Here is a 112,450-nt window from a genome sequence, read left to right as displayed (position 1 = left end):
ACGAACCCACGTTGGAGGCGTGCCTGCCGATCCTGCGCGCGACTCCCCGGATCCGCATGCGCGGCATCCACACCCACCTGGCGTGGGGCCTGCCCGCCCCCGAGATGGCCGAGGTGGCCGCCCACGTCGTCACCTGGGCCTCGTCCTGGCTGAACCGGCACCTGCCGGACGTCGAGCATCCCGAGATCGATCTCGGCGGAGGGATGCTGGTCGACTACACGGATCCGGACAGTCGTTTCGACTGGACGGCCTACGGTGCCGCCCTGGTGGCCCTGCGCTCCCCCGGGCCGCTGCGCGTCGAGCCTGGACGCTCGCTGTGCGCCTACCAAGGCTGGTACGTCACCGACGTCCTGGATATCAAGACCAGCCACGGACAATGTTTCGCGGTGCTGCGCGGCGGTACCCAGCATCTGCGCACCCCGGTCGCCAGGGGACACGACCAGCCGTTCACCGTCATCCGCCCCACCGGCCGGACACCCGCGTACAGCGGCACGATCACCCTGGTCGGCCAGCTCTGCACCCCCAAGGACGTCTTCGCCCGAAATGTGTCCGTCACCGGGCTGAGCCCCGGCGATCTGATCGTCTTCGGTCTGGCCGGCGCCTACGCCTGGAACCTGTCCCACCACCAGTTCCTCATGCATCCCGAACCCACCTTTCACTACCTCGACCGGGAGGGCGCATCGTGATCATCGACGAGTCCGGAGACCCGCAGCAGACCTGGCAGTACGCGGAGCGATACCTGGGCGGCGGCACCCGTGACTACAGCGCCTACTCGGCGCACCTGGACATCGGCGACCGTTACCACCCGCAACGGGGACTGCCACGCTTCCAGGTGCCCACCTTCCGGGTGCCGCCCGAGGTGGGCACGTTCCTGGCCGGAGACCTGCCGAGCAAGGTGAGCGGCCTGTACGGCGGCGCGGACGAATTCCTGCTGCCCGTCCATCCGGAGACGCTCGCCTACCCGGACCTTACGGAACGTCAGACGCTGCGCCGCCTGCGACGCGGTCCCGAGCTGACCGTCGTACCCTCCGCCAACGCCCGCACCGTGTTCGTCGAACGCGTCGGCGGCGCGTCCACCGAGCCGCACTTCGTCAAACTGCACTACCCAAAACGGCTGTCACGCTTCACCCGCCGCCTGCGGCAACCGATCATCACCCTTGAGCTGTGGACGGCCGCGGAACTGACCCGCAACGAGCTCCCCGTGCTCTGCGAGGTGGCGGGCGGAGTTCTGGGACACCGGCCGCACGACGCCTGGGGCTTCCTCGTCCGCGAGGCGGGCCCGCGCACGGGCACCGCCGTCGGACCGCCCGGCGGGAACTCCGCCACCACTGACATCCTCGCCTCGCCCCTGCGGTACACGGTGCCGCTGTTCGCCCTGTACGGCCGTGACATCCTCCAGCCTCGGCACCCCGCCGTGCTGACGCAGCTCATCTCCCGTAGCGGCGAAGACCCGACGCAGTGGCTGGTCCGCCGCGTGGTGGCACCCATGGTCGCCCTGTGGACCCGCGCCGCCACGCGCACCGGATGTGCCCTGGAGATGCACGGCCAGAACACCCTGTTCGGCTACGACCTCGACGGGCGTCGCACGGCCGTCTTCTACCGGGACTGCGCCATCAACGTCGACCCGGCCATCCGCCTGCGGCAGGGCCTGACGCGTCCACTGCCACCGGTCAACATCATCTCCCGCGACGTACGGCACCCCGCCGCGCACGTCTTCAGCCTCGCCTACGACAGCTTCATGGCCCACCACGCGCTGGAGCGCCTGGTCCAGGTCGCCGCCGACACCCTCGCCGTGGACCCCCACCGGCTGCGGCAGGCGGCCTGCGAGGCCTTCGTCGCGCACGAAGGCCCGACTCTCGGCCTGCCCTCCACCGTCTTCTACTACGACGACGAACTGCACCCCGACGGGCGGTGGTCCCTGCTCGACACCGGCGCGAGCCCCCGCTGGCGGCCGGGATCGCCCGCGTGAGGGGCCGCTCCGTCCGGTGTCGAGCAGTTCGGTGACCTCCTCCAGCGTGAAGCCGAGCCGCTGCGCGGCCTTGATCACGGTCAGCAGGGTGACCGTCTCGGGAGGGTAGGCGCGGTGGCCGCCGGGGCCGCGCACCGGCTCGGCGATCAGGCCGCGCCGCTCGTAGTAGCGCAGGGTCTGCGGGTTGACCCCGGCGCGTTCGGCCACCTGCCCGCTGCGCAGGTACGGCCCCTGCGGCACGATGTCCTGTCTCATGTCCGCCGCTCCGCTCCGGTGACCGGCCCGGTTTCCAGGAGTGCGGGCACGCGGTCCGTCACCGTCGTCTCCCCGGCTCAGAGCGCGGCTGCGGTGCTCGCGCGGGACTGCAACGCGTCCAGTACGTCGACGTGCTCGGGCGGCACCGTCACCTCCAGCGTGAGGCCGCCGCCGGTGACGGTCAGGGTGAAGGCGAAGAAGGAGCAGCAGCCGTTCTCCCCGGCCGTCAGTTCGGCGGCCCGGGCGGCGTTGTCCGGGCTGAAGGCGAGGTCCAGGCGCAGCCGGGTGTGCTCCGGCCGCGCCACGCCCCGCACCGCGTCGGCGAACAGGGCGTCGAACTCGGCCACGCGCAGAGGGCGCCCGGCGATGGTAAGGGCGCAGGAGGAAGGGACCCATCCCAGGTCAACGGCGATGTCCTGTGTCATGTCTCGACGGTAAACCTGTACCTAGGCACCGGATGCAAGCCTCCTTCGGCATGACACCGGAATCCGATCCCCGACCGCGGCGGCGGACCGCCGTGGCCCGGATCCCCCACTGTTCAGTCCTAACTGAATCAACTCTTGGCTTGATTCAGGATCCGCTGTATCGCCCAAGGCATGGAGAGCTCCGACCGCCCTGCCCTCGCCGTGGCCGTCAACGCCGAAGCACTGGCCCGCGTCGGCACCGCGCTGGCCGACGAGAACCGGCGCAGGCTGCTACTGGAGTTGCTGAACGAACCCGCCTACCCCGCCGACCTGGCCGAACGCCTCGGCATGACACGCGGCAACGTCTCCAACCACCTGGCCTGCCTGCGCGGCTGCGGGCTGGTGCGCACCGTCCCGGTCGGCCGCCGGGTGCGCTACGAGCTGGCCGACGCCAAGCTCGCGCACGCCCTGGCCGAATTGGCCTCCCTGGTGCTGCTGGTCGACCAGGGCGGGAACTCCTCCGCCGGAGAGGCCTGCGCTCCCGGCGACTACGCCTGCACGGCCGACGTCGCCCAGGAGGAGACGGATCATGTCTGACGCGTGCTGTGCCCCCGACACGCACCGGGACGACACGCCCGCGGCGGCGCCCTCGGCGATATGGCGGGTGCGAGAGCTGCAGGCGGCCACGGTCTCCGGAGCGCTGCTGCTGGCCTCCCTCCCCGCATCCGGCATCTGGCGGGCGGTGCTGCAGCTCGCGGCGCTGGCGACCGGCGCGGCCACGTTCGTACCCGGTACGCTGCGCGCCCTGTCACACGGCCGGCTCGGTGTCGGCCTGCTGATGACCGTCGCCGCCGCCGGCGCGGTGGCTTTGGGCGAGTACGGCGAGGCCGCCACGCTGGCCTTCCTGTTCGCCGTCGCCGAAGGGCTGGAAGGCCATGCGGTGGCCCGCACCCGGCACGGCCTGACACCTGTCCGACAGCGGGCTGTCCCATCTGTTCGCCAGCGAGCTGGGGCTGCCGTTCCGGCCCTACGTGCTGTGGACGCGGCCACGGGTGGCGATGTCGTCGCTGGCGGACGGCGCCCTGCTCACCGAGGCCGCGCACACGGCCGGGTTCGCCGACTCCGCCCACCTGACCAGGGTGGTCCGCCGGATGATGGGTCAGGCCCCCTCCACCCTGACGGCCGGGGTGCGCTGGCTTTCTTGACGCGCTCTCCGGGCTGAAGGCCGGGGCGTCACGGACGAACCCGATAGCAGGATCGTTCAAGCCCCGCCGCCACTCTCTCGGCCAGGCTTGATTGCGTGATTCTCGTGATCGGCGCCGGACAGGCGGGGCTCGCGGCAGGCCGTGAACTGCGCCTGGCCGGACATGACGTACTGCTGCTGGAGGCCCACCCGCGGCTGGGCGAGTCCTGGCGGCGCCGCTGGGACTCTTTGCGCCTGTTCACCCCCGCCTCCTTGAGCGCGCTACCCGGCCTGCCCATGCCCGGCGCCGACCGCTATCCGGGCAAGGACGAGGTGGCCGACTATCTGCGGGCTTACGCGGCCCACTTCGAGCTGCCGGTCCGGCTCGGCACCACCGTTTCCCTGCTGCGCCCCGCCCCCGGGGCGGGCTTCGAGGCGGTCACCCTCTCCCTCGGCGCACGGCAACCGGTCCTGCCCCAGCGGGTCCTCGGCACCGACGTCTTCACCTGGCTACAGGCACTCGGCGTGGTCCGCGCGCCCGTCACCAGCCGGCTCGGCCGCCGTGTCCGCGACCGCGATCCCCTCATCGGGCTCGGTCCCCGGGGCCTGCGCCGGATGGGAGTGCGCGTCGTCGACCGCGTCACCGCCGCCGACGGCCCGCTGCTGCGCACCGCCGACGGCCGGACCGTCGCCCCGCGGAGCGTGATCTGGGCGACCGGCTACCGTCCCGACTACCGCTGGCTGCGGGTTCCGGCGCCCTGGCCGACGGGCTGCCCCGCCACAGTGGGGGAATCAGCCCGGTACCCGGCCTGGCCTACCTGGGCCTGCCCTTCCAGCGCTGCCGCGGCTCGGCCCTGCTGGGCTGGGTGGGCGAAGACGCCGCACTGGTCGCCAGGGGCATGAAGGACCGGAGACGCCGCTGAGGTGGTGCGCATCGTTGCCCCGTCACCCCGCCAGGGCCGCGCGGAGGAACTCGAGGATCTCCGCTTGGGCGACCTCGGCCTGCGGTTCCACCCCTGGCAGGGTGAGGAACGCGTGCCGCGCCCCCGGATACTCGGTGAGCCGTACGGACGTCCCGGCCGCCCGCAGTCGCTCGGCGTAGCGGCGGCCGTGATCGGCGACCGCGTCCTTGGTCGGCACCACGAGCAGCGCGGGGGCGAGCCCGCTCAGATCATCGGCGTACAGCGGCGAGAACGCGCGGGCGTCGGTTCCCGGCGGGACGGCGAGCCGTCGCAGGAACCGCAGGAGCGACAGGGCAGGGGTCGGGCTGTAGGCGTACTCGGCCATGGAGGGGTAGTCGCACATCGTCTCGGTCACCTCGACCACGGGGTTGACCAGCACCTGCGCCCGGAGCCGCAGGCCTGTGTCCCGGGCCCGGACGGCCGTCAGGGCACTGACCAGCGCGCCGAAGCTCTCGCCGGCGACGGCCGTACGCGTTGGATCGACGCCCCACCGTGCGGCGTTTTCCACCATGTGCCGGAGCACGTCCCAGCCGTCGTCGGCGGCGTTCGCGAGCGGGCTGTCCGGGGAGACGAGGCGGTGCTCGACGGAGACGACGAGCGCGGGCAACCGGGCGGCGAGGCGGCTGTTGGTCCAGTCGCACTGTGCCGCTGTGCCCACAAAACCGCCTCCGTGCACATGGACCACGAGTGGCAGACCGGTCCTGGCGGTGGTTTCGCCACCGGCAGGAGACACCGGCCGGTACACCCGGACCGGAAGGTCGCGGCCCGGCAGCGCGACGTTCCGCCATTCGACGGCGGCCTCGGGGTCCGGCTCCCCGAGGATCGCCCGCGCCGCGCCGGACGCCCGCCAGCGGTTCTCCGCGGCGCGGTAGGCGATCAGTTGCTTGACCGTCATCGTGGAGAAGTCCGGCTCCAGCGGCCGTTCGACGGTAGTGGTCTCGCTCATCTCTCCTTCTCTCTTTTCAGTCAGCAGACGCCTCCATTATGCACGCGGTGCGTGCATCAGCAAGTGCATAAGATAGGCTGGGCCGGGCGTGGACGAGAGGGGCGAGATGGCAGGCCGAAGGCGTTGGTCGACGGAGGAAATCCTGGACACGGCGGCGGATCTACTGCGCACGGGCGACGCCGAGTCGTTCAGCGTCCGCAGGCTCGCCGCGACGCTCGGGACCGACTCCTCCAGCCTCTACCGGCACTTCCGCAACAAGACCGAGCTTCTGCGCGCGGTCGCCGACCGGATCCTGGTGGCCGCGATGGACGGCTACCGCCCCGAGGGTGACTGGAAGCAGCGCATCATCGCAACAGCCCTGCGCCTGAGAGAGGCCTTCGGCCAGCACCCCCAGCTCGCCGCGATCTGGGGACGCTACGGATCCGGCGGTACCGGTTCCCGGCTGGTCATGGAGGAGGCGCTACAGGCCTTGCGAGCCTCCGGCCTGCCCGATGAGGAGATTCCGTCCCGCTACCACCGGCTCGTGATCCTTCTCTCCGCGCTGATCGTCTCCGAGGCCGGCGTCGGCACCCTCACCCCGGACGAGTACGAACAGGGCATGGAGCAGTTCCGCGTCGCGGTCCTCGGGGCCGACCCCGACCGCTTCCCCGCCCTGGCCCACTTCGCCCGCGAGATCCGCCCCCTCGGGGCCGACCGCCGTGCCGCGTTCGATGAGATCCTCACCGCCCACCTCGCCCGGATCGAGACCGCGATCCCCTGACGCGCCTCCCGGGCCCCCGCTCGGGTCCGTGTCGGCTCTGTTCTGGAGCCATCTGAACCTGTACGGCAAGTTCGAGCTCGGCATGAGCAAACAGCTCGACCTCGGGCCGGGGCCAGCGGGTCAACAGTCAGGTGATCCTCTCTGAGTGACGAACGACCTTGGCGCCAATGGCAGGTCTCAGTCAAGGGGAGTCTGGTCCGCGATGTCGATGCCGGCCGAACGCAGACGCGCTTCGATCAACGCGGTCAGCCGGGTCCAGCCCGGCTTCCGCTCTTGTCCGTGGTAGGTGAGCAGGCTGTACCGGATCGCCCTGTCGGTGCGGTCCTGGAGGCCGGCCGGGATGGGCAGCAGTGCGGGATGAGCGATGAAGTGGTCGGCGATGGCCGTGGCAAGCTCGTCGATGCGAGGGTCGTCCGGCTCCCACTCGGCGGCATGCCACATGCGCTTGATCAAGGACATGTACTGAGGGTCGTCGAGGGCGCGCTCGATCCGGGAGATGTAGTCGTTGAAGCCCTCCGGCACCAGGGCTTTGATCAACACCAGGCCCTCCCGGGCCATCGTCACATCGTCCACGGTGAAGCCGAGATCGGGTGCCCGGTCCAGGAGAGCGAGAGCGCGTTCGGGCAGCAGGGCCCGGTCGCCGGTGGCGAGCCGGCGCAGCGTCTCACGCCGCGCGATCAGATCGTCGATCCGGTCGGTGAGGTGCCGTTCGGCGTCGACGAGTGCGGTGGCGAACCGGTCGGGATCGGCGTCGAGGATCGCCCCGATTTCGGCCAGCGGCACGCCGGCGCCGGCCAGTGTCCGGATCTGGACCAGCCGCAGCAGGTCGGCCGATCCGTAGCGTCGATATCCGGAGCTGTCGCGCCGGGGTTCGTCGATCAACCTGTGCTGGTGGTAGTGCCGGATGGCCTTCACCGTGACGCCGGCGAAGGCCGCCGCCTGGCCGATCGTGACGCCGTCCGTCATCTGCTCCGCCGGCCCCGTGATCGTGGGGCGTCGGCGAGCTCACGAACCGCGTCCGCGACCGCGCGGAAGTCCTTCCTCAGGATCTTGCTGTGGTTGCTGACGACCTTCGCGCTCACCTTGATGTTGGGGTTGCGGGCAAGCACCGGGGCGAGGGTGGCGCGCGCGCTCTCCATTTCATCATGGCCGCCTCCGAGGTTGGCGCCCGTGGCTACCACGTACCGGACCGGGAAGGTCGCACCGTCCAGGATCGGGCCGAGGGCGGCGGAGATCTCGATGAGCTCGATGTTGCTCTGGGCATGCTGCTCGGCGGACATCTTCGCGGCCATGCCCAGAGTGGAGAGCATCGGCAGCAGCCATCGCGACCGGCGCCACAGCCGCCGGATCCGTTCCGGGGGTGCGTCGGGGTAGTCGTGCGGGTAGGCGCCATCCACGGACACCACCCCGAGGGCGCGGTCCGGATGCCGGCTGACCCAGTGCACCGCGACCGGCGCGCCGTAGGACCAGCCGACCAGCAGCGGCTGGTCCACGCCTCTGGCCGCAAGGACGGCGTCGATGTCACGGACGTGCGTCTCGAACGAAGCGGCCGCGGCCGAACGCTTCGATCGGCCGCGGGCCCGCATGTCGTAGGTGATGTGCCGGTAGTCGCTGCCGAGTTCGGCGATGACCTGCCGCCAGTACGCCTGACTGGCGAACTGGCCGTTGAGGTAGATCACGGGGCGGCCGGGCCCACCGGTGTCGGTCACGGCCAGCGCGGTGTCGTCGATCGGCACCATGCCTGTCCACGCGGAGTTGAAATTGCTCACCCGTTCAGCGTGCACCCTGACCTAGGGTCAAGGTCAAACCCAGGGCGCAGGCATCGCGCGCGTTCGCCAAAGGGGCATGCGACCAAGCGCCTGACTTCGCCTGAACGCAAGGCGGGCAGTCACTCGGGACCCCTGAAACTCCGTACGGCGGCCGCGATCGCCTCGGCGGCTGAACACGTTCACAGATGGCTCGTGCCTAGGAGCCCTGGTCGCCGACCAGGGCCGCGAATCCGTCCAGATGGCGGGCCAGGCCGTACTCGAACAAGACGTCCAGATCGGGCGCCGCATCGCCCGAGATCGTCGCCAGGAGGGGGAACCTTCCGTCAGCGAGGAGTTCCTGCCGGCGCGAGCGCTCGGCTTCCGACCAGTGCTGCAAGGTCATGCCCGTGTTCCGCTCGGCCTCGGCCTCGGCTGCCTTGGACAGCCCGACGGTGACGACGAGCGCGTGCAGGGTGAGCGTCTCCTGGAACCGGACGTCCATGGGGAGATGGAGCTCCTCGAGCGCCCGCAGGGTCCACTCGGTGTGGGCCATCATGTTGGGGGCCAGAACGGGCCGGGTGAACGAGACGACATGGGGCAGCCACACGTGCCGCTGACAGAGCCGCCATTGCTGACGGGCGACTAGTTCGAGCTTGGCGCGCCACCCCTGCGGTCCGCGCTCGGGCAGATCGAGGTCGCCGAACACGATGTCGGCCATCTGGACCAGCAGTTCCTCCTTCCCGGTGACATGCCGGTACAGGGACATCGGCCCGAGTTCCAGCTTGGCCGCGAGCCGGCGCATCGACAGCGCGTGCAGCCCCTCGGTGTCGGCGAGGTCGACGGCGGCGCGGAGGATGCGCGTCCGGAGCATCTCCTGGTCGGCCGATTCGGCCTGTCGCGCGGCCGTGGTGTCGCGGTGCTGCGGGCGAGCGGGCCGACGGCCGGCCCGGGGGCTGACCACTGTGCCCGAACCGCCCTTCGTCTCGACGAGGCCCTCCTCGCGCAGAGCGGCCGTCACCTTGGTCGCGGTCGCGATCGCGACGCCCCACCGCTGTGCGATGGCCCGGATGGACGGCACTCGGTCGCCGGGGCGGAGATCGCCGCCGTCGATCCAGGAGCGGATCTCCGCGACGATCGCCCGGTAGGGCGGCTCCGGGCGCTGCGTCGATGGCACGTGGTCCTCCGGTCCGACGGGGACATGACAGGTATAGCGTACTAGTTCACTTTGTCACTTGCACTAGTTCACTTTTGCTCACGAACGTGATTACACGCCCTCACAGCGCCCATACGGTGTACGCACAAGGCGAAGATACGCCGTAGTCACGAACGTGGGGGAAGGGCGAATGAAGAACAGGGACATCCTCGTGTCAGGGGGCGGCATCGCCGGGGCGGCTCTGGCGTACTGGCTACGCCGGTACGGATTCCGGCCGACGGTGGTGGAGCGTGCGCCGGCGCCTCGCACGGGCGGTCACGCCGTCGACATCCGGGGCACCGCGCGGCAGGTGATCGAACGCATGGGCCTCGTTCCGCAGATCCGCCACGCTCGCATCGGAGCCCGCGGCATGGCCTTCATCGACGAAAGCGGCAAGCGGGTGGCGAGCCTGGGCACCGACGTGTTCGGGCCGTCCGGCGGGCCGGTCGCCGAGTGGGCGCTCCTGCGCACCGACCTGGCCCGGATCCTCCACGACGCGATCCGCGACGACGTCGAGTACGTCTTCGACGACGCGATCACCGACGTGCTGCAGGACGAGGACGGCATCACAGTGGCATTCGAGAAGGGGGTCTCCAGGCGGTTCGATCTGCTCGTCGGTGCGGACGGCGTCCATTCCAGCGTGCGCTGGCTGACGTTCGGCCCCGAGGACCGTTACGTCCGCGACCTCGGCTCCTTCATCGCGCTCTTCTCCGTCACGTCCGAGGTGGATCTGGACGGCTGGCAACTCATGTACACCATGCCCGGTGGTGACGGCCGTGCCGGCAGAACAGCGGGCCTGCGTCCGCTGACCGAACCGGGCAGGGCCCTCGCGGGGTTCTTCTTCCGTGCCCCCGGGCTCGAGTTCGACCGGCGAGACGTCGCCGCGCAGAAGCAAGTCGTCGCGCGCACCTTCGAGCACGCGGGATGGGAGGTCCCCGCTTTCCTGCCGCAGATCTGGGACGCGTCCGACTTCTACTTCGACCGGGTCGAGCAGGTGCAGGTCGGCACCTGGTCGACCCGCCGGACCGTGCTGGTGGGAGACTCCGCCTTCTGCGCCTCTCCCATGTCCGGGATCGGCACCAGCCTCGCCCTGGTCGGCGCCTACGTGCTCGCCGGTGAACTGTTCAAGGCCGGGGGCAACCAGCGGGTGGCCTATGCCGCGTACGAGAGGGGCATGCGCGAGTTCGTCGACCGGGCCCAGCACTTCGCCCGGACCGCCGGCGACGGTGGCCTGATGCCGGACACGCGGGCACAGATGTGGCTGCGGAACCAGTCCGTACGACTCGTGCGCTACCTGCCCAAACGCCTGGTCAGCCGAGGTCTGGAGTCGGTGGCCGACACCGTCGCGCTCGACGACTACGCCGATCCGGCACCTCACCGGTCCATCAAGCACTGAAGGAGGCCGTTCAGTCGATCAAGGACAAGGTGAAGGCGAAGACCCACAGGTCAACCCTCTATCAGGACCTGGACGAGCTGGTTCTCAGCCTCAACCGGATGCTGCGGGGGCGGGCGAACTACTTCCGGCACGGAGCGTCCAAGGACGTGTTCAACGCGATCGACGGCTTCACATGGCGCTGTGTCGCGAACTGGATCTTCCGAAAACACTCTCGGCTCAGCAGACAGGAGATGCGACGCAGATTCTGCCTGCCGGGCACATGGAAGATCGCCTGTGACGGTCGCGAGCTCACCGGCGCTGCCAGCGTCAAAGTGGTCCGCTACCGCTACCGCGGTCACACGATTCCGAACGCGTGGACCGTCCCGGAACCGGCAGCCGTCACAACCGACGGCTGACCAAAGAGACAAGACACGTAGAGAGCCCGGTGCCTTGAGAGAGGCACGCCGGGTTCGGCGGGCGGATCGGGGAAACGGACTGACCGCAAGGCCAGCATCGCGCCCCGATCCGACCCAGCAAGTAGCTCCGCGTGAGATCTGACCGGACAGAACGTTAACTCTGTCCGGTCTTTCGAATCACATTCGCCCGGATCAATGCCCTAGAACATCCGAACGCCGTGATTCGGCCACTGCCCCGACCCGGTTGTCCACAGCCGTAACCGCTCCGACGGCCACCCGCCGTCCGGGCCTTCTGACCAGCGCGGACGCTCTACTTTGCGGCTGGTGACACCGACCCGAGCGCCGGGCCTCCCGGTGGTGCCGCGTCGCCACGCACCATTCGAAACACGGCGGGCACAGAGCCGGTACACCGGCCGGACCGGATGCGGCCGTCAGCCGGGGCTCGGTGTCGTCGCGGCGGGCGCCGGCCCCGTGGGGTCCCCCTCGACGCGGAGGATGCGCCAGCTCAGATAGGCGCAGAAGACCGTCGCGGGCGCGGTCAGCAGTGTGCTGGCGATCCCGAGCGCGACCACCTGCCCGTCCAGGTACAGAGGCACCATCAACGCCGTGCCGAGGGCGAACTTCGCCAGGAAGATCGCCGTGCACCTCTGGTAGCGCCGCCGCCTCGCGCGATCTCGCCGCCAGCCGAACCGATCGCCGCGCGCCGCCCCCAGCACCAACCCGACCACCGGCCACCGCACCAGCACGGACACCAGGAACACGGCCCCGCCAGCCGCGCTGGTCAGCACACCCACAAGGTAGAAGTCGACCCCGCGCCCGGTACTCCCCGCCAGCGACGCGGAGACCCCCACCACGAGCAGCCCACCGGCCGCCTGCCAGTACTTCCTGTCGGTCCACACCCGGGCCACCGCGAAGACGAACACGCCGACGACCGCGACCAGCGCGGAGGCCGGTACACGACCGCTCGTCAGATAGGCGACCAGGAACAGCGCACGAGACGCGACGGCCTCCGCGAGCGTGCGCCAGCCACCCACCGCGGCGAACAGGGACAGCGACTTCCGCGTCAGCATGGTGAGGTTCATGCGCCCGGCTCCTCGGCACCGGTCCGCCGCCGGGCTCCCGGGCTGGTGGCGGAGAGGTTGTCGCGGCGCGTCGCGTCCTCGTAAGCGCCGATCGCGGCGTGCAGGTCCCGCTTTCCCCGGGCGGCTCGGACCAGTTCGTCACGGAGGCGGCGGGCGTCCCGCATCGCCAGGTTGCCGCCGAAACCCGGTGCCGCGTGGACGGCGTCGCCGATGAGCGTCACCGGAGTGGCCGGCCATGCCGGCGTCGGCGGGATCAGCCCGATCCGCAGCGCGACGGTGAGGTCCGGCCATGCCCGGTCGACGACCAGCCGCAACGTCTGGTGCATGCCTGCGGCCAGTCCCCTGGCCCGGTGCCACGCGTCGGCCGGTGATCCGGCGGAACCGAGTCGTTCCCGCGTGACGGACAGCGTCCACATCACGTAGTCCTCGGCTTCGGCGACGGCGCGGTGGTCCAGGGTGGGCAGCCACTCCTCCCGCGCGGCGGCCGGTGGCCGGGTGAACCGCAGCGCGCCCATCGCCATCATCGTGCCGTGCGACCGCGCGCTGGTGGCGCTGTGGCCGATCAGCTCGGGCAGCCCGGTGCCGGCCACTGCCCGCAGCGGTGTCGCCCCCATCACCATGCGCTTTCCCGTGTCGGCCACCCGCACGTGCGGTAGGTACTGGCGCCGGACCGCGGAACCGATGCCGTCCGCGCCGACCAGCACGTCCGCCGTGTCGGTGCCGCCATCGGCGAACCACGCCCTGACGGTGCCGTCGGCCCGCTGCTCGAACCGTGTGAACCGCGCCCCGAACCGCACCGTTTCCTCCAGTCCGGTCAGCAACACCGCCCGTAGCAGCGGCCGGTGCGCCTGCCGGCCGGGCCGCACCGGTCCCTCGGTACCGGCGAGCGGTTGGGCGCGCGCGACCTTGAGCTCCCCGTCCGCTTCGGACAGGAACAGCCTCCGTTCGCGCGGGCCGCCCATGGTCGCCTCCGCCATCGCGACGTGCCGCGGCGGCAGGCACGCGCGCAGCGCGGCGGTTCCCCTGTCGTCGAAATGCAGGCTGACGCCCTGCGGGCGCCCCTGTGGCCCGTCCCGCTCGTACACCGCGACGTCGACGCCCGCTTGGCGTAACCCGTGGGCCAGCGTCAACCCGCCAAGCCCGGCACCGACAACGATCACCCGCATCCCGCCCACCTTTCTTCATCGGTTGATGAAGTTCAGCGTACCCCGCGCCGGGGAAGAAACATCATCGACTGATGAAGAAAGGTCCGATAGGCTCTTCCCGCCATGACAGAACACAGTCGCCCCACTCGTCCCGGACGCTGGCGATCCGGCGAGCAGAGCAGGCAGCAGATCCTGGAGGCCGGCCGTACGCTGTTCCGCGAGAACGGCTACGGCGGCACGACGGTGCGCGCGGTCGCGGCCGAGGCGGGGGTGGACCCGGCCATGGTGTTCTACTTCTTCGGCACCAAGCAGGGCCTGTTCGCCGCGGCCACCGAGATGCCCGCCCACCTGACGTCGGCCATCGAGTCGATGTTCGCCGGTGGCCTCGACGGCATCGGTGAGCGCATCGTCCGGACGCTCCTGGAGAACCTGGATAAATCTGACCGCACACCGCTCGTGATGCTCACCCGGTCGGCCCCCACCCACGAGGCGTCGGAAGCGCTGCTCCGCGAATTCATCGACCGGGAGATCACCGGCCGGCTCGTGGCGACGCTCGGCACACCGGACGCCGCGCTGCGGGCGGGGATGGTGAACGTCCAGGTCCTGGGCCTCGCGGTGGCGCGTTACATCATGCGAATCGAGCCGATCGCCTCCGCGTCCACCGATGAGCTGGTGGCCCGGTTCGGTCCGGTCGTACAACACTGCCTTACCGGACGACAGGAGACGGCGTGGTGAGCACCGCTCACCACGCCGTCTCCTATGAGCCGCCAGGTCGGCGCCGCCGCCGAACATCGTTGCGACCTGGCGGCTCGACCCGAAGGCGACCGCTCAGACGAAATCAGTGAGCGGGCTCGCCGAACCAGCGGGAGAGGTGGTCGTCCAGGGCCTGCTGGTCGTCGCCGACCCAGGCGACGTGGCCGTCGGGGCGTAGCAGGACGCATGGAGCATCCAGCGCCGCGGTGGGATCCGCGAGGTGGTCGACCCGGTCCGACCAGCCGCCGACGGCCAGGCGTTCGGTGCGGTCCAGCAGCAGGCCCCGGCCATGACGCAGCAGATCGTAGAGGCGGCCCTGCTTCACCTCGATGTCGCGCAGACGGCGGCCAAGCAGGTCGGGGCCTGCGCCGAAGTCGTAGCGGACGCCGATCGCGGTGATCTTCTCGATCAGGTGGCGGTTCACCTCGTCGAAGTCCATCAGTTCGGTGAGCAGCCTGCGCACGGCTTGCGCGCCCGGTTCGGTGGACAGCAGTTCCGTCTGCGCGCGGGTGTTGTCCAGCACGTCCTCGGCGACCGGGTGACGTTCGGCCTGGTAGGTGTCCAGCAGCGTTTCCGGGGCCCAGCCGCGGATCTGCGCGGCCAGCTTCCAGCCGAGGTTGAACGCGTCCTGAACGCCCAGGTTCAGGCCCTGTCCGCCGATGGGCGGATGGATGTGCGCCGCATCACCGGCCAGCAGCACCCGTCCGACCCGATAACGCTCGGCCAGCCGGGTGGCATCCCCGAAGCGGGACAACCAGCGCGGGGAGTGCACGCCGAAATCGGTTCCGACGACGGCGTGCAACCGCTGTTTGAAATCTTCGAGGGTGGGCGGCTCCGCCCGATCGCCGACTCCCGCGGCGGGGACCAGAACGCTGTAGACCCCTCCCCCGAAGGGCCGGAGCCAGAATCGCTGATGGCTCTCGCGGACCTCGGCCGTCCTGGCGGCGATCTCCTCCTGCGGCACACCCACTTCCATCTCGCCCATCAGCGTCTCGGTCCGCGAGGGCTCGCCGGGGAAGCCGACACCGAGCAGTTTGCGCACCGTACTGCGCCCGCCGTCGCAGCCGACGAGATAGCGCGAACGCAGCCGTCGCCCGTCGGCCAGCTCGACGGTCACGCCCTCGTCGTCCTGCTCGAAACCGGCCACCGTCCAGCCGCGCCGGACCTGCGCGCCCAGCTCGATCGCGTGCTCTTCGAGGAGACGTTCGATGACCGGCTGCGGGATGCCCAGCAGATAGGCGTGCGCGGAGTCCAGGTTCTCGGGCGCGGGTTTGGGGATGGCGGCGAAGAAACCACCGGCCGGACGCCGCCTTCCGTGTTCGAGGACGCGATCCAGCAGTCCTCGCATCGCCATCAGCTCAAGACTGCGGGCGTGCAGACCGACGATGCGGACGAACGACTTGGGCTCGGTCTCCTTCTCAAGAACGAGCACCCGCACGTCGTGCAGCCGCAGTTCCGCGGCCAGCGTCGCGCCGGTCGGCCCGCATCCGGCGATGATCACGTCGAACACGAGAGGCGCGTGATCGGCGTCGGCGGTTGCCGGGGTGAAGTCGCGCTCGACCGTGTCGTTCGACGACAGCCCAGCGGTGACCTGCGAAAAGTCCATGGTGTTGCCTTTCGGGAGTGCCTTGTTGGCGAGGCGCTCCCGGCGACACCTACGTCGATCGCCCGGCCGTGACGGGGAGGGGGAGCACCCACATCGATACAGCGTTCATGGGTCTCACCTCCTCGGCGGTGTCACGGTCAGCTGCAAGCTACCAGCTCGACGCGATCCCGCCCACTCCTTTTTCCGCCGCGTGATCACGACTCCGGACGAGTCCGTGCGGCGGTCCCGCCGGTGCCGCACCGGCCACCGCGCGGCCATCACCTGGCTCTCCTCCGAACTCGATCTTCGCTACCCGAAGGATCACGCGAGGGCCGTCACCGCTTCCCGGAGCCATGCCTGTCACCGGCGAAAACCCGTACGTCCTCCGTGGACGCGACCCGCGGAACCCTCCCGGGCCGGGCCGCCCCGTCGAGGAGGTCACCCGGTCGAGGCATCTGCTTCCAACCACGCGACGACGTGCCGCGCGTAGCTGTCGGCGTTCGCCGGCGGCCTGCCGTCCAGCGCCGCGACAAGATGGGTCACCCCGAACGTCCGGTCCCAGACCCGGGCACGCCGGTAGGTGGCACCGTCGACGGCCTCGCGGAGATTGTCCCAGCCGTGCAGCCATCCCATGGTGGCGGCGTCGACCGCCGGGTCGAACAGATGAGCCCTGTCCCAGTCCAGAACGCCGATCAGCGTACCGTCGCCGCTCCAGTGGACGTTGTCCGCGCCGAGATCGCCGTGGACAAGACAGTCCGGGACCTCCTCCAGGGCCAGCGCGTCCTCCAGGCGCCGCCGGCCTTCCTCACGCCACCTGCCGGGCAGGCGCGGTATCACCTCTTCGGCCAGGACGTCGGCCCAGTGATGGCCGCCGGTGAAGGTGCGCGGCGCACCCAGTACGGCTCGCAGCCCCGGGGTGACGGCGGACTCCCGTAGAGCCCGGAGAAGCTCGCCGATCCTCACCGGATCACCCACTCCCTCGGGCAGTCCGGAACCGTCGATCCAGGAGACGGCGACCGCGGCGCGCGCTCCGAACATCGTCACCGGCGTCAGCGGCTCGGGCACCGCGAACGGCAGTCCGGCCGCCGCGATCGCCCGCAGCGCCTCGGTCCGCCGTGGCAGGGCCTGCGCCCCGGACGGCAGCCTGCTGACCCGCACCGCCGCGACCCCCGGGAGCAGGACGACGTCGTGGATCCCGCCGCGGAAGAGCCGCGCCGCTTTCAGCGAGGTTCCGGGGAGAAGGGCCTCGGCTATCTCCAGCAGCTCGCCGGACACCTGGTCACTCACCACGCCCATCTTTCCTTCGGGACAGCCCGTTCTCACCCGTGCTTGGTGACGGGCGAACGTGCTCGCGTCGCCGGTCGTTCTTCGCGGCCTTCCCAGCCAAGGAGATCTCGCTCACAGTCTTGCCGCCTCCTTAGGGCGCCTAACGGGCGCGGTCGACTTCTCCCGGAGGAGGGGCTCCTAGGGTGGGGGTGTGCTTTTTGGGAGATCGATGGAGATCGCTGCGCTTGACGGGGTGATCGCGGGGGCGCGTGAGGGACGCGGCGGCGCCGTGGTGTTGCGGGGGGAGGCGGGGGCGGGGAAGACCGCGCTGCTCGACGTGGCGGCGGCGCGGGGCGGGCCGATGCGGGTGTTGCGCACTGCGGGCGTCGAGTCGGAGTCCGATCTGGCGTTCGCGGCGTTGCACCAGGTGTTGTGGCCGGTGACCGGGTCGCTCGACGCGTTGCCCGAGCCGCAGCGCGACGCCGTACGCGCCGCGCTGGGCATGGCGGCGGGGGGCGCGGGTGACCGGTTCCTGGTGGGGGCCGGGGCGTTGTCGCTGCTGGCCGAGGCCGCCGCGCCTGACGGGCTCATCTGCGTGGTGGACGACTTCCAGTGGGTCGACCGTGCCTCGGCCGACGCGCTGCTGTTCGCCGCCCGGCGGCTCGGGACCGAACGCGTCGCCATGCTGTTCGCCGTACGCGGTGACGCGCCGGTCAAGGGCGTGACGGCGGCGTTGGACGTACGGGGGTTGCCGGAGGCGGCGGCGGACGAGTTGCTGGAGGCGCGCCACGGGGAGATGCCCGCGCCGGTGAGGCGCGAGCTCGTCACGCTGACCGGCGCGAACCCGCTCGCACTGGGTGAGATCGCCGCCCGGCTGACGCCCGCGCAGCTCGTCGGCCGTGAGCCGCTGCCCGACCCGCTGCCGGGCGGCGCCCGGCTGTTCGGCGACCTCGTGGCCGGCTTGTCCTCCGATGCCCGGCTGGTCGCGCTGGTCGCCGCCGTCGAGACCGACCTGTCCCTCGTCCTGCGCGCCGCCGCCGACCTGCTCCCCCGGCCCGGCGCCGAACCCGGGCAGGTCGTGGTGGGCGAGCTGGAGGCGGCGGGTCTGGTCGAGATGGCGGGCGACGGGGTGCGGTTCAGGCATCCGCTCATACGCTCGGCGGTCCACGAGGGAGCCCAGCCGGCTGATGTACGGCGGGTGCATGCCGTCCTCGCGGAGTCGGCCACGGGCGACCGGCGGGCCTGGCATCTGGCGGGGGCCGCGCTGGGCCAGGACGAGAGGGTCGCCGCCGCATTGGAGCAGGCCGCCGAACGGGCACGCGACCGGGGTGGATACGCCGCCGCCGCCACCGCCCTGGCCAGGGCGGCCGAGCTGACGCCCGGACGGCGTGCCCGAGCCGTACGGCTGAAGGACGCCGCTGTCGCGGCCTGGCTCGGCGGTCGTCCGGGACAGGCGGAGTCCCTGCTGGCCGAGGCCCGCGAACGCGCGGGCGCAGACGCCGCCCTGGCCATGGAGATCGCCCGGCTCAGGGGCAGGTTCGAACTCAACTCGGGCAACGCCGCCGAAGCCGTACGGATCCTCGCGGCGGGCGACGGCCTGGACATGCTGGCCGACGCCTCGGAGGCGGCCTCGTACGTCGGCGACATGGGCGCGGTCGTCGAGCTCGGCAGGCGGGCGGCGGCGCACCCGGAGGGGTTCCTGCGGGACGTCGTGGCCGGGATCGGCCTGACCGTGGACGGCGACGCCTCCGGACCGGTCCTGCTGCGGCGGGCGCTGACCAGGATGGGCGAGCCGGAGGACGCGGCGGGATGGCTGTGGGCGTCGGCCGCGGCCAGCTACCTGGGCGAACCGGATCTGGCCAACGAGCTGGCGGGCCGCGCGGGGCGGGTGGCCAGGGTGTCGGGGATGGCCGGGCAGTTGCCGGTGGTGCTGGAGTTCGTGGCGACCGCCGAGCGCATCGCCGGGCAGCTCGCGCGCAGCCAGGCCGTCTCGGAGGAGGGCTTGGAGCTGGCCCGCGAGGCCGGGTACGCCAACACGGTGGCCGCCCATCTCGCCAATCTGGCGGTGCTGGCCGCGCTGCGCGGCGAGGAGGAGGCCTGCGAGCGGCAGGCGCGGGAGGCGCTGGCGATCGCCGTCCCGCATCGGGTGGGGCTGCGGGTGGGGGTGGCCGCGTACGCGCGGGCGCTGCTCGACCTGTGCCTCGGCCGGTACGCCTCCGCGCACGACCGTTTCACGGCCATCGCGTCCGCGGGGCCGGGCGGCGGACATCCGACCGTGGTGTGGCGCACGACCCCCGACCGGGTGGAGGCGGCCGTGGGCGTGGGTGACGAGGCGGGCGCGCGGGCGGCGTTGGAGGCGTACGAGCGGTGGTCGGCGAACGCGGCGACGCCCGAGTCGCACGCGCTGCTGGCCCGCTGCCGCGGTCTCGCCTACTCCTCCGAGGACGCCTTCCGCGAAGCGCTGAAGCTGCACACCAACCCCTTCGAGGCGGCGAGGACGTCCCTGCTGCTCGGCGAACGGCTGCGCCGCGCGCAACGGCCGGGCGAGGCGCGGGCGCACCTGCGTACGGCGTGGGAGACGTTCGAGCGGGCGGGGGCCAGGCCGTGGGCGCGGCGCGCGCAGGAGGAGCTGCGCGCGGCGGGTGAGTCGCACGCGGCCCCGGCGCCTCTGCTGGACGCGCTGACCCCGCAGGAGCTGCGCATCGCGGGCCTGGTGGCCGACGGTCTGTCGAGCAAGCAGATCGCCGCCCAACTGTTCCTGAGCCCGCGTACGGTCGAGTACCACCTGTACAAGATCTATCCCAAACTGGGCATCGGCTCCCGTACGGATCTGGCGCGGCTAGTAGTTCTACAGAAGGCGCCCGTAGCCGGCGACGGCATGCTTTGAGACATGCAAAACGTCACCATCTGGAGTGAGGAGTTCGGCGCCGAGACGGACGCGCCGATCCTGTTGATCATGGGTTCGATGTCGCAGGCCATCCTGTGGCCGGACGAGTTCGTCGGCCGGCTGACCGCCGGAGGCCGCCGGGTGATCCGGTACGACCACCGGGACACCGGCATGTCGGGCACCGTCGACTTCGCGGCCCACCCGTACACGTGGAACGACATCAAGGACGATGTCTACCGCGTGATGGACGCCCACGGGCTGGACAGCGCCCACCTGGTGTGCCACTCGGCGGGCGGCCTGCTCGGCCAGTACGTCGCCGTGGAACGCCCGGAGCGGGTGCGTTCGCTGACCGTCATCGGCTCCTCGCCGCTCGGTGGCAGGGAGGGCGAGGTGATCATGCGGGCCCTGATGGGACAGCCGCAGCCCGAGGACAGTCTGCCGGAGCCTGAGCCGGCGTTCGTGGACTTCTACCGCGCGCTGATCGCCGGCCCGCCGCCGGAGGGCAGGCGCGCGACGATCGACGGCATGATCGCCGAACAGCGTCTCCTGCACGGCGACGAGCTGCCGTTCGACGAGGACGCGGCGCGCCGGCTGCAGGAGCGGATCTACGACCGTGCCCGCGACCTGTCGGCCGTGGCCAACCACCGGCTGGCCGCCATGGCCAAGCCGGACTTCGAGCCGGAGGGCGTGCTGCACCGGGTGAAGGCGCCCACCCTGGTCATCGAGGGCAGCTGCGAGCCGGCCAAGCCGGGCCACAGCGCGATCATCGCCGAACGCGTCCCCGGGGCGCGGCTGATGATCATCGAGGGCATGGGGCACACGCTGCCGCCGGAGGTGCACGAGGAACTGGCCGCCGCCGTCCTCGCGCACACGGCCGGGCGGTGACCGTGGCTCAGGCCGGGAACGCAGAACCCGGCGCGCGCCCGGCCCGCCGTTCTGAGCTCATGTGAACCCCTACGGCCGGTGCGGATCGGCCATGGAAACCCGGCTCGGCCTCACCGCGACGGCCACTGCGGTGATCAGGCGAACCCACATCCGCCGAAGTCGCCGGTTGACCTTCACGATTTCCAGTGATGCGTCCATGCCTTCGATGATCTTAGTCGCCCTGGTGGTTGACGATAGGGCTGCTCACCGATCAGGGGTAGAGGTCCTGCTGCCTCGGTGACGGGGCATGATGAGCGTCCGAGCGCGAAGTCCCGCCGATCACCTGAGGTCGTAACCGTCCGGTGAGCCTCGGGAGGGCGCGGCGGGAGACAACGTTCCGCTGCGCGACGCCCTCGCCCCTGAGAAGGTCCCCGGTCCGCTTCCGGACCTGACGAAGCCGCCGACGAGGCCGGCCTTCGCGGGGAGCCGGTGTGCTCAGTTGAGCGGGGCGTAGCCGAGGATGTGGTCGCGAAGCAGAGCTCCCGCGTCGGGGTCCCCGCGCTCGAACGCCGCCATGAGCGGCTCGTGGTCGGCGGTGTTCTCGCAGAGCCGCATCCGGAACAGCCGTATCGACAGGTGCGTCCACACCTCGATGCCGAGTGACTCCCACACCGCCAGGAGCACGTCGTTGCCCGAGGCCTTGACGATCTCGCGGTGGAACGCGACGCCGTGGTGTACCTGGTCGGCCACGGAGGAGGCGGCCGCGGCCTGTCGCAGGCCGGCGTGGTGGACCCGCAGCGCCTCGACGGACGGGTGCCGCAGCCGCACGGCCGTCTCCTCCAGGCCCGCCCGCACCTCGTAGATCTCGCGCAGGTCGGTCGCGGTGATCCGGCGGACCCGTGCGCCCTTGTGCGGCGACGACTCGATGAGCCGGAGCGCCTCCAGCTCGCGCAGTGCCTCGCGCACCGGAGCCTGGCTGACACCCAGTTCCGCCGCCATGTGCCGTTCCACGACGCGGTCACCGGGCCCCCATCGGCCGCTGATCAGGCCGTCGAGTACGGCCTGCCGGATCTGATCACGAAGCGGGAGTCGCATGACAGGTTTCACAGTCCCATAATGACGGATGGAAACATCCTATGATCGATCATAGGGTGTTTAATGGTGGCATGGAGAAGGACATTGACCCGCAGGAGACCGCGGAGTGGCTGGAGTCGCTGGAGGCGGTGCGCCGGGCGGCAGGCCCTGAACGGGCCGAATACCTGCTGAAGCGGCTGGCCACGAGCAGCCGGTACATCAACACCGTGCCGACGTCGGAGGAACCCGGCTATCCCGGGGACCTCGAACTGGAGGAGCGGGTCGCGGCCTACGACCGGTGGAACGCGGCGGCGATGATCACCAGGGGCAGCCGGCTCGGTCTCGGGGGTCACCTGGCCACCTATGCCTCGGCCGCCTGGCTGTACGAGGTCGGGTTCAACCATTTCTTCCACGGCGGTCATGACCAGGTCTACTTCCAGGGCCACGCGTCCCCGGGCGTCTACGCCCGCGCGTTCCTGGAGGGGCGGCTGACCGAGGGCCAGCTCGACCTGTTCCGGCGCGAGCCCGAGGGCGGGCTGCCGTCGTACCCGCACCCGCGGAGCATGCGCGGGTTCTGGCAGTTCCCCACGGTGTCCATGGGCCTGGGGCCGCTCAACGCGATCTACCAGGCCAGGTTCAATCGCTACCTGCACAACCGCGGCATCAAGGACACCTCGCTCAGTCACGTATGGGCCTTCCTCGGCGACGGCGAGATGGACGAACCGGAGTCCACGGCGGCCATCACCCTGGCCGCCCGCGAAGGGCTGGACAACCTGACCTTCGTGATCAACTGCAACCTGCAGCGGCTCGACGGGCCGGTGCGCGGCAACACCCGCATCGTGCAGGAACTCGAAGGCGTCTTCAGGGGCGCGGGCTGGCACGTCGTCAAGGCGCTGTGGGGCGCCGAATGGGACGGGCTGCTCGGTTCCGACGAACTGGTGTCCCGCCTGGGCGAGATGCCGGACGGGCAGTTCCAGACCTTCGCCACCTCGACCGGGGCCTACATCAGGCAGCACCTGTTCCACGGGCTGGACATGCCGTACTCCGACGAGGACCTGCGGCGCATCGTCGGCGGCTCACGGGCCGGCCACGAGCCACGTAAGGTGCACGCCGCCTACCGCCGGGCCCTCGACCACCGCGGCGCGCCGACGGTGATCCTCGTGCAGACCGTCAAGGGGTGGACGCTCGGGACCGGCGTGGAGGCGCGCAACGCCAACCACCAGATGAAGAAACTCACCCAGGACGAGTTCCGTGCGCTGCGCGACCGGCTCGGACTGCCGGTGCCGGACGAGGCGCTCGACGCGGACCTGCCGCCGTACCTGCACCCCGGGCCCGACTCGCCCGAGGTCCGCTACGTGGCCGAGCGCCGCCGCGCCCTGGGCGGGCCCATCCCCAACCGAACCGTCTCCCACCAGCCGCTGCCGGCACCGGCCGAGCGGCCGTTCCAGTCCCTGGAGAAGGGGTCCAAGCAGCCGGTGGCCACCACGATGGCCTTCGTCCGCCTGGTCAAGGACCTCATGAAGGAGCCGGAGACCGGACGCCGCTGGGTGCCCATCGTGCCCGACGAGGCCAGGACCTTCGGCATGGAGTCGCTGTTCCCCACCGCCAAGATCTACTCGCCGCTGGGCCAGCGCTACGAGTCGGTCGACCGGGACCTGCTGCTGTCCTACCAGGAGGCGGTCGACGGCCAGCTCCTGATCGAGGGCATCACCGAGGCGGGATCGATGGCGTCGTTCACGGCCGCCGCCTCCAGCTACGCCACCCACGGCGAGGCCATGATCCCGTTCTACATCTTCTACTCGATGTTCGGCTGGCAGCGGACCGGCGACCAGATGTGGGCGCTGGCCGACCAACTCGGCCGCGGATTCCTGATCGGCGCCACCGCGGGACGGACCACGATGACCGGCGAAGGGCTGCAGCACGCCGACGGGCACTCCCAGTTGCTCGCCTCCGCCAACCCCGCGTGTCTGGCCTACGACCCGGCCTTCGGTTACGAGGTCGCGGAGATCGTGCGCGAAGGACTCCGGCGCATGTACGGGCCCGACGGCGAGGACGTCTTCTACTACCTCACCCTCTACAACGAGCCGCTCCCCCAGCCCGCGATGCCCGAAGGCGTGCGCGAGGGCATTCTCAAGGGCATCTACCGCTACTCCTCCGGCGGCGGCCAGGCCCATCTGCTCGCCAGCGGCACCGCGATCCACTGGGCGCTGGCCGCGCAACGGCTGCTCCAGGAGGAGTACGGCGTGGGCGTCGACGTCTGGTCGGTCACCTCGTGGAGCGAACTGCGCCGCGACGCGATGACCTCCACCGGAGTGCCCTACCTCCGGCAGGCCCTGGCCGGGACCGAGGGCCCGGTGATCGCGGTCAGCGACTGGATGCGCGCCGTGCCGGATCAGATCAGCCCGTGGATCGACCGGCCGTGGACCTCCCTCGGCACCGACGGGTTCGGCCTCTCCGGCACCCGGGAGTCCGTACGCGAGCACTTCGGCGTCGACCCACGTTCGATCGCCGACGCCGTACTGAAGTCCGTCGAGGAGACCGGCCGGAGATGACCGGCCGGCTTCACCACCCTGAGACCGAGCCGTCCGGGGGGCGGCGCCCCGTTCCGCCGTACGCGGAGCGGGGCGCCGCCGGGTGGAAAGCGTATGCGGGGGCAGGCCGAGTAAGCCGGAAAGGCCGGCCCGGTGGGCTGTCGATCACCTCACCGGTGGTGCCGCAGGCCGGGTGAGGCGGCGTCGGTTCAGCCGACCAGGACGTTCAGTTTCGGGATGCGGCGTACCACCAGCCAGTCCAGGATCAGCACCGCGACCATGGTGATCCCGGCCAGCGGGAACAGTACGCCCAGCACGGCCATGACCGTCAGCACCCCGTAGGCGGTGCGCCGGTCGGTGCTCCTGGCCGGCGCGGCGAGACGGCCGCGCGGGCGACGTTTCCACCACATCCACGCCCCGGAGACGACCAAAGTGATCATCGCCAGGCAGGCGCCCAGCATGACCAGCATGTTCACCGTGCCAAAACGGCGCCCCTCGTGCAGCGCGATGCCCTGTTCCACGGTCTTGGCCAGTACCCCGTACTCCTCCCAGCCATAGTCGACCAGGACTTTTCCGTTGTACTGGTCGACCAGCACGGTGCGGCCCAGTGCCGGGTCCTCGGCGTCGGTGGCGACCATGGTGTAGACGCCCGTGGGCCCCATGGGAGGCAGCACGCTCAGCTCGCACCCGGGCGGGGCGCAGCCTCCTGCTTGCGGGGCGGCGGCGGCCAGTGCCCGCTCGGCGGTGATCGACCCCGGGTACGGCCAGCCGTCTCCGGCCGCACCACCGCCGTGGCCCTCATGCCCGGCGCCGCCCTCCGCCTCGGTGGCGGGCACCGGCAGTTGCTCGGCGGCCCATGGAACCGCGGCATCGGGGTTGGTGGTCAGGTTCTTCGCGGGGACCGACTCGCGGGCGAACTTCGCGGAGTCGGGCACGGTGGATCCGACCGAGGCCTGGAGCTTGGAGAGGTTGTCGCCCCAGAAGCCGGACCAGGGAAGGCCGGACAGCACCAGGAACACCAGCACCACACCGGCCCCGGCCCCGGTCACCGCGTGGATGCGGCGCAGCCGCCCTCGTTTGAGCGGGCGCCACGCAGAGCGGGGCAGCCGGCGCCGGGCGGGGCCGCGCCACCACAGGTACGCACCGGTGACCACCAGGATCAGCGCCCAGCAGGCGGCGGTCTCCACGATCCTGTCGCCGGCGACACCGGCCATCAGTTCACCGTGGATGGTACGCACGACCCGCATGAACGTGGCCGAGTCGTCGATCTGGCCGAGGACCTTGCCCGTACCGGGATGGACGTACACCGACATCCCCGGCGCCCAGGGGTTGGACGGGTCGCCGCCGACCATGATGACCCGGGTGGTGCGGTCGGGCGTCTGTGGAGGGATGACGCTGTCCAGTTTCGAGCCGGGGCGGACGGCCAGGGCCGCCTGGATCTGACTGCTCAGCGGCAGTGCGGAGGCGACGGGGGCGGGCAGGGCGCGCACGTCGGCGTAGCGCCAGTTCTCGAAGGGCGTCTTGAACAGGTAGATCGCGCCGGTGATCGCCATCACCAGCAGAACGGGCGCGGTGAGGAGACCGGCGTAGAAGTGCCAGCGCCACACGACGCGGTAGCGCCAGGAGGAGCCGGACGCGGAACTCTTCGGGGAGGAGTCGGTGGAGTCGGTGGCTGGGTCGGCGGCAGAGTCCGGTAAAGGTGCTGAAGGGGGAATCGTGGAGGTCATGGAATGAGTCCGTTTCACGCGGTATGGGGGGTACGCGGCACGGCGAAAGGTCACCGCGCGGCGGTGCGCGAGCATGGTTGCGGCACGGGCGGCGCCGAGCCGCCCGTCGGCGAACAGGAACCGTCCCGGCCGGAGGCTTTCGGACGGAGGCCCTCGGACAGAGGGCCCCCGCTCGCGTGAGGCGATGGCCGGGCGCACACGCCCCGGCGGTGTGAGCGCCGACGACGGGTCCGCGGGGCGTGAGCGGTTCCTACAGGGCGGGTGCGCCCGGGTCCGCATCGCCGGAGACCGGGTGACGGGTGAGCAGGAGCGGGGTCATGTCAGCAGGCCCTGTCCGATCCAGCCACCGGGGTCACAGCCCGGGGGGATGGCGAACACGGCCGAACCGATCGGTATGGTCCACTTGTTCAGCAGGTCGGCCTCGGCCAGCCGTTTCTGCACCGGCAGGAACTGGCGGGTGATGTCGGCCTGGTAGGAGGCGAAGACCAGCCCGCTGTCGGCGCGTCCGTCGGAGGTCACGGCCTCGTCGTAGTTGTAGACCCGGCGGAAGATCCGCAGGGCGGGGTCGGCGGTGTGCGCCCGGCGGATGTGGGAGTACTCCGAGATGACCGGAAACCCCAACGCGCTCAGCTTGGTGAAATCCGGTTCGTCGTGCTCTCGGGTGCCGGTCAGCGGGGCGCCGGTGTCCAGGCGGCGGCCGACGGTGAACTCCTTGGCGGCCCGGTCGGCGGCGTCCCAGGTCTCCATCTCGGCCTGGATGCGCCGCAGGACCAGGGTGGTTCCGCCGTGCAGCCAGGCCGGCCCTTCGCCCACCCACACCGCGCGGTCGAAGTCGGGGGTGCCGGGGACGGGGTTGACGGTGCCGTCCAGCTGACCCATGACGTTGCGCTGTGTCTGCCCTGGGACCTGCACTCCGGCCGCGCGCCGGAACCCGTGCTGTGTCCAGCGCACCCGGGCGAAGGCGCGGGCGTCCTTGACGATCATGCGCAGCGCGTGCGCGGCGGTCAGCGGATCGTCGGCGCAGATCTGCACCAGCAGATCACCGCCGTTCCACCGCTCCTGCAGCCTGTCGATGGAGAAGCCGGGCAACTGCCCGATCTGCCCTGGACGCCGGTCCTCCACACCTGCCGCGGTGAACAGGCCGGGGCCGAAACCGAAGGTGACGGTCAGCCGGGCGGGCAGTGCCGCCAGTTCCGGCTCGGTGTCGGCCAGCGCCGCACGGCCTTCGGTCAGCCTGCGGGCGTCGTCGGTCAGCAGGCGCATCATCCTGCCGATCGCCTCCCGGTCGACGCCCTTGCGCAGATCCAGTCCGACGAAGACGGCATGCGCCTGAGGGGCGGTGGCGATCCCCGCCTGATGCGGCCCGTGAAACGGCTCGGTCGCGGTCCCGGACGGCGTGGCGGGGGTGGCGGCGTGTGCCGGCGCGGAAACCGCCAGGGCGTGTACGGCCAGGGCGCCGGTCGCGACGGCGCCGGCGGACAGCAGGCCGCGCCGGGTGAACCCGCCAGGCCCGGTGACCGGTTCGGGCATCAGTTCTTGTCCTTGTCATCCGAGCCGCCCATGTCCATACCGCCCTCATCGTCACCCTGGTAGTTCTCCTTGCCGCCGGCGAACTCCTTCCCGATCGCGGTGAACTCCAGGGTGCCGCCGTCGGCGAGGGTGAGGGTGAACGGGACCTCCGCGCCCGGCTCGACCTTCTTGGTGACGCCCATCAGCATGATGTGGTCACCGCCGGGGGCGAGTTCGTGGGTACCACGTGCCGGAATCACGATGCCCCCCTTCTTGGGGCGCATGACCATCTTTCCGTCGGATTCGACGACCTCGTGCAGCTCGACCTTCGGCGACAGCGGGGAGACGCCGGACACCACGGTCACCTCGGTGTCGGTGTTGTTGACCAGGGTGCCGAAGGCAGCGGTCATGCCCTTGCCGGTGGTCTTGATCCAGGGGTCGGTGATCGTCAGCGCGGCGGCAGGAGACGCGGCCGCGCTTGACGGGGGCGTCGAGGGCGCGGCGGAGGTGGTGCCCTCAGCGGCGCAGCCGCTCACGAGCACGGCCGTCAGGGCCAGGGCGGGAAGGGCGCGGGAACGCGAAAAGGAGAAGAACACGGTAAGGAAAGGCCTCTCATGGCATGCCTCGGCAGCCGGAAACCCCGGTCGTGCCGACGGCGGATTCACGCAGGATCACTTCGGGGCCACGCGAACGTCGCGGCCACCGGCACCCGGGCCGACGAACCCGGGCGTGACGATCTCCTCCGGCACCGCCGCGGGGCGGTCAGCCGGAAAGGAGAGGAACCTGCGCGTACGGCGGGCCGCGCCGAGGCACCGCGGAGGCCAGCAGCACCGAACGCAACCGTCCCGGCTCGGGCGCCGCCACGACGACGACCGGCTCGCACACCGGCCGCAGGTAGGCCACCAGTACGAGACGCAACCGCGTCGTCAGCCGGCGCAGCAGCCCCCACAGCACGGCCTCGCCGCGGGCCAGCCACAGCGCGGTCAGCCCGGCCGCCCAGGCGTGCGCGACCAGCATGCCCACACTCGGTGCCAGTCCTGACATGTGCACGTGGCCCATGGCGTCACGGGCCGCGGGAGCGTGGTCGAGGGAGAACAGCACGTGCAGTACGGCCTGCACTCCTCCCAGCAGCGGGAGGATCACGGCCAGCGAACGCTCGCGTCCCGAGGCCGCCACTGCGGCGCCGAACGCCAGCGACAGACCGCCCGCCGCCACCGGAGCCGAGACCGATCCGCCGCCCAGCCGGTGCGCCAGCACGCTCAGCCCCAGGCACACCACGGCGAACACCGCGGCGCGGACGAGACGGAACGGCAGGGAGGCGGTCATGATGCGGCCATCATCCCATCCCGTCCCGTCAGTCCGGAATGGGGTACCGGTCCGGCCCTGCTGCGGGTACGGCCGAAATATGGAGGAACCAGCCGAACCTCCGAGCCGGAGCGGGCGATGCTCAAGCGGCGCCCGCACAACCGGCTGGGCTGGGCGGTCCAGTGGGGAACGGTACGGATGCCGGGCACGTTTCCGCGGCTGTCCCGCCTTCGTAAGGCCGTAGCGACGATGGCCAGTGCGCTCAGCGTGCTCATGGACACCCCACCGGCCGGCATCACCGCCCCGGACGCCCCGGACGGCGATGCCACAGAAGCGGGGCGGAGCCGGGCAGGGGCGTTGAGCGTGGCTCAGGCGTGGGAGTTGATCGAGCGGGTCGTCCCCCGCCAGCAGCTGGTCAAGGCCTTGGCGGAGCTGAACGAGATGCTGCCCGAGGGCGGCGATCCCGACGCCGATGCCGGGTGGCGGGCCCAGTTGCTGGAGCGCTACGCCACGGTGCGAGGGTTTGTGGCGTTGCTGGCCGAGGTGGTGCCATGGGGAGTGACCAGAGCCGGAGCGCCGATCGCGGAGGCGCTGCGCCAGCTGCCCAGGGTGCAGGCCCAGCGCAAACCGGCCGCCGAGCACATTGATGTGGTGTTGCTGGCCGATGGAGGCCGGCGGCGTCCGGTGCTGGGCAACCCGCATCTGGCGCCCGGCGGGCTGATCGACGAGCACGCCTGGACGTTTTGCGTGCTGGAGGCGCTGCACGTCGCGCTCAAACGCCGTGATGTGTTCGCCCGCGGAGCCGATGCGTGGGGCGACCCGCGTGCCCGGCTGCTGTCGGGCGCGGCCTGGCAGGTCAACCGGCCGCGGGTGCTGGCCGCCTTGGAGCTGCCGGGCAACGCCGCCGAGCACCTGGCCGAGATGGAGTTGCTGCTGGAGGAGACCTACCGGCACATGGCCGACGGCTTGGCGGGCAACGCGTCGGTGGAGATCGTCGGCGGCAAGATCCGGCAGGAGAAACTCGGGCCCGAGCCTGAGCCCGAGGGCCTGGCCGTCTCGTCCGAGATCCGCTCCCGCCTGTCTCCTCTGGTATGTGATCACATCAACTTCCACGGCCGCTATCCCATCGTGCGCTCGCACCAGGGCCGCCTTGCGCCCGCTGCGGGACCCGAGCGCCGAAAACGATCAGATCTGGCCGTGAGCGCTCCCCCGAGCACGGCGCCCAGCCGGATCATGCCCCTGCGGCTGAGGGGCGTATCGGTTGAGCTTCTCCCCCGGGGCGCCGGCGGCGCCAGGGCTACGGTGATCGCATGGTGATGCGCCTGCTGTGGGAGCCTCTGCCCCAGTCGTGGCCGAAGGTAGCGCCCGAGCGGTCCGGCGGGCTGCGCGGTCTGCCGGCCCGGATACGGGAGATGGCCGCGGTGGTACGGCACTACGACGACTTCGAGCGGCGGATGCGGCGGGAGGCGATGCCTGTGGTCGTCGCTAGCCGTTCATGAGCAGGGCCAGGCGGTCCCAAGCGGGGGATGAGGCTCCAGGCTGGGTTTGTGCGGCCAGTCGGGCGATGGCGGGGTCGTGGACGGGGCGGGTCTCGGAGCGGCTGTGGTGATGGGTGAACCAGATCCGGATACGGTCCGCGAGGGCGGGAAGGCGGGGATCGTCCGGTGACCAGTCGTAGGCGGCGTCATGTTCGAGGTAGAGGGCGCGGAACTCGGGGTCGTCCATGAGTTCGTGCTTTTCGGTGATCCACAGGGAGGCGTCCTCGGGTGAGGCGGTTTGCACGAGGATCCAGCCGTCGCGTTCCAGGTGTATCTGGCGCTCGCTGACGCCGGACTTGCGCAGGTCGTCGAGGTAGTCGGCGACTTGCGGGGAAACGAAAAGCCGGTCGCCGCCGCGCAGCTGGGCGAGTTGATCGCGGGTTCGCTGCAGCTGCGCGATGCGGTCTTGGAGATTGTGGTCGATCTCGGCGATGGCTGCCGTGAGCGCGTCCGGGTCGGTGTCGAGGAGGTCTTTGATGCGGGCAAGTGGCACGCCCGCGTGTGCCAAGGTCCTGATCTTGATGAGCTTGATGGCATGCGCGGCGGTGTAGCGCCGGTAGCCGGAGGAGTCGCGCCCGGGCTCGGCGAGCAGACCGCGCTCGTGATAGTGGCGGATGGCTTTGACGGTCACTCCGGCGTAGTCCGCGAGCTGGCCGATCCTGAACATGCTGGGCATCCTTCCATCCGGCGGGTCAGTCGGAGTGGTCAGGCCCGTCGGGTCAAGCGGCCACCACCGTTGCGGAAGCACGCCTGGCCGTCGCGGATGTCGCGGTAGGAGACGAGCAGCAGTCGCAGGTAGCCGTCGAACGCCTCCAGTGGGTATCCGGCGGGGGCGAAAAGGCCCGGCCGGATGGGCACGTAGCGCTGCGGCGGGGCGGAGATCATGCCGCCGGTGAACTCGGTGAAGATCTGCTTCTGCGATTCGTCCGCCGGTTCGTAGGTCGTCCGCTCCTCAAGCTGACCATCGACGATGCTGACCTCGATGCGGAGCTGGTTGGAGCGGTAGGTGCCCACGTAGGGAGTCAGGTCGACGTCCTGCTCCAGTTCGGTGATCAGAGCGGGGATCTGGACGCCGAGGTGCTCGCTCAGCAGCCACTGCAGGATCTGGTCCTGCAGCATGACCGCCCCCGGCGTGTTACCGAAGGCGGCGAAGACCAGATCGTGCTCGGGCAGGATGCACAGGAGGGAGACACCGCCGGGCGACGCGCCGGACATGGCCAGGACGGTCGTGTCGCCGAACGGGTACAGCACCCAGCCCAGGCCCATCGGCGGGGTGTTCGGGGTCGCCATGTCGTACGAGACCTGCTGCATCAGCGCGGTCGACTCGGCCGACAGGACGCGCGTGCCGGAAGGCGACACCCCGCCCGCGAGGTGGGTGCGTCCGAAGGCGATCAGGTCGGCAACGGTGCCGATCGGCGTCCCGCCGGCCGGCCCCCAGGTGTCGGGCAGCGTGAACATGTTCGTGCACTTGGCCGTCATGGTCTCGGGGTCCAGGAAGTGGCCGACCGCCGTGCTGCGCAGGATGGCTTGCTCGGCGGAGGTGCTGGAGTTCTTCATGCCGACCGGGCCGTAGATCTCGCGGACGAGCAGGTCGTGGAAGGGCAGGCCGGTCACCACTTCCAGCAGCCGGCCCGCGACGATCATGCCGCCGTTGGAGTAGCTGAGCTGCTCGCCGGCCTCGAACAAGGTGCCGCAGTTGCTCACGAGGCCGCGGACGTAGGCCTTCAGGGCGTCACGGCCCTTAGCGTCGGGGAAGAACAGGTCCGCGTCGATGCCGTTGGTGTGGGAGATCAGGTGCCGGACCAGGATCTTGTCCGCCGCGCCCGGCGCGGTCAGGGCGAAATCGGGAAGGTACTTCACCGCCGGAGTGTCGAGGTCCAGCAGACCACGGTCGACCTGCCGCAGGACCAGCGTGGTGGTCAGGACCTTGGTGACGGAGCCGAACAGGAAGCCGGTGTCTTCGCGCATCGGTGCGCCGGTGGCGAGGTTCGCGGTGCCGTGGGCGAGGACGATCTGCTCGCCGGCGTGGTAGACGCCCGCGACGAACCCGGGGATGTTGTCGGACTCGCAGTAGGCGGCGGCCTGCTCGCGGATCCGGGCTTCGACGGTGTGCAGTGCGTTGGTGTCCATGTGGAGCATCGTCGGACCTTGACCTAGGGGAAAGGTCAAGCCCGGAACAGAAAAACGGTTCGTCATGCGTTACGTCGAACCCGGTGCCGAAGCTATCAGGCCGTCGCCGTCCACCTCGCCCCGCCGCGCAGGCGCCAGTAACCACGATGCTGGGGAAGGCGCCCCTGCCGGGTGGGTGGTGCTGATCACGTTCGATCGGCGCGGGAGGCCAGGTGACGCAACCGGTCAAGGTCCGCAGGCCCACGGGCCAGGAAGGGCAGAAGCTGCAGCGCGCGGCACGACCAGCACAGTCCGGTACCGGCGGGCGATGATCCTGCTGGCCTCGGCCGGCGACAACACCGTGCCGGTACCAGGCACTACCCGAGCACTGGGCAGGTTTCTCCCGTATCTCGGCGGTCCCCCCGCCGCGTCCATGACCGCGTAGCCGTCCACGGGGACGGCCTTTTGGTTCCAGCATTCGTCGACGGATGCGGTGGCGTCGGCCGCGGGGGCGTGCGCGGTCAGCAGCAGGGATGCGGCGATTTGCGCTGGGGTTAGGGCATGACGGGGCGCGGCACTGCTCTTTGACCGCGTCTCCCCTTCACCGCCAGATGCCGTCCCAGCGGGCGGTGAAGGCCCTCAGCACACGCGGTATCGACCGGTGGGGTGCTGCGCAGGCACGCCTGCCGGTGTGACGGGCAGGTGCTCGAGCTCCTCCAGGGCGATGCCCACGTCCCGTACGGCGGTGCTGAACCGCTCCTGCAGCCTGCGCACGATCGGGTCGTCGGGCAGTCGCTGCAGGTGCGGGTCCACGGTGCTCTTCAGCAGCCGGTCCAGCACGGTGTAGGCGTGACGGCCCTGGCTGAGTTCGCAGGTGATCCAAGCCTCGATGCCGTCAGAGAACCCGCCGCCGTCCTTGCGGCTCCGCAGCCGGTCGAGCTGCGCTCCCGCGTGGTGAGCGTCTACTGGTCGCCTTGGCCGGGCCGGTCGGTCAGACCGCTCATGTTGAGGGTGAAGGTCTGCCCGTCGTCGGGGAAGACGATGTTGGGCCGGTCGGAGCCGGTGACGTCGTCGCCCAGGTGGGTGGGGATGAAGGTGCGGTCGGGCCAGCGTCTGGACAGGGCCTCGACGTCGTCCAGGCCCATGTGTCCTACCCTGGAGGTGCGGAAGGAGGTGTCGAGCACCACGACCGCGCTGGTGGCGGTGAGGCTCTCCGCCGCCGGGCAGTACACGGTGTCGCCGGTGTAGCCGAGGGTGGTGGACTGGGCGTCGGTGATGGCGTACCCGAGCGCGATCGGTGTGGTGTGCTGCACCGCGAAGGCCTGCACCAGGTAGTCGTGTCCCCGTCCTGGGCCCTGCCACTGACCGCCGCCGTGGCCGAACTCGACGAAGTGCGGCCGCACGTTGGGTTTTACGGTCTTCCAGGTACCCGGATAGCTGAGCTGGAACAGGTGCTGGATGCGTTCCTGCAGGCCGGTGGGGCCGACCAGGACGAGTTCACGGTCACGCCGACGCAGCAAGCCCTGCTCCATGAGCAGGAAGATGATGTCGAAGAAGTGGTCGGCGTGAAAGTGCGTGATGAGGCAGATGTCGATGGCCGTCAGGTCGGTCCCGCCGCGGCGCATGGCCTTGACCGACCCGTTGGGTGTGTCGATGAGGAGCGTGTCGTCGATGAGCGCGCAAGCGCTCATCCGGTCGGTGAAGATGGATCCGGTGCCGATGAGGTGCAACTTCACGTCGAGGCCTTTCCGGATGTCGACGCGGCGCTCATGAAGGTGCCGTCGTCCGCTGTCGAGTGCAGGGGCGGGTGCCCTTGTCGGGCGGCCGTCAAGGGCCAAGGCGTCGTAGCGGTCAGCGCGCGAGTTCTCTGCCCCGCGTGCCGGACGCTACGTAACACGTGCACCACGCCTTCCCCGCCCATCCCAGCGAGATCCGCATCGGGGGATGACACCGAGCTCCCGCTACCGGAAGACCAGCGCTGAGATCAGTCTCAACCGCTGGAACGGCTGTCAGCCCTTTCCGGCTTACTTGGCCTGGCCCCTTATGTGGGCTGACCATCAGGTGTCTGACCTGGTCGAGAGATGCTTGGAGTACCTGAGGGCACGACGACGCTCGCCCAACGCCGCGAAGTCCTACACGCGAGACATCGGCGTCACCGGCGAGGGCGGCCGATCGCCAGGTCCGTGAGACGTGGGTCGACTTCGGGAAACGAGCCGTCGCCGAACAGGATCCGTGCCGCCAGCGCACGGCCGGCACGACCGCGTAGCGCGGTCACCGCCGCCTCCGCCGCGGCAGGGGATCGGATGCCGGCGAACACGCGGCGCAACAGCAGCCGGCCGCGGAACCGGGTCCGCAACGCGTCCCCGTCGTACCGGCTCAGCACACGCTGGTCGCCGGTACGCAGGTACCCGGCGGTGACCGCCGCGGCCAGTTCGGACATGCGGAGGCAGGGGTCCAGCCCACCGGCGGTCAGCGGCGACACCGCGCCCGCCGCGTCTCCGACGAGCAGCCCGGCGGGGCACGCCAACCGTCGCAGTACACCGCCGACCGGGATCGGACCACCTCGGCGCTCAACCGGCCCGGCCGGCGGTGTACTGCCGGGCGCATCTGCGGCGAAGGCGTCCAGCAAGTGGCGGACGCCGGTGCGCATCGCGTTCGGATATCCCGCGACGCCGACATGTGCGTACCGGCCGTCGTCGATGACCCATCCCAGGTACCCCGGGGCGATCCGAGGGTCCAGCACGCAGTGGAACGCCGGGGTGGTCGTGCCCGGCGTGATCGGGTGGACGATCTCGGCACCGACGAGGAAGCGGCGGTTGACATCAAGACCGAGATCACGGGCCACCCGGGAGCGGGCGCCGTCCGCGCCGACGACGAACCGGGCCGTCACCGGTTCCGCACCCGTGAACCGCACAAAGCCCCTCGACGCGTCGACATACCGTACGCCCAGAAGGACTCGTGCCCCGGCCGACTCCGCCGCGCGGCGCGCGTGTTCGTAGACGGCCGCCATGTCGGCCACACGGTACTCGTCCCGGTCGCTGGTGAGCCGGATCGGTGCCCGCCGCGACGGTGGATACAGCAGCACGTCCCGGACACCCGGCCCGAGCAGGTGATCCGGCACGTCGAAGTCATCGAGGGTACGGCGCACGAAGATCCCTGTCGTGCGGATGCCCGTCGACAGCGACCTGCGACGGTCGACCACCATCACGTTCAGTCCCCGTCGCGCGAGCAGGCGGGCCGTACTCAGGCCGGCCAGCCCCGCACCCACGACCAGTACATCCACTGTCTGCACACCTTGCGACGGTAGGGGGAACGCCTCATCCATACGCTGGTTTGCACGCTACCTGCCCTGTACCTCCACACCGCCGCCATAATCGAGACCGTGGAGCGTTCCCAGGGCCTCGGCGAGGAGTTCCCGCCCGATCAGGCGATCAGACGGGATCTCGTCAACCGTTCCTGATCTGGCTCAGGAACGGCCCGCAAGACCGCGCACCGCGTTCGGGCCACGTATTCCACCGTCAGGGTCGTGGTGTCGTCGCGGTCCCCGGATGCGTCGCCGCACCGACGGGTGGCCGCCGTCCGGTTCCAACCGAGCCAGGTTGACCGGCCCGAGCGGCCCAATAAGATCATCCGCATCGTAGCCTCACTCCGGGTCGCAGTCGCCCGCCACCGCTTCGGGCGTCCGGCCGCCGTCGCCGTCGCGCTCTACCTGACCGCTGTCGCCGTCGCCGCCGGATATGACGGCGGGCGATGGTTCGCCGTCGTCGCGACGGCGAGTTTCTGGCCGTGGGACGACGGAGCGCGGCTCCTGCCCGCGGCGATCGGCGTGTTCAACGCGTGGGCGCTGTGGCAGATCCTGCGCGGCCCGGCCTTGCCACGTTCCGGGGCGCTGCCGCGTGATGTGGTGTGGCTGCGGCGCCTGCTCTACGCGGACGTGGCCGGCGACCTGCTGCTCTGGGAACTCCTCGATGACGTGTCCGGCGTCGCGGAGCACGTTGCGCGCTGGGCCGTGTGGACCGCCACCGTGTTCCTGCTGGTGTGGGCCCTGGCCGGGGTGTCGGCCCGGTTCCGGATCACCGCCCTCGGGCTCGGTCTGACCGGGGCGCTGGCCGCGGCGCTGCGGCCGTTCGCCGAGGGCCCACTGCTGACGGCGTTGTTCCTGGTGGCGATGGCGACCCTCGGCTGCAAGGTGATGATCATCGTCGGGCAGAGACGCGACGGACGGTTCAGCGCCGTCACGGTCGGCATCGGCTGGACCGCCCTGCTGGTCCCGCAGGTCTACTTGCTGCTCCAGATCGGACGGGTGACGTTCGACGGCCTGGCGCTCGCGGTGCACGCGCTCGACGGGCTGCTCGTCGTGTGGGCGGCGCGCACCGCGCACGAGCTCGCCTCGCCCGGGACGGGCGTCCCGGCGCCCGGAACCGGCCGGACGCCGCGGTTGCTCGCCGCCGCCGTCGTGCTCGTGCTGCCGGCGGCGGTCGTCGGCGCCGAGGAGGACGCCCGGCTCACCTACACGGCCGCGGACGAGGGCTGCCGCGACCGGCTCCGGCCCGCGACCGGCCTCGGGCTCGAGGAACGGCGGCGGTCGTTCCTCTGTCTGGCCAGGAGCGAGACCTTCGCGGCGGACGCGATGTTCCCCGAACGGCTGGCCGACCAGCGCGTCCTCGCCTATGGCGCTCGGCTGTGCGCGCTGCCCGGTGACCGGGAACGGAACGCGCTGCACGAGCGGGTCGGCGGCACGGCGGACGCCATCGAACTGGCCGCGGCTCTGGAGTACCTGTGCCCCGGCATCGTCGCCCGGCAGGTCGCCGATGCGCACCGCCGTCAGGCCGAGCGCGACCTGCAGGAGGCCAGGTGGAAGGCCGAGGCCAACGCCCGGTGCGCCGACCCGTGGCCCGGGGTACGGGCCAGACGGCAGGGCACGGCCGCGTACATGCTGCCTGAAGGCGGCGGCTACGCCGTCTTCGACGACCGTGACGACGGCGCAGGCGATCCCGGGGACATCTACGGCGACGGCGACGAGGTCGCCGACATCTTCGACGCCGTCGAGGACGGCTTCATCGACGTCGTGGGCAGCAGCGCCGCCATCGTGACCAGCGGGGACGCGACGATGTGCTTGACGGTCAAGGTGTTCGACCGCGCCCCGCCGCTCAGGCTCACCGGCTGGGACCAGGTGGTAGAGGTGGGCATCGCCAGCCGCAGCGGCCGCCTGGTCGTGCCGACGTACCCAGAGGGTGGCGACGCCGGGGCGGCCAGGCCACTGCCGGACCTGGCCGTCGCCGGTCCAGGCCACTACCGCCTGCGGATCTATGCCCGCACGCTGCCGTGGGACGAGAACGACCCCGAAGCACCGCTGGAGGAGCACCTGCTCGTCGTCCATCCCGGCCGCTCGACGGACAAGGTCGTCCACCGCCCGCGCGGCTGACCTCGCCGAGTGCGCGCGTTCAGCACGGTCGAAACGTTTCCGGACACCTGTTCGAGGAACCGGCGAGGCCATGACGAGCGCCTGCGGTGGTCGTCTGCCGACCGGTACGGCCAAACCGAGATCGACTCACCCGCGGCGCCCCGACCTGTGGGAGGCTTGCCGTTTCATTCGGGCCGGACGACCCCAAGACCCCGGCTCGTGGCAGTGGGCGGGTCGAGCCGCTGGTCGAGGTGGCGGAGCGGCGGCTCGACCGGCGGCTCCGGCGGAGCCGGTGGATCGCCAAGACACGGACTGCCCCGGCCGTCATGGTCGCCGACGGTCGGACGCAGGAGCGTCATCCGGGGCAGGAGTTCGCCGCGGCTGCTCCCGTCACAAGGGCCGGGCGGACCCGCACGAGATGGGATGCGAGGGTCGTGGCACCTTCGGCTCAGCCCGTCGTCAGCCGCAGCACCGCCTTTCTCCCGGACAGCGAGAGCGCGTGGACGGTGATGCCGTTGACCGTGACCGAGCCGCTTCCGCTGAAGTACGCCGAGCCGCTCACACCCGGCCCACTGGACTTCACATAGACGCCGCCGGCGTTGAAGGACAGGGTCAGCCTGGTGAAGCCGAAGCCGGGGTCGATCCGGAACGAGACCTTCTTGGTGATGGAGATCTTGCAGTTACCGTCGTAGCAGGCACGAAGGTTGGGCTTGGCGGCGGCGAAGGCCGTGGTCGCGCCAGCGGGGACGATGGTGAGGGACACGGCGACCGCCAGGGCGGCGGTCCGGATTCTGCCGGACATGATCCTCCTCGGTTTCCGTCTGCGAACGGAACGGAAAAGTCCTGAGCAAGTTCAGTGTGCGCCTGTTGCTCCGGGACCGCTCCCGGAACGGGCGGGTGTGAGCCGGTTCCCCGTCGTGGTCGGAGCCGAAGGCCGGCCGCCCGCAAGGCGCGGGCGCCCACGACGCTCAGTCGTAGGAGGCCGCCTTCCTGGCGATGGCGTGCAGCATGACGCGGCGGATGACCCCGCTGAAGGGCCGGATCAGCCGCCAGTAGGCCAGCATCCTGCGCCGGGTGGCCGCCGACTCTGCGGTGACCCGCGTCTCGGTGCGGAGCAGAGTGCCATGCTCAGTCGGGATCAGCTCGAAGACGGACGCCGACTTGGCGAAGCCGGGCACGTCGTAGTCGCAAAACTGCCCGGCCGGGCAACTGCGGCGGAACTCCGCCGACCGCAGCCGCCAGAACTGACTGATCGAGCCGAGCACGACATACCGCTGCGGCTCGCCGGCCAGCTCGAACCAGCCCCGGCTGAGCATCGTGCCGATCACCGTCGGCGCCTCGTTCGCCCCTCTCGTCGAGAGCGAGCGGACGCTCATGAGCAACCGCACCAGCGGAAGCTCCCCGGGTGACAGCGTGTTCAGCGCGGTCCAGACGGTTTCCGGCCGCTGCCGGATGTGCAACTCGTGGCGTTCGGAGCCCAGCGGCTGCGGGATGAAGTCTTCCAGGACCTTCGGCATGCGCGTGTCCCCTCGTTCGTCAGTTGTGCCGCGACAGGTGGGCAAGCTTTTCCGGGTTCGCCATGCCGTAGACGGCGCGTACCCGGCCCCCGGAGGAGTCCGCCTCGACGGTGACGACCGCGACCGGCCGGTCACCGGCGACGATCAGGGCGGTCGGCGTGCCGCCGGGGAACGCCCAGCGGATCTCGCACCCCGCATAGCGGGGCCCGACGGCGGCCAGCAGGCGGGCCACCTTGCCGGCGCCGTGCACCGGCCGCAGCGCGGCGCGGACCCGGCCACCCCCGTCGTTCCACAGCGTGACCTCGGGCGCCAGCACGTCGAGAAGATCGGTCACGCTGCCTCCGACGGCCGCGTTCACGAACCGCTCCGCCGCCACCTGGGCGGCGCGCCGGTCGGCGGTGAAGCGGGGTCGCCGCGCGTGGACGTGCCCCCGCGCCCGGTGCACGAGCTGGCGCACCGCGGCGGGGGTCCTGTCGAGAATCCCGGCGATCTCGTCGTACTCGTAGGCGAAGGCCTCCCTGAGAACGAACGCGGCCCGTTCGAGCGGCGACAGCGTCTCCAGAACGACCAGCAGACCAAGCGCGACACCACCACGGCGTTCCTCCCGGCCGTCGGCGCCCTCCTCGGTCCACAGCGGTTCCGGCAGCCACGGGCCGATGTAGTCCTCGCGCAGCCTGCGCGCCTTGCGGAGCTGGTCGACCGCCCGATGCACGACGATGCGCATCAGGTACGCGCGTGGATGCTCGATCGCCGCGTGGTCGACCCTCTCCCAGCTCAGCCACGTGTCCTGGACGACGTCCTCGGCGTCGGTGACGCTGCCGAGAATGTCGTACGCCGCCGCGAACAACAGGTTGCGGTTCGCGGCGAAGACCGTCGCCCGCTCGTCCACGATGTCGTCCGCCACTTCCGTCCCCCGACTCCCCCGGTTGCTTGCCTTTCCCCCATAGGACGAACCCGTCGCCGGCCGTGTGACATCTCCGTCGACACGGCCGTTCCCGGCGTCTTCGAGGTCGCGTTCCACCGGAGTGACCGGTTCTGACCCGGCTACACGTGAGTCCGTGACCGGCGGGCGAGTTGCCTGCGGTGCACCACGAGACCGGCCAGCGTCAGCAGCGAGACGAGGCCGAGCTGCCACCAGTTGTCCGGACTGCCGCCAAGGTCCAGGTCGGCCGCGTGGTTCACCGCGTGCAGCGTGTTGGTGACGAAGAACCCGACCAGCACGATCGACAGTACGTCATGCCACACCAGCGCGCTCAGCATCATCAGCCCGATGCCGATCTGGAAGACTCCGGCGTCGTGCAGGAAGTGCACGTGATTGGGGAACCGGGCGAAGACCGCGAAGCCCGCCGGGTCGACGCGCATCCACACGCCGAAGACCAGCATCGTCAGCGCACCGACCACCACGGCCACCTGGACGAAGGTCCTGGCCGGCCTGCTGTAGCCGTTCATCATGTCGTGTCCCTTTCCTGTGCTCGCTCTGGTGATAGGACGAGCACCCAGGGCGGCGTGTGACACGGCTCCTCCCACGTCGCCGGTCAGCCGACGGCGTCCACGCCTTCCCGGTAGCCGACCTGCCGCAGGATGGTCACGAAGTAGGCCTTGACGGCGTCGGCGCTCTCGGTGGCCGGGTAGGAGCCCAGGTGGTGCAGCACCGCGCCGTTGAGCAGCTGCTGGACGGCGTCCAGGTCACAGTCGCCGGGAAGCTGCCCGCGCTCGCGCGAGCGGCTCAGCGCGGCGTGCTCGGCCGCCGCCCGCCGCCCGCCGTGGGAGTCGCGGTACGCGCGCAACAGCTCGGGGTGGTCGTCCACGGCGCCGTACAGCCGCCGCAGCATGCGCCGGTTGCGCGGGCTGCTCAGGTAGGTCGCCCAGTTGTCGAGCATGTGCTCGATGTCGGGCCAGTCGAGGGCGCCGGGGTCGTGATCGTGGTGCACCGACTCGATGGCTTGAATCAGCAGGGCCGTCTTGTCGGGGAACCTCCGGTAGATGGTGGCCCGCGTGACGCCGGCGCGCTGGGAGACCTGCTCGATGCTGGTTCCGCCCGCGCCGCGTTCGATGAAGAGGTCGAGAGCCGCCGCGAGAACCGCCGCGTCCACCTCCTGGCTGCGCGGCCGCCCCGGTGGGAGTCGTCGAGGTCGTTTCACGGCGCGCTATCCGGCCTTGGTGACCAGCGCGTCGAACGCCCGGTCGGGCAGGATCCGGTTCAGGGCCAGGAGTGTCCTGGCCAGATAGCCGACCGGGTAGCGCGGTTTCGGCCTGGGCGATTCGACGGCGCTCCTGATGGTCCTGGCGACCACGGCGGGGGCGGAGCCCCTGGTGTTGCCCTCGGCCCGGCTCGCCATCGACTCGGCCAGCGCGCCGTAGGCCCCGTGACCGGAGGTCTCGCGCAACTCGCGCGGCGTGTCCTGTTCGAACTCCGTCCTGATGATGCCCGGCTGCACGACCACCACGTGGACGCCGAAGGACCGGCACTCCTGGCGCAGCGAGTCGGAGTAGGTCTCCAGGGCGTGCTTGGAGGCGTGGTACCAGGCGACGAGCGGCAGCGAGATCTCACCGGCGATCGAGGAGACGTTGACGATCGTGCCTGAGCGCCGTTCACGCATGTGCGGCAGGACGAGCTGGGTGAGCCGGGCCGGGCCGAAGAGGTTGACCTCGAACAGGCGGCGGGCCCGCTCGACGGGCACGTCCTCGACGGCGCCGTGCAGACCGGCTCCGGCGTTGTTGACCAGCACGTCGATCCGGTGCCGCTCGTTCAGGACGGCGTCCACGACGCGGCCCAGATCGTCTTCCCTGGTGACGTCCATCGCCAGAGCGTAACCGCCTGCCTGACGCAGTTCCGTCATCCGGTCCACCCGGCGGGCGGCGCCGTACACGATGTGGCCGGCCCGGCGCAGCTCCAGCGCGGTGGCGCGGCCGATGCCGGACGAGGCACCGGTGACCAGGCAGATCTTGGGAGTCAAGGTGGAGTCCTTCCCCTGTCGGCGACCCCTGATTTCAATACAGTACTGTACTGTATTGAAACATCGGGTGAGAGACAGGATCCGCCATGAGTGCCTACGTGCTCGGGCTCCACGACATCGATGAGACACGGCTGCCCCTGGTCGGCGGGAAGGGGGCCAACCTCGGCGAGCTGTCCGCGATCCGGGGCGTCCGCGTGCCGCGCGGCTTCTGCGTCACCACCGACGCGTACGAGCAGGTCGTGGAACGCGACGCGTCGGTCAGCGCGCTGATCGGCGGGCTGACCGGGCTGCGGGCCGACGACCGGGCGGGCATCGCCGCCGCCTGCGCCCGGCTGCGCGCCGCCGTCGAGGGTCTGACCGTGCCCGACGAGATCCGGCACGACATCGAACGCAACCTCGGCGACATGGGCGGCGCGGACGTGGCCTGCGCGGTCAGGTCCAGCGCCACCGCCGAGGACCTGCCGTCCAGTTCCTTCGCAGGCCAGCAGGACACATACCTGAACGTGCGGGGTGCCGAGGCGGTGATCGACAGCGTGCGGCGGTGCTGGGCGTCGCTGTTCACCGACCGGGCGGTGGCCTACCGCATCCAGAACGGCTTCGACCATCGCGCCGTACGGCTTTCCGTGGTCGTCCAGCAGATGGTCTTCCCCGAGGCGTCGGGCATCCTGTTCACCGCCGACCCGGTCTCGGCCAACCGCACGGTGGTCTCGATCGACGCCGGGTTCGGCCTCGGTGAGGCCTTCGTCTCCGGGCTGGTCAACGCCGACAACTACCGGGTCAGGGCGGGGCGGATCATCGACAGGAAGATCGCCGCTCAGACGAAGGAGCTGCGCGCGCTGCCGTCCGGCGGCACCGAGGAGCTTCCCGTCGAGCCCGCGCGGCGGACCGCGCAGAAACTCGGCGACGAGCAGATCCTGCTGCTGGAGAGACTGGGGCGGGAGATCGAGGCGCACTTCGGCCGCCCCCAGGACATCGAGTGGGCGCTGCACGACGGCGCGTTCCACATCCTGCAGAGCCGCCCCATCACCACGCTCTATCCCGTGCCGCCCGCGCACGACGGCAAGAACCACGTGTACGTCTCCTACGGGCACCGGCAGATGATGACCGACGCCTTCGCCCCGCTGGGCCTGTCGTTCTTCTCGCTGCTGCACGACAAGCTGGGCCGTACGGCGGGCGCCGTGGCCGGCAACCGCTTCTACAAGGACGTCTCGGCCGAGCTCACCTCGGCCTGGGCCAGGCCCGCCACGCTCAAGAGCCTCGACCAGGTCGACGTGCTGATGGCCAACGCGCTGCGGGCCGTGCTGAAGCGCAAGGAATTCACCGCCGGGCTGGCGCGCGGCAAGACCTCGATGCTGGACTTCGGCGAGGGCGGCGTGCTGCCGATCGTGCGCCACTATCTCAAGCTCGCCCGCGAGGACGACCCCGGCGTCGTGCCGGACCTGATCGCGTGCACCGAGGCGACGGTGGAGCGACTGCGGAGCGAGATCGCCGACAAGTCGGGCGACGAACTGTTCGCCCACATCATCGACGACCACGACGTACTCGCCGAACTCACCTTCGACCCGCGCAGCGTGGCGGCGGCCTTCCTCGGCATCCAGTCGGTCAACTGGGTCAACAAGCACATGGAGGCCTGGCTGGGCGAGAAGAACGCCGCCGACACGATCGCCCAGTCCGCCGACCACAACGTCGTGGCCGCCATGGGACTCGACCTGCTCGACGTCGCCGACGCCGTCCGCGAACACCCCGACGTGCTGCGTTACCTGGAGACCGCCCGGTGCGACACCTTCTACGAGGGGCTGGCCGCGTGCGCGGGCGGGGCGGCCGTGGGTGACGCCGTCCGCGGCTACCTGGACACGTACGGGATGCACTGCGCCGGTGACATCGACCTCACCAGGACCCGGTGGAGCGAGGACCCGACGCTGCTCGTGCCGCTCATCCTCAGCGACATCAGGAACTTCCCGCCCGGGGAACGCCGCCGCAAGGCCGAGCAGGGCCGTGCCGAGGCCGAAAACGCCGTGAACGACCTGCTCACCCGCCTCCGCGCGCTGCCCGGCGGCGCGGGCAAGGCCAGGAAGGCGGCCAGGAAGATGAGCCTGATCCGCCACTTCATCGGCTACCGCGAGTACTCCAAGCACGCGCTCCTTCTGCGGTACGAGATCTACAAGCGGGCGCTGATGAAGGAGGCCGCCGGGCTGGTCGCACGCGGGATCGTCAAGGAACCCGAGGACGTGTACTTCCTGTCCATCGAGGAGTTCAGGAAGGTGGTCGACACCGGCGAGCTGGACTACTCGGTCATCACGCGGCGGCGGGAGGAGCACGAGACCTACCAGAGGCTGACTCCGCCGCGGGTGATCACCTCCGAGGGCGAGGTGATCTCCGGCGCGTACGAGCCGGGCGCCCTGCCGGAGGGGGCGCTGGCGGGCATCGCCGTTTCGTCCGGTGTCGTGGAGGGCCGGGCGCGGGTCATCCGCAGCATGGCCGAGGCCGACCTCGAGGACGGTGACATCCTCGTCACCGTCTTCACCGATCCGAGCTGGTCGCCGCTGTTCGTCTCGGTCAAGGGGGTCGTCATGGAGGTCGGCGGGGTGATGACGCACGGCGCCGTGGTGGCCCGCGAGTACGGGCTGCCCGCGGTCGTCGGCGTTGAGGACGCCACCCGGCGGATCAAGGACGGGCAGCGCATCCGGGTGAACGGCGCCGAAGGGTACGTCGAGATCCTCTGAGAACATGCCGGGGCGGCGCCGCCCCGGCATGTTCTCAGCGAACCCTCAACCCGTCGGACACGCTCCGGTGCACCGGGGTCCAGCCCAGGTCGCGGGTGGCCTTGGCGTGCGAGACCCGCATCGTGGTGTCCATCAGCAGGCAGCCCAGGTACGGCACGGCCAGCCTGATCAGCCATCTCGGCGTCACGACGGGAGGAGGCGTACCGTGCGCGCGGGCGACCGTGGTCAGGAAGTCGCGCCAGCTCATCGGCCGGTCGTCCACGACGTTGTACGCCTCCCCCGCCCTGCCGTGTTCCATGGCCGCGACCGTGGCCGCCGCCGCGTCCTCCACGTGGACGAAGGAGGTGGTCCCCGTCCTCCCTCGCGGAAGTACGGGAGCCCGTCTGCGCATCAGGTCCGCGAACATGTCGCTGAACGCGTTCCTGCCGTAGAACATCCCGTACCGCAGGGCGATGCCCTCGACGCCGTCCGCGTCGAACACCTGCCGTTCGGTCGCCACGCTGGAGTCCGTCACCAGGTCGCCCACGTTGCCGACGCGCAGCCCGAAGACGTCGTTCTCGGTCAGGACCCTGGTGCCGTGATCGCGGTAGCCGTACCCGGTGATCAGTGACTGGGTGACGAAGCGGCGCGCGCCCACCGCCCGCGAGGCCTCAAGGAGGTGCGCGGTACCCCTGTCGCGGAGGGCGATGGTGGGGTCGTCGGGGCGCAGCCTGAGCCCGGGTTTCCGCAGCGCCGTGGCCTGGTGCACGACCACGTCGGCGCGGTGTCCCTCGACCGCGCGCAGCAACCCGTCACGATCCATCACATCCGCGATCACAGGGAGCGCGCCGCGATCCACGACGAGCCGCCGCTTGGCCGGATGACGGATGAGCGCGATCACCTCGTGCCCCGACGCGGCCAGCGCCGACAACAGTGGCAACCCGATCGCACCGGTCGCGCCGGCGAGCAGCACCCTCATCGCACCTGCTCCGACGCCTGCGGCCAACTCCACGCCCAGACGCCGAAGACCGGCGTGTGGAGCGCGTTTCTCATGACGGTCTGTGCCATGACGACCTCCTGTCCTGGTTGAACACACCACAAGGACGAGACGGTCGGCGCCGTTGTGACAGACAGGTTCACGGCGCGGATCACTGCCACTACCTCTTCGCCTCTACCCTAGCTAGAGTTAGAGCATGGGTAAGCCTCCCAGAATGACCATCCCAACCCAGCTCGTGCTACGCGCCTTCCTCGACGACCCCACGCGGGAGATGTACGGACTGGAGGTCTGCGCCGCCTCCGGCCTGGCCAGCGGCACCATCCATCCCATCCTCGCCCGCTTCGAGGGCATCGGCTGGCTGGAGTCACGCTTCGAGGAGGTCAACCCCCACGAGGCGGCCCGGCCTCGCCGCCGCTACTACCGGCTCACTCCCGACGGCGCCGAGAGCGCCCGCCTCGCTCTCGCCCAGGCGCACACCAGGATCGGCACGCTGCGTGGTCTGAGCCCCCGGCTGGGCGGCGGAAGTTGAGCGACCTCCCCCAGGGTTCCATCGCCAACCCCAGCAGGTTCGTCATCGACCGCCGCCTCGCCCTCGCCCTCGACCGGGCCCTTGTCCACGCCCTCGACCAGGCTCAGCTCCTCGCCTCCGGCCCCGTTTACCTTTACTCCTTCGAGGATCGAAGCTTCAACCGCACCAACGTCATCGACCTGGACCGCGCCCTGGCCCTCGCTCGCAAGCTGGACCACACCCTCACCTTCGTCCGCACCTACAGGCTGGACTTCCAGCGCGGCTCCCACCAGGCCCGCGACCTCGCCCACGCCCTTCACCACGCGCTCGAACGCACCCACGCCCTCGGCTTCGACCTCGACCGCATCCCCACCTACGAGCTCGACCTCGACTACGCCCGCACCCGCGCTCGCGCCCGGATCCTCGCCGACCACCTGGACGCCATGGGGCAGAGAGCCGTGGAGATCTCCGAACACCTCGAAAGGCTCAGCGCGCAGGCGCAGCCGGCGGAGCCGGTCGTGGTGGAGGAGAAGGCCGTCCCCATATCCCGGTCGGCGGAACACATGGTGAGCCTCATGATGAAGCTGCTCCCGGCCGTGCGCCGGGACCGCTACGCCGAGGAGTTCAACGCCGAGCTGTACGACCTGGCACAGCTGAGGTCCACCAGGACCGTGCAGGTCGTCTACGCGCTTCGGCAGTTCGGCCGCGTGTGGCAACTTCGCGAGGCCCTCCTGAGGCCGGACCGGCCACGGTTCCATCGGCTACGCCGGATCGCGTGCTGGGTGCTCGCCTCGGACTGGCTCACCTGGAGCCTGCTCGGCCCGCCCCTGGCCTTCGGCGTGATCAACGTGCATCTCTCCCAGGGGTGGGGATCCGCCCTGTTCACCCTGCCGGGTGTCGCCGGCTTCTACGCCGGGGTGGAGTGGCTCCGCAAGCGCTGGGGCATAGAGGTGAAACGGCGGGACGAATCAGCCGGAAAGCCGCCGAACGATGACCTGAACAAGCCAAGGTGGCCCTGACCTCCCGGAGAGGGCCGCCGCTCCGCTTGATGAGGCATCGCCCAGGTCTGCGCCCGGGTACGGCCTGGCACCCCGACCGGGCCGGCCCGCAGGCGAAGCGAACCCGGCGGTGGTTCCGCGCTGACGGAGGGGTGCCGTAACCCTCGGGCCCACTGCTTCCGAGAACCGCGTGGCGTTCAGCTTTCCAGGTAGTGCAGGACCGCGGCGACCCTGCGGTCGACCTGGTCGGTGGGGGCGAGGTCGAACTTGGCGAAGATGCTGCGGATGTGCTTTTGCACGCCGCCGTCGGTCACCACCAGACGCCGGGCGATGGCGGTGTTGCCCAGCCCTTCGGCCATGAGGGCCAGCACCTCGCGTTCGCGGGCGGTCAGCCGTTCCATCGGGTCGTGGCGGCGAGTGAACAGCTGGGCGATCACCTCGGGGTCCATCGCCGTCCCTCCGGCGGCCACCCGGTGCAGGGCGTCCAGGAACTCCTCCACCTTGCCCACGCGCTCCTTGAGGAGGTATCCCACCCCGCGGGTCCCCTCGGCCAGCAGGTTGGTGGCGAAGGCCTGCTCGACGTAGGCCGACAGGACCAGCACCGCCAGGTCGGGGTTCAGCCGCCGGGCCTCGACGGCGGCCCTGATCCCCTCGTCGGTGTGGGTGGGCGGCATGCGCACGTCCACCACCGCCACGTCGGGCCGGTGCTCGGCCACCGCGGTCAGGAACCCCTCAGGTTCGGAGGCCGCGGCCACCACCTCGAATCCCTCGCCGGTCAGCAGCAGCACCAGGCCCCGGCGCAGCAACGCGTCATCCTCGGCGATCACGATCCGCACGGCAACTCCACTTCGATGGTTGTCGGCCCGCCCCGCGGGCTGGTCAGCATGATGGTTCCGTCGTGTGCCTCGACCCGGCGGCGGATGCCGCCCAACCCGGTGCCGTCGGCTTCCGAGGCCCCGCCCTTGCCGTCGTCGCTCACCACCACACGCAGCAGGCCGCCGTCACGGCGCACCTCGACCAGGGCTCTCCGCGCGCCGCTGTGTTTCGCCACGTTGGTCAGCGCTTCGGCGACGGCGAAGTAGGCGGTGGTCTCCACTGACAGCGGCAGCTGCCCCAGGTCGTCGGCGGTCAAGGCGCACGGGACCGCGCTGCCCGCTGCCAGAGCGCTCAGCGCCCCGGACAGCCCCCTGTCCTCCAGGACAGGCGGCAGGATGCCGCGGACGACCCCGCGCAGTTCGGCCACCGCCTGCTCGGCGGCGCTCTGCGCCTCATCGAGCGCCTCCCGCGGCCCGTCGAGTGCCAGGCCTGTCCGAGACGCCTCCCTGGCCAGCGCCCGCTTGGCCACGGCGACCGTCACCACGACGGCGACCAGCCGGTTCTGTGCGCCGTCATGCAGCGCCCGCTCGATCCTGCGCAGTTCGGTCGCATGGGCCCGCAGGGCGCCCGCGCGTGTCGCGGTGAGCCGGGCGACCTGCCGCGACAGGTCGATCGACGGATGCGGGCGCAGGAGCCGTACGCCGGTCAGCGCCTGCAACCTGGCCATCCGCGGGGCGAGCACGACGGCGATCGCCTGGACGACCACGGCCGCCAGCGCGGCCACCAGCACGGCCGGGAACGTGGTGATCGGCAGCTCGTAACTGGTGATCCGATTCCCCGGCGGCAGCAGACCCCACCAGAACGGGAGCGTCGCGTCCCGCAAGGTCATCATCGGCATCAGAACGGCGACAAGGCCAAGCGTCAGCCCCAGCGTGGCATGCGCGGCCACCCAGCCCAGATCGCGGAAGGTCGCCGGGTCACGGAGGGCGGCGCGGATCCTGGCCGCCCAGCCCGTCGCCGTGTCCTGCTGCGGGTAGGGGGTGACGACCTCCAGCCCCCAGCGGTTGAGCCGGCCGCGCTCCCGTTCGGCCACCGTCCTGGTCAGCGCCAGCATCGGCGGGATCATCAGCAGCCCCACCCCTACGAGGCAGGCCGCGGCGACCATGATCCAGGATATGAGGACCAAGAAGGCGAGGATCGCGGTGCCGAGACCTCCCGCCAGGCGCTCCAAAGCCTCGAAGGCGTCCCTGCTCATCTCCCCCACCCTAAGCTGAGGCGGAGGACCGTTTCATTCCACCCTGCACTACCATCGACCTGGCAGATTACGGCATTTCCCCAGGCAGGGACAATTTCTAGGGTGATCGGTATGAATGACCCCTGCCGCGTCACACCTGCCGACCGGCCGCGGCCGTCCGCCCCCTCCCACCGGCCTGAGCCACCGCGCGACGGCACCGTGCTCCGCGTGCTCCTGTGGATCAGCTTCACCGTGTGCGCCGTCGTCAACGGCGTCGGCAACAGCATCGGCGGCGTCGGCGAGAGTGTCGGCCTGGTCGCCGGGATCATCTCCGGCGGCTCCATCGCGGCCCTGATCGTCCACCACTACGCCCGGCGCCGTTCATGAACGGTGTCACCTTTTGGCGGCACCTCCGGGAAGTACGGTGACCCGGCCGGTTCCGGCGTGACGGTAGGGCTGGCCATACCTTCATGAATCCATTCAGCAGGGTCGATCACGGGTTATCTCGGCACCATGCTCGATAGCACCGCAAACCGGTCATCAAGCAGGGAGGCAGATCCCATGTCGCACTCCACCGTTCCGTCCCCGCCGGTCACATCCGGTTCCGCCAGAAGGCACGGCCTGCCGGTCCTGGCCACCGCGGCCGCCGTCGCACTGGGCGCCCTCGGTCTGGCCGCCGCCCCGGCGGTCGCGGAGACCTCCGCGGGAACCGACAGGCCGATCCGCTTCCACCATCAAAGACTCGACTGGCACGGTTGCAAGACAGGACCGGACGACAAGGCAGGCGCGAACCTGGACGCGGCGGGCGCCCAGTGCGCCGAGGTCGCCGTCCCACTGGACTACCGCAAGCCCGGCGGACGGACCATCTCGGTGGCGATCTCCCGGATCAAGGCCACCGACCCTGCCGGACGCCGCGGCGTTCTGCTGACCAACCCCGGCGGCCCAGGGGGACCCGGGCTGGACCTGGTGGCCTCCCTCGCTCAGTGGGCACCCGCCCTCACCTCCCGCTACGACCTGATCGGGATGGACCCGCGCTTCACGGGCCGCAGCACGCCGATCCGCTGCGGGTGGAAGACCGACGTCTTCCTGCGCTCGGCCGGTCCGAACCGCCGTACCTTCAACGAGAGCGCGGCCCTGATGAAGGAGCTGGCGGCCAAGTGCGCCCGGGGCAACCGCGACGTGCTGCCGTACGCCTCGACCCGGAACACCGCCCGCGACATGGACCTGATCCGCGCCGCCCTCGGTGAGCCGAAACTGTCCTATCTCGGATACTCCTACGGCACCTACCTGGGGGCGGTCTACACGCAGATGTTCGGCGCGAGAGCCGACCGGATCGTGCTGGACAGCGCGGTCAACCCCGACACCTACGGCCCCGGCCTGCTGTCGGGGAACGAGCCGGCCGTCACCGCCGCGCTGAAACACTGGGCTGCCTGGGCCGCCGAGCACGACAAGGATCACGGCCTGGGCGACACCACCACCGAGGTCCTGGCCACCGTCAACCACATCAACCGGGCCGCCGCCCGGCGCCCGCTGCGGATCGGCGGGTACCGGATCGACTCTCACCACATCCCCTACCTGCTCTTCGGGCCTCTCTACGAGGACGGCGAACAGGCCTACGCCGACTTCGCCACCCAGGTACGGGCGCTGGCCGACGCCACCCGCGGCACCGTGGTCACCGCCCCGCCGTCGCTGAAGGCCTCCCTCGACAGCCTGTTCACCGGGACGGGCGCGATCGACGCCCAGGCCCCGATCATCTGCGCCGACCGGTCCGCCTCCCGCGATCCGGAGACCTACTTCCGCGACATCCAGGCCCACCGCGCCGACGAGCCGCTGTACGGGCCGCTGATCCGCAACATCACCCCGTGCGCGTTCTGGCCCACCGCGCCGGTGGAGGCGCCCACCAAGGTCCGCAACGGTGTCCCGGCGCTGGTCGTCGGCAACGACGGCGACCCCGGTTCCCCCTACCTCGGCCAGCAGGCCATGCACCGGGCGCTGACCGGCTCCCGCATGGTCACCCTGCGCGGCGCCTATCGCCACGCCACCTACCTCGGCGCCGGCAACTCCTGTGTCAACACCACCGTCGAGCGGTACCTGATCGACGGCGTCCTGCCCGGCGGCGACGTCACCTGCGTCAAGGACGCCGCCCCGGCAGGGTGACGACGCGCCGCTCAGGCCGTCGGCGGCTCAGGGATGAGGGCAAGGATCTCGTCGACAAGTCGCTCTCTGACCCCGCTGGGCAAGGAGGCGCCGAGGGCGTTCTCGTATCCCCAGAACCCGTCGGCGGCCATACGCGCCATGAGGCATCGCATCGCCTCGTCGTCGTGCTCGTCGATCGGCGCCGCGTCACCCGGGAACCAGCGGTCGTAGACCCGCTGCCAGGGAGCCATCCAGTCGGGCTCGTTGCCCGCCTCGGCGATGAGACGCGTCTCCAGACGCGTGGAGGCTCCGGTGGATGCCAGCACGTATCCCCTCGTGCGTTCGGCGAGCGTCGCCTCCTCCGGTTCTTTGCCGGTCGCCTCGCGCAGCCCCCGCTCGACGCGGTCGGCGAGGAACTCGTGAATCCCGGCGAGCAGCGCGTGTTTCGTCGGGAAGTGGTAGATCAGCCCGCGCTTGGTCACCCCGGCTTCGATCGCGACCGCGTCCAGGGTGAGCGCGGTGATGCCGCGCTCCTCGACGACGCGCAGGGCCGCCTCGATCATCGCCGGTCGCGCATTCGGTCGTGCCATGTCTCCCCCACCTCCGCAGGGTTAATATACCATTTGGTGTAGTATACCGTTTGGTGAAGTAATCGACTCGGGAGGGAAAGATGACCGAGAACACACAGCGAGCGACAGCTCGTACCTGGATCGGGCTGGCAGTGCTCGTACTGCCGATGCTGCTGATCGCCATCGACGGCATGGTGCTGGTCTTCGCGCTGCCCGCGATCACCACGGATCTCCAGCCTTCGGGCACCGAGCAACTGTGGGTTCTCGACATCTACTCGCTGATGCTCGCGGGTCTCCTGATCACGATGTCGTCCCTCGGCGACCGGATCGGCCGCCGTCGGCTCCTGCTGATCGGAGCGGTGGGATTCGCGGCGGCGTCCGTGCTGGGAGCGCTGGCGAGCGCGCCGTGGATGCTGATCCTCGCCCGAGCGCTACTCGGGGTCGCCGGCGCGACCATCATGCCCTCGACGTTGTCGATCATCCGCAACATGTTCCTCGATCGGAACCAGCGCCGCACGGCAATGGCGGTGTGGGCCGCGATGGGTTCCGCAGGCGCCGCGGCGGGCCCGATCGTCGGAGGCTGGATCATCGAAGCCTTCAGCTGGCATGCCGCTTTCCTGATGAACATCCCGGTCATGATCGTCCTGCTGGCACTCGCCCCGATCTTCGTGCCCGAGAGTGCCAACCCGATGCCGGGACGCATCGACGTCCCCAGCATCGCGCTCTCCCTCGCCGGAATGGTGACGCTCGTCTACGGCGTCAAGGCCCTCGCCGAGGGAGAGGAGCCACTGGCGGCGCTCATCACGTTCGTCGCCGGCGCCGTGATTCTGGTGCTGTTCGTGGTGCGCCAGCTGCGCATCCCGAACCCGATGATCAACGTCCGGCTGTTTCGGGTCCGCTCCTTCACCGGCGCGGTCGTGGTCGACCTGCTATCGGTGTTCGCCCTGGTCGGCGCGCTCTTCGCGCTGACGCAGCACCTGCAGCTCGTCGTGGGACTCTCCACCGTTCAGGCCGCCGTCTGGATGCTGCCGCAAGCCGCGGTCTCCGCGATCGCGGGGTTCCTCGCCGCCGCGCTCATCAAGAAGATCCCCGCGTCGATCCTCGTGTCGGCGGGCGGCGTCATCACCGCGGCGGGATTCGGGATGCTGCTGTTCCTCACACCCCAGACCCCGCCGTCCGTGATCGCGATCTCGCTGTGCCTCGTCGGGCTCGGCGCCGGGGTCGGCCTGACGCTGACCAACGACATCATCATGAGCTCGGTGCGCCCGGAGCACGCCGGGCAGGCCGCAGCCGTGAGCGAGACCGCTTACGAAGTGGGTACGGCACTCGGCACAGCCGTTCTCGGCTCCATCCTGCTCGGGTTCTACCGGACCGGCCTGGCCTCCCAGGCGCCCATCGGCCTGCCGGGCGATGTGCTTTCGGCGGCTGAGGAGACGCTCGCCGCAGCCCTCTCCTTCGCCGCCGAACTGCCCGGTGCGCTCGGACAGGCGCTCGCCGACGCCGCGGTGGCGTCATTCACCCAGGCACTCGCGTGGACGGGCGGCCTCGCGGCCCTGATCCTGACCGGGGTGGCGATCTTCGCGGCCATCATGCTGCGCGGAGTCTCCGCACAAGCCGACCTGGTGAAGGCGAACCACTGATCTCCGGCCACCACCCGACGCGGTTGAACGCGAAGTTGGGGCGTCGCCGGGCAGGAGGGCCCCAACGCCACGTCCGTGGGCGTAACCACAACCAGCGGGTCACCGCTGCACCGTCCCCACCGTCTGCGGGCGTGTCTTGCTCGACGGTGGGGAACAACGTCAACTGCTCGCCGAGCGGCTCAGCGCCGGTGGGTTTCAGACACCGGCGGCACGTCACCGGTCAGTGGTCGGGCCCGCCTCGATACTGCCCCGCACCCGGGTGGGCGGGCACCCGGTGACGGAAGCCGGGGCAGATCGCGGATCCGGGCGCGGTAGGCGAGGGCCGGTCAGTCGCGTCGGCGCAGTTCGGCGTTGATGCGCAGGGCTTCGGCGAGCTGGTCTTCCAAGATGATGATGCGGCAGGCGGCCTCCAGGGCGGTGCCCTGGTCGACCAGTTCCCGGGCGCGGGCGGCCAGGCGCAGCTGGTAGCGCGAGTAACGGCGGTGACCGCCCTCGGAGCGCTGCGGCTCGATCAGCCTGGCGGCGCCCAGGCTGCGCAGGAACGCCGGGGTGACGCCGAGGATCTCCGCGGCCCGGCCCATGCTGTAGGCGGGGTAGTCCTCATCGTCGAGTTTCCGGCCGGGCTTGTCACCGGCCGCGTCGGGAAGCGTCTGGGCCGCCTCCGTCTCCGCCTTCTCGGCGGTGTCCCGAGGGTGAGGGCCCGGGGATGTGACTGCTTGATCCATATAACCTTCCCTAACGCGGACGAGGGCCCCGGCGCCATGATGCGCCGGGGCCCAGAGGTTCAACACCATCTACCGGCCTTGCGGCCGATTCACTGCTTCCGCACTGGCCGCCCGTGAAGGCGGGGGTGCGGGGATCGCGTAAGCGTGACCGTAAACCACCGTCCAATCCGTGGAGGTGCGGTACCCGCGCGGCGAACTTCAGCCGACGACGGGCGATCCTGATGGCGTTCAACACTCCTTTCGGTATCTCTACTTCGACTTCATCTGTCACTGCTCCGGCAGCGCGTCCACGGCAGGGACCCTTCGATCCTGCTGGCCCCGGCACGTCCGACCTTCTGCCCTCTACTTGCACCACTGCTCGGGCAGCGCGTCCACGGTCAGGACCCTTCAACCACGTTGGCCCTGGCACGTCCGACCTTCTGCCCGTCCACCTACGTCATCTCCCGCTATCCACGTCCGTCCGGGCAGTTCGTCGTGCTGCCTACCTACTGCTCTGCCCTCGTGGATCCGTTCCTTGCGATGTCAGAAATCCTAGCCTCCCCTACGGCAGATGTCTATTCCGGCCACTACAGATTTTTGGTAGCGGGGAAGCAAGGATGAGTTCTCATACCGAGAGGGACAGGTCGGCGACGGCTCGGTCGGTACTGCCGCGCAGCTCAAAGTGCGCCGGCGGCCCGCTACGGGTGATCGGCAACGGCCGGATGGCCGCCCGCGTCACGAAACTGGTCGCCGCCGGCGATCCGGAACTCGACGTGGCCGACGCCGCAACGGCCCCGTCCTTGAGGTGCTCACCGCCGCCGAAACCGGCTGAACCACCCACGGCCTGCGGCTTCACGAGGTCGCCGAGACGTTCGCCCCCTGGAAGAGCAGCATCATCGTGTGGGCCGATGTGCGGGTAGAGCCGGTGGCGGTAAGTCTGTTCAACCGGATCGCCCTGCACGTGGGCATGTCCTGGCTGCACGGCGCGATCGACGGGCCGTTCCTGTTCGTCGGCCCGACTCTCCACCCGGGCGGCGGCGACGGATCCCATCGCGGCAGCACCTGTCGTTCTTCTCCGAAGCACAACTCGGCCGCGACGGCTTCCTTTTCGAACGTCTCGACCCCGACCCCCGCACCTGCGCCGACACACTGGTGGCGGCCTTCGCCAGGACCGGAAAACAGCTCAGCTACCTCGACCTCACCACCCCCGACATCCGCCGCCTCGGGCTCACGGTCCGCCGCGTCTGGTCCCCGGACACCCTCGGTCCGTGCCTGCCCAGTGCGCCGCCCCTCCTGCACCGGCGATTCGCCGATTACGGCGGCGCGGCCAACCCCGAACCCCACCCCTACCTTTGATCAACCCGTGGTGGGCCGTCACCGGAACACAGCGGGAACGGTCGGCCGTCGGTGTTGGCGTAGCGGGCCCTCCGCTCAGATGAGTGCGACCAGACGCAAAGTAGCCATGAGCGACCCGGATTCCCGGACGGCACAAAAATCGTGGCGGGCGATACGACCTGTGGAAACATCCCCGCCGTCGTTGTCGAGACAACGAGTGCCAGATTCATCCCCGAACGCCCGGGCCGAAGCTCACAGTCGAGCACCGCGGTGGTCGCCCGCTGTGGCCTGCGGCGACACCCCGCTCTGGAAGTTGCCCATTTACCCCATGGGGCGCCCCAGATGGCCCGTCTGACCTGACGCTTTAGGACCCGACCAGCCGGAGAACGCGCGGCGCCGACGCCTCCCGCCTGCCGCGCGGTGGTGCAGAAATCATCAATAAAAGGTACAGAAGCCGTCAATGACATCCTGTGTATGGGTTGTCAAAGTGGCTTATAGCTCACCCGGCAAAGGAAGGAAACGTGTAGGAGAAATGGATTCACGGAGAGCCACCGGCCTGTCGGCCTGCGGCTCGTCCGGCAGTCGGCGCGAACAGGAAGTCAACAGTGAAAAGGCAGGGAACAGCCGATGCCATGCATGCTGTCCCGGCCTGACGGACCGTACGACGCGGGCGGAATATGAGAAATCCGCCAGCGTGTGCACCGAAACCGACGAAGGAGTGAGGCGAGTGGGAAAGCGAAGGAGTCTGACGGCCGCGATGATGGCGGCGTGCGCGATGGCCACCTTGGTCACCGCGGTACCGGCTCAGGCGAAGGCGATGGACTGGGATGCGTGTCCCGTGGGCTATGTATGCCTCTATGGCGACACTTACGGCAGAGGACGTTACAGCAACGCGCCGGGAACCGAGCGCGCCAACGTCGGCTCCCATATCAACGACCTGACGAGTTCCATCTGGAACCGCACCGATACGTATGTGTGTTTCTACGAGCATTCGGACTATTCGGGTAAGCGCCTGATAGGCGTCAACCCGAATTCCTGGGTGGACAACGTCGGATCGGCCGCCAACGACAAGATCTCCTCATACAGCCAGGACTGCCACCTCTGACGATGGGCAGGCAGGCGTCGCGATTGAGCCTGGCCGGCTCCCGGTAGGGACGGAGGGCTTCCTCGCTGACCGGCATCGCCTCCCGGCGTTGCCCAGTCTCGGCCAGCCGGAGGGCGTGGTTGGTCAGCGAGGTGGCCAGGTTGGGCAGGTGGGCGTCACGGTTTGACAGAACCAACCGGTCAGGGCGTCAGCCCCAGCTCACGGGGTTGCGCGGGACACAGTGGACGTCGACGATCAGGTGGTGCTTGCTGCCGGACCGTCCGCGGTCGACCGGGGACGCCCGGTCTGCGCCTCCCTTTCCAGGGCTCTGACGTGGGAGAAGTCCACGCTGATGCCTGGGCGGCAGCTCGTCGCTGACCTCCCACGGCTTCGTCAACAGGCTCGCCCTCCCGCTGTTGCCGCAGCGGGAGATCGAACCACAGCAGAAAGTAAATGAGTCGCGCTCCTGGTGCCTGTGCCCGAGCCCATCCGGCCAGGTCGACGGCGCCGATTCGCGGCACAGGCACCAGGAAACGTGTACGCGGTCCTGTCCCTTTCGGTGAGGTCACGATGCTCCATGCCCTATCAGGACTGGACGGCACCGTGCAGGAGATTCCGCAGCCTCACGATCCGAACGCAGAACAGGCCCAGCCGCCTTCTCAGTAGTACATGAACGTTGCCAGGAGGCCGTTGTCCATGATCTGGGTGAGCAGCTCCCCTGGACCGGCCCCCCACGAATTGGCGGCGTTGGCCAGGGCGTAGACGTCTCCGTAGTTGCCCATCCAGTGCCATTGCGGGACCGCACCCGCATTCGCCGTGGAGCACGCATTGAAGAGCTCAATGCCCTGTTGAGTGGTCAGGACCTGATCACGGGCCGGCACGTAACAGGCAGGGCTCACGCTTTTCGACGCCTTCGGAGTGGGTGTGTCCGCCGACGCCGAAGCCGACACACCGATCAGTAACGCGGTGGGAACTGAAATCAGGGCGAGTACGCGTAACCGGTTCAAGGTTTGACCCTCCCATGAGGTCTCGATCGTTCGAGACCGGACACCGAATGATCCAACGAAGGGCTGCCCGACGTCGATACCGCGACTCGAAAAAGAAGCCGGAGAGATAAAACATTTTGGTGATGCGGTTGGGGTTGCCGTAGCGTTCGGGAGAAACGACTCCGCGCGCCTCGGTCGCGCAGAAGCGCGATCACAACGGATAGGCCGTTACGAGCCTCGGGGAAATCCGGATATCGGTAACGGACGTCCGTTGCGGAACGGCATCGATATTCCAATTTACGACACAGGCACTTATAGGTGTTTGATCAATTTTTATGGTACGCAGAGAGGCTTATCCGATCGGCGGACCGCCGCGCTCGCGACGTATCGCCGGATACGCGTACTTCCACGGCCGCCCCTCCGGCTCCGGAGCGGGAGGGACGGCGGGCGGGCAACGGCGCAATCAATCGGTCGCATCACCCCACCTCCCGTCTTGTCCTCCGTTGGCAAGAGTCTTTTCAGACTCACCGCTCCTGTGATCACCCCGCAGGCCGAAGGCATCTGCCGGATCCGGTCCGACGATCCCCGCCGAGGAGAGAAACGCCGGTTCCCGATGGCGGCCTCGCCGACCGCCGCTCGGCTCGGCGGTCGGCGAGGCCGGGGTCACAGCGCGAGCAGGTGGTCGGCGTCCTGGGGAACGGCCTGGCGCAGGGCCGTCAGGAAGTCGCCGAGCACCGGATTCGCGTTGCCCTCCCGGTGGATCGCCAGCACGGTGCGGTGGGCGGCGGTGTACGTCCGCAGCGGCACGGCGGATATGCGCTCGTCGGGCACGTGGCCGAGGGCGGGCACGACCGCGACACCGCCCATGTGGGCGACCAGTTCGCGTACGACGTCGTAGTCGTTGCTGCGGAAGGCGATCGCCGGGGTGAATCCGGCGAACGCGCACAGCCGGGCCAGCGAGAGGTCTCCGGCCGTGCCCTCCCGGCTGGTGATCCACAGGCGGTCGGCCAGCCGCGACAGGTTGGAGGGACCCGTCTCACCGGACGGGCGGAGCAGCAGCAGGTCCTCCCTGACCAGGGCGAGCGTCCTGACTCCGGGAGGCCACTGCCGGGGGCTCAGCCCGTACTCGTAGACCAGTGCGACGTCGAGGTCGCCGTCGACGAGTGAGTCGAGCAGCGTGTCCGGTTCACCGTCGTCCAGGGTGATCTCGACGCCGGGGCGGCGGCGCCGGAGGTCGGACAGCGCGGCCGGCACCAGGCGGACGCTCGCCGTGGTGAAACTGCCCACTCTGAGCCGCCCGCTCAGCCCTGTGGCGAGCCGCCGTACCTGGTAGTCGAACTCGTCGACGTCGGCGAGCATCCCCCGGCTCAGCTCGGCGAGGCGGTGCGCGACCGTGGTCGCCCTGATGCCGTGTGCCTCACGCTCGAAGAGCGTCAGGCCGGTCTCCTTCTCCAGGGCGGCGATCTGCTGTGACACCGCCGACGTGGTGTATCCGAGCTCCCGCGCGGCCGTCGCGAACGAGCCCGTCCTGTGGACGGTCTGGAAGGTCAGCAGGTGGTGCAGCTTGTACACGTCCCTCCCCCGGGCCCGAGAACAAGAAAAACTATACCTAAGGTTAAAAAACTAGCATTCTACTTACTCTTGGCACGACAGCACCGGACCCCGCATGGTTGGCTCTGCACCCCCAGCCAGGCGAAGGAGTCGGGACGTGACAATCTCGCAGGAGCCGGCCGAGCTCGCCCGTTCGCTGCGCCGGGCGGACTGCGGCGAGGTCGCCGTCGACGCCGGTCGGCTGGCGCAGTATTCGGCGGACGCGTCCAACTACCGGCAGGTGCCGCGCGCCGTCGTCTTCCCCCGAACCCGGCAGCAGGTGATCGACGCTGTGGCCGCCTGCCGCGAGCTCGGGCTTCCCGTCACCTGCCGCGGCGCGGGCACCAGCACCTCCGGACAGGCGGTGGGCTCCGGCGTCGTGCTGGACCTCTCCCGCTTCTACAACCGGCTTCTGGAACTGGACCCGTCGGCCGGTGTGGCCGTCGTCGAGCCGGGCATCGTCCTGGACGACCTGCAGGCCGCGGCCGCCCCGCACGGGCTCCTCTTCGGCCCCGACCCCTCGACGCACAGCCGTTGCACGATCGGCGGGATGATCGGCAACAACGCCTGCGGCTCCCACTCGCTCGCCTGGGGCCGTACGGCGGAGAACGTCGTGGAACTCGAGATCCTCACCTACCGCGGCACCGTGCTGACCGTCGGCGAGATGACCCAGGAGGAGATCGACCGGGCCGTCGCCGAGGGGGGCGAACGCGGCGCGCTCATCGGGCGGCTGCACGAGCTCGCCCAGGCCAACCTGGAGACGTTGCGCACCCGGCTCGGCCGCTTCCCGCGACAGGTCTCGGGGTACGCGCTTGAGCAACTGCTGCCGGAGAACCGCTTCAACCTGGCCCGCGCCCTGGTCGGCTCCGAGGGCACCTGCGTGGTCGTGCTGTCGGCGAAACTCCGGCTGGTCCGCGCGCCTCGGGACCGTTCGCTGGTGGTCCTCGGCTTCACCGACGCCTGCGACGCGGCCGACGCCGTCCCTGAGCTGCTCCGGCAGCGGGGCCTGGTCGCGCTGGAGTGCGTGGACCAGGCGCTCACCGACATCGTGACCCGGCGGGAGACCCGGGCGACGATCGAGACCCTGCCGGACGGGCGGGCCTGGCTGTTCGCCGAACTCGCCGGGGCCACGGACGAGCTGCCCGCAGCCGGAGCCGCGCTGGTCGCCGCCGCCCGCTCCACCACGGGTTTCACCGGCGCCGAGGTCGTCGCGGAGCCGGGACGGGTCAGGAGCCTGTGGCGGATCCGGGAGGACGGCGTCGGGCTCGCCACCCGGCTGCCCGACGGATCCGAGGCGTGGCCGGGGTGGGAGGACGCCGCCGTCCCGCCCGACCGGCTCGGCTCCTACCTGCGCGGGCTGCGGGCACTGTTCGAGCGGTACGGCCTCTCCGGCGCCGTCTACGGGCACTTCGGCGAGGGTTGCCTGCACACCCGGATCAACTTCGACTTCACCACCGGCACCGGGGTGAGCGCCTTCCGCGCGTTCCTCACCGACGCCGCCGAGCTCGTCACCGCCCACGGCGGCTCGCTCTCAGGTGAGCACGGCGACGGCCAGGCCCGCTCCGAACTGCTGCCGGTGATGTACGGACCCGAGGTCATGCGACTGTTCGAGCACTTCAAGCACGTGTGGGACCCGGACAACGGGCTCAACCCGGGCATGATCGTGCATCCGCTGCCCCTGGACGGGAACCTGCGGGTCAGCCCGGACCGTCCGGCGCTTCCCCTGGTCACGAGGCTTCCCTTCCACGCCGACGGCGGGGACTTCGCCAAGGCGACCCGCCGCTGCGTCGGCGTCGGCAGGTGCCGGTCGACCACCCCGCAGGGCGGGGTGATGTGCCCCAGCTACCGGGTCACCCGGGACGAGAAGGACTCCACCCGGGGCCGGGCCCGGGTGCTCTACGAGATGACCCAGGGAGAGGTCATCACCGACGGATGGCGCTCCGCCGAGGTACGCGACGTCCTCGACCTCTGCCTGTCCTGCAAGGGGTGCGGCGTCGACTGCCCGGTCGGCGTCGACGTCGCGAGCTACAAGTCGGAGTTCCTGTACCACCACTACCGGCACAGGGTGCGGCCCGCCTCGCACTACTCGATGGGCTGGCTGCCGCTGCTCTCCCGGGCCGCCGCCCTGATGCCGGGAGCGGTCAACGCCGTCACCTCCTCCCGGCTGGCCCCGCTGATCAAACGGGCCGGTGGCATCGCGGCGGAACGGGAGCTTCCCCGGTTCGCCGACCGGACGTTCCTGTCCTGGTTCCGCTCCCGCTCCCCCGCCGGGACCGGCGAACGCGGCCCGGTGACGCTCTGGGTCGACTCGTTCAACAACCACTTCAGCCCTCGGGTGCTGCGGGCCGGGGTCCGGGTCCTTGAGGAGGCCGGATACCGCGTGCGGGTGCCCTCGGGAACCCAGTGCTGCGGCCTGACCTGGATCAGCACCGGCCAGCTGGGCGTCGCCCGCCGGATGGCCCGCCGTACGGCCCGCGCGCTGCGGGCGAACGTGGCCGAGGGCGTGCCGATCGTCGGGCTTGAGCCCAGCTGTACGGCGGCCCTGAGACAGGACCTGCCCGAACTGCTGGACGGAGCCCCCCTCGCCCGAGACCTGTCGGCGCTGACCGTGACGTTCGCCGAGCTGCTCATGGAGAGGACACCGGGCTGGGCCCCGCCGAGGGTCGAGGTTCCCGCCATCTCCCAGACCCACTGCCACCAGCACGCCACCTCCGGGTTCGGCGCGGACGCCGCGCTGCTGTCCGCGCTGGGGGTGGACAACCGGGTCCTCGACTCGGGATGTTGCGGGCTGGCCGGGAACTTCGGCTTCGAGAGGGGCCACTACCGGGTGTCGCGGGAGGTCGGCGAGCAGGTGCTGCTGCCCGCCGTCCGCCGGGCGTCCCCGGAGACCGTCATCCTCGCCGACGGCTTCAGCTGTCGCACCCAGATCGGCCAGGCGACCGACAGGACCGGCGTCCACCTGGCCGAACTCGTCGCCCGGGCGCTGCCCGGCCATCCACCAGCGGAGGAGAACACACCATGACCGACGCCCTTGAGATCGTCGACGACTGGGGCCCCGAGAAGATCGTTGTCGTCTCCCACCGCCGCACGGGCATGAAGGGTGTGCTGGTCGTCGACAACACCGCCCGTGGGATGGGCAAGGGAGGCACCCGGATGGCACCCACCGTCACCGTGACGGAGGTCGCCAGGCTCGCCAGGAACATGACGTGGAAGTGGGCCGGTGCCGACCTCTTCTACGGTGGTGCCAAGGCCGGGATCGCGGCCGATCCCGCCTCGCCGGACAAGGAGGCGATCCTGCGGGCGTTCGTCCGCGCGCTGCACAACGAGGTTCCCCGCGAGTACGTGCTCGGCCTCGACATGGGTCTCACCGAGGACGACGCAGCCGTCGTCCAGGACGAGCTCGGCGACCGGGGGGCGGCGGTCGGCACCCCCGCCCACCTCGGCGGGATCGCCTACGACCAGCTCGGCGTCACCGGTTTCGGTGTCGCCGAGGCCGCCGACGCCGCCGCCGCGCACCTCGGGCGGCCCCTCGGCGGTGCCCGCGTCGCCATCCAGGGGTACGGCGCCGTCGGCCGGGCCGCCGCCCGGAGGTTCAGCGCCCTCGGTGCCGCCGTCGTCGCCGTCTCCACCGCGTACGGTGCCGTGTACGACCCGGTCGGCCTCGACGTCGCCGCGCTGGAGAGCGCCCGTGACGAGTACGGCGACGACTTCGTGACGCGGTTCGACGGCTGCGACCTTCTCCCCGCCGGGCGGGAACTCCTCGTCGACTGCGACGTCCTCGTCCCGGCGGCGGTGCAGGACGTGATCGACGAGGACACCGCCCAGCGGGTCAAGGCGAGCCTCGTCGTCGAAGGAGCCAACCTGCCCACCTCGGCGGCGGCCCAGGAGATCCTCTCCGGACGCGGCGTCACCGTCGTCCCCGACTTCATCGCCAACGCCGGAGGGGTGATCGCGGCCGCGTTCGCGATGGACGCACGTTACTCGGGGTTCCTGCCCGACTCCGGCGCCGTCTTCACCGCGATCTCCGACAGGCTCCGCGCCAACACCGTCGGTGTGCTGGAGGAGGCCCATCGGCTGGCCCTCACCCCGCACGCCGCCGGGCGCAAGATCTCCCAGGATCGTGTCGCCGCGGCGATGCGGAGCAAGGGCCGGATGCCGGCGAGGGGCCGGTGAGGCTCTGTCGCGGTCGTTCCGCGCACCGGCCCGACGGCCCGGCGATCCCGGGTGGAGGCCGTCTGCGGCGAACGGGGCGCCGAATGCGCCGCACTAGAATCCGGGTGAGGCACACGAATCGAGGTCCTGGTGGAAGTCCACGAACTGGATGGCTCATCATCGCCCGGCGACGCGGCACGGTCCGTCGCAGAGGTGATCCATCGGACCATGAGCGAGGTGTCCGCCGCTGAGCGGCGGGTGGCGCGGACCATCCTGAGCGACTACCCGATGGCGGGGATGGAGCCCGCGGTGAAGCTCGCCGAACGCGCCGGGGTCAGCGCCCCGACCGTGACCCGCTACGTGTCGCGCCTCGGTTTCGGCGGATACAAGGAGTTCCAGCAGATCCTCCGCGACGAGATCAACGCCCGCGGGGCCAACCCGATGACGTTGCCCTCCGTCTACACGGCCGACACCCCGGCGTCGCGGGTGCTCAGCAAGGTCTCGCAGGCCGGTCAGCGGCTTCTCGACGAGGGGTTCGCGGCGCTTCCTTCGAGCGAGTTCGGCCTGGCGATCGACCTGACCGCCGACCCGAGACTGCGGATCAACGCGATCGGAGGGCGCTGGTCCCGGCTGGTCGCCGAATATCTCATCCTGCATCTGCGGACGATGCGGCCGGACACCCAGTTGCTGAGCGCCCAGCGGGACGAGGCCGGGGTGGCCCTTGTCGAGCTCGGGCGCCGTGACGTGGTCTTCGTGCTCGATTTCCGGCGCTACCAGGACGACGTCATCGACCTGGCGCGGAAGGCTCACCGGCGGGGCGCGAAGATCGTCCTGATCACCGACGTGTGGCTGTCGCCCGTCGCCGAGTTCGCCGACGTCGTCCTTCCGCTGAGCACGGACATCGGGTCTCCGTACGACAGCCTGGTGCCCGCGATCGCGCTGGTCGAGGCGCTGGCGGCGGCGGCCCTCGCCCGTATCGGCGAGGACGCCCAGGCCCGTATGCGGCTGATCGAGCAGGAGTCGACGGAGCCCGCGACGTAGGCCGGTGCGCCGGACACGTATGCCCTGGTCACGGCGGTAGCAGAGCCACGGTAAGAATTATTTCGTTCTTCCTTGACCCTAGAGCCCTCTAGTGAAATTATTCGTTCACACCTAGACGGTCGCGCACAGTCTGCGAACACGACCGGTCAGAACACATGCGGGGCGTGAATCGACCGCCGAACAATCACCGCGTAGACACCCCGTCGGCCACCAAAGCCCATCGGATCGCGCTGGATCGGACACAGGCGCGACCAGTTTTCAAAGGATGTGCACGTGACGCTGTTGGATGAAGCACGAGTGGTCGATGTCCACTGTCATGGCTTCCGCATGGAGGACGTACGTCAACGTGACCAGAACGGTCTCCTAGATCGTATCACGATGCTGGGCATGTGCCTGACGAGCTCGGGCCTGAACCACAGCTCATTCCCCGACCTCCTGCGGCGGACGACCGACACCTCGCCGATCGCCGTCGCCATGGCGCTGCGGCTGAGCGGGGTCCTGAACTGCGACCCCTCACGCGCCGCGCTGGCCGAGGCCCGTTCCGCGGCCCTGAACGACCCCTCCTACCTGCGCGGGCTGTGGGAGGAGGCGGGCGTGGAGCGCCTGCTCGTCGAGGACGGTTACCCGCAGCCGATGGTCGACCAGGCCGTCATGTCCGAGGAGACGGGCCTGCGGATCAGCCGGGTCGCGCGCCTGGAACCGTGGATCGTCGAACTGCGCGACCAGGTGAACGGCTTCGCCGAACTCGAGGACGCGTTCGCCGCCCGGGCCGAACAGGCGATCGCGGAGGGGGCCGTGGCCTTCAAGTCGATCATCGCGTACCGGAGCGGACTGGACGTCTCGACGTGGAGCGGCTCCGACGTGGAGAGCGCGTTCCAGGCCTGGCGCGCCGCGGACTGGGCCGAGTCGCGGGAGCACTCAAAACCGGTGCGGGACATGCTGCTGCGCCGCGCGCTGGCGATCGCCGCGGCGGCCGGAGGCGTCCCCGTCCACGTGCACTGCGGTGGGGGCGACCCGGCGATCGTCCTGTCGCACGCGCGCCCCTCCGACATCTTCCCGCTGCTCAGCCAGCATCTGGGGCAGCCGATCGTCCTGATCCACTCGGGGTGGCCGTGGATCGAGGAGGCGGCCTACATCGCCTCGATCCTCCCGCATGTCTACCTGGACACGTCCCTGTCCACGCCGTGGTCCTCGATCGCCGTGGACAACCGCCTGGAGCTGATGCTGGGCATCGCGCCACCGGCCAAGGTGATGTACGGCTCGGACGAGGCCAGCGAACCGGAGGTGATCTGGTTGTCGTCGATCCTGGCGCGGGAGTCCCTCGAACGCGTGCTGCGGCGGGCGATCGACCACGGGTACCTGGACGAGGCGCACGCCACGCGCATCGGCCTGGACGTCCTCGGCGGAAACGCCATGCGGCTGCACGGGATCGCGTCGTGAACCCGGCGGACGCGACACGCGTGTTCGACCCGCGGGACGTGGCCGACGCGTACGCGCGGTTGAAGGACGCGGGAACCCGCCTCATCGTGATGACCATGGTGGACAACGCCGGTATCACCCGGGTGAAGGTCATCCCCCTGCGACGCCTCGAAAGCGCCGCGACGGGTGGCGTCGGCATGTCCACGCTGTGGGCCGTCGCCGGTGGTGACGACCGGTTCGCGGCCGTCCCGCCGTACGACTCGCCCAGTGGGGACCTGCGGTTGTTCCCCGACCTCGCCGCCGCGCGTCCGCTGCCGTCGTCCCCCGGGTACGCCTGGGTGCCCGCCGTCCAGTACGAGCAGAGCCTGGAGATCAGCGCCGGGTGCCAGCGCAGCGTCCTGCGGTCGGTCGTGGAGAACGCCAGGAGCGCGGGCCTGGAGTTCCGCACCGTGTTCGAGTCGGAGATGACACTGCTGAACCCGGACGGGACCCCGGCTCACTCGGGTCCCGCGCACAGCGCGCGGGCGCTGCTCCCGCTGGAGGACTTCACGCTCGCGCTCGTCGAGGCGCTCGACGGCGCGGGGATCGACGTCGAGCAGGTGCACCCCGAGTACTCGCCGGGCCAGTTCGAGGTCGCCGTCTCGCCTCGTGACCCGCTGACGGCCGCCGACGACGTGGTGCTGCTCCGGTACGTCGCCAGGCAGGTGGCCCGCCGTCACGGGCTCGACGTCAGCTTCGCGCCGGTGGTGACCCCGGGCGCCGCGGGGAACGGCGCGCACACGCATGTGAGCGTCTGGCGGGACGGCGAGAACCTCATGCAGGACGGGAGCGCCACCGAACCCGGCATGCGCGCGGACGGCGCCGCGTTCACCGCGGGCATCCTCGACGAACTGCCCCGCCTGCTCGCCGTACTCGCGCCGACCGTCCCCAGCTACGAGCGCCTGAAGCCGAACCACTGGTCGGGGGCCTTCGCCTGCTGGGGCGTGGAGAACCGTGAGGCCGCCCTGCGGTTCATCCCGGGGACCGTCAGCGTCCGGAAATCCTCGGCGAACCTGGAGGTCAAGACCGTCGACGGAGCGGCCAACCCCTATCTCGCCACCGCGCTGCTCCTCGCCGCGGGGATGCGGGGCGTCGAACGGCGGCTTGAGCTTCCCGCGCCCGTCCAGGTCGACCCCGCGGGCCTGAGCGAGGTCGAGCGCGACAAGCACCGGGTCGTCAGGCTCCCCGAGGATCTGGCGCGTGCGACCGAGCTGTTCGCCGGCAGCGAGCTGGCGAGGTCCGTGCTGGGCGAGACCCTGCACGACGCGCTGGTCGCCGTCCGGGAGCAGGCCGCCGGGGCGGCGGACACCCGGGACGTTCACGAGCTGGCCGTCGAGGACCGCTTCCGGTACTGACGACACGGGCCACGACGGACTACGACGGAAGGGTACGGACGACATGGCGGTTGGCTGGGACACGGCCGTGGCCGGATGGGAAGGGTTCGCTCCCCTGGCGGGCGACGTCGTCGCCGACGCCTGCGTGGTGGGCCTGGGCGCCTCCGGGCTGGCCGCGATCGAGGCGTTCCTCGACCGTGGTCTCTCGGTCGTCGGGGTAGACGCGGGCCGGGTGGCGGCCGGAGCGGCCGGACGTAACGGAGGCTTCCTGCTGGGCGGACCGGCGCTGGCGCTCCACCGGGCTGTCGAACGCTGGGGGCCGGCCGCCGCCGACCTCTACCGCGACACGCTGGAGGAACTCGACCGGCTGTCCGCGCTGCTCGGCCCGTCGGTGATCCGCCGGGTGGGTTCCATCCGGCTGGCCGGACTGCCGGGCGGCCCCGAGAACGAGACCGAGGCGGCGGACCGGGACGCCGAGGTGGCCGACTGCGCGGCCCAGGCCACGGTGATGCGTGAGCACGGAATCGCGGTCGAGGAGTACGACGGACCCCTCGGCGTCGGCCTCTACCTCCCCGACGACGCGGCCATGAACCCGGCGGTGCGGGCCACCCGGCTGGCCGGGGGCCTCGGCCGTCGCACACCGCTGCACGAGCACACCCCGGTGACGTCCGTCGGCGGCGGCGCGGTGGTGACCGAGCGGGGTGTGATCAGGGCGCGGTTCGTCGTGGTGGCCGTCGACGGGCGGCTGGAGCGGATCGTGCCCGCGCTCCGTCCCCACGTGCGGACGGCCCGGCTCCAGATGCTGAGCTCCGCCCCGGTCTCCTCGCACCGGCTGCCCTGTCCGGTCTACGCACGCTGGGGTTACGACTACGCGCAGCAACTGCCCGACGGGCGACTCTACGTCGGGGGCGGCCGGGACCGGTTCCGCGACGAGGAGTGGACCCACGACGCCGAACCCACCGAGGGCGTGCAGCGCCACATCGAGGACGTCGCGCGGCGGATGGCGGGCGGTGCCGTACGGGTCGAGCACCGGTGGGCGGCGTCGGTCGGGTGGACCCCGGACGACCGGCCGCTGTGCGCCCGGGTTGAGGAGGGCGTGGTCGCGATCGGCGGCTACAACGGCACGGGAAACCTGGTCGGCCCGGTGACGGCGCGCGCGGCCGTCGAATACCTGCTCGACGGGAAGACCCCTCCGGCGTGGGCCAACGCGCTGGACACGGCGACGAACTGACCCGGCACCGGTGATCGACGGCCGGTCGTTCGCACACCCATGCCCTTTGACTGAATTGAAATTTTCAAATCAAGGCACATCTGGCCGGACTGTAAATATTTCTACGGATCATTCCGTTCGACGACCGAAGGTGAGAGACAGACATGAGAGCGCTCGGCCGACAGCTGGAAGCCGCTCTGCGTGATGAGTTCGCCGCCGCGCGCGAGATCCGCCGGTACATCCACGCGCGCCCGGACCTGTCCGGACACGAACACGCGACGACGAGAACCGTCATCGAGCGGATGCCGCCCGGCTCTCAGGTCGAGGAGGTCGCGGGCTCAGGGGCGATCATCCGCGTCGGCGGCGAGGGCCCCTGCGTCGCGGTCCGCACCGAACTGGACGCGCTGCCCGTCGCCGAGCGGACCCTCGTCGACTGGGCGTCCGCCAACGGGGCGATGCACGCCTGCGGCCACGACGTGCACCTGGGCGCCGGGGTCGCGCTGGCCAGGGCGGTCCACCGGATGGGGGCGCCGGTCCCGCTGCTGGTGGTCCTGCAGCCGAGGGAGGAGACCGCCCCCTCCGGCGCGCTGGACGTCCTGAGCTCGGGCGCCCTGGAACGCCACGGGGTCCGCGCGGTGGTCGGAGCGCACGTGCAGCCGCTCCTCGCCTCGGGTGAGGTGGCCAGCACGCCCGGCACCGTGAACGCCTCGGCCGACGAGTTCACCGTACGGATGCTGGGCGTCGGAGGGCACGCCGCCTATCCGCACCTCGGGCCCGACCCGATCCTGGCGCTGTCGCTGTTCGTCACCGCGGCCCAGCAGCTGGTGTCCCGCGACATCGACCCGATGACACCGGCGGTGGTGAGCATCGGGGCGATCCAGGCGGGCTCCTCCCCCAACGTCCGGCCGGACCACGCGGTCGCGCGCGGCACCCTGCGGGCGTTCGACCCGGTACGGCGGGAGCTGCTGCACCGCCGCCTGGAGACCGTGGCGTCCGGGGTGGCCGAATCGGTCGGCTGCAAGAGCGAGGTCCACCTCGACCTCGGCGAACCGGCCCTCCAGAACGATCCGAGGCTGGCGAAGGAGACGGCCGTGAACCTCAAGGGGTTCGGGCTGTCCCACTCGGAGGATCTCCGCTCGTGCGGGGCGGACGACTTCGCCCACTACGCGCAGCGATTCCCCTCCCTGATGATGTTCGTCGGCACCGGCGCGAGCTCGGGAAGGCTGCACGGCGCCGACTTCCTCGCCCCGGACGAAGCCGTCGATCACACGGCCCTGGCGCTGGCCGCCGGCTATCTGGCCGCCTGTACGGCGCTCATCACCTGATCTCCGATCCCGAGAGCACCCACCCCCCACCTCGGACCCGATAGGACAGCAATGGTTGACGTCGATCGTTCACAGAAACCCACCGCCCCTGGCGGAACCCTGCGGCCGGGCATCATGGGCGTCTCCGCCCTGGTCTTCCTGGTCATGGCGTTCCAGGCGCCGCTGACCGCCGTCGCGGGCAACATGCCCTTCATCGTCGGGCTGGGGAACGGGGCGGGGGCGCCGCTCGCCTTCATCGTGTCCGGGGTCGTCCTGACGCTGTTCGCGGTGCCGTTCGTCGCGATGAGCCACCGGATCACGAACACGGGCGCCTTCTACTCCTACATCTCGGCGGGTCTCGGCAGACCGGCGGGCGTCGCCGCGGGCTGGCTCGCGGTGTGCGCCTACAACGTCATCATGCTCGTCCCGATCGCCTATGCCGGATATTTCGGCAATCAGGTCTTCCGTGATGAGCTCTCGATCGACGTGCCGTGGACGGTGATCAGCGCGGCCATCCTGATCTTCGCGTGGCTGGTGGGCATCCGCGGCATCGAGCTGAACACCGTGATCATGGGCTGTCTCCTCTGCCTCGAGGTCGGCATCCTGATCCTCGTGGTGGCCGGGGCGCTCCTTGACCCGTCGACCGACAAGACCCTCGCCGTCTCGGACGCCTTCTCGGGGAACATCGGGGTGGCGTTCACCTTCGCCCTGCTCAGCTTCGTGGGCTTCGAGGCCACCGCCGTGTTCGGCGAGGAGGCCCGCGACCCCGGACGCACCGTCGGGAAGGCGACGTACGCCGCGGTCTGGACCATCGCGATCCTCTACGCGCTGGTCGCCTGGGCGGTCATCGCGGTCTACCCGCGCGGGGACGTCGCGGGCACGGCCATGGACTCACCGGGCACCTTCCTGAGCGGCGCGGCGGTGCGGCTGCTGGGGCCGTGGTCCGAGCACGTGATCAACTGGCTTCTGCTGGCCAGCCTGGTGGCCGTGTCGATGGCGGTGCACAACATGGCCTCCCGCTACCTGTTCGCGTTCGGCCGCGACGGGCTGCTCCCCCGGGCCCTGGGCCGTACGCACCGCAGGTACCAGACCCCGCACCTGGCCTCGACCGTGCAGATGCTGCTCATGGCGGGCGTGATCGTGGTCTGTCTCGTCACCGGCACCGACCCCTACCTCAAGCTGGGCGCGGTCGCGGGCGCGTTCGCCACCATGGCGATCGTGGCGCTGATGGCGACGACCTGCGCCGCCGCCGTGCTGTTCCTCCGCAGGACAGGCGTTTCGGTCTGGGTACGGCTGGTCGCACCGGTGATCGCCCTGGTCGCGCTGCTGACCGCCCTGTGGCTCATCTGGTCCAACTTCGGCCTGCTGGCCGGTGAGACCGTCCTGGCCGACGTCCTGAAGTGGAGCGTCATCCCGCTGGCGGCGGGGGGATTCCTCCACGGCCTGCTGACCACCCGTACGGCCGGGGCCACCGCACCGGCCGGGCACCCCTGAGTTCCTGGAGACGTGATGTCGATCAAGTTCCCCCCGGCCCGGATCGGAGCCGCCGCGCTCGCGATCGCCACAGGGCTCACGCTCACCGCGTGCTCGGCCCCCCTGCCCGGCGGCACGGAGTCCGCGACGGAGTCCACGAAGGCGGACGGACCGGTCAAACTCGGCCTGCTCGCCCCCCTCACCGGGGCGTCCGCCGCCGACGGCAAGCTCATGCGGCAGGGCACCGAACTGGCCCTCAAGGAGCTCAACGCCGCCGGAGGGGTCGCCGGGCGCGAGATCACCCTTGAGGCGGCCGACGTCAAGGACCTCAAGTCCGACGCCGTCGCGTCCGCCGTCTCCCGGCTCACCGCCGACAGCGAGGTCGGCGCCGTCATCACCGGTTACGCCAGCACCACGAACTTCGAGATCGACCTGCTCGCCGAGGCAGGCATGCCGTACCTCATCGGCGGCGGGAGCACGCAGACCGCGGAGATCATCACCAAGGACCCCGGCAGGTATCCGGGGGTCTGGTCCACCGCCCCCCACTTCGAGGCGTACAAGACCGACCTGCCGGAACGGCTTGAGGCGTGGAGCCGGGATGGCACGTTCCAACCCCGCACCAGGACCGTCTACGTCATCTCCAGCGACAACCCCTACTCCAACGACATCTCCGACGGCCTGGTGAAGAACTTCACGGCCAAGGGGTGGAAGGTCGTCGGGCCCGACGTCGTCCCGTACGGAGAGGTCAACGACTGGACCCCGCAGATCGGCAAGATCCACGGCGCCGACCCGTCGGTCATCGTCAACCTCGACTACCTGACCGCCAACGCCGTCAAGTTCCTGACCCAGTTCCGCGACAACCCGACCGACTCGCTGCTGTTCTCCCAGTACGCGCCGAGCGTGCCCGAGTTCAAGAAGCTCGCGGGCAAGGGCGCCGACGGCGTGCTGTACAACCTCCCCGTCGGCGCCGTCGTCTCCGACAGGTACGCGCCGGGCCGTGACTTCGTGAAGAAGTTCAACGACGCCTACGGCACCGACCCCGGCCTGTACGGCGTCATGGGTTACGAGCAGGTCAGGCTCTGGGCCAAGGCCGTCGAATCCGTCGGCGACCCGCTCGACAGGGAGGCGGTCGGCAAGGCCGTCGGCGGCGTCGAGATGCGCGACACGGCGATGGGCACGATCCGGTTCGACCAGGCCACCCACCTCGCGGTCGCCGACGACACCGACGGCCTCCCGCTGCAGTTCTTCCAGATCCAGGACGGCCGCGACGTCCTGCTCGGCCCTGCCAAGTACGCCGACGGCACGTTCGAACTGCCCGACTGGTTCAAGTGAGCGTCCCCCATGACCGCGACGACCGACCAACGAGTGCTGCTGAGCGTCCGGCGGGCCTGCCGGACGTTCGGAAACTACCGGGCCGTGCACGACGTCACCTTCGACCTCACCGAGGGCGAGACACTCGGCATCGCCGGGCCGAACGGCGCGGGTAAGAGCACGCTGTTCAACCTGATCACCGGGGTGCCGTTCAACGCCTCAAGCGGCCGGATCGAGTACGAAGGACGGCGCATCGAACGACTCCCCGCGCACCGGATCGCCCGCCTCGGCCTGCGCCGTACCTTCCAGGCCGACCAGGTCTTCCCGGAACTGACGGTCTTCGAGAACGTCCGCCTCGCGGCGCACTACCTCAACGGACGCCGCGACGCCCGCTCGGCGGCGTTCCACGCGCTCGAACGGGTCGGGCTCCTGCCCAGCGCCCACCTGCGGGGCGGTGACCTGTCCGTCCTGGCCAAGAAGAAACTGATGATCGCCGGCGCCCTGGCCGGGGAGCCGAAGGTCCTCATGCTGGACGAGCCAGCCGGAGGCCTCGACACCGACGACCAGGACGACCTCGCCACCCTGGTCGAGACCCTGAACGCCGACGGGACGACGTTCGTCATCATCGAACACGTCCTGAGCCTGCTGCGGCGGGTGGCGGACCGGATGATCGTCATGGTCGCCGGCGAGATCCTCGTCGTGGGCGGCCCGGACGAGGTGCTGTCCGACCCCCGCGTCATCGACGCCTACCTCGGGGAGTCGAACCGATGAGCACGGACATCGCACGGCTCTCGGTGCGCGAGGTGACCGCCGGGTACGGCAGGGCCCAGGTCGTCAACGGCATCTCCCTGTCGGTCGGCCGTGGAGAGGCCCTGGCGCTTCTGGGGCCGAACGGGCACGGCAAGACGACGCTCCTGCGCGCGATCACCGGGCTGGCCCCGCTGACGGCGGGCACCGTGGAGCTCGACGGCGAACGGATCGACCGGCTCACCACCCCGGCGATCGTCGAACGAGGCCTCATGCACGTCCCCCAGGGGAGCACGCTGTTCCCGCGGCTCACCGTCGACGAGAGCCTGAACCTCGCAGGCCGGCTCCGGCGGGCCAGGCCGGTCAGGGACGCCAACCTCGACCTGGTCCTCGGCCTGTTCCCCAAGCTCGCCGAACGCCGTGGCCAGCCCGTCGGGGCGATGTCCGGCGGAGAGCGGCAGATGCTCGCGATCGCGATGGGCATCATGGCCAACCCGAGCGTCCTCATCCTCGACGAGCCGACGCTCGGCCTCGCCCCCAAGGTGCGGCACGAGATCCTGCGGACCCTCCTCGACGTCCGCGTGACCGGGCTCTCCCTTCTCGTCGCGGACGGCGACGTCGACTTCCTCTTCGGCCTCGCGGACACCTGGCAGGTCGTCGAGCTCGGCCGGACCGTCGGACACGGCACAACGGACCAGAAGCCGACCCAGGAGCAGATGATGGCCATGTTCGTCGGCGGCGAGCCCGGACGAGGGGGCGGCCATGCTTGACGGACTGATCCCGGTCCTCGTCTCGACGATCCTGCTCGGGTCGATGTACTCGCTGCTCACCGCGGGGATGTCGCTGATCTGGTCGACGCTGCAGGTGTTCAACTACGCCCACGGCGCCATGCTGATCATCGGCGGATACCTCATCTGGACGCTGTCGTCGGAGGCCGGACTCCCCCTGCCGCTCGCCGTTCTCGCCGCGACCGTCGTCATGGCGGGCCTCGGCGCGCTCGTCGAGCTGGTCGTGGTCCGGCCGCTCGCGTCACGCCCCGACGGAACACTGATGGTGATGGTCGCCACGCTGGCCCTCGCCGGTCTCGCCGAGGGCGCCGCCCAGCTCATCTGGGGGCCGGAGAACAAGCAGGTGCGGCCGGTGACCGCCGCGACGTTCGACATCGCCGGTGTCGCGGTCCGCTGGACCACCGTCCTGGCGTTCCTCCTCGCCGTCGGCCTCGTCGGCGGCCTCATGCTCGCGGTGAACCGTACCGGGTGGGGCGCGAGCATCCGCGCCGTCGCGCAGAACCGCGACATGGCGATGCTGCTCGGTATCAAACCCGGCCGGGTCTACCTGTCGGTCTTCGCGGCCTCGGCGGCGCTCGCCACGGCGGGGGCCCTGGTGTTCGCGACCACCACCACGCTGACCCCGGCCAAGGGCAGCGGTCCCCTGCTCATCGCCTTCGTCGTCCTGGTCTTCGGAGGTACGGCCACGCTCATGGGCACCCTGATCGGCGCCTACGCGATCGGGTTCATCGAGGCGTCGACGAGCTACTGGATCGGCCTGCAGTGGAGCCCGGTGGCCGTCTTCGCGCTGCTGGTCGTCGTGATGCTCGTCCGCCCCGAGGGACTTGTCAGGAGAGGCGCATGACGAAGTACGTTCCCTCCCGTCTCGTCCGCTGGGCCGGATATCTCGCCGTCGCCTTCGTGATCCCGTACGTCTTCGTCGCGCCGTCGAGCCGGTTACTCGTCTCCACCGCGCTCATCTACGCGCTGCTGGCGGCCGGCTGGAACCTGACCCTGGGGTTCGGCGGAATCTTCAACTTCGCCCACGCCGGGATGTTCGGGATCGGCGGCTACGCCATGGCGATCGCGACGCTCAGATGGCAGTGGGACTCGCTCCCCTCCCTGGCCTTCGCCGTACTGGTCGGGGCGATCGTCGGCGGACTGACCTATCTGCCCGTCATCCGGATGCGGGGCATCTACGTCGCCCTCATCACCTTCGTGTTCGTCCAGATCAGCTATCACCTGGTCCTGGCGCTCCCCGATCTCACCGGCGGCTCCAACGGGCTGCCCGGCGTTCCGGCCATCACGATCGCCGGGCAGAACCTCGCACGGTTCGGCGGGCTCGGCTACCTCTGGCTGCTCGGGGCCGCCGTCGCCGCCATGCTGATCGTCCTCGAACTCATCATGGCGAGCCCGTTCGGCCACAGCCTCGTGGCGCTGCGCGACAACGAACAGCTCGCGCGGAGCCGGGGGATCAACCGGATCCGCCAGCAGTTCATCGCCTTCGTGATCTCCGGTGCGATGGCCGGTCTCACCGGCGCGCTGTACGTCGCGTACTTCAGGGTCGCCGACGTCAGCCTCTTCGGCTTCGGGCTCGTGACACTGGGGCTGAGCATGATCTTCCTCGGCGGCACCAGGCAGATCTGGGGACCGGTCCTCGGGGCCGTCGTCGTCACCCTGGCCGACCACCGGCTCACCGGTCTCGACGCCTGGAGACCCGTCGTCTTCGCCGCCGGGACCATCGCCGTACTCATCTTCGCGCCGGGCGGCATCAGCGCCGCGCTAACCCGGGGCGCCTCCATCTTGCGCGAACGTCTCACGAACCCGGGCCGCCAGGAGACCGGCGGCCCGGGCCAGAACCCCGACAGGAGTGTGGAACATGTCTGAGATCCGCCGTGACGTGAAGAAGGCCGTGCTGGACGCCGTGGACGAACTCGCGCCGCGCCTGGTGCGATCGGTCTCCGACGCCGTCGCGATCCCGTCGGTCAACCCGAAGTACCCCGGACAGGACTACGACAAGATCGTCGGTGCCGAGTCGGACGTCAGCGCCCTCATCGCCGACCTCTACCGCGAGGCGGGCGCCGAGACCGAACTGGTCGCCGAGGAGGCCAGGCGCGACAACGCCTGTGGCCGGGTTCGCGGGGCGGGCGGCGGGAGGTCGCTCATCCTCAACGGACACGTCGACGTCGTCCCCGCGCTCCAGCCGGACCTGTGGGACGCGCCGGCGTTCTCCGGGCGGATCACCGACACCGCCGTCCTCGGGCGCGGCGCGACCGACATGAAGGGCGGAACCGTCGCGGCCGCGTACGCGGCGCTCGCGCTCGCCAGGGCCGGTGTCACACTCAAGGGCGACCTCGTCCTCCACGCCGTGGTCGGCGAGGAGGTGGGCGACCACCAGGCGGGGACCACCGCCGCCCTCAACGCCGGGTACACCGGGGACGCCGTCCTGCTCTGCGAGCCGACCAACCCGACCGACGGGCTGCCCAGTCTCGTCTCCAGCACTCCCGGGCTGCTGTGGTTCTCCATCACCATCGTCGGCAAAACCGCCCATCCGGGATGGCGCGGCTCGACCGTCCACCCGACCCTCGACGGTGAGCGTCTGGGGGTCAACACCGTCGACAAGTACTGGGTGATCTACCACGCGCTGCGCGAACTGGAGAACACCTGGGCGCTGCGCGACCGGCACCCGCTCTTCACCCCGGGGCACTTCAGCCTCCTGCCCGGCGTCCTGAAGGCCAACCCCGTGGGAATCGACGTCCCCTTCCTGCTCGCCGACACCCTCACCGTGGACTACTGCGTGCTCCACCACCCCGATCGCGGCAACGACGAGGTCAGGGCGGAGATCGAGGAGACCGTACGGCTCGCCTGCGCCAACGACCCCTGGCTGCGCGAGCACCGGCCCGAGTTCGCGTGGAAGCTCGACTGGCCGCCGTACACCACCCCGGGCGGCCACGGGCTTGAGACGGCGGTGAGCGACGCCCACGTCGAGGCACTCGGCGGTGTCGAGTACGCGGCCCCGCCGAAACGCGAAGGGTTCTTCGGCGTGTGCGACATCACCTGGACCGCGGCCCAGGGGATCGACGGCGTCATCTACGGCCCCGGCGCCGCGAAGACGGCACACGCGGAGAACGAGTACGTGCCCATCCACCAGCTGATCACCGCGGCGAAGACCTACGCGCTGACCGCGCTGGACTTCTGCGGGGTCGCCGACGGCCGACGCGCCTGACAGACCAAGCTCGAAATCACACCCTCCCCGAGGGAAAGGACACTTTCGGTGACAGACATCAGCACGCGGGCTCGCGAGATCCTCGAACGCCTCGGCGTGGCGGACCCCTTCGACGAGGACGGCGAACTGGTCGCCCGTTCGCCCGTCGACGGCGGCGTGATCGGCCGGTTGCGCGCCCACACACCGCAGGAGGCCGAGGCCGCGATCGGGCGGGCGCGGGAGGCGTTCGAGCTGTGGCGTACGGTTCCGGCCCCGGTGCGCGGACGCCTGGTACGTGAGCTCGGCGAACTGCTGCGCGAGCACAAACACGACCTCGGAGAACTCGTCACGATCGAGGCGGGGAAGATCGTGTCCGAGGGACTGGGCGAGGTCCAGGAGATGATCGACATCTGCGACCTCGCGGTCGGCCTGTCCCGCCAGCTGCACGGGCTGACGATCGCGACCGAGCGCCCCGGGCACCGGATGATGGAGCAGTGGCACCCGCTCGGGGTGGTCGGCGTCATCTCGGCGTTCAACTTCCCGGTCGCCGTGTGGTCGTGGAACAGCGCGCTGGCCTTCGTGTGCGGGGACGCGGTGGTGTGGAAGCCGTCGGAGAAGACGCTGCTCACCGCACTGGCGTGTCAGGCGCTGATCGAGGAGGCCGCCCGGCGGGCCGGCGCGCCTGACGGCCTCTCGCAGGTACTGCTCGGCGACCGCGAGATCGGTGAGACCCTCGTCAGGGACCCCAGGGTCCCGCTCGTCTCGGCCACCGGTTCGACCCGGATGGGCAAGGAGGTCGCCCCACTCGTGGCCGCCCGGCTGGGCCGTACCCTGCTGGAGCTCGGCGGCAACAACGCGGCGATCGTCGCCCCCTCGGCCGACCTCGACCTCACCGTGCGCGGCATCGTGTTCTCGGCCGTCGGCACCGCCGGGCAGCGCTGTACGTCACTGCGGCGGATCATCGTGCACGAGTCGATCCGCGCCGAGCTCCTGGCACGGCTCAAGGCGGCGTACGAGACGTTGCCGATCGGCTCCCCGCTGGAGCCGTCCACGCTCGTCGGACCGCTGATCGACGAGGCCACCACGGAGGCCTTCCTGCTGGCGGTCAAGAAGGCGCAGGCCGACGGCGGGACCCTGGTCACCGGGGGCACCCGCGCCGAGGGCATCGGCGGAGGCGGGCAGTACGTACGCCCGGCGATCGTCGACATGCCCGAACAGACCGAGATCGTGCGGGAGGAGACGTTCGCCCCGATCCTGTACGTGCTCGGCTACCGCGACCTCGACGAGGCCGTCGCCCTGCACAACGCGGTGCCCCAGGGGCTGTCGTCGTCGATCTTCACCCTCGACGTGCGGGAGGCCGAGACGTTCATGTCGGCGGCCGGCTCGGACTGCGGCATCGCGAACGTCAACATCGGCCCGTCCGGTGCCGAGATCGGCGGAGCGTTCGGCGGCGAGAAGGACACCGGCGGCGGACGCGAATCGGGTTCCGACGCGTGGCGCTCCTACATGCGACGCGCCACCAACACGATCAACTACTCCACCGAACTGCCGCTCGCCCAGGGCGTCGAATTCGGCTGAAGCCAGGAGGAACGATGAACACGGTGACCCCAACCGAGCTGCGGACCCGCTTCGCGTCGAGCCTGTCGGCGCTCTACGGCCGGGAGGTCCCGGCGTACACCACGCTGGTCGAGGTGTCGCAGGAGGTGAACGCCGACGTGATCGCCTCCTCGGGCGCGGAGGCCGAGCGCCTCGGCTCGATCGAACGGGTGACCGCAGAACGGCACGGCGCGATCCGGGTCGGCAGTCCGTCGGAGATCGGGCAGGTGGCCCGGATCTTCGGTGCCTGCGGCATGTACCCGGTCGGCTTCTACGACCTCCGCGAGGCGAATCCGCCGATCCCCGTGGTGTCGACGGCGTTCCGGCCGATCGACCGGGCGGAGCTGGCGCGAAACCCGTTCCGGATGTTCACCTCCGTGCTCGTGGCCGACGATCGCCGGTTCTTCGACCGCCGGACGGAGACCGAGCTGCGGGAGTTCCTGGACGCGAGGACCCTGTTCCCCGACGAGCTGCTCTCGCTGGCGGACCGCATGGAGAGCCGGGGAAGTCTGTCCGCCGCGGACGCCGACCGGTTCCTGTCGCTGGCGACCGCGGCGTTCGAGCTGTCGCCGGAGCCGGTCGACCGGGCCTGGTACCGGCGGCTTGAGGAGATCTCCGGCGTCGCCGCCGACATCGGGGGCGTCCCCTCGACCCACATCAACCACCTGACCCCCCGCGTTCTGGACATCGACGCGCTCTACGAGCGGATGAGCGAACGCGGCATCGAGATGATCGACCGGATCCAGGGCCCCCCGCGTACGGCCCCGGGACGGCCGGACGTCCTGCTGCGGCAGACGTCCTTCCGCGCCCTGTCCGAGCCGCGCCGGTTCCGCGAGGCGGACGGCGGCGTCACCGAGGGCTCCCTGCGTGTGCGGTTCGGCGAGGTCGAGCAGCGCGGCGTCGCGCTCACCCCGGCGGGCCGTGAACTCTACCACGCGCACGGGATCGGAGCCCTTCCCGACACCGAAACGGCCCTGCACGAGGCCGGCCTCGCCTACTACGTACGCGATGAGGAGGGCGGGCTCTCCCCGATCGTCTACGAGGACTTCCTGCCCCGATCGGCCGCGGGGATCTTCGCCTCCAACCTCACCGGCGAGGGCCGGTCCGACGCGTCCCAGCGCGCGTCCGTGCGGGACGCCTCCTGGCTACGCGACGCCCTCGGCCGCGAGCTGCACGACCCCTACGCCCTGTACGAGGCGGAGCGGGCGGCGGGGGCGTGAACCGGTGACCGGAGACGTTCGCCTGGCCGAACGACCGTCCGAAGCCCATCGAGATCCATGGCAGGAACGATGACCTGGCCGGTGCGGACAAGGAGCCCCAGGAGGTCGGCACGCCCGTGCTGCGCCTGTACCCGCTCCTGTTCCGCGCCGGCGCACGTCAACACGCTGCCCCGAAGCCGAGAGACCCATCGGGAGGCGGGCAGCCATGGCAGCCGTGCCGTGCTGCCGGACAGCCGAGGTCAGGGCGCGGACCAGCTCGGGGTCGTGGCGCCTGCGCCCAACTGCCGCTCGATCTCCGCAGCCGGGAACGGCGTCCGCTTGCTCTCGGTGAACAGACGACGGAAGAAGGAGTCCAGGACGACGGTAGGACGTGCGTGCCGGTCGATGATGGCCGTGATCTCGGGCGGGATGCCGCCAGGTCGCCGGCCTGCGATCCAGTCGTGCAGGAAGACTTCACGCTCCGTGTCACCGCGCACGCCGTCGAGCAGGTGGTACTGGAGCAGGTGGCTCGCGGTGTAGCAGTGGTCGTACACGAGGTGGTCCGAGAGGAAGCCGGACTCGTCCGCCGAAAGGTCGAAGCGAGAGCTCAGAGCGAGTCCGAAGTCGGTGAAGTAGAGCCGGCGGCCATCGGTCAGGATGTTGGCGAAGTGAGCATCGAAGTGGACGAGTCCGCGAGAACTCATGAAGGCGGCTCCGCTCGTCAGAGCCTCCTCAACCCAGCGGAAGGGCGAGCCGTCCCCGCCTTCCGGCACGGCGGTTTCGCGGTGGCCGGCCAGCCATCCGGCGAGTGTGTGCGGCACGTGCTCCAGGAAGAGCACCAGGCTGCACGAGGACCGGCCGATGGCCTCCAGCCGGTCACGAACGGCGGGCGATCCCTCCCAGTGCGCGACGGCCCCCTCCAGACCCCCGAACTCGTCGGTGAATCCTTCGGGCGGGGAGTCAGGCAGAACCCGCCAGTGGTACATCAGGGGGAATCCCGCATACTCGTCGCCGAGAACCCAGTTCGTGGTCATGGTGTGCACGGCAAGCTCCCGCCATGCGCCGAACCCGGCCGAGCCAACCCCGTACTGGTAGAACATCGGCAGTTCGAAGACGTTCGCCGTCGACCGCACGTTCTCCGGGCGCAATTCGGTGTCCGTCAAAGGGATCCGCTTGACGAAGACGCGCGTTCCGTCGATGTCCAGCTCTGCCGACCTGCCGCCGATGCCCGACTCCATCGGGGTGGCGGCCGCCACGGCCTCCCCGAGCCGGCGGTCGCTCAGCAAGGACAGTTGAGTGCTCACGGTCCCGTAACCGGCCAGACGCGCGGCACGCGGCGAATCCCGGTCCAGCATCGACGGCTCCTCGGTGCCCGAACCAGGGCTTCGGCGATCCCACGTACGGCGTCGACCTTACGCCGAAAAGACCGGTCGCTCTCATGGACGACCCTTTCGCGGACCAGGACCAGGACCAGGACCAGGAGCAGTGGGCGGAAGCGGCGCGGGCCCCGGAGCGGGCTCGCGTACCCGGATCCGAGCCGATGGGCTGTGAGGCGGTGGCCCGGGCATGTTGCTCGGGCCGCCGGTGACTCAGCCGTCGAAGTCGGTCCAGGGGATTCCGAGCCGTCCCAGCGGCCGCAGAACACTGCGATGTACCGCACCGGCCCACACCGAGACGTTCCCGTGCCCCTGGTCCGTCATTTCGGCGATCACGCCGGGTGCGACGTAGAAGCGCGTGGAGTCGTTCGGCCAGCGCCAGGGCTCCCACGGCACCGGAGTCAGCGCGGCTGCCAGCGTGTCAACGTACTCGGCGGCCAGATCGACGCACAGGGCCTGGTAGGGGGCGTTCATCATGGCCTCGTACAGGGCGAACTGGAGCAGGAAGCCACTCATCGGCTGGTGCTCGCGGCGCGGCTCGTACCCGTCCTGGTCTATCCATACCTCAGGGTCAGGGCGCGACGGATCGAACAGCCAGGTGAACACGCCCTGGTTCTCGTCTCCGAAGGAGATCAGGCCGTCGTCCTCCTCCCACCACGCGTGCGGGGGCCGCAGCCGGTTCTGAACACCGAGCAGTGCGGGCCGATGCCGGGCCAGCCGGTAGAACACGGCAAGCGGTTCGGGAACGTCCCATGGAGCCGCGGCGAGGTCGCCGAGGTCCTGGTCGGTCTCGGGGATCCAGTCCTCGACGAACCGTGTCAGCGCTTCGAGTGGTCTCGCGGTCATACGTGTGAGCCAGTCCAGGTTCGGCACCGTCTCGGGTTCGGCAGGCGGCCTGACCCGGTCCAGGAGTTCCGAGGTCAGTTCCGGCTCTATCGTCAGGGTGGCATGGCTCAGACGCCCGTTCGTGTATCCGGCCTGCCCGGGCCTGCCGGTTCCCAGGTACACACAGCCTTCCGGCAGCCGGGTCAGCAGATGGACCGGCCGTGCTTCCGGGCGCGGGGCCCAGCTCCATCCGGGAGAGTTCGGGAGGTGCCCGAACAGGCGGACGCCGACGTCGTCGACGAACGGTCCGTGAAGGTGGAACCGGCGGCTGTTCCACACGCCGCTCACGTCGAGCCCGTCCCGCGGATCCGCGATGATCACGGTTGCGGCGTCGCCGAGCAGGACCGAGACGCCGTCGGTCCCGCAGTCGACGACGTTGTCGCCGGCCAGGCGTATCGCGGCCCCCTCGGTGAGGAGCTCATTCGGGTTCAGGGGCATGCGACGGACCCTACCGCTGTCGCGGATCCTCTCTCTGACGAGATCAGCGTCGACGTGTGGTGCCGGGGTACGCGAAGACGACACCCTGCGCGTGCGCTCGACGGACCGGTCGCGAATCAGGTCGGCGAGGCTGCGACGGTGGAGCGGCGGCCGTCCGGACCGAGGAGCGGCGTCGTCACAGCAGGAAGCCCAGGCGCTCGTCCGCCATGCCTGGCGCGATCTCGACGATCTCCGCGCTGACGACGTTCTCGGCCACGAACGGGTCGTCGTTCACCCGCTTCTCCAGTTCCTCAAGCGAGGTGCCGTGCGCCAGGACCGCACCGCCGAGACCGGGCTTGATACTGCCGACCAGCAGGAACACGCCATCATCCAAGCCGCGCCTGATCCACTCCTGGTGGCCGCTCATGTGCGTGCCGGCGGCACCCTTGTTCTCGGTGAAGCGAAGCAGGACCACGAACATCAGATCGTTCTCATTTCCTGTAGGTGCTCAGCCAGTCGCGCATCCGGTCGACTTCGCGCCGGACGAATTCCTCGTCGCGGAAGGTGTGGGACAGCACGGCGACGCCTTGGCTGAAGGTGAGCACGTGCATGGCCAGGTCGTCGGCCCGTTCGGCGTGCCCCAGTAGCGCGAACTGCTCGCACAGCCAGTCGCGGAACAGCGTGAACAGTCCGCGGGCCTGACCGTGGAGGGTGTGTTCGAGCTTGGCGAGCTCGGTGTTCAAGGTGCCCACCGGGCAGCCGTACCGCTGAATGTCGGTGCCGTTGGTCAGCACGATCTCGACGAACCGCAGGATGCGGCCGTCGGGGGTGGGCTGCTCGCTCTCCCACTGTTCCAGCATGTGCCGGGTGTCGGCGAGCCGGGCCTCGATCACGGCGCCCAGGATCGCGTCCTTGGACTTGAAGTGGTAGTAGAAGTTGCCGCGCGACAGACCGACCGCTGCGGCGATGTCGGCGAACGAGGTGTGCTCGTAGCCGCGGTGGTAGAACAGCCGGTCCGCGGCATCGACGATCTGCTCACGGGTCGCCGCGCCACTCATCGGTTCCTCCTTCGGCCACCACGCTCATCGGTCACGCCCCCACTAGGACGCTTGACCTAGCGGACTCTAGGTCACTTGTCCTAGTACCGTCAAGCAGCCCTTCGGCGCCGCCGTCGGCCCCCTTGGGCCGCCAGTGCGTCGAGGAGCGTGACCGTCTCATAGGACAACTGTCCTAGATCGTGAGTGTAACGGAGACCCCATGCCCGCCGACCTGTTCGGATCCTTTTCGCTGGGCGACCTCACCCTGACCAACCGGATGGTGATGGAGCCGATGACCCGCGACCGAGCCGACGAGGCCGGGCGGGTTCCGCCGATGACGGCCACCTACTACCGGCAACGTGCCACGGCCGGGCGGTAACCGCCGCACCGACCGCTACGGTGGCGGCACCGAGGGCCGCATGCGCCTGCCGAACGAGGTCCTGGACGCGGTGTGCGCCGTGGGGCCGTCGCGGCGGTTCGGGTGGGCCGGAGAGGCCGAGGACCTGCCGGCCGTTCACCACCGGCTCAGCGGCCCGCGCCCGGCTGGTCTCTCCGTCGTCCGCGGGCCCGGTTCGGAGCATGCCTGATCGCCCTGACAGTCCGCCGACCTCCCTGTCTGTGAGGGCCTGGCCTACCGGCAGGCCCTCACACGAGCCTCCGCCGGATCTGCGTCAGCGCTTGCCCGCCACGCGGGGCGCCGGCACGGCTGAAGCGAAGGGCAGGCCAGGCAGTCCGGCGATACGGAACATATCCGTGGGGCTCATGACCCGGATGGAGCGATAACCGGTCTCCACCAGCCCCCGAGTACGCCAGTCCCGCAAGATCCGTTCCACGGTCTCGCGCGAGGTGCCGATCCACGACGCGAGGTCGGCCTGACTGAGACGCAACTGCAGCGGGCCGGTTCCGACACGAAGAACCTCGCCGGGGTCGAGCAGGGAGACCAGCGCTCGGGCCAGGCGACGGTTGGCCGCATCCGCCGCCATGCCTTCGACGCGGGTTTCCGACTCTCGCAGCCGGTCGCCCAGTTCCCTGGCCAGTGCCTCCCACGCTCGCGAGTGTTCCTCCAGGAAGCTTCTGAAGGCCGCGCTTGTCACGACGAGCACTCGGCACTTCGTCAGGGCCTGGGCGCTGACGCGGCGGACAGTCGTCCCACCGCGCTGCAGGGCTTCTTGCTCACCGAGCAACTGTCCTGGTGCGCGGATCGCCTGGAGGTTGAGGGTCTCACCGGCCATGCTCATGACCTTGACGAAGCCCTCCAAGACGATGAGCACCTCGCTGCCGGTGGAACCTCGGTGGAAGAGGGTCTCGCCTGCGGCGACCCGCCGGGTCCTGCCGGCGAGCATGACGAGTCTGGCACGGTCTTCTTTGTCCAGCTCTCTCCAGAAGCTGCCATGATGGGCCCTTGGAATCAGGCTCTCGAAGACGGGCGCGTTCAGGGCACGACCGGTCACGGTTGTCCCCTCAGCGCGCGGATGATCGGGGGAACAGCCGCGAGCAGTACCGCCATTCCGGTGAAAATGCCCGCGATGACCAGGGGGTCAACAGGGGCGAGCAGTGCCACGACGTAACCTGCGATGCCCATGACGGCCAAGGCCACCATGACCCCGCCCCAGATCACGTAGATTTCATGACGCCTCACGCTGATGTCTCCTTCGCCGAGCCCGACCATGCCCCCGGAAGCGCGGTTCGCGGCCACTTGGTAGGAGAGGCCGGCCCTTTGGTAGGAAGGGCAAACGCGCGCCATGGGGAACGTGGTGTATGTGTCCACCCGATTTTAGGCTGTCTCCTCCACGTTGACCCTGGATCGCGTCCCCGCATGAGGCATGTACAGAATGGGGCAAAAGGTGCAAAAAGAAAGGTAGGAGCCACCCCGGGCTACCACCCCCAGAGCGCTCCTACCTGCGGCGATGCAGTCGGGCTTGGCGAAGACGCACGACTCAACGCTTCCCTTACCATAAGGGATGCAGGCAGGCCTGGATTCCGACATGTGCGGGAAAGTGGCTGCGCGTGCTTGTATTCGCGAAGCGGTACGGATATGTTCCCCTGCCTTCCCCTCGGAGTTAATCATTAATCAACGTCCCACAGTTTTTGAAATCCGATTTCGAAATGGGATTTCGAAATAAGATTTTTCGACGCATATCCAAAACGCGGGCCTGGAGGCGCCGTGCTCGTCCACGTATCACCTGGTCACCGGGCCGACGTCGACGTCTTCGTCGAGTGCCGTTCCGTAACGAGGAACCGCTGAACGGGCGCCCGTTGCGGATCGCCGCCCCTTCCTCTTCTCCATTCTCCCGAGCGAACGAGCGAAGATCTTTCCTTGGAGGGCGGATCGGTCGCCTCTGACACATGCGGGACCCTCAGACCGCACCGCTCACAGCGAGGTCTTGGACATCGTCGTCGCGGACGCGATCGAGTCGGTCGACCACCCCGGGCAGGCCACGTGTCGAGGCCTGGGTCGCCTACGAAACAGCCGTGTCTGTCCTCCCGCGGTACCGGGGCGGTGCGTCTGGTGTGACCGCCCGTCAGGAGTCGCCCACACGGCCATCAGATGAGTGCCTGGACCGCGTAGAGGCCGGCCAGGGCGACGGCCAGGGCTCCCAGCAGCAGCCGTAGACCGGTTTCCGGCAGACGGGGCTGCAGATGGGCGCCGAGGTAGCCGCCGACCAGCCCGCCCAGGCCGCACAAAAGACCCAGCGTCCAGTCCGGTGCGATGTCGCCGGGGGCGGTCAGCGCCAGGACGGTGTAGGTGAGCGCGCCGGCGATCGAGGTGAGGAACGTCGAGGCCAGCGCGGCGGGGGCGACCGTGGCGACCGGCAGGCCACGCCCGACCAGGATCGGCCCAAGGAGCGATCCACCGCCGATGCCGTACATCCCGCCGACGACCCCCACGGCCAGTGCGAGCGCGGTGACGGCGCCCGGCGAGGGGTCATCCGGCGCGCTGTGGCGGCGGGGTGGGCGTACGGCGCGCACGCACAGCCACAGGCCCAGCGGGAAGAGCAGGCAGGCGACCAGGAGACGGAACACCTGAGCGCCGGGCAGCAGGAAGACCCGCACGAGCGCGCCGACGACGACGCCGGGCAGGGTGCCGAACACCAGCAGGCGGGTCAGCGGGCCGCCCAGACGACCGCGCCTGCGGTAACGCAGCAACGCCCCGGGGGCGGCCACGATGTTGAACAGCAGATTGGTGGGCGTCACCGCCGGGTTCGGCACCTGCAGCACGCTGAGCTGGACCGGAAGCAGGAACACCGCCCCCGACACCCCGACGGGGGTGGTCACCACCGAGATCAGCAAGCCCGCGGCGAACCCGAGCAGGCCCTGCCACCAGCTCATGGGCTCACCGTTTCTGCTCTGTCTCAAGGTTCCGTTCACAGGATGACATGGCGGACAGGCGGTGGCTCGCCGACCTTCGCTGCCCGCCATGACTTCACTTCTGAGCGCCGGAGGAGGTGTTGTGAACAAGGTCGGCGACCCGACCGGTGGTCCCCACGGCGCTCGCCGGAGGTCAGGACAGGGACGGCCAGCCGGGGAGGACGGGCGTCCGGACGTGGGCCGGAGGCGGTTGTGGCAGCCTGGCGGTGAGGCCGGAGGCGGGTGAGACGGCCTCGCAGCGCTTTCCGCGCGGCGGCAGCGTTCGAGAGATCAGGTAGGCGTCGAAGGTGCCGGTGGTGCAGTCGCTCCAGCCGTAGGAACCGTGGCCCCAGCCCTCGTAGGTGAGCACCCTGGCGTACGGGCCGAGCTGACGGGCGAGGCCGACGGTCCACTCATAGGGCGTGGCGGGGTCGTGCAGCGTGGTGCCCAGCAGGAGCGGGAAACTGTCACGGACCCGCGTGGGACGCTGGGGATTGGGGATCGGTGTGGGCTGGGCCAGGCAGATGGGCGCCAGCGTGGCGGCGAGCGGGCCGTACCTCATGTCGGGCGCGAGCCTGGCCGAGCGGCGCAGATGGCCGACGTACTCGCGGTAGCCCCGGGCCCGCAGGTCGAAGTCCTGGCACAGAGCCGGGAAGGGGAAGGGAGCCACCTCGCCGTTCTGGTAGGGGGCGAGAACGCCGGGAGGCAGGGCGGCGCCGTTGTCGAGGTCGACCAGGAGCTGCGCGAGGAACTCCCACTGCGGGCCGTAGAACCTCAGGTGCGCCTCGCTGATCAGCGAGAGAGCCGTCACGGGGATGTTGGGGAACTCCGGGTTTCGCAGCTCGCCACGGTCGGCCTTGGCCAGCAGCCGGGTCCAGACCGTACGTACGCCCCGCTCGTGCAACGCGCAGCTCTGCGACCGTGCGCACCAGTTCGCGAACTCGTCGAAGGAGTCCTGGACGGCGACGGCCTCGGTGTCGAAGAACTCCTTCATGTCCAGGCTGTGATCGACGTTGCTGTCCAGCGCGAGGGCACGCACCCGGCGCGGGTACATCTCCGCGTACTGCTGACCGAGCAGCGTGCCGTAGGACACGCCGTAGAAGGTCAGCTTCTCCTCGCCCAGGGCCGACCTGATGGCGTCCAGGTCACGTACCACGTTGAGGGTGTTCACCTGGTCGTAGAGCGGGCCGGTACGGGCCCGGCAGTCGGCGCGCAGATCGGTGATGGCCACACGCAGCGCCTCGAACTGGGCCGCGTTCGCCGGGACCAGGTACGGCGTGCGGTTCAGCGCCTCGCCGGAGCAGACGATGGGGTGGCTGCGGGCCACACCACGCGGATCGAAGCCGACGATGTCGAAGCGGCGGTGGAGTTCGTCGCTCAGCCAGTTGGGCCTCGCCTGACGAAGTCGACCCCGGACCCACCCGGCCCGCCGGGATTGATCAGCAGAGAGCCGACCCTGGCGGCGGGGTCGGTGGCCCTGTGCCGAGCCAGCGCCAGGTCGACCCTCGGCCCGTTCCGCCTGTTCCAGTCGATCGGTACGGACACCGTCCCGCAGTCGAAGCCGGGATCGTCCTGGCAGGGTGACCAGGCGATGGCCGAGGCGGCGACCCCGGTGGGGATGGGAAGCAGCAGGGCGATGACGGCGAACGCGAGGCCCAGCAGGGAAATTCTTCGTCGCACGTGTTCCTCCGAGAGGTGGGGTTCCCGGGGGGTGTGCCAGCACCCGGCGGAACCCCCAAGGGCCGGACGATGGAGGTGATGCGGCCCGACCTGATATGGACGAGTTACGTGGATCTTCCACCAAAGGTGCCAGGTGATAAATCCCGCTTTAGAGGGAAATATCGTGCTCTCATATTGAGACACGGTGACTGACCCGGCAGTCCGACTGGGCGATTTCCGGCTTGCCGACCTTGAACCGGCTGTACAGGTCGACGTGCCGTTCGGCCTGGAACGACATTGCCGGCCGCCTTCTCCGCGTCCTCAACGCCGCGTTCACGGAAATCGGTGAAGCTTCGGATGCCGGTCCGGCGTACTTCATGACAGCTTCATCAATGCCAGGCTTAAGCGGCTGTTTTCGGCATTGCGGGAGGAACGAACCCGGCGAACCCGCACTACGAACATGTTCGTTACGATCGGGTTATGGCCGCGAGAAGAGAACCGATCAGCCGCCGGGAACGTCCGGCGAAGCCCGCCCTGTCTCGGCGCGGGATCGTGGACACCGCCGTGCGGATCATGCGAGCGGAGGGGCTGGGGAAGGTCACGATGCGCCGCCTGGCGCAGGAGTTGGACACCGGTCCGGCGTCGCTGTACGTCTACGTCGCCAACACCGCCGAACTGCACGCGGCCGTTCTGGATTCCCTGCTCGGCGAGGTCGACCTGACCGGACGGGACGGCGGTGAGGACTGGCGCGAGCAGCTCCGCGCTGTCATGACGTCGTACACCCTGGTGCTGTTCGAGCACCCGCAGCTCGCGCGGGCCGCGCTCGTCGCCCGCCCGAGCGGGGAGAACTACCTGCGCCTGGTGGAGCGCATCCTGGCTCTCCTTTCGCGCAGTGGCGCCGGCCGCGGGCAGGTCGCCTGGGGGGTGGACAAACTGCTCCAGGATGCGACGGTCACCGCCGCCGAGCACTCGACACGCGAACACGACCCCGCCTCCGAGGACGACTGGAACGCCGCCGTACGCGCGCTGCGCACCGTGGATGCCACCACGCATCCGTCGATCACGGCGCATATGCCCGCCCTGATCGGTGGCTCGGTGCAGGACAGGCTCCGCTGGAGCTTTGACGTCCTCGTCAACGGAATCACGCACACGCCGGTCCCGGACGCAGCGGATTGACCCTGGGAGGGGCGGGAGAGCGGGGTTCTCCCGCCGCCCACCTCCGGCACCCGCTGGAGCGAACTTGTTCGCCACGAACATGTTCGGTACGGTGATGGGAGTGACCGAGATGTCGCCACCCCCGTCCTTCGAAGAGACCGTGCCACGTCGTCGGTGACAACTCGGCGAACAGAGGCGTTCTCCCAACCCTTTCGGAGGCCCCATGAGTACCGGTCATTTTCCTGTCGCGATCATCGGTGGAGGCCTCGGCGGCCTGACCGCCGCCCGTGTCCTGCACGTCAGGGGCATCGAGTCGACGATCTTCGAGCGGGAGGCGTCGGCGGCGACCCGTACCCAGGGCGGCCTGCTCGACATCCACGAGAACGACGGGCAGAAGGCACTGCACGTCGCCGGCCTCCACGACGACTTCCTCAAGATCATCCATGAGGGTGGACAGGGCATGCGCCTGCTCGGCCCCGACGGCACGGTGCACGTGGCCGAGGAGGACGACGGCACCGGCGGCCGGCCGGAGGTGGACCGCGGCGACCTGCGTGACCTGCTGCTCGACTCTCTGCCCGACGACACGATCCACTGGGGCAGAAAGGCCACCGGCGCCCGGGCGCTGGGCGGCGGGTGCCACGAGGTGGCGTTCGCCGACGGCTCGACCATCACGACCGATCTCCTGATCGGCGCGGACGGCGCCTGGTCCCGGATCAGGCCGCTGGTCTCGGACGCCAGGCCCGCCTACACGGGCATCTCCTTCGTCGAGACCGACCTGTTCGAGGCCGACATCCGCCACCCGCGCAGCGCCGCGGTCGTAGGCGGCGGATTCCTCATCGCCCTGGGGCACGAACGCGGTGTCCTCGCCCATCGGGAGACCGACGGCGGTCTCCACGTCTACACGGCGCTCAAGGTCGACGAAGGCTGGCTGGACACGGTCGACTTCACCGACCAAGCCGCCGCCAAGGCTGCGGTCCTCGCCCACTTCGAGGGCTGGGACGAGGGCCTGCGCGGCCTGGTCGCCGACGCGGAGACGATCAGCCCGCGCCGTATTCACGCCCTGCCCGTCGGGCACCGCTGGGACCGTGTCCCGGGCGTGACGCTGCTCGGTGACGCCGCCCACGTGATGTCCCCCTTCGCCGGGGAGGGCGCCAACCTCGCCATGGTCGACGGCGCCGAACTCGCCCTGGCCGTCGCCGCCCATCCCGGCGACACCGAGGCCGCCCTGGCCGCGTACGAGGAGGCCCTCTTCCCGCGCGGCCAGGCGTCCGCCACCGGGTCCGCCGCCAACCTGGACACGATGTTCGGCGAGCGAGGCCTGGAGTGGATGGCCGCGTTCTTCACCTCCGGCCCGGCAGCCCGGTGAAGGCCCCCGGCCCCATAGCACCCGGCCGGCAGGTCACCGTGCCTGTCGGTACCCGCTCCAGCACCGTGGCCCGCGCGAACGCTTCGAGGAGTGACGGGCCGTCGGCCCGCGGCCGGGCCATGGCGGCGTCGATGTAGCGGGTCGTCCACAGAACCTGGCGTTCAGGACCAGGCCGAGCCGGTCTCCTCCATGCCGTCCCGGTACGCCTGGCGAATGAGGCCACGCTTGCCGTGGCACAGGTCCCGGGCGAGCTCCTGGCGGGACTTCTCGAACGGTGAGCTGCCGGGCGGGCTCGAACACACGCGGTTCTCCCGGTGATCCCCAGATCATCTACGGGTGAACGGCCGCAGAAACCCCGCACCACCTGAGACGCGAAAGGACCACTTCGTGGACATCAGTGAACGCAGGAGACCGGCGACACCTTTCCCGGCGGACACGGAACACACCGCGGGGAGCCGGCGATGATCGAGGCCGTGTTCCGCACCGAGGACGTGCCCGCATCCGACCGGTTCGCCATGTGGCACGAGATGGCAGCACAGTCCCTGGTGCCCACCCTGGCCCGCAGCGATCACGAGGCCGACTTCCGCGCCGTTTCGCGCGTGCTCGACTTCGGCACGACGCAGGTGTACGAGATGACCTATCCGTCCCTGCGGTCACGTCGCACCGCCGCGATGATCCGCCGCTCAGACCCGGAAACCTACTGTCTGTCGCTCGCCCGGCGCGGCGTCACCCAGATGACCCAGTTCGACAGGCAGACGACCGCAGGGTCGGCGGACATGGTGTTCTACGACAACTCACACCCCTATCACGGCCAGATCGTCGCCGACGGCACCGGCACCTTCGACGGCATGGTCCTGCAGATCCCCAAGGCCGCGTTACCGCTGCCTGCCGACAAACTCACCTCGATGGTCTCCACCCACCTGCCCTCCCACGACGGCATCGGCGCCCTGTTCCGCCACCACCTGGAACACCTGGTACAGCACGCCTCCGGCTACACCACCGACGACGCCGCCCGTCTGTCTGCCGTCACGGTGGACCTGTTCGCCGCGGTGTGCGCCCACCACCTCGAAGCAACCGCCACCCTGCCACCGGAAACCCACCGGCAGGTGCTGCGAAGACGCATCCACGCCTTCATCCAGCACAACCTCGACGATCCGGGGCTACGCCCCGAGGCCATCGCCGCCGCCCACCAGATCTCCATCCGTCACCTGTACCAGCTCTTCCGCGACCAGGACCTGACCGTGGCCGCCTGGATCCGCCGGTGCCGCCTGGAACACTGCCACCGCGACCTGGCCGATCCCGCCCTGCGCTCCCAGCCGATCCATCTCATAGCCGCCCGCTGGGGTTTTATCAACAACGCTCATTTCAGCCGTGCCTTCCGCGCCGCCTACGGCCTCTCCCCCGCCGAACACCGCTCGTCGTGCGGACCCTAGCGAGATCCCGGCCGGTCGCCGGACGCGACCGAGGCGTGAACGCCGCTGGACGGTGCGAGGTTCGCCGGCTGTGTGAGATATCCCTCCCCCGTCGTCGTGGCGCCGGTGATCCGGGGAGGTGACCATGTGGTGATGACCTCCTCGCCCGGCTCGCCGCACGTCGGTGGCCGACCGGATCCGGCGGACGGGACCACCGCGCTCGGTGGAGAGCCCGCTCCCGCCCGCGGGTACCTGCTGGACAACGCGCGCGCCGAGGCGGGCGAGCGATTCGTCTGGCTGGCCGAGCTGTTCGACGGTGTGACGCGGGGGCACCTCGATCGGCTGGGGATCGGGGCCGGTTCGCGCTGCTGGGAGGTGGGGGCCGGTGGCCGCAGTGTCCCCGAGGCGCTCGCGGCGGCCGTCGGTCCGACCGGGTACGTGCTGGCCACGGACATCGACCCGTCGTGGCTGGAGGCAGGCGGCGGGTACGAGGTGCGCCGGCACGACGTCGCCGCCGATCCACCCCCGGAGCCGGGGACGTTCGATCTGGTGCACGCCCGGCTCGTGCTGGTCCACGTACCCGACCGGGCTCGTGCGTTGGCCACGATGGTGGCGGCGCTGCGGCCCGGTGGCTGGCTGCTGGTCGAGGACGCCGACACCGCTCTGCAGCCACTGGCGTGCCTGGACGACAACGGCCCGGCACAGCGGCGGGCCAACCGGCTGCGCGACGCGGTCCGGGAGCTGCTGAGGCGCCGCGGCGCGGACCTGCGTTACGGCCGGACACTGCCGCGGGCACTGCGTGAGGCCGGCTTGGTGGACGTCGCCGCGGCGGGCTCCTTCCCGGTCGGCGGGCCGGCCTGCGACCGGCTTGAGGCGGCGACCATCCGGCATGTACGCGGCGAGCTGCTCACGACCGGCCTGGCCGACGACGCCGAGATCGACGCGCACCTGGCCGCCATCCACGCGGGTGAACTCGACCTGACACTCGCGCCGCTGATCTCGGCCTGGGGACGCCGTCCAGCCGAGCGCCCGCCGGCGCTCGGTCGGGTCCTGTTTCGAAGTCCGGCGACAGGCCCATGACTCGCCGGTTCTCCAGGATGATCGTCCGTCCGAGTGTTCTGGCCGACGAGCCAGGACCTCAGAGGCCACGGCCAATCACGCACGAGGTCGTAAGACCTGAATCCGGTGGATTTCCGCCGTTCGGCACAGCCCTGGTACGGAGCTGGAGGGCGGCGAAACGGTGTGTCGGGATGGCGCCGGCGTTTGCCGTGGCCGACGTCGACCGGGACTGACCCTGTGCGGAGCCCACCGGAGACTCCCGGGAATTCTCCGGCGCCCGAGGGGCCGGGATATGGGGGATGGCCGCTGCGGCACTCCCGAGCCATAATCTAGGCGGCACAGTCAGCGGCTGTTCACGGTCGGCGGGGCCGAACGCACATCTCCCGTGCTTGTACCTCGAGGCGCCAATCGGTGACGAGGAGGCCGATGTGGCAAGACGAAGGCGAAACCGGCACACCCGAGCGGCGGCCCTGGCGGCCGGCGTCGTCCTCCTTACGGCGCCCGCGGTCACAGCCGGCGCGGCGACGGGCGACCGGGCGACACCGGCCGACATCGCTGAGTGGGTGGTGGACATGGACGCCACCAAGTTGCGCGAGCTACTGGCGAGCGGCCAGGTCACCTCGGTCCGGTTGGTCAAGGCATACCAGGCACGCATCGACGCTTACGAGCAGGCGTACGCCGACCAGCCCGGTGTCAATGCGGTCATTCGCATGAACCCGGCGGCGATCGCCGATGCCGCCCGGCTCGACGCCGAACGTCGGCGGGGACGCGTCCGCGGCCCGCTGCACGGCGTCCCGATCCTGGTCAAGGACAACTACGACACAGGAGACCTGCCCACATCCAGCGGTTCGCTGGCGCTGAGGCACTGGCGTCCCGCCGATGACGCCGAACAGGTCGCGCGGCTGCGCGCGGCCGGCGCGATCGTCGTCGCCAAGACCAACCTGCACGAGTTCGCCTCCGGCATCGAGACCATCAGCTCGCTCGGTGGGCAGACCCGCAACCCCTACGACCAGACCCGCAACCTGGGCGGCTCCAGCGGCGGCACGGGCGCCGGTGTCGCCGCCGGCTTCGGCGCGGCCGGTCTGGGCTCAGACACCTGCGGCTCCATCCGCAGCCCGGCGGCGCACAACAGCCTGGTCGGCCTGCGGCCGAGCCAGGGCCTGTCCAGCCGTGACGGCATCGCGCCTCTCTCCGACACACAGGACGTCGGTGGCCCCATCGCCAAGTCGGTCAGCGACATCGCACTGATCCTGGACGCCACCGCCGGATACGACCCGGACGACCCGTCCACCAGGGCGTCCATCGGACGGATCCCCCGCACCTACACCGCCACGCTGGACGACACCGCTCTGGTCGGCGCCCGCGTCGGCGTGTTCACCGACTACCTGAGCACGTCGGGGCCCGCGCAGGTCACGACGGCGCTGGTCCGGGCGGCCGCCGGGGACATGGCCTCGCAGGGTGCGACCGTCGTCGATCTACCGGCCCAGCCCGCGCTGGTTTCGGCGGTGGACGACTCCAGCGTGTTCACCGACGAGACCGAACGCGACCTCAATCGCTACCTGGCGACGCCGGGCACACGGTTCCCCCGTTCGCTGGCCCGGCTGGAGCCACCGGCCGACATCGTGACCCTGGCTGACATCGTCACCTCCGGCCAGGTCACGCCCACGGTCCTGAAGCGGCTCAAGGAACGGCTGGGCACCTCGACCGGCCCGCAGGACGTCTACCGTCAACGGCTGGCCCGGCGCGCGCAGGCGCAGCAGCTGCTCCACAGGCTGTTTGAGGACAACGACCTGGACGCGCTGGTCTACCCGGCGGTCTCACAGCAGGCCGCGCCGATCGGGCGGCCTCAGGAGGGGCTCAGGGTCTGCGCCCTCGCCGCCAACACCGGGTTCCCCGCCCTGACGATCCCGGCCGGCTTCACGCCCGACGGCATGCCGGTGGGCGTCGAACTACTGGGGCGGCCGTTCAGCGAACCGGCACTGCTCGGGCTCGGATTCGACTACGAGCAGGCCACGCATCACCGCCGGCCACCGGCAAGCACCCCGCCCCTGAACTGACCCTTCCCCACGTTGCCCCACCCCGGCCGGGCGAACGGCGAAGCGAGAGAGGAAACCCGATCGCCGCGGCAGGAGGACGCGCTCACAGGAGTGGGGGTGCCGTTAACGAACGTGTCACCAGCCCCAAACGGAGATGCTCAAGGAGTGCCATCGTTCCTGGTCGGAAAAGTCGGTACGAGCCACGAGCAGGGCGCCGGTTGTGGGCGGCATGTTCACCGGACGATCTTCGAGGCGGAGCCATTGGCTCCGCTGACTCACCAACGATCGGGGCCGGGGCGTACTGGCGAGCCGTCAATTGAACTGTCGCGTGGTGTCGGTGAAGACGAGCCTCACCCGTGACCGACCGTGCTCTCCGGCGGAGTAGCGGCTCCAGCCGCGGCCGGCACGGCGGCCGTCCCATTCCTGTGCCGGCAGGCGCGTGTTGGCCAGGCGGTCGGCGGAGTCCATCCCGTTCACCGCATCCACGATCAGCAGGGCTCGACGCAGGGTGAGTGAAGGTATCGCCGTCATGCGGTGGCACGTGCACGTACGGCACGCAGCGCCTGCGTCAGCGATTCCGCGGTGGGGGCGCGCTCTGGGTCGATGAGGCGTTGCATGATCAGCCCCGTCAGCAAGGTCAGATAGAAGGCGCCGACCGCCCGTTGCGTCGCCGGGGGCGACGTCGCTTCAGCGAGCCAGTGGGTCAACTCCAGGCGTGCGGCCTCCTGGGCGTCGGCCAGTGCTTGGCGCAGCCGCGGCCGGCGCTCGGCCTGAGCGAAGACCTCGATGCTGGCCACGAAGACGGGGCGGTGGAGGTCGAGCAGCTCGATCGCCTGCTGCCACAACGTCTCATCCCCCTCGCGCGGCACTTCGCCCGCCATGGCCTGGCGCAGCTTGTCGGCCCACTCGGCGGTCGCCTCGACCATGGCCTCGGCCAGGAGCGCGTCCTTCGATCCGAAGTGGTAGCCGATGGAGGCCAGGTTGGCGCCGGAAGTCCTGGCGATGTCGCGTGCCGTGGTGTGCGCGTAGCCGCGTTCCTGCAGGCAGCGTTTGGCGCCCTCGATCAGCTTGTCTCGCTCTTTCATCCTGCCACCCTATCCAAACAAGTGTCACAAACATACGTTTTGCACAAACGTTTCAAACATATGTATGGTCGTCGGCATGGCACAAGCAACCGCAGCGGCCACAGCCGCGAGCGACTTCAGCCGCCTGTCCAGACGCATCCGGCAGGCCGGACTCCTCGACCGGCGCCCCCGCTACTACCTGATCCGGATCAGCGCCGTCGCAGCCGCCTACCTTGCAGGGGCGGCAGCGTTCCTATGGCTGGGCGACTCCTGGCTCCAGCTCCTGCTGGCCGTCTACTTCGCGATCGTCTTCGCCCAGGTCGCCCTGGTTCTGCACGATCTGGCTCACCGGCAGGTCTTCATCCATCGCCGCCCGAGCGAGATCCTCGGGCGGCTCGGCGGCAACCTCGGCATCGGCCTCGGCTACGGCTGGTGGATGAACAAGCACACCCGCCACCACGCCAACCCCAACCACGAGGAACTCGATCCGGACGTCACACCCGACGTCCTGGTCTGGTCACAGGAACAGGCGCGCAACGCGCGCGGCCTGGCCCGGCTCATCGGCGGCCGGCAGGCGTTCCTCCTCTACCCGCTGCTCCTGTTCGAAGGGCTCAACCTGCACGTCGGCGGTGTGCGGGCACTGCGGCAGCCCTGGATGAAACAGCGTGTTCTGGAGGGCACGCTGCTGCTGGCACACTTCGCCTGTTACCTGGGTGTGCTGGCCTGGACCCTGTCACCGGGCAAGGCACTGGTCTTCTTCGCCGTCCACCAGGGACTGTTCGGCGTCTACATGGGCTGCGTGTTCGCCCCCGGTCACAAAGGCATGCCGACCCTCACGGGGGAGGCCAAGCTCGACTTTCTGCGCAAGCAGGTCCTCACCACCCGCAACGTATGTGGCGGCCGGTTCACCGACATCGCCATGGGCGGGCTCAACTACCAGGTCGAACACCACCTGTTCCCCAACATGCCCACCCCCAACCTGCGATTGGCGCAACCCATCGTGCAGGCCCACTGCCGGCAATTGCGCCTGCCGTACCACGAAGTCAGTTTCGTCGCCTCGCACGGCGAGGCGCTGCGTCACCTGCACCAGGCCGGTGCTCCGCTCCGAGAGAAGGGCCGCTCATGAAAGCCGGACGCAAACAGTGGATCGGGCTGGCCGTTCTGGTCCTGCCGGTGTTGCTGATCTCCGTCGACCTGCACGTCCTGTCGTACGCGCTGCCGTTCATCAGCGCGAGCCTGACGCCGAGCGGCTCCCAGCTGCTGTGGATCATCGACATCTACCCGTTCATGCTCGCCGGGCTGCTGCTGCCGATGGGCACGCTCGGTGACCGGGTCGGGCGGCGGCGGCTGCTGATGGCCGGGGCCGCCGCGTTCGGCGCCGCCTCAGCGGTCGCCGCCTTCTCTCCCAGCGCCGATCTGCTGATCGTCACCCGAGCCCTGCTCGGGGTGGGTGGCGCCACGTTGATGCCCTCGACGCTGTCGCTGATCCGCAACATGTTCCACGACGACGGCCAACGCCGCGTCGCGATCGCCATCTGGACCGGCGCCTTCGCCGGCGGCGCCATGCTGGGCCCGCTGATGGGCGGCGCGTTGCTCGAGCACTTCTGGTGGGGCTCGGTGTTCCTGGTCAACCTGCCGGTCATGGCGCTGCTGCTGATCCTCGCGCCCCTGCTGCTGCCCGAATCGCGTGACCCGCGTCCGGGCAGGTTCGACCTGCTCGGCGTGGCCCTGTCGCTGGGTGCCATCCTTCCCACGATCTACGGCATCCAGCACATCGCCCAGGACGGCCTCGGCTGGGCGCCGGCGCTGGCCATCGTCGCCGGACTGACGCTGGGGGCCGCCTTCGTCAGGCGGCAGCGCTCGATGGCCGATCCGATGCTGGACGTGCGCCTGTTCGGCAGCCGCGCCTTCACCGCCGCGATCGGCGCCAACACCCTCGGGGTCTTCGCCATGGTCGGTTCCAGCCTGTTCACGACGCAGTACTTGCAGATGGTCATGGGCGCCAGGCCGCTCATCGCCGGACTGTACGCGCTGCCCTCGGCGGGCACGGCGATGCTCGCCGCCGGGCTCGCGCCGATGCTCGTCCGCAAGGTCAGGCCGGGCCTGGTGATCTGCGCCGGACTGCTCGTCGGCGCGAGCGGGTTCATACTGCTGTCCCGGCTGGACGTGACGGGACAGAGCGGTCTGCTGATCGCCGGGATCATGCTGATGGCCGGGGGCGTCACCCTCGTCCTGACGGTCTCCTCCGACCTGATCATCGCCACCGCTCCGCCGGAGCGCGCGGGATCGGTCGCCGGGCTGTCACAGGTGGCCACCGAGTTCGGCGGCGCGCTCGGCATCTCCCTGCTGGGCAGCATCGGCACCGCCGTCTACCGGGGACACCTCGCCGAGACGGGCGCCCCGTCAACGGCACTCGACACCCTGGGCGGCGCCCTGGAGTCGGCACGGCACCTGACGGAACCGGCCGCGACCACGCTGGCCGCCGCCGCCCGGGAGGCCTTCACGCAGGGTCAGCACTACGCCATGCTCGCCGCGGCCGCCGCGTTGTGCGTGATGGCGGTGCTCGCTCCCGTCATGCTGCGTGCCGTACGGCAGGCGAAGGGCACCCCGGCGCCGCCACAGGACCGGCACGCCGGCCGCCACGCGATGCGCTGAAGAGGCCGCGTGCCACGGCAGGCGGAACGGGGCCGCTGGGGCGATGCGCCTGGAGCGGGGCCGAGCGATCAGGCGGGTGCCGCCTCCCCGCCTCCCGCCGCCTGGGCGACCGCGCGGAGGCCGGTGGCCAGGTCGTGGGCCATCGGGGCGTTGTCGGGGTCGATCTGCCAGCGCACCAGCAGCCCGATGAACAGCGTCAGCAGCACCTGGGCCCCCGCCTCGTCGTGCCCGGGCAGGCGCGCGCTCAGCTCCCGCTGGGCCAGCGCCTGCCCCTCGGCCAGCCGGGCCCGCACATCAGGCAGGTGAGCGGCCTGCGCGAGCGTCTCGACGTTGGCCCGCCAGACGGTCGGGTTGGTGCGGAAGGACTCGATCAGCTCCCCCCAGAAGGCCTCGAACCACTCCTTGGAGTCGTCGGGAAAGGCCTTGAGGATCTCCGTGACCGCCTCGCCGGTCACCTCGATCATCGCCTGGGTGAGCAGCGCGTCCTTGGAGCGGAAGTGGTAGTTGATCGCGGCGAGGTTGCTGCCGGAGACGGCGATGATGTCGCGCACCGTCGTGCGGGCGTATCCGCGCTCGGACAGGCACTGCTTGGTTGCGGCCAGCAAATCCTCAGGAACTCCCACGTGATGATCCTACCAACGCCGCGAAACAAGCGTTTCAAACATCCGTAGCCCACGGTGTAGCCGGTATCAGAATCGAACCTTTGCCACCAGGGATCGGACCCTGCCAAGGCCGATTCCGGCTTCCGTGCCACCTGCTCACCATCGGGCAGGCCCGGCACCTGCGCGGTCTTGGCCAGCCGGTCCTGCTTTGGGGCTGGGGTCAGTTTCGGGAGCGGAGGGCCGAAACGGCGAAAACCCCGGGCGTCTATGCGGCGACGGCCCGGGGCCTTCTACGTGTGCGTACCGGTGTGCGTGTCGCCTCTCGGCGAAAAGCTCAACGCGGCTCCAGCCGAACGGTAGTCCGCGAAGGCGAAAGGTGAGGCCCGGGGACACTGGGCACACCGGCCACGGTTCACACAACCACCGGTTGCCCGGCGTTGTTCCCCGGCGTGGACTGCTTCAGGTTCCGGCCACGGCGCTGCGGCGTTCGATGAGCACCACGTCACGCCACACGCCGCGGTGACGGCCGAGGCGTTCGCGCACGCCGATGACGCGGAAGCCGAGCGCCTGGTGCAGCGACAGGCTCGCGACGTTCTCGGGGAAGACGCCCGCCTGTACGGTCCAGACCCCGGCGTCGTCGGCCGCGGACAGGAACGCGGTCAGCAGGGCCCGGCCGACGCCGTGGGCCTGGCAGCCCGGATGGACGTAGACGCTGTGCTCGACCACTCCCGCGTACGCCGGCCTGGCCGACACGGGTGAGGCGGCTATCCAGCCGAGGACGTCGCCGGTCTCAAGGTCGGCGGCGACGTAGCGCAGATGCGCCAGCTTGCCGTCGTCGAAGCCCTCCCAGGAGGGAGCCCTGGTCTCGAAGCTCGCCTGGCCGGTGTCGAGTCCGGCCTGGTAGATGTCCAGCACCTCGCCCGCGTCGGATGCGCGCATCGGCCGGATCTCCAATCCGGAGAGGCGCTGGGTGCTTTGCTCGTCGGCCATCACCGACTCCTTCACGTGCATGCGGGCAGGTCGGGCACGGGCTTGCCCATGACCACGTCGGCCGCGGTCGGGAAGCAGCTCACGCAGTTCTCGTTGATCCGGTAGAAGCTGGAGGTGCCCTGACGCTCCACCAGCACGAACCGCACTTCGGCCAAGATCTTCAAGCGGTGGGAGACCGTCGACTGCCCGACTCCGGACGCCTCGGCGAGCTCGTCGACGGTCCTGACGACGTGGTGCGGCGAGGCGCTCCGGGACCGCTCGGCGTCAGGCATCAGATCCGACCCGCGGGTGACGGGCGGCGTCATGGGGCGGCCGGGACCGATGGGAGAGGGCCCAGATCGCGGATGATCCCGGCCAGTGCCCGGATGGGCTCGCTCTCCGCCTCACTTCGCCACACCAGCGCGTACGGCAGCGGCCCCATGTCGGTGACCGGCAGGTAGGTGATGTCCGGCCGTACCCAGTAGCGAGTCATGTGGGAGGGGAAGAGCACGACGATTTCGGCCATGCTGGCGAGAGTGATGGCCTCTTCCGTGTCCTGCACCACGGAGCCACGCTCGATCGTGCGGCCGCGGCGGGTCTCGCGCGGAATGTAGGCGTCGTACCAGTAGCCGGGCCGGGTGTCGGACTGCGGATGCTGGAAGTCGGCGGCGATCTCCAACGAGACCGATGTGCGCCGGGCGAGTTCGTGGCCGGTGGAGACGGCCAGCACCCGGGGTTCGGCGAACAGGACCGGTCCCACGGTGAGGTCCGGCTCGTCGACGGGCAGCCAGACGATCAGGGCGTCGATGTCCCCACGGCGCAGTGTGGTGAAGGCGTCGCTGAACTGGGATTTCTGGACGCGCAGCTTCCACTGCGGGTACCGGAGACGGAAGATGTCCCAGTAAGGGCGCAGGTCGTAGGCGTTGGCGGGCAGCATGCCGACGCGCAGGGTGCCGGTGATGCCCCGGCCGGCGAGCTGGGCGCGCTCCACGCTGTTCTTCAGTCCGGCGTAGAGAGGCCGGAGGTCGTCGCGAAGCTGCTGTCCGACCGGCGTCAGCCGTACCGTGCGGTTGGTGCGTTCGAACAGCGGGGCGCCGATCTGCCGCTCCTGCTTCTGGACCGCCTGGGTGACGCGGGCGGGTGACAGGCACAGCCGGGCGGCGGTACGGCCGAAGTGCAGCTCCTCGGCCAGGGTCAGGAAGATCTCGATGTCCCGCAGTTCCACGCCTGAGCTGCTCCGTTTGCTCCCACTGAACGTGATCTTTCACCATTCATCGTTGTTCTGGGTGTTAACCGTACTTGATTCTCAAATCGCACGATCTATTCGTTCGATGGAGCAGGTAATGGACGTCCTCATTTCCGGCGCCGGCATCGCCGGGCCCGCCCTGGCGTACTGGCTGCGCCACCACGGGTTCACCCCCACCGTGGTGGAGCGGACCTCGCGGGTGCGCGCGGGCGGGAGCGCGATGGGCTTCCGCGGTGAGGCGCTGGACGTGCTGGACCGCATGGCCCTGCTGGAGCAGGCCCACGCGCTGAACACGCACCCGGGCGACGCGGCGAGTGCGGGCCGTGACGGCGGCCCGCACACCGCCACACCTGCGATGACCTTCGAATACCACCTGGAGATCCTCAGGGGTGACCTGATCGGCCTGCTGTACGAGGCCACCCGCCGGGAGGTGGAGTACGTCCTCGGCGACTCGATCGCCACCCTGGAGCAGGACGCCGACGGCGTGCGGGTCACCTTCGAACGCGGCCGACCGCGCCGGTTCGACCTGGTGGCCGGCGCCGACGGGCTGCACTCCCGGACCCGCTCGCAGGTCTTCGGGCCGCGAGAACGGTTCGTCCGGCACCTGGGCCTCTACACGGCGGCCTTCGGCCTGCCCAGCCGACGCGACCTGCGCGGCACCGGCCTGCTTCACAGCATGCCGGGCAAGGCGGCTGACCTCCTCGGCGCCCGTGACGACGGCGAGGCGCGCGCGGTACTCCACTTCGCCTCCGGATCGCTGACCTACGACCGCGACGACGTCGCGCAGCACAAGCGCATCGTGGCCGAGCGGTTCGCCGGTGAAGGCGGGCGGATTCCGCACCTGCTGGAGGAGATGAGCAAGGCGGAGGACTTCTTCTTCGACGCCAACGCCCAGGTGGAGATGGACCGCTGGTCCTCCGGCCGGGTGGTGCTCCTCGGGGACGCCGGCTACTGCGCGGCGCCGGCCTCCGGCCACGGCGCTTCCCAGGCGCTGATCGGCGCCTACATCCTGGCCGGTGAACTGGCCGTCGCCGGCGGCGACCACGCGGTGGCGTTCGCCGCCTACGAGCGGGAGTTGCGCGGCCTCGTCGCCGAGCATCAGCAGCTGGGACGTGAAGGGGCCGACCGGTTCTTCCTGGGCGTCCCCATCCGGGAGGCGCCTGACACGACCGCCGCCCACGCCGTGGAGGCGAGCCTCGCGCGCATCGTCAGGCTCAAGAACTACGTCTCCAGCCTCACCGCGACCTGACCTCGACCCATGGAGACCATGACGGGCCAGGAGCCCGCCGGACTCTCGCGCGCGCCACCGGCCGGGCCGGTGCCGTATCAGCGGCCACGTCAGGACGGCAACGACCCGGTACCACAGCGTCCGGCGGCAGTGGACGCCGTGAACGGCCGTCCGAGTTTCGCAAGATCAACGAATCGTCAGGAGTTTCATGATGGAACACAGCAACGACGGCTTCTCTGCGGCGGGGCTGCGCAGGTTGCGCGAGGTGCTGGCGAGGCACGTCGAGTCGGGGAGGATCCCCGGCCTGGTCGCCCTGGTCAGCCGGGGCGGTCAGACGCACGTCGAGACGCTCGGGACCATGCGGCATGACGGTGGCGCGCCGATGCGCCGGGACACGATCTTCCGGATGGCCTCCACCTCCAAGCCGCTGTCGATGGCGGCGGCGATGGTGTTGCTGGACGAGTGCCGGTTGCGGCTGGACGACGTGGTGGACGCGTGGCTGCCGGAACTGGCCGGCCCGCGGGTGCTGGCGCGCCCCGACGCCCCGCTGGACGACACCGTGCCGGCACGCCGGCCGATCACCGTACGGGACGTGCTGACCTCCACGTTCGGGCTCGGCATGGACATGACGTCGCTGGGCACGCCGATCATGAACGAGATCTTCGCCCGGGGGCTCACGCCCAACCTGCCGGAGCCGATGCCCGGGCCTGACGAGTGGATGCGCCGCCTGGGCGAGCTTCCGCTGCAGTACCAGCCCGGAGAGCGCTGGCAGTACCAGATCAGCAACGACCTCGTCGGGGTACTGGTGGCCAGGGTCACCGGACAGTCGTTCGAGGAGTTCCTGCGCGATCGCGTCTTCGAACCCCTCGGTATGAAGGACACCGGATTTCACGTACCCGCCGACCAGATCGACCGGCTGCCCACCCTGTACGCCCCCGACCCGGCCACCGGCGAGTTCCTCGCCTGGGACGAGCCCAAGGACGGACGGTGGAGCCGGCCTCCGGCGTTCCAGAGCGGCGGAGGCGGGCTGGTCTCCACCGCCGACGACTACCACGCCTACTTCCAGATGCTGCTCAACGGCGGCACCCACCGGGGCGACCGGATCCTGTCGCGGGCCGCGGTCGAGCTGATGACCACCAACCGGCTCACTCCCGAGCAGCAGGCCACCCGGCACGCCATGGCCACCGGCAACGTGCACATCTCCTTCGGCCAGGGACAGCAGGGCGGCTGGGGCCTGGGCATGGCGGTGCGCACCTACCGCGGTGACCACACCCCGATCGGCCAGTTCGGCTGGGACGGCGGCAGCGGCACCTCGGCCTACGCCGACCCGGCCAACCGGCTCACCGGCATCCTGCTGTGCCAGCTCGGCTACACCGTCCCCAGCCCGGCACACCTGATGAGCGACTTCTGGACCACCCTCTACCAGGCCCTCGACAACTGATGGAAGAAGTTCGACGACCGATGCAAGGAGCGGGTGCCATGCGTGTCTGGTTCATCACGGGTGCGTCCAGGGGGCTGGGCAGGGCGTTCGCGGAGGCGGCGCTGAGCAGAGGAGATCGCGTCGTGGCCGCGGCCCGCGACGTGGCGCCGCTGGCGGACCTGAAGGCCCGCAACCCCGACGCCCTGGCGTGCGTCCCGCTCGACGTCTCCGACCGCGCCGCGGCGCACGAGGGCGTGGAACGGGCGGTGGCCGCGTTCGGCAGGCTCGACATCGTGGTCAACAACGCCGGCACGATGTTGTACGGCATGGTCGAAGAGGCCACGGAGACCCAGATCAGAGCCCACTTCGACGTCAACGTCCTGGGGCAGATCTGGATCACCCAGGCCGTGCTTCCCCACCTGCGCGCCCAGGGTTCGGGCCACATCCTCCTGGTGACGACGATGGGCACGGGCGGCGGGATGGCCTCGGCCGGCCTGTACGCGGCGGGAAAGTCGGCCGTCGACTCCCTCGGTCAGGCGCTGGCCATGGAGGTCGAGCCCTTCGGAATCAAGGTCACCATCGTCCAGCCGGGCGGCTACGACACCGGCCTGTTCACGACCGGTACGACGGCCACCACGCCCGACCCGGCGTATGACCCGCTGCGGGCGAAGCTGGCCGAGATGTGGGGTGACGAGGCGGGGCCCGCCCCGAGCACGGCCGCGCCGGTCGTCATGCGACTCGTGGACCTGCCCGACCCGCCCCTGCGGCTGATCGTCGGTGGCCGGTCCTTCGACCTGGTCCACCAGATGAACCAGGCCAGGACCGAGGAGTACCGCGCCTGGGAACACCTCAGCCGCCTGGCCCCCGGCTGACAACCACGTCCCGGCCCGGCTACGGACAACCGCTTCACGACGCGACAACGAAACGAATCGAGAGGTCATTGATGACGAAGCACCACGACGCCACCCGGCTCACAGAAGAAGACCCGAGAGAGGAACGGCCGGCGGAGAACGCCGAAGTGATCATCATGGGGGCCGGCGGTCACGGCGGCAGGTACGCGCTCCGCTTCGGTGACGACGAACAGCGCCTGGCCGCCGAAGCCGCCCTGGCGCGCCCGCGCGACCAGGGGCACCCGCCCACGGTCGACCGGAGCGTCCTGGCCCGGCAGCTTTCCGCACTGTTGCGCGAGCCGAATCAGGCGGACGACGCCGACCGGCTCGCCGACCGCGCCGAGGTGCCCCCGGCCGCTTCGGCGCAGGCGCAGGCCACGCTGCGGGTTCCGGGCGAGGCCGACCGGCTGCGCTCCCCCGGCGTCCGCCCCGGCCCGGAATCTGTCAGGTCCTCCCCCGCACCGCGGTCCGCCGTCGTACGGCCCGCTCGGACATCTCACCGCCGGGGCCGGTGACGACGTTGTTCTAGGGCGGGGCCGGTCACGGCGACACGCGCCGGTGTACGGATACAGGGTGTGGCCCCGCCCGTCGTCACCGAGGAAGGCGAGCGGGGCGTGGACACCGTGTTCCGGTGGAACTCCTTCGGGCGGCCGACCTTGCAAGGGCCGCTAGCCCGCAGCGCCGGCGTGAGCCGGTTCCCGGTGGCGCCCGGGGCGGGGCAGGTCGCCCCGCGGATGCGGGCTGGATCGGCAGGGGGCATACGCCGATGCCGATGGTGGGGTGGGTGGCCGTCTCTCACCGTCGGCCGTCCACGGGAGACGCGAGCGGGCGGCTGCCAGGCCAGGCGATCGACGTGAGCGTCCGTGATGATGGCTTCGGCGGGAGGAACGGCGCGGCTTGGCACGCACAGCGGCAAAGGGCTGCCGGTGGTCAGGAGCGGCTCATCGGCCGAAGAACTCCGCCGGCACCGGGCGGGCGGACTACTTCTCGTTCGCGCCGGACTCCCCCCTGATGGATTCCCGGTAGATCTCCGCATAGGTGGGAGAGTCCTTGATCAGGTCGTCGCAGAACGCGGCGACGTCGCTGCCGACAAGCTCCAGGACCCCCTTGCCTGCGGCGGCACCTTCCTCGAAGAAGTCGACGATCCCGGGGAGCAGGGGCCCGTCGGGCAGATCGACCGGTCCGACCTTGAACAGGTACTTCTGCATCTCCCTGTAGACGATCTGGTAGTCGGGCGGGAGCGCCTTGACACGTGCCGTGTGCGCCCGCCACTGCTTCTTGCCCTCGATGATGTCTTGGATGCCCACGTCAGCCTCCCAGCCTGCTCAGTTTTCTTGCGACGTTCCTGTTCAACTGCTCGCGCCACCGGTCGCGATAGGTACGGGCCCCCTCCCCACCGGTCAGCGCCGCGCAGAAGCCCGCGACGTCGTCGCCGAGCACCTCCTGGGCACTCTGCCCGTCCGCCGCCGTCTCCTCCAGCAGCCCTAGTGCGGCGTCGAAGATCGGTGTCAGGTTGCGGCCGGTGAAGCTTCCGTGGGGGAACAGATGCCCTTTGATCTGCTCCCACGCCGCCCGGTGGTCGTCCGGCAGGGCCTTGGCCCGGGCTTCGAACGCCTTCCATTCTTTGGTGAGATCGCTGCCTGTGACGGTCTCCCAAAAGTTCATCTCCCGCCCTCCTTGAGACTGTTGATGCGTGATGAGACGTATTGCCATTTCGCCCAGAACTTCGCGAGTTCCTCACGTCCGGCGTCGTTGAGCGCGTAGAACTTGCGCGGCGGACCGACCTCGGAGGGCCGTTTCGTCACCTGGACGAGCCCGTTCCGCTCCAACCGCAGCAGGATGGTGTACACCGTCCCCTCGACGACGTCGGCGAAGCCGAGTTCGTTCAGCCGGCGCGTGATGGCGTACCCGTAGGTGTCCTCGCTGCCGATGATCTCGAGCACGCAGCCCTCGAGCGTGCCTTTGAGCATCTCCGTCATCTGCTTGTCCATGGACCTCCTTCCAGCTACTCGGCGCTACTGACTACCGGTACAAAGTAACACCGACTACCGCTATTCAGCAACACCGAGTAGCTGGGAACTCCGACGGGGCCGACCCCGGCGGCCGCCGAGCACGCCGCCGACGGCCTGCAGCGTCTGCTCGGCGTCATCGTGGACGGCCAGGCCCCGCCGGTGGAGGGCGACGGCAGGGGTCGCGGAGATGAAGGCGGCCCGTCAGGCGCCGCTGGACGCGGCCGCCAACGTCGACATCGTGCTCGGCATGCTCGGCGAACTGCAGGACATCCTCGGCGAAGGCCGCCGGCTCTCCCACGGGCCATTCCTTGGCCTTTCGCAGTTTCCTCAAGGCTTCGCGCATACGTGGAAGGCTCTGGGTGGAGCCGGTTCAGACCGTCCTGACCAGGGCGGTGCGCCCTCCGGAAATCCGGCGAAAACCTGACCGGGAAACCGCGTCCTCCTCTTTCTCGGAAGCCGTCAGGATGCCCATAACGCATGCGACGCCTGTGGTGCGCGAAGCGGTGGCCATCAGGGTCCGTCAGTGCCGCGACACACAACGTTGGGAGATGATGGCGGGGTCGCGACCGCCTGTGGGCACTCGGCCGATATTCGATTGCATGCCGCGATCCGCCTCGTTACGGTTCAGGCAAGTTATCCGGCGATGGGGGTAGCGGTCGTGCGGGAACGCGTTTCCGTACTGGTGGTGGGGGCGGGACTGGCCGGTCTGGCCAGTGCGATGTTCCTGGCACAGCGCGGGGTCGAGGTGCTGGTGGCGGAACGGCGCTCCGGGACATCTCTGTTTCCCAGGGCGGTGGGACAGAACCAGCGAACGATGGAACTGCTGAGGTTCGGCGGGCTTGCCGAGCGGGTGCCGACCATGACGCCGACTCTGAGCAAACTCCGGGTCAGGGTCGCGGCCGGAGTGAGTGGACCGAGCTTCCACGAAGACATTCCCGAACCGGCGACCGGTACCGATGCCCTGTCCCCGGCCGGCATCGGCACGGCCGGCCAGGACAAACTGGAACCGCTGCTCCGTCAGCGCGCCGAGGAGCTTGGCGCCGAACTGTGCTTTGACACCGAGCTGCTGTCCCTGCACCAGGACGACGACGGCGTGACCGCGACACTTCGCGGACGCGACGACGAACGGACCGTTCAGGTGCGCGCGGACTACCTCGTTGCCGCTGACGGGCACCGCAGCGGCGTACGTGCGGCGCTCGGCGTCGATCGGCACGGCCCCGGCAGCCTCGGGCACAATGTCAGCATCATTTTCGACGCCGACCTCGGCGACCTGGTCGACCCTGCGATGCCCACCCTGCACATCCTGTACAACGACCAGGGCAGTGGCCTGTTCACCACCATCGACCACGCTGTCAACCGACACCTGTACAGCGTCAACTACGATCCGGCCACCGGGGCTTCACCCAAGGACTTCACCACCGAGCGTTGTACCGAACTGATCCGCCTGATCACCGAACTGCCGGACCTCGAACCGCAGATCAAGGCGGTGGCGCCGTGGGAAATGGCGGCCATGGTGGCCGATCGGTTCCGGGTGGGGCGGGTACTGCTGGCCGGGGACGCGGCGAAAGTCACCCCACCCAGTGGCGGGATGGGCGGAAACACCGCGATCGGCGACGCCTACGACCTGGCCTGGAAGCTTGCCGCTGTGCTCGACTCGACGGCCGGGCCGGGACTGCTGGACAGCTATGACGCCGAGCGGCGCCCGATCGCCGAGCGGGTCGTGGCCGAGGCGCTCCGGCTGCTGTCGGCCCGGGGATCGGCAACGGCCACCGAACATGCCGAAGAGACACATGACACCGACGCCGTGCCGGTGTCGGATGAGCAGCGAGCGATTGAACTCACGCTCGGATTCCGCTACCGCTCATCCGCCGTATTCGCCGAGACCGACGATCCTGCCGACACCGAGGATCCCTACCGGCCAACCGGCCGGCCAGGATTCCGCGCTCCCCACATATGGTTGCAGCGCGGCGGCGAAAAGCTATCCACAGTGGACCTTTTCGGTCAGGATTTCGTGGTCCTGGCCGGGCCGGATGGTGAGGTGTGGCGAGCTGCCGCCGATGCCGTTACCGCGCGCCTCGGCGTTACGGTGCGAACCACCGTGCTCGGCGAAGACCTGATCGATCCCCAGGAGGAGTACGGCACCCGCTACGGGATCGGCGCTTCAGGTGCGAGCCTGATCCGGCCCGACGGCATCATCGCGTGGCGTGCGGCGAACGCGCCCGGCGATCCGGTGCAGGTTCTGCTCGACGCGTTCACGGCGATCTTGGCCAAGTAGGCGCGAAGCCAGGGTCACGCCTCAGGACATGGCGAGGCAACCCCATGGGCGACGCGCTGACCCTGCCCGGCAGGCTGCCGAGCGGAGGTGGTGCCGGTGATCCGTGTTTGAAGGTCGCCGAGAGCCTGGAGGTCACCGACGCCGCCGCCCGCCCGAGCGGCTGAAGGAGAATCCCCGATGAGAACCGTTACGGTCGCGTCGTGCCTGACCCTCACCGACACGCTCTACACGGCCGCCGATGGCGTCGTCGGGCACCTGCCCGAGCTGGGCCCGCTGCGATGGGAGACCTCCACCGGCCCCGAGCGGTGGCTGGTGCCCGACGAGCAGACCAGCGAGCGCTCAACCCTCACCGCCCTGAGACGCTCCCCGTACGGCGGGCGCCTTGCCGTACCCGGGGCGGGACAGGCCCACCTCATGAGCAAAACATCGTGGACCAAGGAAGCCGCCGCCCGGGCGCAAGCCGCAGCGGCGAGGAACCCCGCCGGTGCGAACGCCCGTGACGGCCTGGACCGCAAGGCCCAGTCCCAGGCCGACAAGCACGAGTACGAGCAGGAGTAGAGCGGCCACGGGCCGGAGGCGAAAGGAGCCTCCGGCCCGTGGCCGTGCACACGCCTTACGGGTTCACAACCGCCTTGGCTGACCTTGTGGGACGGCTCTCGTCACGACTTGCTCCAGCGCGTGTGGGCCCGTAGCCCGGCAACGCTCTGTTCTGCCGGAACCGTGTCGGGGGACGGCTCCGTGTGGGGAACGGCAGTCAGTACCTCCGCGCTGATGTGACACGTAACGTTGCCGAGTCGGCCCCGGCCCGCCGGTCGGCGAGCTGGGCGTCTGCCCGTCCGGCACGGTCAGTGTGGCCCTAATGCGAATTACGTGTCACGTGCAGGACGCGAGTGCCGCTTATGGTCACGGCGGCAGCCATCAACGGGCTGGACAACTAGGCCGGTATCGCTCGTAGGGAATGTATCGTTGCCACTCCTCAGGCGTGAAGGCTCGTGCCGCGATGCCACATACCGCTCGTAGAAGATCATGCGGCAGCGTGATATCCCAGATGCGCACCGTCTTGTCGGCTCCGGCGGTGGCCAGGCGGGTGCCGTCCGGGTTGAACGCCACCGGCGTCACTGTGCCGGTGTGGCCGGTGAGCGGGTCGCTGATTTGCTTGCCGGTGGCCGTATCCCAGATGCGCACTGTGCTGTCCCATCCGGCGGTGGCCAGGCGGGTGCCGTCCGGACTGAACGCCACCGACATCACCGCGCCGGTGTGGCCGGTGAGCGGATCTCCGATCTGCTCACCGGTGGCCGGATCCCAGATGCGCACCGTCTTATCTTGTCCAGCGCTGGCCAGACGGGTGCCGTCCGGACTGAACGCCACCCACATCACCGCGCCGGTGAGGCCGGGGAATGAGTCGCCGACTTGCCTGCCGGTGGCCGGATTCCAGATGCGCACTGTGCTGTCCCATCCGGCGGTGGCCAAGCGGGTGCCATCCGGACTGAACGCCACCGACATCACCACGTCGGTGTGGCCGGTGAGAGGCGGGCCGATCTGCTTGCCGGTGGCCGCATCCCAGACGCGCACCGTATTGTCTCCGGCGGTGGCCAGGCGGGTGCCGTCCGGGCTGAACGCCACCGAGTGCACCGCGCCGGTGTGGCCGGTGAGCGGATCTCCGATCTGCTTGCCGGTGGCCGGATCCCAGACGCGCACCGTATTGTCTCCGGCGGTGGCCAGGCGGGTGCCGTCCGGGCTGAACGCCACCGAGTGCACCGCGCCGGTGTGGCCGGTGAGC

General features: G+C 70.0%; 109 protein-coding genes and 2 pseudogenes (1 of these 111 cut by a window edge). 56 read left to right on the top strand and 55 right to left on the bottom strand.

The genetic code is table 11. The features are described from left to right. Both ACFYY8_RS18185 and ACFYY8_RS18180 read left to right on the top strand, forming a co-directional pair. Positions 1-686, top strand: partial view of an alanine racemase gene (locus ACFYY8_RS18185; protein WP_390042128.1) — the 3' portion only. 463 nt of this gene lie to the left of the window's left edge; 686 of the gene's 1,149 nt are visible here — the last part of the coding sequence; its start codon lies off the left edge, out of view; the stop codon is at positions 684-686. Beyond that, the gene (locus ACFYY8_RS18180; protein WP_390042126.1) at positions 683-1,969 is read left to right on the top strand and encodes a ferric iron reductase; all 1,287 of its coding nucleotides are present in this window, start codon (positions 683-685) and stop codon (positions 1,967-1,969) included. The genes ACFYY8_RS18185 and ACFYY8_RS18180 overlap by 4 nt, the downstream gene beginning before the upstream one ends. A 30-nt stretch (positions 1,970-1,999) precedes the next feature. Here the strand turns inward: ACFYY8_RS18180 and ACFYY8_RS18175 are convergent. Then, positions 2,000-2,224: pseudogene (locus ACFYY8_RS18175) on the bottom strand (MerR family transcriptional regulator); the annotation flags it as partial. A gap of 77 nt (positions 2,225-2,301) precedes the next feature. Then, entirely contained in the window at positions 2,302-2,649 is a 348-nt protein-coding gene (locus ACFYY8_RS18170; RefSeq protein WP_390042124.1) for a hypothetical protein, read from the bottom strand. Between the two features lie 171 nt (positions 2,650-2,820). On the opposite strand from ACFYY8_RS18170, the gene ACFYY8_RS18165 reads away from it, so the two are divergent. Continuing rightward, complete coding sequence (locus ACFYY8_RS18165; protein WP_390042122.1) at positions 2,821-3,225, top strand: winged helix-turn-helix domain-containing protein; 405 nt, start codon at positions 2,821-2,823, stop codon at positions 3,223-3,225. Positions 3,226-3,436: 211 nt separating this feature from the next. On the opposite strand, the gene ACFYY8_RS18160 is transcribed toward ACFYY8_RS18165, so the two are convergent. After that, entirely contained in the window at positions 3,437-3,565 is a 129-nt protein-coding gene (locus ACFYY8_RS18160; RefSeq protein ID WP_390042121.1) for a hypothetical protein, read from the bottom strand. 31 nt (positions 3,566-3,596) lie between these two features. Between ACFYY8_RS18160 and ACFYY8_RS18155 the strand changes: the two genes are divergently transcribed. Together ACFYY8_RS18155 and ACFYY8_RS18150 are read left to right on the top strand one after the other, a co-directional pair. Continuing rightward, on the top strand, positions 3,597-3,833 hold the full coding sequence (locus ACFYY8_RS18155) for a helix-turn-helix domain-containing protein (protein ID WP_390042428.1): 237 nt from the start codon (positions 3,597-3,599) through the stop codon (positions 3,831-3,833). 95 nt (positions 3,834-3,928) lie between these two features. Then, complete coding sequence (locus ACFYY8_RS18150) at positions 3,929-4,714, top strand: FAD-dependent oxidoreductase (protein WP_390042119.1); 786 nt, start codon at positions 3,929-3,931, stop codon at positions 4,712-4,714. 42 nt (positions 4,715-4,756) lie between these two features. On the opposite strand, the gene ACFYY8_RS18145 is transcribed toward ACFYY8_RS18150, so the two are convergent. Then, positions 4,757-5,719 (bottom strand): alpha/beta hydrolase, encoded by a 963-nt coding sequence (locus ACFYY8_RS18145; RefSeq protein WP_390042117.1) that lies wholly within the window; start codon positions 5,717-5,719, stop codon positions 4,757-4,759. Positions 5,720-5,825: 106 nt separating this feature from the next. Here ACFYY8_RS18145 and ACFYY8_RS18140 point away from each other — a divergent pair, with 106 nt between their 5' ends. After that, positions 5,826-6,479 (top strand): TetR/AcrR family transcriptional regulator, encoded by a 654-nt coding sequence (locus ACFYY8_RS18140; protein WP_390042115.1) that lies wholly within the window; start codon positions 5,826-5,828, stop codon positions 6,477-6,479. A 177-nt stretch (positions 6,480-6,656) separates the two neighbouring features. On the opposite strand, the gene ACFYY8_RS18135 is transcribed toward ACFYY8_RS18140, so the two are convergent. The 3 genes from ACFYY8_RS18135 to ACFYY8_RS18125 form a co-directional block, all read right to left on the bottom strand. Next, positions 6,657-7,445 carry a MerR family transcriptional regulator gene (locus tag ACFYY8_RS18135; protein ID WP_390042113.1) on the bottom strand — a complete coding sequence of 263 codons (789 nt, stop codon included), beginning with the start codon at positions 7,443-7,445 and terminating at the stop codon, positions 6,657-6,659. Continuing rightward, positions 7,442-8,248: an alpha/beta fold hydrolase gene (locus ACFYY8_RS18130; protein WP_390042111.1), complete on the bottom strand. Its 807-nt coding sequence runs from the start codon at positions 8,246-8,248 to the stop codon at positions 7,442-7,444. The genes ACFYY8_RS18135 and ACFYY8_RS18130 overlap by 4 nt, the downstream gene beginning before the upstream one ends. 196 nt (positions 8,249-8,444) lie before the next feature. Next, positions 8,445-9,401, bottom strand: a complete 957-nt coding sequence (locus tag ACFYY8_RS18125) for a TetR/AcrR family transcriptional regulator C-terminal domain-containing protein (RefSeq protein WP_390042109.1) — start codon at positions 9,399-9,401, stop codon at positions 8,445-8,447. 169 nt (positions 9,402-9,570) lie between these two features. Between ACFYY8_RS18125 and ACFYY8_RS18120 the strand changes: the two genes are divergently transcribed. Then, complete coding sequence (locus tag ACFYY8_RS18120; protein ID WP_390042107.1) at positions 9,571-10,815, top strand: FAD-dependent monooxygenase; 1,245 nt, start codon at positions 9,571-9,573, stop codon at positions 10,813-10,815. Next, positions 10,812-11,210, top strand: coding sequence for a group II intron maturase-specific domain-containing protein (locus ACFYY8_RS18115; protein ID WP_390042426.1), 399 nt, complete (start codon positions 10,812-10,814; stop codon positions 11,208-11,210). The genes ACFYY8_RS18120 and ACFYY8_RS18115 overlap by 4 nt, the downstream gene beginning before the upstream one ends. A gap of 431 nt (positions 11,211-11,641) precedes the next feature. Here ACFYY8_RS18115 and ACFYY8_RS18110 read toward each other — a convergent pair whose 3' ends face one another. Together ACFYY8_RS18110 and ACFYY8_RS18105 are read right to left on the bottom strand one after the other, a co-directional pair. Continuing rightward, positions 11,642-12,292 (bottom strand): DUF3159 domain-containing protein, encoded by a 651-nt coding sequence (locus ACFYY8_RS18110; RefSeq protein ID WP_390042105.1) that lies wholly within the window; start codon positions 12,290-12,292, stop codon positions 11,642-11,644. After that, positions 12,289-13,458: an FAD-dependent oxidoreductase gene (locus ACFYY8_RS18105; RefSeq protein WP_390042103.1), complete on the bottom strand. Its 1,170-nt coding sequence runs from the start codon at positions 13,456-13,458 to the stop codon at positions 12,289-12,291. The genes ACFYY8_RS18110 and ACFYY8_RS18105 overlap by 4 nt, the downstream gene beginning before the upstream one ends. A gap of 102 nt (positions 13,459-13,560) precedes the next feature. Between ACFYY8_RS18105 and ACFYY8_RS18100 the strand changes: the two genes are divergently transcribed. Continuing rightward, a complete protein-coding gene (locus ACFYY8_RS18100) occupies positions 13,561-14,172 on the top strand; it encodes a TetR family transcriptional regulator (RefSeq protein ID WP_390042101.1) in 612 nt (203 codons plus the stop codon). A gap of 103 nt (positions 14,173-14,275) precedes the next feature. On the opposite strand, the gene rox is transcribed toward ACFYY8_RS18100, so the two are convergent. Next, on the bottom strand, positions 14,276-15,700 hold the full coding sequence (rox, locus tag ACFYY8_RS18095) for a rifampin monooxygenase (RefSeq protein ID WP_390042424.1): 1,425 nt from the start codon (positions 15,698-15,700) through the stop codon (positions 14,276-14,278). Positions 15,701-16,213: 513 nt separating this feature from the next. Further along, the gene (locus ACFYY8_RS18090; RefSeq protein WP_390042099.1) at positions 16,214-17,062 is read right to left on the bottom strand and encodes a phosphotransferase; all 849 of its coding nucleotides are present in this window, start codon (positions 17,060-17,062) and stop codon (positions 16,214-16,216) included. 190 nt (positions 17,063-17,252) lie between these two features. Here ACFYY8_RS18090 and ACFYY8_RS18085 point away from each other — a divergent pair, with 190 nt between their 5' ends. Together ACFYY8_RS18085 and ACFYY8_RS18080 are read left to right on the top strand one after the other, a co-directional pair. Next, complete coding sequence (locus ACFYY8_RS18085) at positions 17,253-19,928, top strand: LuxR C-terminal-related transcriptional regulator (protein ID WP_390042097.1); 2,676 nt, start codon at positions 17,253-17,255, stop codon at positions 19,926-19,928. A gap of 3 nt (positions 19,929-19,931) precedes the next feature. Then, positions 19,932-20,813 (top strand): alpha/beta hydrolase, encoded by an 882-nt coding sequence (locus ACFYY8_RS18080; RefSeq protein WP_390042095.1) that lies wholly within the window; start codon positions 19,932-19,934, stop codon positions 20,811-20,813. A 474-nt stretch (positions 20,814-21,287) separates the two neighbouring features. Here the strand turns inward: ACFYY8_RS18080 and ACFYY8_RS18075 are convergent, their stop codons facing one another. Then, positions 21,288-21,887 carry a GntR family transcriptional regulator gene (locus tag ACFYY8_RS18075; RefSeq protein WP_390042093.1) on the bottom strand — a complete coding sequence of 200 codons (600 nt, stop codon included), beginning with the start codon at positions 21,885-21,887 and terminating at the stop codon, positions 21,288-21,290. 71 nt (positions 21,888-21,958) lie between these two features. Here ACFYY8_RS18075 and aceE point away from each other — a divergent pair, with 71 nt between their 5' ends. Next, positions 21,959-24,418 carry a pyruvate dehydrogenase (acetyl-transferring), homodimeric type gene (aceE, locus tag ACFYY8_RS18070; protein WP_390042091.1) on the top strand — a complete coding sequence of 820 codons (2,460 nt, stop codon included), beginning with the start codon at positions 21,959-21,961 and terminating at the stop codon, positions 24,416-24,418. A gap of 188 nt (positions 24,419-24,606) precedes the next feature. On the opposite strand, the gene ACFYY8_RS18065 is transcribed toward aceE, so the two are convergent. The 4 genes from ACFYY8_RS18065 to ACFYY8_RS18050 form a co-directional block, all read right to left on the bottom strand. Further along, positions 24,607-26,124 (bottom strand): PepSY-associated TM helix domain-containing protein, encoded by a 1,518-nt coding sequence (locus tag ACFYY8_RS18065; protein ID WP_390042089.1) that lies wholly within the window; start codon positions 26,122-26,124, stop codon positions 24,607-24,609. Positions 26,125-26,439: 315 nt separating this feature from the next. Then, positions 26,440-27,654 (bottom strand): Dyp-type peroxidase, encoded by a 1,215-nt coding sequence (locus ACFYY8_RS18060; protein WP_390042087.1) that lies wholly within the window; start codon positions 27,652-27,654, stop codon positions 26,440-26,442. Continuing rightward, positions 27,654-28,229, bottom strand: coding sequence for a copper chaperone PCu(A)C (locus ACFYY8_RS18055; RefSeq protein ID WP_390042085.1), 576 nt, complete (start codon positions 28,227-28,229; stop codon positions 27,654-27,656). The genes ACFYY8_RS18060 and ACFYY8_RS18055 overlap by 1 nt, the downstream gene beginning before the upstream one ends. A gap of 166 nt (positions 28,230-28,395) precedes the next feature. Continuing rightward, entirely contained in the window at positions 28,396-28,959 is a 564-nt protein-coding gene (locus tag ACFYY8_RS18050; protein WP_390042083.1) for an MFS transporter, read from the bottom strand. Positions 28,960-29,076: 117 nt separating this feature from the next. On the opposite strand from ACFYY8_RS18050, the gene ACFYY8_RS18045 reads away from it, so the two are divergent. Then, positions 29,077-30,255, top strand: coding sequence for a hypothetical protein (locus ACFYY8_RS18045; protein ID WP_390042080.1), 1,179 nt, complete (start codon positions 29,077-29,079; stop codon positions 30,253-30,255). Next, a complete protein-coding gene (locus ACFYY8_RS18040; RefSeq protein ID WP_390042076.1) occupies positions 30,249-30,437 on the top strand; it encodes a hypothetical protein in 189 nt (62 codons plus the stop codon). The genes ACFYY8_RS18045 and ACFYY8_RS18040 overlap by 7 nt, the downstream gene beginning before the upstream one ends. On the opposite strand, the gene ACFYY8_RS18035 is transcribed toward ACFYY8_RS18040, so the two are convergent. Both ACFYY8_RS18035 and ACFYY8_RS18030 read right to left on the bottom strand, forming a co-directional pair. Then, on the bottom strand, positions 30,424-31,143 hold the full coding sequence (locus ACFYY8_RS18035) for a MerR family transcriptional regulator (protein WP_390042074.1): 720 nt from the start codon (positions 31,141-31,143) through the stop codon (positions 30,424-30,426). The two genes, ACFYY8_RS18040 and ACFYY8_RS18035, sit on opposite strands and share 14 nt — an antisense overlap. Positions 31,144-31,181: 38 nt before the next feature. Then, positions 31,182-32,606 (bottom strand): serine hydrolase domain-containing protein, encoded by a 1,425-nt coding sequence (locus ACFYY8_RS18030; protein ID WP_390042072.1) that lies wholly within the window; start codon positions 32,604-32,606, stop codon positions 31,182-31,184. 212 nt (positions 32,607-32,818) lie between these two features. On the opposite strand from ACFYY8_RS18030, the pseudogene ACFYY8_RS18025 reads away from it, so the two are divergent. Further along, a pseudogene (locus ACFYY8_RS18025) lies at positions 32,819-32,955 on the top strand (IS630 family transposase); the annotation flags it as partial. A 269-nt stretch (positions 32,956-33,224) separates the two neighbouring features. On the opposite strand, the gene ACFYY8_RS18020 reads toward ACFYY8_RS18025, so the two are convergent. The 3 genes from ACFYY8_RS18020 to ACFYY8_RS18010 form a co-directional block, all read right to left on the bottom strand. Continuing rightward, entirely contained in the window at positions 33,225-33,425 is a 201-nt protein-coding gene (locus ACFYY8_RS18020) for a hypothetical protein (protein ID WP_390042069.1), read from the bottom strand. Positions 33,426-33,547: 122 nt separating this feature from the next. Next, positions 33,548-34,321 (bottom strand): MBL fold metallo-hydrolase, encoded by a 774-nt coding sequence (locus ACFYY8_RS18015; RefSeq protein ID WP_390042066.1) that lies wholly within the window; start codon positions 34,319-34,321, stop codon positions 33,548-33,550. Between the two features lie 416 nt (positions 34,322-34,737). Further along, positions 34,738-35,877 carry an FAD-dependent oxidoreductase gene (locus tag ACFYY8_RS18010; RefSeq protein ID WP_390042064.1) on the bottom strand — a complete coding sequence of 380 codons (1,140 nt, stop codon included), beginning with the start codon at positions 35,875-35,877 and terminating at the stop codon, positions 34,738-34,740. A gap of 276 nt (positions 35,878-36,153) precedes the next feature. On the opposite strand from ACFYY8_RS18010, the gene ACFYY8_RS18005 reads away from it, so the two are divergent. Beyond that, the gene (locus tag ACFYY8_RS18005) at positions 36,154-38,010 is read left to right on the top strand and encodes a hypothetical protein (protein WP_390042062.1); all 1,857 of its coding nucleotides are present in this window, start codon (positions 36,154-36,156) and stop codon (positions 38,008-38,010) included. 427 nt (positions 38,011-38,437) lie between these two features. Here the strand turns inward: ACFYY8_RS18005 and ACFYY8_RS18000 are convergent, their stop codons facing one another. The 6 genes from ACFYY8_RS18000 to ACFYY8_RS17975 form a co-directional block, all read right to left on the bottom strand. Then, the gene (locus ACFYY8_RS18000) at positions 38,438-38,791 is read right to left on the bottom strand and encodes a hypothetical protein (RefSeq protein WP_390042060.1); all 354 of its coding nucleotides are present in this window, start codon (positions 38,789-38,791) and stop codon (positions 38,438-38,440) included. A 166-nt stretch (positions 38,792-38,957) separates the two neighbouring features. Further along, positions 38,958-39,506: a hypothetical protein gene (locus ACFYY8_RS17995; RefSeq protein WP_390042058.1), complete on the bottom strand. Its 549-nt coding sequence runs from the start codon at positions 39,504-39,506 to the stop codon at positions 38,958-38,960. Positions 39,507-39,525: 19 nt separating this feature from the next. Continuing rightward, complete coding sequence (gene sigJ / locus ACFYY8_RS17990) at positions 39,526-40,410, bottom strand: RNA polymerase sigma factor SigJ (RefSeq protein ID WP_390042056.1); 885 nt, start codon at positions 40,408-40,410, stop codon at positions 39,526-39,528. Positions 40,411-40,550: 140 nt separating this feature from the next. Further along, complete coding sequence (locus ACFYY8_RS17985) at positions 40,551-40,958, bottom strand: hypothetical protein (RefSeq protein WP_390042054.1); 408 nt, start codon at positions 40,956-40,958, stop codon at positions 40,551-40,553. Positions 40,959-41,041: 83 nt separating this feature from the next. Further along, on the bottom strand, positions 41,042-41,599 hold the full coding sequence (locus tag ACFYY8_RS17980; RefSeq protein WP_390042052.1) for a TetR/AcrR family transcriptional regulator: 558 nt from the start codon (positions 41,597-41,599) through the stop codon (positions 41,042-41,044). A 54-nt stretch (positions 41,600-41,653) separates the two neighbouring features. Next, the gene (locus ACFYY8_RS17975; RefSeq protein WP_390042050.1) at positions 41,654-42,463 is read right to left on the bottom strand and encodes an oxidoreductase; all 810 of its coding nucleotides are present in this window, start codon (positions 42,461-42,463) and stop codon (positions 41,654-41,656) included. An 86-nt stretch (positions 42,464-42,549) separates the two neighbouring features. Here ACFYY8_RS17975 and rph point away from each other — a divergent pair, with 86 nt between their 5' ends. Then, positions 42,550-45,186, top strand: a complete 2,637-nt coding sequence (gene rph, locus ACFYY8_RS17970) for a rifamycin-inactivating phosphotransferase (RefSeq protein ID WP_390042048.1) — start codon at positions 42,550-42,552, stop codon at positions 45,184-45,186. A 34-nt stretch (positions 45,187-45,220) separates the two neighbouring features. Here rph and ACFYY8_RS17965 read toward each other — a convergent pair whose 3' ends face one another. Then, positions 45,221-46,144, bottom strand: coding sequence for an NAD-dependent epimerase/dehydratase family protein (locus ACFYY8_RS17965; RefSeq protein WP_390042046.1), 924 nt, complete (start codon positions 46,142-46,144; stop codon positions 45,221-45,223). Between the two features lie 232 nt (positions 46,145-46,376). Between ACFYY8_RS17965 and ACFYY8_RS17960 the strand changes: the two genes are divergently transcribed. Next, positions 46,377-46,691 (top strand): helix-turn-helix transcriptional regulator, encoded by a 315-nt coding sequence (locus ACFYY8_RS17960; RefSeq protein ID WP_390042044.1) that lies wholly within the window; start codon positions 46,377-46,379, stop codon positions 46,689-46,691. After that, complete coding sequence (locus ACFYY8_RS17955; protein WP_390042042.1) at positions 46,688-47,689, top strand: hypothetical protein; 1,002 nt, start codon at positions 46,688-46,690, stop codon at positions 47,687-47,689. Before ACFYY8_RS17960 ends, ACFYY8_RS17955 begins: the two co-directional genes overlap by 4 nt. A gap of 176 nt (positions 47,690-47,865) precedes the next feature. On the opposite strand, the gene ACFYY8_RS17950 is transcribed toward ACFYY8_RS17955, so the two are convergent. Beyond that, on the bottom strand, positions 47,866-48,504 hold the full coding sequence (locus ACFYY8_RS17950) for a response regulator (protein WP_390042040.1): 639 nt from the start codon (positions 48,502-48,504) through the stop codon (positions 47,866-47,868). Beyond that, entirely contained in the window at positions 48,492-49,739 is a 1,248-nt protein-coding gene (locus ACFYY8_RS17945) for a sensor histidine kinase (protein WP_390042037.1), read from the bottom strand. The genes ACFYY8_RS17950 and ACFYY8_RS17945 overlap by 13 nt, the downstream gene beginning before the upstream one ends. 111 nt (positions 49,740-49,850) lie before the next feature. Between ACFYY8_RS17945 and ACFYY8_RS17940 the strand changes: the two genes are divergently transcribed. Next, complete coding sequence (locus tag ACFYY8_RS17940; RefSeq protein WP_390042034.1) at positions 49,851-50,105, top strand: hypothetical protein; 255 nt, start codon at positions 49,851-49,853, stop codon at positions 50,103-50,105. A gap of 174 nt (positions 50,106-50,279) precedes the next feature. Beyond that, entirely contained in the window at positions 50,280-51,875 is a 1,596-nt protein-coding gene (locus ACFYY8_RS17935; protein ID WP_390042031.1) for an alpha/beta hydrolase, read from the top strand. A gap of 11 nt (positions 51,876-51,886) precedes the next feature. On the opposite strand, the gene ACFYY8_RS17930 is transcribed toward ACFYY8_RS17935, so the two are convergent. Beyond that, positions 51,887-52,444, bottom strand: coding sequence for a TetR/AcrR family transcriptional regulator (locus ACFYY8_RS17930; RefSeq protein ID WP_390042029.1), 558 nt, complete (start codon positions 52,442-52,444; stop codon positions 51,887-51,889). Positions 52,445-52,524: 80 nt separating this feature from the next. Between ACFYY8_RS17930 and ACFYY8_RS17925 the strand changes: the two genes are divergently transcribed. Continuing rightward, entirely contained in the window at positions 52,525-54,063 is a 1,539-nt protein-coding gene (locus ACFYY8_RS17925) for an MFS transporter (RefSeq protein ID WP_390042027.1), read from the top strand. Positions 54,064-54,389: 326 nt separating this feature from the next. On the opposite strand, the gene ACFYY8_RS17920 is transcribed toward ACFYY8_RS17925, so the two are convergent. Further along, positions 54,390-54,644 (bottom strand): MerR family transcriptional regulator, encoded by a 255-nt coding sequence (locus ACFYY8_RS17920; RefSeq protein WP_390042422.1) that lies wholly within the window; start codon positions 54,642-54,644, stop codon positions 54,390-54,392. A gap of 748 nt (positions 54,645-55,392) precedes the next feature. Continuing rightward, the gene (locus ACFYY8_RS17915; protein ID WP_390042025.1) at positions 55,393-55,818 is read right to left on the bottom strand and encodes a hypothetical protein; all 426 of its coding nucleotides are present in this window, start codon (positions 55,816-55,818) and stop codon (positions 55,393-55,395) included. A 101-nt stretch (positions 55,819-55,919) separates the two neighbouring features. Here ACFYY8_RS17915 and ACFYY8_RS17910 point away from each other — a divergent pair, with 101 nt between their 5' ends. Together ACFYY8_RS17910 and ACFYY8_RS17905 are read left to right on the top strand one after the other, a co-directional pair. After that, positions 55,920-56,123, top strand: a complete 204-nt coding sequence (locus ACFYY8_RS17910) for a hypothetical protein (RefSeq protein WP_390042023.1) — start codon at positions 55,920-55,922, stop codon at positions 56,121-56,123. Positions 56,124-56,634: 511 nt separating this feature from the next. After that, entirely contained in the window at positions 56,635-57,207 is a 573-nt protein-coding gene (locus tag ACFYY8_RS17905; protein ID WP_390042021.1) for a peptidase inhibitor family I36 protein, read from the top strand. A 638-nt stretch (positions 57,208-57,845) separates the two neighbouring features. On the opposite strand, the gene ACFYY8_RS17900 is transcribed toward ACFYY8_RS17905, so the two are convergent. Then, a complete protein-coding gene (locus ACFYY8_RS17900) occupies positions 57,846-57,968 on the bottom strand; it encodes a hypothetical protein (protein WP_390042019.1) in 123 nt (40 codons plus the stop codon). 867 nt (positions 57,969-58,835) lie between these two features. Continuing rightward, complete coding sequence (locus tag ACFYY8_RS17895) at positions 58,836-59,744, bottom strand: LysR family transcriptional regulator (RefSeq protein ID WP_390042017.1); 909 nt, start codon at positions 59,742-59,744, stop codon at positions 58,836-58,838. 136 nt (positions 59,745-59,880) lie between these two features. Between ACFYY8_RS17895 and ACFYY8_RS17890 the strand changes: the two genes are divergently transcribed. From ACFYY8_RS17890 to ACFYY8_RS17815, 16 genes are all read left to right on the top strand, one after another. Then, positions 59,881-62,784, top strand: a complete 2,904-nt coding sequence (locus tag ACFYY8_RS17890) for an FAD-binding and (Fe-S)-binding domain-containing protein (protein ID WP_390042015.1) — start codon at positions 59,881-59,883, stop codon at positions 62,782-62,784. Next, entirely contained in the window at positions 62,781-63,935 is a 1,155-nt protein-coding gene (locus tag ACFYY8_RS17885) for a Glu/Leu/Phe/Val dehydrogenase (protein ID WP_390042013.1), read from the top strand. Before ACFYY8_RS17890 ends, ACFYY8_RS17885 begins: the two co-directional genes overlap by 4 nt. Positions 63,936-64,064: 129 nt before the next feature. Further along, positions 64,065-64,955 carry a MurR/RpiR family transcriptional regulator gene (locus tag ACFYY8_RS17880; protein ID WP_390042011.1) on the top strand — a complete coding sequence of 297 codons (891 nt, stop codon included), beginning with the start codon at positions 64,065-64,067 and terminating at the stop codon, positions 64,953-64,955. 387 nt (positions 64,956-65,342) lie between these two features. After that, positions 65,343-66,395, top strand: coding sequence for an amidohydrolase family protein (locus ACFYY8_RS17875; RefSeq protein WP_390042008.1), 1,053 nt, complete (start codon positions 65,343-65,345; stop codon positions 66,393-66,395). Continuing rightward, the gene (locus ACFYY8_RS17870; RefSeq protein WP_390042006.1) at positions 66,392-67,768 is read left to right on the top strand and encodes a glutamine synthetase; all 1,377 of its coding nucleotides are present in this window, start codon (positions 66,392-66,394) and stop codon (positions 67,766-67,768) included. Before ACFYY8_RS17875 ends, ACFYY8_RS17870 begins: the two co-directional genes overlap by 4 nt. A gap of 43 nt (positions 67,769-67,811) precedes the next feature. Then, complete coding sequence (locus tag ACFYY8_RS17865; protein ID WP_390042004.1) at positions 67,812-68,978, top strand: NAD(P)/FAD-dependent oxidoreductase; 1,167 nt, start codon at positions 67,812-67,814, stop codon at positions 68,976-68,978. 143 nt (positions 68,979-69,121) lie between these two features. Continuing rightward, a complete protein-coding gene (locus ACFYY8_RS17860) occupies positions 69,122-70,282 on the top strand; it encodes a M20 family metallopeptidase (RefSeq protein WP_390042002.1) in 1,161 nt (386 codons plus the stop codon). Positions 70,283-70,333: 51 nt separating this feature from the next. Further along, positions 70,334-71,755: an APC family permease gene (locus tag ACFYY8_RS17855; RefSeq protein WP_390042000.1), complete on the top strand. Its 1,422-nt coding sequence runs from the start codon at positions 70,334-70,336 to the stop codon at positions 71,753-71,755. A gap of 15 nt (positions 71,756-71,770) precedes the next feature. Further along, positions 71,771-73,066, top strand: coding sequence for an ABC transporter substrate-binding protein (locus ACFYY8_RS17850; RefSeq protein WP_390041998.1), 1,296 nt, complete (start codon positions 71,771-71,773; stop codon positions 73,064-73,066). A 9-nt stretch (positions 73,067-73,075) separates the two neighbouring features. Continuing rightward, the gene (locus tag ACFYY8_RS17845; protein ID WP_390041995.1) at positions 73,076-73,816 is read left to right on the top strand and encodes an ABC transporter ATP-binding protein; all 741 of its coding nucleotides are present in this window, start codon (positions 73,076-73,078) and stop codon (positions 73,814-73,816) included. Then, entirely contained in the window at positions 73,813-74,562 is a 750-nt protein-coding gene (locus ACFYY8_RS17840; RefSeq protein WP_390041993.1) for an ABC transporter ATP-binding protein, read from the top strand. The genes ACFYY8_RS17845 and ACFYY8_RS17840 overlap by 4 nt, the downstream gene beginning before the upstream one ends. Continuing rightward, positions 74,555-75,424 carry a branched-chain amino acid ABC transporter permease gene (locus ACFYY8_RS17835; protein ID WP_390041991.1) on the top strand — a complete coding sequence of 290 codons (870 nt, stop codon included), beginning with the start codon at positions 74,555-74,557 and terminating at the stop codon, positions 75,422-75,424. The genes ACFYY8_RS17840 and ACFYY8_RS17835 overlap by 8 nt, the downstream gene beginning before the upstream one ends. Continuing rightward, positions 75,421-76,446, top strand: coding sequence for a branched-chain amino acid ABC transporter permease (locus tag ACFYY8_RS17830; RefSeq protein WP_390041989.1), 1,026 nt, complete (start codon positions 75,421-75,423; stop codon positions 76,444-76,446). The genes ACFYY8_RS17835 and ACFYY8_RS17830 overlap by 4 nt, the downstream gene beginning before the upstream one ends. Beyond that, positions 76,439-77,785, top strand: coding sequence for a M20/M25/M40 family metallo-hydrolase (locus ACFYY8_RS17825; protein ID WP_390041987.1), 1,347 nt, complete (start codon positions 76,439-76,441; stop codon positions 77,783-77,785). The genes ACFYY8_RS17830 and ACFYY8_RS17825 overlap by 8 nt, the downstream gene beginning before the upstream one ends. Before the next feature lie 48 nt (positions 77,786-77,833). Next, positions 77,834-79,342 carry an aldehyde dehydrogenase family protein gene (locus ACFYY8_RS17820; RefSeq protein WP_390041985.1) on the top strand — a complete coding sequence of 503 codons (1,509 nt, stop codon included), beginning with the start codon at positions 77,834-77,836 and terminating at the stop codon, positions 79,340-79,342. Between the two features lie 14 nt (positions 79,343-79,356). After that, positions 79,357-80,580 carry a 2-oxoadipate dioxygenase/decarboxylase family protein gene (locus ACFYY8_RS17815; RefSeq protein WP_390041983.1) on the top strand — a complete coding sequence of 408 codons (1,224 nt, stop codon included), beginning with the start codon at positions 79,357-79,359 and terminating at the stop codon, positions 80,578-80,580. Positions 80,581-80,819: 239 nt separating this feature from the next. Here the strand turns inward: ACFYY8_RS17815 and ACFYY8_RS17810 are convergent, their stop codons facing one another. The 4 genes from ACFYY8_RS17810 to ACFYY8_RS17795 form a co-directional block, all read right to left on the bottom strand. Next, positions 80,820-81,914 (bottom strand): protein kinase family protein, encoded by a 1,095-nt coding sequence (locus ACFYY8_RS17810; RefSeq protein ID WP_390041981.1) that lies wholly within the window; start codon positions 81,912-81,914, stop codon positions 80,820-80,822. A 234-nt stretch (positions 81,915-82,148) separates the two neighbouring features. Continuing rightward, positions 82,149-83,258, bottom strand: a complete 1,110-nt coding sequence (locus ACFYY8_RS17805) for a hypothetical protein (protein WP_390041979.1) — start codon at positions 83,256-83,258, stop codon at positions 82,149-82,151. A 175-nt stretch (positions 83,259-83,433) separates the two neighbouring features. Then, positions 83,434-83,718: a YciI family protein gene (locus ACFYY8_RS17800; protein WP_390041977.1), complete on the bottom strand. Its 285-nt coding sequence runs from the start codon at positions 83,716-83,718 to the stop codon at positions 83,434-83,436. 10 nt (positions 83,719-83,728) lie between these two features. Next, a complete protein-coding gene (locus ACFYY8_RS17795; RefSeq protein WP_390041975.1) occupies positions 83,729-84,295 on the bottom strand; it encodes a TetR/AcrR family transcriptional regulator in 567 nt (188 codons plus the stop codon). A 199-nt stretch (positions 84,296-84,494) separates the two neighbouring features. On the opposite strand from ACFYY8_RS17795, the gene ACFYY8_RS17790 reads away from it, so the two are divergent. Together ACFYY8_RS17790 and ACFYY8_RS17785 are read left to right on the top strand one after the other, a co-directional pair. Next, positions 84,495-84,653, top strand: a complete 159-nt coding sequence (locus tag ACFYY8_RS17790) for a hypothetical protein (RefSeq protein WP_390041973.1) — start codon at positions 84,495-84,497, stop codon at positions 84,651-84,653. Next, the gene (locus ACFYY8_RS17785) at positions 84,634-84,861 is read left to right on the top strand and encodes a hypothetical protein (protein WP_390041971.1); all 228 of its coding nucleotides are present in this window, start codon (positions 84,634-84,636) and stop codon (positions 84,859-84,861) included. The genes ACFYY8_RS17790 and ACFYY8_RS17785 overlap by 20 nt, the downstream gene beginning before the upstream one ends. 84 nt (positions 84,862-84,945) lie before the next feature. Here ACFYY8_RS17785 and ACFYY8_RS17780 read toward each other — a convergent pair whose 3' ends face one another. From ACFYY8_RS17780 to ACFYY8_RS17760, 5 genes are all read right to left on the bottom strand, one after another. Further along, on the bottom strand, positions 84,946-85,725 hold the full coding sequence (locus ACFYY8_RS17780; protein ID WP_390041969.1) for a Crp/Fnr family transcriptional regulator: 780 nt from the start codon (positions 85,723-85,725) through the stop codon (positions 84,946-84,948). After that, complete coding sequence (locus ACFYY8_RS17775) at positions 85,722-85,913, bottom strand: hypothetical protein (RefSeq protein WP_390041967.1); 192 nt, start codon at positions 85,911-85,913, stop codon at positions 85,722-85,724. Before ACFYY8_RS17775 ends, ACFYY8_RS17780 begins: the two co-directional genes overlap by 4 nt. A gap of 905 nt (positions 85,914-86,818) precedes the next feature. Beyond that, positions 86,819-87,604 carry a TSUP family transporter gene (locus ACFYY8_RS17770; protein WP_390041965.1) on the bottom strand — a complete coding sequence of 262 codons (786 nt, stop codon included), beginning with the start codon at positions 87,602-87,604 and terminating at the stop codon, positions 86,819-86,821. 172 nt (positions 87,605-87,776) lie between these two features. Next, positions 87,777-89,003: an alpha/beta hydrolase gene (locus ACFYY8_RS17765; RefSeq protein ID WP_390042420.1), complete on the bottom strand. Its 1,227-nt coding sequence runs from the start codon at positions 89,001-89,003 to the stop codon at positions 87,777-87,779. Beyond that, a complete protein-coding gene (locus ACFYY8_RS17760) occupies positions 89,000-89,302 on the bottom strand; it encodes a hypothetical protein (RefSeq protein ID WP_390042439.1) in 303 nt (100 codons plus the stop codon). Before ACFYY8_RS17760 ends, ACFYY8_RS17765 begins: the two co-directional genes overlap by 4 nt. Positions 89,303-89,761: 459 nt before the next feature. Here ACFYY8_RS17760 and ACFYY8_RS17755 point away from each other — a divergent pair, with 459 nt between their 5' ends. Continuing rightward, positions 89,762-90,457 carry a TetR/AcrR family transcriptional regulator gene (locus tag ACFYY8_RS17755; protein ID WP_390041963.1) on the top strand — a complete coding sequence of 232 codons (696 nt, stop codon included), beginning with the start codon at positions 89,762-89,764 and terminating at the stop codon, positions 90,455-90,457. Positions 90,458-90,659: 202 nt separating this feature from the next. Next, complete coding sequence (locus tag ACFYY8_RS17750; RefSeq protein ID WP_390041961.1) at positions 90,660-91,802, top strand: FAD-dependent oxidoreductase; 1,143 nt, start codon at positions 90,660-90,662, stop codon at positions 91,800-91,802. A 161-nt stretch (positions 91,803-91,963) separates the two neighbouring features. Here the strand turns inward: ACFYY8_RS17750 and ACFYY8_RS17745 are convergent, their stop codons facing one another. Then, the gene (locus tag ACFYY8_RS17745; protein ID WP_390041958.1) at positions 91,964-92,104 is read right to left on the bottom strand and encodes a hypothetical protein; all 141 of its coding nucleotides are present in this window, start codon (positions 92,102-92,104) and stop codon (positions 91,964-91,966) included. 159 nt (positions 92,105-92,263) lie between these two features. Between ACFYY8_RS17745 and ACFYY8_RS17740 the strand changes: the two genes are divergently transcribed. From ACFYY8_RS17740 to ACFYY8_RS17730, 3 genes are all read left to right on the top strand, one after another. Continuing rightward, positions 92,264-93,235: a helix-turn-helix domain-containing protein gene (locus ACFYY8_RS17740; protein WP_390041956.1), complete on the top strand. Its 972-nt coding sequence runs from the start codon at positions 92,264-92,266 to the stop codon at positions 93,233-93,235. Positions 93,236-93,367: 132 nt separating this feature from the next. Then, positions 93,368-94,294, top strand: coding sequence for a methyltransferase domain-containing protein (locus ACFYY8_RS17735; protein WP_390041954.1), 927 nt, complete (start codon positions 93,368-93,370; stop codon positions 94,292-94,294). Between the two features lie 407 nt (positions 94,295-94,701). Continuing rightward, entirely contained in the window at positions 94,702-96,330 is a 1,629-nt protein-coding gene (locus ACFYY8_RS17730) for an amidase (protein WP_390041952.1), read from the top strand. Between the two features lie 291 nt (positions 96,331-96,621). Here the strand turns inward: ACFYY8_RS17730 and ACFYY8_RS17725 are convergent, their stop codons facing one another. Both ACFYY8_RS17725 and ACFYY8_RS17720 read right to left on the bottom strand, forming a co-directional pair. Beyond that, on the bottom strand, positions 96,622-96,840 hold the full coding sequence (locus tag ACFYY8_RS17725; protein ID WP_390041950.1) for a hypothetical protein: 219 nt from the start codon (positions 96,838-96,840) through the stop codon (positions 96,622-96,624). Further along, on the bottom strand, positions 96,837-97,394 hold the full coding sequence (locus ACFYY8_RS17720; RefSeq protein ID WP_390041948.1) for a TetR/AcrR family transcriptional regulator: 558 nt from the start codon (positions 97,392-97,394) through the stop codon (positions 96,837-96,839). Before ACFYY8_RS17720 ends, ACFYY8_RS17725 begins: the two co-directional genes overlap by 4 nt. Before the next feature lie 76 nt (positions 97,395-97,470). Between ACFYY8_RS17720 and ACFYY8_RS17715 the strand changes: the two genes are divergently transcribed. After that, complete coding sequence (locus ACFYY8_RS17715; protein WP_390041946.1) at positions 97,471-98,499, top strand: fatty acid desaturase family protein; 1,029 nt, start codon at positions 97,471-97,473, stop codon at positions 98,497-98,499. Further along, positions 98,496-100,028 carry an MFS transporter gene (locus tag ACFYY8_RS17710; protein WP_390041944.1) on the top strand — a complete coding sequence of 511 codons (1,533 nt, stop codon included), beginning with the start codon at positions 98,496-98,498 and terminating at the stop codon, positions 100,026-100,028. Before ACFYY8_RS17715 ends, ACFYY8_RS17710 begins: the two co-directional genes overlap by 4 nt. Positions 100,029-100,096: 68 nt before the next feature. Here the strand turns inward: ACFYY8_RS17710 and ACFYY8_RS17705 are convergent, their stop codons facing one another. From ACFYY8_RS17705 to ACFYY8_RS17690, 4 genes are all read right to left on the bottom strand, one after another. Next, positions 100,097-100,651 carry a TetR/AcrR family transcriptional regulator gene (locus ACFYY8_RS17705; RefSeq protein ID WP_390041942.1) on the bottom strand — a complete coding sequence of 185 codons (555 nt, stop codon included), beginning with the start codon at positions 100,649-100,651 and terminating at the stop codon, positions 100,097-100,099. Between the two features lie 438 nt (positions 100,652-101,089). Next, positions 101,090-101,620, bottom strand: a complete 531-nt coding sequence (locus ACFYY8_RS17700) for a GNAT family N-acetyltransferase (RefSeq protein ID WP_390041940.1) — start codon at positions 101,618-101,620, stop codon at positions 101,090-101,092. 11 nt (positions 101,621-101,631) lie between these two features. After that, positions 101,632-101,892, bottom strand: coding sequence for an ArsR/SmtB family transcription factor (locus ACFYY8_RS17695; protein ID WP_390041938.1), 261 nt, complete (start codon positions 101,890-101,892; stop codon positions 101,632-101,634). A 29-nt stretch (positions 101,893-101,921) separates the two neighbouring features. Next, positions 101,922-102,824 (bottom strand): LysR family transcriptional regulator, encoded by a 903-nt coding sequence (locus tag ACFYY8_RS17690; protein WP_390041936.1) that lies wholly within the window; start codon positions 102,822-102,824, stop codon positions 101,922-101,924. Between the two features lie 118 nt (positions 102,825-102,942). Here ACFYY8_RS17690 and ACFYY8_RS17685 point away from each other — a divergent pair, with 118 nt between their 5' ends. The 4 genes from ACFYY8_RS17685 to ACFYY8_RS17670 all read left to right on the top strand — a co-directional run bounded on the left by ACFYY8_RS17685 (position 102,943) and on the right by ACFYY8_RS17670 (position 106,898). Next, positions 102,943-104,094: an FAD-dependent monooxygenase gene (locus ACFYY8_RS17685; protein WP_390041934.1), complete on the top strand. Its 1,152-nt coding sequence runs from the start codon at positions 102,943-102,945 to the stop codon at positions 104,092-104,094. A gap of 187 nt (positions 104,095-104,281) precedes the next feature. Beyond that, on the top strand, positions 104,282-105,514 hold the full coding sequence (locus ACFYY8_RS17680) for a serine hydrolase domain-containing protein (RefSeq protein ID WP_390041932.1): 1,233 nt from the start codon (positions 104,282-104,284) through the stop codon (positions 105,512-105,514). 38 nt (positions 105,515-105,552) lie between these two features. After that, complete coding sequence (locus ACFYY8_RS17675) at positions 105,553-106,365, top strand: SDR family NAD(P)-dependent oxidoreductase (protein ID WP_390041929.1); 813 nt, start codon at positions 105,553-105,555, stop codon at positions 106,363-106,365. A gap of 71 nt (positions 106,366-106,436) precedes the next feature. Beyond that, entirely contained in the window at positions 106,437-106,898 is a 462-nt protein-coding gene (locus tag ACFYY8_RS17670) for a hypothetical protein (protein ID WP_390041927.1), read from the top strand. A 465-nt stretch (positions 106,899-107,363) separates the two neighbouring features. On the opposite strand, the gene ACFYY8_RS17665 is transcribed toward ACFYY8_RS17670, so the two are convergent. From ACFYY8_RS17665 to ACFYY8_RS17655, 3 genes are read right to left on the bottom strand one after another with little or no spacing between them, the layout of a single operon-like run. Then, positions 107,364-107,690 (bottom strand): DUF1048 domain-containing protein, encoded by a 327-nt coding sequence (locus ACFYY8_RS17665; protein WP_390041925.1) that lies wholly within the window; start codon positions 107,688-107,690, stop codon positions 107,364-107,366. 1 nt (position 107,691) lies between these two features. Beyond that, a complete protein-coding gene (locus tag ACFYY8_RS17660; protein ID WP_390041922.1) occupies positions 107,692-108,048 on the bottom strand; it encodes a DUF1048 domain-containing protein in 357 nt (118 codons plus the stop codon). Beyond that, the gene (locus tag ACFYY8_RS17655) at positions 108,045-108,374 is read right to left on the bottom strand and encodes a PadR family transcriptional regulator (RefSeq protein ID WP_390041918.1); all 330 of its coding nucleotides are present in this window, start codon (positions 108,372-108,374) and stop codon (positions 108,045-108,047) included. Before ACFYY8_RS17655 ends, ACFYY8_RS17660 begins: the two co-directional genes overlap by 4 nt. A 208-nt stretch (positions 108,375-108,582) precedes the next feature. Between ACFYY8_RS17655 and ACFYY8_RS17650 the strand changes: the two genes are divergently transcribed. The 3 genes from ACFYY8_RS17650 to ACFYY8_RS17640 all read left to right on the top strand — a co-directional run bounded on the left by ACFYY8_RS17650 (position 108,583) and on the right by ACFYY8_RS17640 (position 111,228). Beyond that, a complete protein-coding gene (locus tag ACFYY8_RS17650) occupies positions 108,583-108,819 on the top strand; it encodes a hypothetical protein (protein WP_390041916.1) in 237 nt (78 codons plus the stop codon). A gap of 171 nt (positions 108,820-108,990) precedes the next feature. Next, positions 108,991-110,670: an aklavinone 12-hydroxylase RdmE gene (gene rdmE, locus ACFYY8_RS17645; protein WP_390041914.1), complete on the top strand. Its 1,680-nt coding sequence runs from the start codon at positions 108,991-108,993 to the stop codon at positions 110,668-110,670. Between the two features lie 177 nt (positions 110,671-110,847). Then, positions 110,848-111,228, top strand: coding sequence for a hypothetical protein (locus ACFYY8_RS17640; protein WP_390041912.1), 381 nt, complete (start codon positions 110,848-110,850; stop codon positions 111,226-111,228). A gap of 360 nt (positions 111,229-111,588) precedes the next feature. Here the strand turns inward: ACFYY8_RS17640 and ACFYY8_RS17635 are convergent. Then, on the bottom strand, positions 111,589-112,450 hold an 862-nt coding region (locus ACFYY8_RS17635; protein WP_390041910.1), incomplete at its 5' end, for a WD40 repeat domain-containing protein.

It is taken from the genome of Streptosporangium sp. NPDC001559 (assembly GCF_042893955.1).
Lineage (GTDB): Bacteria > Actinomycetota > Actinomycetes > Streptosporangiales > Streptosporangiaceae > Streptosporangium.
Note: the sequence above shows the minus strand (reverse complement) of the source record. Positions and strands in the feature narration are given on the sequence as shown.

Coding starts and splice junctions, on each gene's coding strand:
- ACFYY8_RS18170 (WP_390042124.1), bottom strand. CDS start 2,649: ATGACACAGGACATCGCCGTTGACCTGGGATGGGTCCCTTCCTCCTGC.
- ACFYY8_RS18165 (WP_390042122.1), top strand. CDS start 2,821: ATGGAGAGCTCCGACCGCCCTGCCCTCGCCGTGGCCGTCAACGCCGAA.
- ACFYY8_RS18160 (WP_390042121.1), bottom strand. CDS start 3,565: ATGGCCTTCCAGCCCTTCGGCGACGGCGAACAGGAAGGCCAGCGTGGC.
- ACFYY8_RS18145 (WP_390042117.1), bottom strand. CDS start 5,719: ATGAGCGAGACCACTACCGTCGAACGGCCGCTGGAGCCGGACTTCTCC.
- ACFYY8_RS18140 (WP_390042115.1), top strand. CDS start 5,826: ATGGCAGGCCGAAGGCGTTGGTCGACGGAGGAAATCCTGGACACGGCG.
- ACFYY8_RS18135 (WP_390042113.1), bottom strand. CDS start 7,445: ATGACGGACGGCGTCACGATCGGCCAGGCGGCGGCCTTCGCCGGCGTC.
- ACFYY8_RS18120 (WP_390042107.1), top strand. CDS start 9,571: ATGAAGAACAGGGACATCCTCGTGTCAGGGGGCGGCATCGCCGGGGCG.
- ACFYY8_RS18110 (WP_390042105.1), bottom strand. CDS start 12,292: ATGAACCTCACCATGCTGACGCGGAAGTCGCTGTCCCTGTTCGCCGCG.
- ACFYY8_RS18105 (WP_390042103.1), bottom strand. CDS start 13,458: ATGCGGGTGATCGTTGTCGGTGCCGGGCTTGGCGGGTTGACGCTGGCC.
- ACFYY8_RS18100 (WP_390042101.1), top strand. CDS start 13,561: ATGACAGAACACAGTCGCCCCACTCGTCCCGGACGCTGGCGATCCGGC.
- ACFYY8_RS18080 (WP_390042095.1), top strand. CDS start 19,932: ATGCAAAACGTCACCATCTGGAGTGAGGAGTTCGGCGCCGAGACGGAC.
- ACFYY8_RS18075 (WP_390042093.1), bottom strand. CDS start 21,887: ATGCGACTCCCGCTTCGTGATCAGATCCGGCAGGCCGTACTCGACGGC.
- aceE (WP_390042091.1), top strand. CDS start 21,959: ATGGAGAAGGACATTGACCCGCAGGAGACCGCGGAGTGGCTGGAGTCG.
- ACFYY8_RS18065 (WP_390042089.1), bottom strand. CDS start 26,124: ATGACCTCCACGATTCCCCCTTCAGCACCTTTACCGGACTCTGCCGCC.
- ACFYY8_RS18060 (WP_390042087.1), bottom strand. CDS start 27,654: ATGCCCGAACCGGTCACCGGGCCTGGCGGGTTCACCCGGCGCGGCCTG.
- ACFYY8_RS18050 (WP_390042083.1), bottom strand. CDS start 28,959: ATGACCGCCTCCCTGCCGTTCCGTCTCGTCCGCGCCGCGGTGTTCGCC.
- ACFYY8_RS18045 (WP_390042080.1), top strand. CDS start 29,077: ATGCTCAAGCGGCGCCCGCACAACCGGCTGGGCTGGGCGGTCCAGTGG.
- ACFYY8_RS18040 (WP_390042076.1), top strand. CDS start 30,249: ATGGTGATGCGCCTGCTGTGGGAGCCTCTGCCCCAGTCGTGGCCGAAG.
- ACFYY8_RS18035 (WP_390042074.1), bottom strand. CDS start 31,143: ATGTTCAGGATCGGCCAGCTCGCGGACTACGCCGGAGTGACCGTCAAA.
- ACFYY8_RS18030 (WP_390042072.1), bottom strand. CDS start 32,606: ATGGACACCAACGCACTGCACACCGTCGAAGCCCGGATCCGCGAGCAG.
- ACFYY8_RS18000 (WP_390042060.1), bottom strand. CDS start 38,791: ATGTCCGGCAGAATCCGGACCGCCGCCCTGGCGGTCGCCGTGTCCCTC.
- ACFYY8_RS17995 (WP_390042058.1), bottom strand. CDS start 39,506: ATGCCGAAGGTCCTGGAAGACTTCATCCCGCAGCCGCTGGGCTCCGAA.
- ACFYY8_RS17985 (WP_390042054.1), bottom strand. CDS start 40,958: ATGATGAACGGCTACAGCAGGCCGGCCAGGACCTTCGTCCAGGTGGCC.
- rph (WP_390042048.1), top strand. CDS start 42,550: ATGAGTGCCTACGTGCTCGGGCTCCACGACATCGATGAGACACGGCTG.
- ACFYY8_RS17965 (WP_390042046.1), bottom strand. CDS start 46,144: ATGAGGGTGCTGCTCGCCGGCGCGACCGGTGCGATCGGGTTGCCACTG.
- ACFYY8_RS17960 (WP_390042044.1), top strand. CDS start 46,377: ATGACCATCCCAACCCAGCTCGTGCTACGCGCCTTCCTCGACGACCCC.
- ACFYY8_RS17945 (WP_390042037.1), bottom strand. CDS start 49,739: ATGAGCAGGGACGCCTTCGAGGCTTTGGAGCGCCTGGCGGGAGGTCTC.
- ACFYY8_RS17940 (WP_390042034.1), top strand. CDS start 49,851: ATGAATGACCCCTGCCGCGTCACACCTGCCGACCGGCCGCGGCCGTCC.
- ACFYY8_RS17935 (WP_390042031.1), top strand. CDS start 50,280: ATGTCGCACTCCACCGTTCCGTCCCCGCCGGTCACATCCGGTTCCGCC.
- ACFYY8_RS17930 (WP_390042029.1), bottom strand. CDS start 52,444: ATGGCACGACCGAATGCGCGACCGGCGATGATCGAGGCGGCCCTGCGC.
- ACFYY8_RS17925 (WP_390042027.1), top strand. CDS start 52,525: ATGACCGAGAACACACAGCGAGCGACAGCTCGTACCTGGATCGGGCTG.
- ACFYY8_RS17920 (WP_390042422.1), bottom strand. CDS start 54,644: ATGGGCCGGGCCGCGGAGATCCTCGGCGTCACCCCGGCGTTCCTGCGC.
- ACFYY8_RS17915 (WP_390042025.1), bottom strand. CDS start 55,818: ATGGGATCCGTCGCCGCCGCCCGGGTGGAGAGTCGGGCCGACGAACAG.
- ACFYY8_RS17905 (WP_390042021.1), top strand. CDS start 56,635: ATGGATTCACGGAGAGCCACCGGCCTGTCGGCCTGCGGCTCGTCCGGC.
- ACFYY8_RS17900 (WP_390042019.1), bottom strand. CDS start 57,968: ATGGGCAACTACGGAGACGTCTACGCCCTGGCCAACGCCGCCAATTCG.
- ACFYY8_RS17885 (WP_390042013.1), top strand. CDS start 62,781: ATGACCGACGCCCTTGAGATCGTCGACGACTGGGGCCCCGAGAAGATC.
- ACFYY8_RS17875 (WP_390042008.1), top strand. CDS start 65,343: ATGTGCCTGACGAGCTCGGGCCTGAACCACAGCTCATTCCCCGACCTC.
- ACFYY8_RS17865 (WP_390042004.1), top strand. CDS start 67,812: ATGGCGGTTGGCTGGGACACGGCCGTGGCCGGATGGGAAGGGTTCGCT.
- ACFYY8_RS17860 (WP_390042002.1), top strand. CDS start 69,122: ATGAGAGCGCTCGGCCGACAGCTGGAAGCCGCTCTGCGTGATGAGTTC.
- ACFYY8_RS17855 (WP_390042000.1), top strand. CDS start 70,334: ATGGTTGACGTCGATCGTTCACAGAAACCCACCGCCCCTGGCGGAACC.
- ACFYY8_RS17850 (WP_390041998.1), top strand. CDS start 71,771: ATGTCGATCAAGTTCCCCCCGGCCCGGATCGGAGCCGCCGCGCTCGCG.
- ACFYY8_RS17845 (WP_390041995.1), top strand. CDS start 73,076: ATGACCGCGACGACCGACCAACGAGTGCTGCTGAGCGTCCGGCGGGCC.
- ACFYY8_RS17840 (WP_390041993.1), top strand. CDS start 73,813: ATGAGCACGGACATCGCACGGCTCTCGGTGCGCGAGGTGACCGCCGGG.
- ACFYY8_RS17835 (WP_390041991.1), top strand. CDS start 74,555: ATGCTTGACGGACTGATCCCGGTCCTCGTCTCGACGATCCTGCTCGGG.
- ACFYY8_RS17830 (WP_390041989.1), top strand. CDS start 75,421: ATGACGAAGTACGTTCCCTCCCGTCTCGTCCGCTGGGCCGGATATCTC.
- ACFYY8_RS17825 (WP_390041987.1), top strand. CDS start 76,439: ATGTCTGAGATCCGCCGTGACGTGAAGAAGGCCGTGCTGGACGCCGTG.
- ACFYY8_RS17815 (WP_390041983.1), top strand. CDS start 79,357: ATGAACACGGTGACCCCAACCGAGCTGCGGACCCGCTTCGCGTCGAGC.
- ACFYY8_RS17810 (WP_390041981.1), bottom strand. CDS start 81,914: ATGCTGGACCGGGATTCGCCGCGTGCCGCGCGTCTGGCCGGTTACGGG.
- ACFYY8_RS17805 (WP_390041979.1), bottom strand. CDS start 83,258: ATGCCCCTGAACCCGAATGAGCTCCTCACCGAGGGGGCCGCGATACGC.
- ACFYY8_RS17800 (WP_390041977.1), bottom strand. CDS start 83,718: ATGTTCGTGGTCCTGCTTCGCTTCACCGAGAACAAGGGTGCCGCCGGC.
- ACFYY8_RS17795 (WP_390041975.1), bottom strand. CDS start 84,295: ATGAGTGGCGCGGCGACCCGTGAGCAGATCGTCGATGCCGCGGACCGG.
- ACFYY8_RS17790 (WP_390041973.1), top strand. CDS start 84,495: ATGCCCGCCGACCTGTTCGGATCCTTTTCGCTGGGCGACCTCACCCTG.
- ACFYY8_RS17770 (WP_390041965.1), bottom strand. CDS start 87,604: ATGAGCTGGTGGCAGGGCCTGCTCGGGTTCGCCGCGGGCTTGCTGATC.
- ACFYY8_RS17755 (WP_390041963.1), top strand. CDS start 89,762: ATGGCCGCGAGAAGAGAACCGATCAGCCGCCGGGAACGTCCGGCGAAG.
- ACFYY8_RS17750 (WP_390041961.1), top strand. CDS start 90,660: ATGAGTACCGGTCATTTTCCTGTCGCGATCATCGGTGGAGGCCTCGGC.
- ACFYY8_RS17740 (WP_390041956.1), top strand. CDS start 92,264: ATGATCGAGGCCGTGTTCCGCACCGAGGACGTGCCCGCATCCGACCGG.
- ACFYY8_RS17735 (WP_390041954.1), top strand. CDS start 93,368: ATGACCTCCTCGCCCGGCTCGCCGCACGTCGGTGGCCGACCGGATCCG.
- ACFYY8_RS17725 (WP_390041950.1), bottom strand. CDS start 96,840: ATGACGGCGATACCTTCACTCACCCTGCGTCGAGCCCTGCTGATCGTG.
- ACFYY8_RS17720 (WP_390041948.1), bottom strand. CDS start 97,394: ATGAAAGAGCGAGACAAGCTGATCGAGGGCGCCAAACGCTGCCTGCAG.
- ACFYY8_RS17715 (WP_390041946.1), top strand. CDS start 97,471: ATGGCACAAGCAACCGCAGCGGCCACAGCCGCGAGCGACTTCAGCCGC.
- ACFYY8_RS17710 (WP_390041944.1), top strand. CDS start 98,496: ATGAAAGCCGGACGCAAACAGTGGATCGGGCTGGCCGTTCTGGTCCTG.
- ACFYY8_RS17700 (WP_390041940.1), bottom strand. CDS start 101,620: ATGGCCGACGAGCAAAGCACCCAGCGCCTCTCCGGATTGGAGATCCGG.
- ACFYY8_RS17695 (WP_390041938.1), bottom strand. CDS start 101,892: ATGCCTGACGCCGAGCGGTCCCGGAGCGCCTCGCCGCACCACGTCGTC.
- ACFYY8_RS17685 (WP_390041934.1), top strand. CDS start 102,943: ATGGACGTCCTCATTTCCGGCGCCGGCATCGCCGGGCCCGCCCTGGCG.
- ACFYY8_RS17680 (WP_390041932.1), top strand. CDS start 104,282: ATGATGGAACACAGCAACGACGGCTTCTCTGCGGCGGGGCTGCGCAGG.
- ACFYY8_RS17675 (WP_390041929.1), top strand. CDS start 105,553: ATGCGTGTCTGGTTCATCACGGGTGCGTCCAGGGGGCTGGGCAGGGCG.
- ACFYY8_RS17670 (WP_390041927.1), top strand. CDS start 106,437: ATGACGAAGCACCACGACGCCACCCGGCTCACAGAAGAAGACCCGAGA.
- ACFYY8_RS17660 (WP_390041922.1), bottom strand. CDS start 108,048: ATGAACTTTTGGGAGACCGTCACAGGCAGCGATCTCACCAAAGAATGG.
- ACFYY8_RS17655 (WP_390041918.1), bottom strand. CDS start 108,374: ATGGACAAGCAGATGACGGAGATGCTCAAAGGCACGCTCGAGGGCTGC.
- ACFYY8_RS17650 (WP_390041916.1), top strand. CDS start 108,583: ATGAAGGCGGCCCGTCAGGCGCCGCTGGACGCGGCCGCCAACGTCGAC.
- ACFYY8_RS17640 (WP_390041912.1), top strand. CDS start 110,848: ATGAGAACCGTTACGGTCGCGTCGTGCCTGACCCTCACCGACACGCTC.